Origin of the sequence: Pseudomonas sp. PB105 (assembly GCF_009764655.1) — a bacterium.
Lineage (GTDB): Bacteria > Pseudomonadota > Gammaproteobacteria > Pseudomonadales > Pseudomonadaceae > Aquipseudomonas > Aquipseudomonas cyclaminis.
This window is the reverse complement of sequence record NZ_RWIO01000028.1, coordinates 55945-146701: the sequence shown is the minus strand read 5'-3', so window position 1 is coordinate 146701 and position 90757 is coordinate 55945. Positions and strand designations below refer to the sequence as shown.

At 58.3% G+C, this 90757-nt stretch carries 71 protein-coding genes, 1 tRNA gene, 1 rRNA gene and 1 pseudogene (1 of these 74 cut by a window edge); 47 read left to right on the top strand and 27 right to left on the bottom strand.

Features of this window, described 5'->3' with window-relative positions; all coding sequences use genetic code 11:
- Both rrf and EJD88_RS26985 read left to right on the top strand, forming a co-directional pair.
- Positions 1-110, top strand: a 5S ribosomal RNA gene (gene rrf / locus EJD88_RS06185); the annotation flags it as partial.
- Positions 111-207: 97 nt separating this feature from the next.
- A pseudogene (locus tag EJD88_RS26985) lies at positions 208-536 on the top strand (transposase); the annotation flags it as partial.
- Positions 537-1032: 496 nt separating this feature from the next.
- On the opposite strand, the gene EJD88_RS06175 reads toward EJD88_RS26985, so the two are convergent.
- Positions 1033-1117, bottom strand: a tRNA-Leu gene (locus EJD88_RS06175).
- A gap of 108 nt (positions 1118-1225) precedes the next feature.
- Here EJD88_RS06175 and queA point away from each other — a divergent pair.
- From queA to EJD88_RS06145, 6 genes are all read left to right on the top strand, one after another.
- Entirely contained in the window at positions 1226-2275 is a 1050-nt protein-coding gene (queA, locus tag EJD88_RS06170; RefSeq protein ID WP_158877220.1) for a tRNA preQ1(34) S-adenosylmethionine ribosyltransferase-isomerase QueA, read from the top strand.
- Positions 2276-2280: 5 nt separating this feature from the next.
- Positions 2281-3396 (top strand): tRNA guanosine(34) transglycosylase Tgt, encoded by a 1116-nt coding sequence (tgt, locus tag EJD88_RS06165; protein WP_003175976.1) that lies wholly within the window; start codon positions 2281-2283, stop codon positions 3394-3396.
- Positions 3397-3439: 43 nt separating this feature from the next.
- A complete protein-coding gene (yajC, locus tag EJD88_RS06160; RefSeq protein WP_003175975.1) occupies positions 3440-3778 on the top strand; it encodes a preprotein translocase subunit YajC in 339 nt (112 codons plus the stop codon).
- 62 nt (positions 3779-3840) lie between these two features.
- A complete protein-coding gene (gene secD, locus EJD88_RS06155; RefSeq protein WP_099585624.1) occupies positions 3841-5709 on the top strand; it encodes a protein translocase subunit SecD in 1869 nt (622 codons plus the stop codon).
- Between the two features lie 9 nt (positions 5710-5718).
- Complete coding sequence (gene secF / locus EJD88_RS06150; RefSeq protein ID WP_158877219.1) at positions 5719-6633, top strand: protein translocase subunit SecF; 915 nt, start codon at positions 5719-5721, stop codon at positions 6631-6633.
- Between the two features lie 124 nt (positions 6634-6757).
- Positions 6758-7300: a glycine zipper 2TM domain-containing protein gene (locus EJD88_RS06145; RefSeq protein ID WP_003175972.1), complete on the top strand. Its 543-nt coding sequence runs from the start codon at positions 6758-6760 to the stop codon at positions 7298-7300.
- 221 nt (positions 7301-7521) lie between these two features.
- On the opposite strand, the gene suhB is transcribed toward EJD88_RS06145, so the two are convergent.
- The gene (gene suhB, locus EJD88_RS06140) at positions 7522-8337 is read right to left on the bottom strand and encodes an inositol-phosphate phosphatase (RefSeq protein ID WP_033898639.1); all 816 of its coding nucleotides are present in this window, start codon (positions 8335-8337) and stop codon (positions 7522-7524) included.
- 145 nt (positions 8338-8482) lie between these two features.
- Here suhB and trmJ point away from each other — a divergent pair, with 145 nt between their 5' ends.
- The 21 genes from trmJ (at position 8483) to EJD88_RS06035 (ending at position 27294) form a co-directional block, all read left to right on the top strand.
- Positions 8483-9253: a tRNA (cytosine(32)/uridine(32)-2'-O)-methyltransferase TrmJ gene (gene trmJ / locus EJD88_RS06135; RefSeq protein ID WP_099585622.1), complete on the top strand. Its 771-nt coding sequence runs from the start codon at positions 8483-8485 to the stop codon at positions 9251-9253.
- A gap of 2 nt (positions 9254-9255) precedes the next feature.
- Positions 9256-10041 carry a serine O-acetyltransferase gene (gene cysE, locus EJD88_RS06130; protein ID WP_099585621.1) on the top strand — a complete coding sequence of 262 codons (786 nt, stop codon included), beginning with the start codon at positions 9256-9258 and terminating at the stop codon, positions 10039-10041.
- Between the two features lie 288 nt (positions 10042-10329).
- Complete coding sequence (gene iscR, locus EJD88_RS06125) at positions 10330-10821, top strand: Fe-S cluster assembly transcriptional regulator IscR (protein WP_003194020.1); 492 nt, start codon at positions 10330-10332, stop codon at positions 10819-10821.
- 50 nt (positions 10822-10871) lie between these two features.
- Positions 10872-12086 carry an IscS subfamily cysteine desulfurase gene (locus tag EJD88_RS06120; RefSeq protein ID WP_112196678.1) on the top strand — a complete coding sequence of 405 codons (1215 nt, stop codon included), beginning with the start codon at positions 10872-10874 and terminating at the stop codon, positions 12084-12086.
- Between the two features lie 99 nt (positions 12087-12185).
- Positions 12186-12572: a Fe-S cluster assembly scaffold IscU gene (iscU, locus tag EJD88_RS06115; RefSeq protein WP_003209682.1), complete on the top strand. Its 387-nt coding sequence runs from the start codon at positions 12186-12188 to the stop codon at positions 12570-12572.
- Positions 12573-12600: 28 nt separating this feature from the next.
- Positions 12601-12924, top strand: coding sequence for an iron-sulfur cluster assembly protein IscA (gene iscA / locus EJD88_RS06110; protein WP_003209680.1), 324 nt, complete (start codon positions 12601-12603; stop codon positions 12922-12924).
- A gap of 8 nt (positions 12925-12932) precedes the next feature.
- Entirely contained in the window at positions 12933-13454 is a 522-nt protein-coding gene (hscB, locus tag EJD88_RS06105; RefSeq protein ID WP_099585619.1) for a co-chaperone HscB, read from the top strand.
- Between the two features lie 51 nt (positions 13455-13505).
- Entirely contained in the window at positions 13506-15368 is a 1863-nt protein-coding gene (hscA, locus tag EJD88_RS06100; RefSeq protein ID WP_158877218.1) for a Fe-S protein assembly chaperone HscA, read from the top strand.
- Between the two features lie 3 nt (positions 15369-15371).
- Entirely contained in the window at positions 15372-15713 is a 342-nt protein-coding gene (fdx, locus tag EJD88_RS06095) for an ISC system 2Fe-2S type ferredoxin (protein WP_158877217.1), read from the top strand.
- Positions 15714-15727: 14 nt separating this feature from the next.
- A complete protein-coding gene (gene iscX / locus EJD88_RS06090) occupies positions 15728-15928 on the top strand; it encodes a Fe-S cluster assembly protein IscX (RefSeq protein ID WP_034128025.1) in 201 nt (66 codons plus the stop codon).
- A gap of 92 nt (positions 15929-16020) precedes the next feature.
- Positions 16021-16446 (top strand): nucleoside-diphosphate kinase, encoded by a 426-nt coding sequence (gene ndk, locus EJD88_RS06085; RefSeq protein WP_003175956.1) that lies wholly within the window; start codon positions 16021-16023, stop codon positions 16444-16446.
- Positions 16447-16475: 29 nt separating this feature from the next.
- The gene (rlmN, locus tag EJD88_RS06080; protein WP_112196677.1) at positions 16476-17624 is read left to right on the top strand and encodes a 23S rRNA (adenine(2503)-C(2))-methyltransferase RlmN; all 1149 of its coding nucleotides are present in this window, start codon (positions 16476-16478) and stop codon (positions 17622-17624) included.
- A gap of 12 nt (positions 17625-17636) precedes the next feature.
- Positions 17637-18395 (top strand): type IV pilus biogenesis/stability protein PilW, encoded by a 759-nt coding sequence (gene pilW, locus EJD88_RS06075; protein WP_099585615.1) that lies wholly within the window; start codon positions 17637-17639, stop codon positions 18393-18395.
- A complete protein-coding gene (locus EJD88_RS06070) occupies positions 18395-19375 on the top strand; it encodes a RodZ family helix-turn-helix domain-containing protein (protein WP_158877216.1) in 981 nt (326 codons plus the stop codon). Before pilW ends, EJD88_RS06070 begins: the two co-directional genes overlap by 1 nt.
- A gap of 2 nt (positions 19376-19377) precedes the next feature.
- On the top strand, positions 19378-20487 hold the full coding sequence (ispG, locus tag EJD88_RS06065; protein WP_099585613.1) for a flavodoxin-dependent (E)-4-hydroxy-3-methylbut-2-enyl-diphosphate synthase: 1110 nt from the start codon (positions 19378-19380) through the stop codon (positions 20485-20487).
- Between the two features lie 23 nt (positions 20488-20510).
- Positions 20511-21800 carry a histidine--tRNA ligase gene (gene hisS, locus EJD88_RS06060; RefSeq protein ID WP_158877215.1) on the top strand — a complete coding sequence of 430 codons (1290 nt, stop codon included), beginning with the start codon at positions 20511-20513 and terminating at the stop codon, positions 21798-21800.
- A gap of 41 nt (positions 21801-21841) precedes the next feature.
- On the top strand, positions 21842-22483 hold the full coding sequence (locus EJD88_RS06055; protein WP_122308838.1) for a YfgM family protein: 642 nt from the start codon (positions 21842-21844) through the stop codon (positions 22481-22483).
- The gene (gene bamB, locus EJD88_RS06050; protein ID WP_099585610.1) at positions 22476-23627 is read left to right on the top strand and encodes an outer membrane protein assembly factor BamB; all 1152 of its coding nucleotides are present in this window, start codon (positions 22476-22478) and stop codon (positions 23625-23627) included. Before EJD88_RS06055 ends, bamB begins: the two co-directional genes overlap by 8 nt.
- Positions 23628-23761: 134 nt before the next feature.
- A complete protein-coding gene (gene der / locus EJD88_RS06045; RefSeq protein WP_112196675.1) occupies positions 23762-25231 on the top strand; it encodes a ribosome biogenesis GTPase Der in 1470 nt (489 codons plus the stop codon).
- A gap of 135 nt (positions 25232-25366) precedes the next feature.
- Positions 25367-26515, top strand: a complete 1149-nt coding sequence (locus tag EJD88_RS06040; protein ID WP_158877214.1) for a pyridoxal phosphate-dependent aminotransferase — start codon at positions 25367-25369, stop codon at positions 26513-26515.
- Complete coding sequence (locus tag EJD88_RS06035) at positions 26503-27294, top strand: amidohydrolase (protein ID WP_158877213.1); 792 nt, start codon at positions 26503-26505, stop codon at positions 27292-27294. The genes EJD88_RS06040 and EJD88_RS06035 overlap by 13 nt, the downstream gene beginning before the upstream one ends.
- Before the next feature lie 133 nt (positions 27295-27427).
- Here EJD88_RS06035 and leuA read toward each other — a convergent pair whose 3' ends face one another.
- The 4 genes from leuA to EJD88_RS06015 form a co-directional block, all read right to left on the bottom strand.
- Complete coding sequence (leuA, locus tag EJD88_RS06030) at positions 27428-29107, bottom strand: 2-isopropylmalate synthase (RefSeq protein WP_099585606.1); 1680 nt, start codon at positions 29105-29107, stop codon at positions 27428-27430.
- A 324-nt stretch (positions 29108-29431) separates the two neighbouring features.
- Positions 29432-30253, bottom strand: a complete 822-nt coding sequence (locus tag EJD88_RS06025) for a M23 family metallopeptidase (protein ID WP_112196671.1) — start codon at positions 30251-30253, stop codon at positions 29432-29434.
- 3 nt (positions 30254-30256) lie between these two features.
- On the bottom strand, positions 30257-31636 hold the full coding sequence (gene xseA / locus EJD88_RS06020) for an exodeoxyribonuclease VII large subunit (protein WP_099585604.1): 1380 nt from the start codon (positions 31634-31636) through the stop codon (positions 30257-30259).
- A gap of 10 nt (positions 31637-31646) precedes the next feature.
- Entirely contained in the window at positions 31647-32537 is an 891-nt protein-coding gene (locus EJD88_RS06015; protein WP_158877212.1) for a LysR family transcriptional regulator, read from the bottom strand.
- 99 nt (positions 32538-32636) lie between these two features.
- Between EJD88_RS06015 and EJD88_RS06010 the strand changes: the two genes are divergently transcribed.
- From EJD88_RS06010 to EJD88_RS05990, 5 genes are all read left to right on the top strand, one after another.
- Positions 32637-33404: a sulfite exporter TauE/SafE family protein gene (locus tag EJD88_RS06010; protein WP_158877230.1), complete on the top strand. Its 768-nt coding sequence runs from the start codon at positions 32637-32639 to the stop codon at positions 33402-33404.
- Between the two features lie 142 nt (positions 33405-33546).
- On the top strand, positions 33547-34095 hold the full coding sequence (locus tag EJD88_RS06005; RefSeq protein WP_158877211.1) for a sugar ABC transporter ATPase: 549 nt from the start codon (positions 33547-33549) through the stop codon (positions 34093-34095).
- Positions 34096-34199: 104 nt separating this feature from the next.
- Positions 34200-35669 carry an IMP dehydrogenase gene (gene guaB / locus EJD88_RS06000; RefSeq protein ID WP_017478674.1) on the top strand — a complete coding sequence of 490 codons (1470 nt, stop codon included), beginning with the start codon at positions 34200-34202 and terminating at the stop codon, positions 35667-35669.
- An 82-nt stretch (positions 35670-35751) separates the two neighbouring features.
- Complete coding sequence (guaA, locus tag EJD88_RS05995; protein ID WP_112196667.1) at positions 35752-37329, top strand: glutamine-hydrolyzing GMP synthase; 1578 nt, start codon at positions 35752-35754, stop codon at positions 37327-37329.
- Positions 37330-37637: 308 nt separating this feature from the next.
- Entirely contained in the window at positions 37638-38858 is a 1221-nt protein-coding gene (locus EJD88_RS05990) for a site-specific integrase (protein ID WP_158877228.1), read from the top strand.
- Between the two features lie 18 nt (positions 38859-38876).
- Here the strand turns inward: EJD88_RS05990 and EJD88_RS05985 are convergent, their stop codons facing one another.
- Positions 38877-39737, bottom strand: coding sequence for a hypothetical protein (locus EJD88_RS05985; protein ID WP_256673628.1), 861 nt, complete (start codon positions 39735-39737; stop codon positions 38877-38879).
- Positions 39738-39816: 79 nt separating this feature from the next.
- On the opposite strand from EJD88_RS05985, the gene EJD88_RS05980 reads away from it, so the two are divergent.
- The 3 genes from EJD88_RS05980 (at position 39817) to EJD88_RS05970 (ending at position 43324) form a co-directional block, all read left to right on the top strand.
- Positions 39817-40041, top strand: coding sequence for an AlpA family transcriptional regulator (locus EJD88_RS05980; RefSeq protein ID WP_031597374.1), 225 nt, complete (start codon positions 39817-39819; stop codon positions 40039-40041).
- A 30-nt stretch (positions 40042-40071) separates the two neighbouring features.
- Positions 40072-41448: a replication protein gene (locus EJD88_RS05975; protein ID WP_158877210.1), complete on the top strand. Its 1377-nt coding sequence runs from the start codon at positions 40072-40074 to the stop codon at positions 41446-41448.
- 280 nt (positions 41449-41728) lie between these two features.
- The gene (locus EJD88_RS05970; RefSeq protein WP_158877209.1) at positions 41729-43324 is read left to right on the top strand and encodes a hypothetical protein; all 1596 of its coding nucleotides are present in this window, start codon (positions 41729-41731) and stop codon (positions 43322-43324) included.
- A 289-nt stretch (positions 43325-43613) separates the two neighbouring features.
- Here the strand turns inward: EJD88_RS05970 and EJD88_RS05965 are convergent, their stop codons facing one another.
- The 7 genes from EJD88_RS05965 to EJD88_RS05935 all read right to left on the bottom strand — a co-directional run bounded on the left by EJD88_RS05965 (position 43614) and on the right by EJD88_RS05935 (position 47700).
- Complete coding sequence (locus tag EJD88_RS05965) at positions 43614-43934, bottom strand: hypothetical protein (RefSeq protein ID WP_104723919.1); 321 nt, start codon at positions 43932-43934, stop codon at positions 43614-43616.
- A 2-nt stretch (positions 43935-43936) separates the two neighbouring features.
- A complete protein-coding gene (gene trbL / locus EJD88_RS05960; protein WP_158877208.1) occupies positions 43937-45541 on the bottom strand; it encodes a P-type conjugative transfer protein TrbL in 1605 nt (534 codons plus the stop codon).
- 2 nt (positions 45542-45543) lie between these two features.
- Positions 45544-45732, bottom strand: a complete 189-nt coding sequence (locus EJD88_RS05955; protein WP_158877207.1) for a hypothetical protein — start codon at positions 45730-45732, stop codon at positions 45544-45546.
- A 2-nt stretch (positions 45733-45734) separates the two neighbouring features.
- Positions 45735-46529, bottom strand: a complete 795-nt coding sequence (gene trbJ, locus EJD88_RS05950; RefSeq protein ID WP_158877205.1) for a P-type conjugative transfer protein TrbJ — start codon at positions 46527-46529, stop codon at positions 45735-45737.
- A 256-nt stretch (positions 46530-46785) separates the two neighbouring features.
- Positions 46786-47010 (bottom strand): hypothetical protein, encoded by a 225-nt coding sequence (locus EJD88_RS05945; protein ID WP_096144545.1) that lies wholly within the window; start codon positions 47008-47010, stop codon positions 46786-46788.
- 2 nt (positions 47011-47012) lie between these two features.
- Positions 47013-47222, bottom strand: a complete 210-nt coding sequence (locus tag EJD88_RS05940) for a TraC family protein (protein WP_158877203.1) — start codon at positions 47220-47222, stop codon at positions 47013-47015.
- A 106-nt stretch (positions 47223-47328) separates the two neighbouring features.
- The gene (locus EJD88_RS05935) at positions 47329-47700 is read right to left on the bottom strand and encodes a TraK family protein (RefSeq protein WP_158877201.1); all 372 of its coding nucleotides are present in this window, start codon (positions 47698-47700) and stop codon (positions 47329-47331) included.
- A gap of 1041 nt (positions 47701-48741) precedes the next feature.
- On the opposite strand from EJD88_RS05935, the gene EJD88_RS05930 reads away from it, so the two are divergent.
- From EJD88_RS05930 to EJD88_RS05920, 3 genes are all read left to right on the top strand, one after another.
- On the top strand, positions 48742-50598 hold the full coding sequence (locus tag EJD88_RS05930; RefSeq protein WP_256674389.1) for a site-specific DNA-methyltransferase: 1857 nt from the start codon (positions 48742-48744) through the stop codon (positions 50596-50598).
- A 1-nt stretch (position 50599) separates the two neighbouring features.
- The gene (locus tag EJD88_RS05925; protein ID WP_158877197.1) at positions 50600-53317 is read left to right on the top strand and encodes a DEAD/DEAH box helicase; all 2718 of its coding nucleotides are present in this window, start codon (positions 50600-50602) and stop codon (positions 53315-53317) included.
- A gap of 804 nt (positions 53318-54121) precedes the next feature.
- On the top strand, positions 54122-56002 hold the full coding sequence (locus EJD88_RS05920) for an ATP-dependent endonuclease (RefSeq protein WP_158877195.1): 1881 nt from the start codon (positions 54122-54124) through the stop codon (positions 56000-56002).
- Between the two features lie 233 nt (positions 56003-56235).
- Here the strand turns inward: EJD88_RS05920 and EJD88_RS05915 are convergent, their stop codons facing one another.
- From EJD88_RS05915 to treR, 4 genes are all read right to left on the bottom strand, one after another.
- Positions 56236-58542, bottom strand: a complete 2307-nt coding sequence (locus EJD88_RS05915; protein ID WP_158877193.1) for an autotransporter domain-containing protein — start codon at positions 58540-58542, stop codon at positions 56236-56238.
- Positions 58543-58953: 411 nt separating this feature from the next.
- Positions 58954-59793, bottom strand: coding sequence for an alpha/beta hydrolase (locus tag EJD88_RS05910; RefSeq protein WP_158877224.1), 840 nt, complete (start codon positions 59791-59793; stop codon positions 58954-58956).
- 140 nt (positions 59794-59933) lie between these two features.
- Positions 59934-62006: a TerD family protein gene (locus EJD88_RS05905; RefSeq protein ID WP_158877191.1), complete on the bottom strand. Its 2073-nt coding sequence runs from the start codon at positions 62004-62006 to the stop codon at positions 59934-59936.
- 344 nt (positions 62007-62350) lie between these two features.
- Positions 62351-63055, bottom strand: coding sequence for a trehalose operon repressor (gene treR, locus EJD88_RS05900; RefSeq protein ID WP_099585597.1), 705 nt, complete (start codon positions 63053-63055; stop codon positions 62351-62353).
- Between the two features lie 226 nt (positions 63056-63281).
- Here treR and treP point away from each other — a divergent pair, with 226 nt between their 5' ends.
- The 5 genes from treP to EJD88_RS05875 all read left to right on the top strand — a co-directional run bounded on the left by treP (position 63282) and on the right by EJD88_RS05875 (position 70559).
- Positions 63282-64724, top strand: a complete 1443-nt coding sequence (gene treP, locus EJD88_RS05895) for a PTS system trehalose-specific EIIBC component (protein WP_158877189.1) — start codon at positions 63282-63284, stop codon at positions 64722-64724.
- A 77-nt stretch (positions 64725-64801) separates the two neighbouring features.
- On the top strand, positions 64802-66439 hold the full coding sequence (gene treC / locus EJD88_RS05890) for an alpha,alpha-phosphotrehalase (RefSeq protein WP_158877187.1): 1638 nt from the start codon (positions 64802-64804) through the stop codon (positions 66437-66439).
- 64 nt (positions 66440-66503) lie between these two features.
- Positions 66504-67724 (top strand): carbohydrate porin, encoded by a 1221-nt coding sequence (locus EJD88_RS05885; RefSeq protein ID WP_158877185.1) that lies wholly within the window; start codon positions 66504-66506, stop codon positions 67722-67724.
- A gap of 49 nt (positions 67725-67773) precedes the next feature.
- Positions 67774-70278, top strand: a complete 2505-nt coding sequence (gene ptsP / locus EJD88_RS05880; RefSeq protein ID WP_158877183.1) for a phosphoenolpyruvate--protein phosphotransferase — start codon at positions 67774-67776, stop codon at positions 70276-70278.
- 2 nt (positions 70279-70280) lie between these two features.
- The gene (locus tag EJD88_RS05875; protein ID WP_158877181.1) at positions 70281-70559 is read left to right on the top strand and encodes a PTS transporter subunit EIIB; all 279 of its coding nucleotides are present in this window, start codon (positions 70281-70283) and stop codon (positions 70557-70559) included.
- Positions 70560-70895: 336 nt separating this feature from the next.
- Here EJD88_RS05875 and mltF read toward each other — a convergent pair whose 3' ends face one another.
- Positions 70896-72356, bottom strand: coding sequence for a membrane-bound lytic murein transglycosylase MltF (gene mltF / locus EJD88_RS05870; RefSeq protein ID WP_099585591.1), 1461 nt, complete (start codon positions 72354-72356; stop codon positions 70896-70898).
- Positions 72357-72642: 286 nt separating this feature from the next.
- Here mltF and purL point away from each other — a divergent pair, with 286 nt between their 5' ends.
- A complete protein-coding gene (gene purL / locus EJD88_RS05865; RefSeq protein ID WP_158877179.1) occupies positions 72643-76539 on the top strand; it encodes a phosphoribosylformylglycinamidine synthase in 3897 nt (1298 codons plus the stop codon).
- Positions 76540-76543: 4 nt separating this feature from the next.
- Positions 76544-76855, top strand: a complete 312-nt coding sequence (locus tag EJD88_RS05860) for a YqfO family protein (RefSeq protein WP_158877177.1) — start codon at positions 76544-76546, stop codon at positions 76853-76855.
- An 83-nt stretch (positions 76856-76938) separates the two neighbouring features.
- On the opposite strand, the gene EJD88_RS05855 is transcribed toward EJD88_RS05860, so the two are convergent.
- From EJD88_RS05855 to EJD88_RS05820, 8 genes are all read right to left on the bottom strand, one after another.
- On the bottom strand, positions 76939-82638 hold the full coding sequence (locus EJD88_RS05855) for a membrane-targeted effector domain-containing toxin (RefSeq protein ID WP_158877175.1): 5700 nt from the start codon (positions 82636-82638) through the stop codon (positions 76939-76941).
- A gap of 112 nt (positions 82639-82750) precedes the next feature.
- The gene (nagE, locus tag EJD88_RS05850; protein WP_158877173.1) at positions 82751-84442 is read right to left on the bottom strand and encodes an N-acetylglucosamine-specific PTS transporter subunit IIBC; all 1692 of its coding nucleotides are present in this window, start codon (positions 84440-84442) and stop codon (positions 82751-82753) included.
- 26 nt (positions 84443-84468) lie between these two features.
- On the bottom strand, positions 84469-86982 hold the full coding sequence (gene ptsP / locus EJD88_RS05845; RefSeq protein ID WP_158877171.1) for a phosphoenolpyruvate--protein phosphotransferase: 2514 nt from the start codon (positions 86980-86982) through the stop codon (positions 84469-84471).
- 36 nt (positions 86983-87018) lie between these two features.
- The gene (locus EJD88_RS05840; protein ID WP_158877222.1) at positions 87019-88029 is read right to left on the bottom strand and encodes an SIS domain-containing protein; all 1011 of its coding nucleotides are present in this window, start codon (positions 88027-88029) and stop codon (positions 87019-87021) included.
- A complete protein-coding gene (gene nagA / locus EJD88_RS05835; RefSeq protein WP_158877169.1) occupies positions 88022-89128 on the bottom strand; it encodes an N-acetylglucosamine-6-phosphate deacetylase in 1107 nt (368 codons plus the stop codon). The genes EJD88_RS05840 and nagA overlap by 8 nt, the downstream gene beginning before the upstream one ends.
- A 10-nt stretch (positions 89129-89138) precedes the next feature.
- The gene (locus EJD88_RS05830) at positions 89139-89897 is read right to left on the bottom strand and encodes a GntR family transcriptional regulator (RefSeq protein ID WP_099585584.1); all 759 of its coding nucleotides are present in this window, start codon (positions 89895-89897) and stop codon (positions 89139-89141) included.
- A 261-nt stretch (positions 89898-90158) separates the two neighbouring features.
- The gene (locus tag EJD88_RS05825) at positions 90159-90662 is read right to left on the bottom strand and encodes a murein L,D-transpeptidase family protein (protein ID WP_099585583.1); all 504 of its coding nucleotides are present in this window, start codon (positions 90660-90662) and stop codon (positions 90159-90161) included.
- A gap of 28 nt (positions 90663-90690) precedes the next feature.
- Positions 90691-90757: the 3' portion of an NUDIX hydrolase gene (locus EJD88_RS05820; RefSeq protein WP_158877167.1), read on the bottom strand. The gene runs 482 nt beyond the window's last position; 67 of the gene's 549 nt are visible here — the last part of the coding sequence; its start codon lies beyond the right edge, outside the window; its stop codon occupies positions 90691-90693.

Here is a 90757-nt window from a genome sequence, read left to right as displayed (position 1 = left end):
GACCATAGAGCATTGGAACCACCTGATCCCATCCCGAACTCAGTAGTGAAACGATGCATCGCCGATGGTAGTGTGGGGTTTCCCCATGTGAGAGTAGGTCATCGTCAAGATTAAATTCCAGAACCCCTGTTTGCTAACGCAAACAGGGGTTTTGTTTTGGGCGGTCGAAAAGTTCGCAAATGTTCGCTCGCGCAAAACATGAACGAAGTGCTGTGTCGCCACGGCGTCGATATTCCACGCCAAACCTCGGCGCGCTGGGTGATCCACTGTGACGAAACGCGGGTCAGATGATGATAGAACTGGGTCGAGAGCCGACCAGCCAATCCTGGATGTGGATGCAAGCCAGCGGGCGGCCGAATCAGCCCGTTATCGTGTTTGACTACTAGGCTAGCCGGGCGCATGAGGTTCCGTAGCGCCTGCTCGAAAGCTGTCGTGGCTACCTGATGACCGACAACGCCTTGGGTGTGTAATCCGGTGTCGAACGTTTAGGCTGTTGGGCACATGCGCGACGCAAGGTTGTCGAGGCGCAAAATATGGGTGGCTGCCGACAGCGTCTTCGGTTGAGGATTGCGAAGCTTTATTGTCCTGGAACGGCTCGCCGGTATCGCAACGTGCTGTCCATCTTGATGGTCGGCAGGGTTTACTTTGAATTCAAAGAACGAGCGGAGCAGCGATCATGAAGTACGACGATAAACTGATTGAAGAAGCCATGCTTGCCCTGTTGGTAACCTAGTTCCGACTCGGATACCTGACTTCATACCACGGCAATACGGTAGGTGAGGTTGACCATATTCAAGTCAAGGTTCGCTCGTTTGCTTATGTGTGCTGATAGGGGGAGAAGGGGAGGCTATGTCATCACAAGACTCTCGCGGTTCCTAAGCGCGCTCACTGGCTTTTAAGGTTTGTAACTATCTTGGGGTTGGTTTGCGCCTGGTCCGGTCTTCTGAGCGCTTATGCGGCCCCCTGGCGACATGTTTTTACTTTTTTGCAGACGAAAAAAAAGACCTTGAAATTCAAGGTCTTTCTTTAAGATGGTGCCCCGAGGGAGACTCGAACTCCCACTCCTTTCGAAAACGGATTTTGAATCCGCCGCGTCTACCAATTCCGCCATCAGGGCTCAATGGCGGCGAAGTATAGAGATGAGATTACCGTTGGTCAATCACGTTTCATGGTCTATTTTCACTATTTCCGCTAGACTTCCGGGCCCTGCTAGACGAACCCCATCATGCGCGTTGCTGACTTTACTTTTGAACTGCCTGATTCGCTGATCGCTCGCCACCCTTTGGCCGAGCGTCGCGCCAGTCGACTGCTGACCCTGGACGGGGTCAGCGGTGCCCTCGCACACCGTCAATTCACTGATTTGCTTGAGCATTTACGCCCAGGTGACTTGATGGTGTTCAACAATACCCGGGTGATTCCGGCACGGCTGTTTGGCCAGAAGGCTTCCGGCGGAAAGCTGGAGATTCTGGTGGAGCGTGTGCTCGACACTCATCGCGTCCTGGCCCATGTGCGCTCCAGTAAATCGCCGAAGCCAGGTTCAAGCATCCTCATCGACGGCGGTGGCGAAGCTGAAATGGTCGCGCGTCATGACGCACTGTTCGAACTCAAGTTCGCCGAAGAAGTGTTGCCCCTGTTGGAGCGTGTCGGCCATATGCCGTTGCCTCCGTACATCGACCGCCCTGATGAAGATTCGGACCGTGAGCGTTATCAGACGGTTTACTCCCAGCGCCTCGGTGCAGTAGCTGCGCCGACTGCCGGGCTGCATTTTGATCAGCCGTTGTTGGAAGCGATTGCCGCCAAGGGCGTCGAGACTGCCTATGTGACCCTGCACGTGGGGGCCGGCACGTTTCAGCCGGTGCGTGTGGATAACATCGAAGACCATCATATGCACAGCGAATGGCTGGAAGTCAGTCAGGCTGTGGTCGATGCAGTCGCTGCGTGCAAGGCGCGTGGAGGGCGTGTGGTGGCGGTGGGCACCACCAGCGTGCGCTCCCTGGAAAGTGCGGCACGCGACGGCGTGCTCAAGCCATTCAGTGGCGACACCGATATCTTTATTTTCCCAGGCCGGCCGTTCCATGTGGTCGACTGCCTGGTGACCAACTTCCATTTGCCGGAATCCACGCTATTGATGCTGGTGTCGGCATTTGCCGGTTATCCCGAAACCATGGCCGCTTACCAGGCTGCCATCGACAATGGATACCGTTTTTTCAGCTACGGTGATGCGATGTTTATCACCCGCAATCCGGAGCCACGCGGCCCAGAGGGGACCTTATGAGTCGTATGTCGTTTGAATTATTGGCCACCGACGGCAAGGCCCGTCGTGGTCGCCTGACCTTCCCGCGCGGCACCGTAGAGACCCCGGCGTTCATGCCGGTTGGCACCTACGGCACCGTCAAGGGCATGCTGCCTCGCGACATCGTCGCCACCGGTGCCGAAATCATCCTCGGCAACACCTTCCACCTATGGCTGCGCCCGGGCACGGAAGTGATCAAGAAGCATGGCGACCTGCATGACTTCATGAAGTGGCAAGGCCCGATCCTCACCGACTCCGGTGGTTTCCAGGTGTTCAGCCTGGGCGCCATGCGCAAGATCAAGGAAGAGGGCGTGACCTTCGCCTCGCCGGTGGACGGCTCCAAAGTATTCATGGGTCCCGAAGAGTCCATGCAGGTGCAGCGTGACCTGGGCTCCGACATCGTGATGATCTTCGACGAATGCACGCCGTACCCGGCCGACGAAGACGTCGCGCGAATTTCCATGGAGCTGTCCCTGCGTTGGGCCCAGCGTTCGAAGAACGCCCACGGGGACAACACTGCCGCGCTGTTCGGTATCGTCCAGGGCGGCATGCACGAAAGCCTGCGTAAACGCTCGCTGGAAGGCCTCGACAAAATCGGCTTCGATGGTCTGGCCATCGGCGGTTTGTCGGTAGGCGAACCCAAGCACGAGATGATCAAGGTGCTGGACTACTTGCCAGGCCTGATGCCTGCTGACAAACCTCGTTACCTTATGGGCGTTGGCAAACCGGAAGATCTCGTAGAGGGTGTGCGCCGCGGTGTGGACATGTTCGATTGCGTGATGCCAACCCGTAATGCCCGCAATGGGCATCTGTTCATCGATACAGGCGTGCTGAAGATCCGTAACGCGTTCCATCGCCATGATGATTCGCCGCTGGATCCCACCTGTGATTGCTACACCTGCCAGAACTTCTCCCGTGCTTATCTGCACCATCTGGACAAATGCGGGGAAATGCTGGGTAGCATGTTGAATACCATCCACAATTTGCGTCATTACCAAGTCCTGATGGCTGGTTTGCGCGAGGCTATTCAACAGGGTACATTGGCCGCCTTCGTCGATGCCTTCTATGCCAAGCGCGGGCTCCCTGTGCCGCCCTTGGACTGAGTTTCCCGACCCTAAGATTCACTATTTGCAACTGGAGTGCTAAATGAGCTTTTTTATCTCTAACGCCATGGCTGACGCCGCTGCGCCTGCCGCTGCCGGTCCTATGGGCGGTGGTTTCGAGTGGATTTTCCTGGTCGGCTTCCTGGTCATCTTCTACCTGATGATCTGGCGTCCACAGGCCAAGCGCGCCAAAGAGCAGAAAAACCTGCTCGGCAGCCTGCAAAAAGGTGACGAAGTTGTGACCACTGGCGGCATCGCCGGCAAGATCACCAAGGTTTCCGACGCTTTCGTGGTTCTGGAAGTCTCCGACACCGTAGAAATGAAGTTCCAGAAAGGCGCCATCGCCGCCACGCTGCCAAAAGGCACGCTCAAAGCGATCTGAGTAACAACCTTTACCAATCGACGGGGCGCGCAAGGCGCCCCGCGTTATAAGCGGGCGGCGTGATGCTGAACAAATACCCTCTGTGGAAATACGTACTGATCCTGGCGGTGCTGGCGATCGGTTTTATTTATTCCGCTCCCAATCTCTATCCTGATGACCCGGCGATCCAGATCACTGGCGCCAGCACTTCGTTGCAGGTCAACCAGGCTGATCTGGACCGCGCGAGCAAAGCGCTCACCGATGCGGGTATCCAGGTTAAAGCGGCAACATTGGCAGCTGGTGCGAAGGGCGGCTTGTTGCGCCTGACCAAGCAAGAAGACCAATTGCCGGCAAAAGATGTCGTGCGCAAGGCCATGGGTGACGACTACGTCGTTGCACTGAACCTGGCACAGACCACGCCACAATGGCTGCGCAGCATTGGCGCGCACCCGATGAAGCTGGGTCTGGACTTGTCCGGTGGTGTGCACTTCCTGTTGGAAGTCGACATGGACAAAGCCCTCGACGCGCGCCTGAAAGTCTACGAAGGCGACGTGAAGAGCCTGCTGCGTAAAGAGAAGCTGCGTTATCGCAGCCTGCCGCAGCTTAACGGTGCCATCCAGCTGGGCTTCTCTGATGAAGCTTCCCGCGAACAGGCCCGTGCGCTGATCCGCAAGAACTTCAACGATTTCGACATCGTACCGGCTGACCTGAATGGTCAGGCTGTACTGCGTCTGGCGATGAGCCCGGCCAAGATCGCGGAAATCCGCGAGTACTCCATCAAGCAGAACTTGACCACAGTACGTAACCGCGTCAACGAGCTGGGTGTGGCTGAGCCGATCGTTCAGCGCCAGGGCGCAAACCGCATCGTGGTTGAGCTGCCAGGCGTGCAGGACACGGCTGAAGCCAAGCGTATCCTGGGTAAAACCGCCAACCTGGAATTCCGCCTTGCGGCTGAGCCAGGTGCTTCTCGCGCCACTTCCGAGGAATTCGAGTTCCGCGAAGGCAATCGTCCACCGGCGCAGATCGAGCGTGGCTTGATCATCACCGGTGACCAGGTAACTGACGCCAAGGCCGGTTTCGGCGAGCACGGCACGCCTGAGGTGAACATCCGCCTGGATGGTCATGGCGGCGAACTGATGAGCCGCGCCACGCGCAGCAACGTCGGTCGCAGCATGGCGGTGATCTTCATCGAGCAGCGTCCTGTCACCACCTACACCAAGCAGGTCGTCAACGGCGTCGAGAAAGACGTGCCGGTGCAGACCTTCAAGGAAGAGAAGAAGATCATCAGCCTGGCGACTATTCAGTCGCCGCTGGGTGCTCAGTTCCGTATCACTGGCCTGAACGGCCAGGGTGAATCCTCGGAGCTGGCACTGCTGCTGCGTGCCGGTGGCCTGGCGGCACCGATGTACTTCGCTGAAGAACGTACCATCGGCCCGAGCCTGGGTGCGGACAACATCACCAAAGGCGTGGATGCTGCGCTGTGGGGCATGTTGTTCGTCTCGCTGTTCATCATCGCCATCTACCGCTTCTTCGGCGTCATCGCCACCGTCGCTTTGGCGGGCAACATGGTGATGCTGCTGGCTCTGATGTCGCTGCTGGGCGCAACACTGACCCTGCCGGGCATTGCCGGTATCGTGCTCACCATGGGTATGGCGGTTGACGCCAACGTACTGATCTTCTCGCGGATTCGTGAAGAGATCGCGGCGGGCATGACCGTACAGCGCGCAATCAACGAAGGCTTCGGCCGGGCATTTACTGCAATTCTCGACTCCAACCTGACCACTCTGCTGGTCGGCGGGATTCTCTTTGCGATGGGCACCGGCCCGGTCAAAGGTTTTGCGGTAACTATGTCCCTCGGTATCTTTACCTCGATGTTCACGGCCATCATGGTGACCCGCGCAATGGTCAACCTGATCTTTGGCGGGCGTGACTTCAAGAAGTTGTGGATTTAAGGGGCTGCCATGTTACGTACAATCAACTTCATGGGCGTTCGCAATATTGCGTTCGGCGCCACCCTGCTCCTTACCGTTCTGGCGTTGTTCAGCTGGTTCCATAAGGGCCTGAACTACGGTCTGGACTTTACCGGCGGTACGCTCATCGAGCTGACCTACGAGAAGCCGGCCGACGTTACCCTGGTGCGCAACGAACTGGTCAAGGCTGGTTATCACGAAGCCGTCGTGCAGAGCTTTGGTGCGACCACCGACCTGCTGGTGCGCATGCCAGGCGAAGACCCGCAATTGGGTCACCAGGTTGCCGAGGCCTTGCAGAAGGTTGGCGGCGATAACCCGGCATCGGTCAAGCGCGTCGAGTTCGTTGGTCCGCAAGTGGGTGAAGAACTGCGCGACCAGGGCGGCCTCGGCATGCTGATGGCGCTGGTCGGCATCATGATCTACCTGGCGTTCCGCTTTCAGTGGAAGTTCGGTGTCGGCGCCATTGTTTCGCTGATCCACGACGTGATCGTGACTGTGGGTATTCTGGCGTACTTCCAGATCACCTTCGACCTGACCGTACTGGCTGCTGTGCTGGCGATCATTGGTTACTCCCTCAACGACACCATCGTGGTATTCGACCGGGTTCGTGAGAACTTCCGAGTACTGCGCAAGGCGACGTTGATCGAGAACATCAACATCTCCACGACCCAGACGCTGCTGCGGACCATGGCGACTTCGATCTCCACCTTGTTGGCGATCGCTGCGCTGATGATCTTCGGTGGCGACAACCTGTGGGGCTTCTCCCTGGCGCTGTTCATTGGCGTTCTGGCGGGTACCTACTCGTCGATCTACATCGCTAACGTGGTGCTGATCTGGCTGAACCTCAACAGCGAAGACTTGATCCCTCCGGCCGCGACTGGCAAGGAGGTCGACGACCGCCCTTGATGGGTGCTTGTTGATCTGCTGTTACAAGAAAGGCACGAGTATTGAACTCGTGCCTTTTTTTTTGCTCCAAGGCTGGGTATAGCGCGGATCTTTCGGTCCGTTTGTGATGGTCAGGAGGTTCAACGTGAACAAGTCGTTACTGGTTGGTGCGGTATTGGGTGCTGTCGGTGTGACTGCCGGGGGTGCTGTCGCCACCTACAGCCTGGTAAAAAGCGGCCCTGAGTATGCGCAAGTGCTGGCAGTGCAGCCGGTAAAAACCCAGATCAAGACCCCTCGTGAAGTCTGCAAGGACGTCGCCGTGACGCGTCAGCGTCCGGTACAGGACCAGCATCAGATTGCCGGTACCGTGGTTGGCGCCCTGGCTGGTGGCTTGCTGGGTAACCAGATCGGTGGGGGTAACGGTAAGAAGCTGGCCACTGTAGCCGGTGCCGTCGGCGGTGGTTACGCCGGTAACAAGGTTCAGGAAGGCATGCAGAACCGTGATACTTACACCACCACGCAAACCCGTTGTAACACCGTCAACGATATCAGCGACAAGGTTGTTGGTTATGACGTGCGTTACAACCTTGACGGCAAGGAAGGTTCGGTGCGCATGGATCGTGATCCGGGTGGTCAGATTCCAGTGGACAAAGAGGGTCGTCTGATCCTCGGTCAGAACCAGCAGTAATCTGAGTCTGGCACAGGCCTCAACGCTTGTGAGCTTCAAAATGTGGGAGGGGGCTTGCCCCCGATAGCGGTGGATCAGTCAGCCAGTTATTTGCTGACCCACTGCAATCGGGGGCAAGCCCCCTCCCACATTTGTTAAGTGTTGCTGCTGATGCATGGGTCTGGCTCAAATCCCGGGCATAAAAAAGCACCCCCTTGGGGTGCTTTTTTGTGCTCGCTCGCTTAGCGCTTCAGCGAAGCCGGCAGGTGCGGCTGGATCGCCGTCAGCACTGCCTTGAAGCATTTGGTGTTGCCGGCAACGACGTGGCCTTTTTCCAGGAAGTCGTGACCGCCGGTGAAGTCGCTCACCAAACCGCCGGCTTCCTGGATCAGCAGGGCGCCTGCAGCCATATCCCACTCGGACAGGCCCGACTCCCAGAACGCATCAAAACGACCGGCGGCAACATAAGCCAGATCCAGGCTTGCGGTGCCGGCGCGACGGATACCGGCGGTCTGGCCCACCAGGGCGCGGAACATGCCCAGGTAGTTTTCCAGGTTGTCCATTTGGTCGTCACGGAACGGGAAGCCGGTACCCAGGAGGGCGCCGTCCAGGCTGGTGCGGCCGCTGACACGCAGGCGGCGACCGTTCAACTGGGCGCCACGGCCACGGCTGGCGGTGAATTCTTCCTGGCGAACCGGGTCGAGGACGACGGCATGTTCCAGGCGACCACGGTATTTGCACGCGATGCTGACGGCAAAGTGCGGGATGCCGCGCAGGAAGTTGGTGGTGCCATCCAGTGGGTCGATGATCCACAGGTAGTCTTCGCCTTCGCCGCTGCCTTTGTGCAGGCCGGTTTCCTCGCCGAGGATGCCGTGGGTAGGGTAGGCCTTGCGCAACGCGTCGATGATTTTCTGTTCGGCGGCGCGGTCCACCTCGGATACATAATCCTTGGCGTCTTTTTCGTCGACCTTGATGGTATCCAGGCGCTCGATGGAGCGGAAGATCAATTCACTGGCGCTGCGGGCGGCGCGCAGCGCGATATTCAGCATGGGCTGCATGGATGTGTCACCTAAGGTTGTTAAAGAAAGCCGGGCATTCTAGCAGAAACTTTCTTCAGGTGAAGGACGACGTTAGCTTTCATGGCATAACCTTAGGCGGTTCTGTAAGATTTGCTCCCCTTTCCCGTGTCCGAGAGCGCCTCCCTTGCTGCAAAACATTCGTGTCGTCTTGGTCAATACCAGTCATCCCGGCAATATCGGTGGGGTGGCGCGAGCCATGAAAAACATGGGGCTGACGCGCCTGGTGCTGGTTGAGCCGCGCGTGTTTCCGCATCACGAGGCCGATGCCCGCGCATCCGGTGCCAATGACATCCTTGAAAAAGCCCAGGTCGTGGCCACCTTGGAGGATGCCTTGGTCGGCTGCAACCTGGTGCTCGGTACCAGCGCCCGTGACCGTCGTATCCCCTGGCCGCTGTTGGATCCCCGTGAGTGCGGCAACAAAGTGGTGGAAGAGGCGGCTGGTGGCGCAGAAATCGCTTTGGTGTTTGGTCGTGAAGACTCTGGCCTCACCAATGAGGAGCTGCAGCGATGTCACTACCACGTGCACATCCCATCAGACCCTGAGTTCAGTTCGCTGAACCTCGGGGCGGCGGTGCAGGTGCTGACTTACGAAGTGCGCATGGCGTGGCTGGCGGCTGCCGGCCAGCCAAGCAAAATGGAGAAGGAAGAGGTTGCTTCGACCAAGAGTGGCGAACTGGCCACCATGGACGAACTTGAGCGGTTCTATGAGCACCTGGAGCAAACCCTGGTGGCGATCGAATTCCTTGATCCTGAAAAACCACGGCACTTGATGGCGCGCCTGCGTCGGTTGTACGGACGCAGCTCGGTAAGTCGGGCGGAAATGAATATATTGCGTGGCATCCTCACGGAAACCCAGAAAGCGGCCCGTGGCGAGCTTCTTAAGCGGAAGGATTAAAAATGTTCGAGCGTTTGCGAGAAGATATCCAGAGTGTTTTCCACCGTGACCCTGCGGCGCGCAACGCCTTTGAAGTGCTGACCTGCTATCCGGGCATGCACGCTATCTGGATCCATCGCCTGTCCGGCGCCTTGTGGGGTATGGGCTGGAAATGGCTGGCGCGGCTGGTGTCGAACTTTGGTCGCTGGATGACCGGGATCGAGATTCACCCGGGGGCCAAGGTGGGACGCCGCTTCTTTATCGACCATGGCATGGGCATTGTTATCGGCGAAACCGCTGAGATTGGTGACGACGTCACCCTGTACCAGGGCGTGACCCTGGGCGGCACCAGTTGGAACAAGGGTAAGCGCCACCCGACGCTGGAAGATGGTGTGGTGGTGGGTGCGGGGGCCAAGGTGCTGGGTCCTTTCACGGTGGGGGCTGGTGCCAAAGTCGGCTCCAACGCTGTGGTTACGAAGGCCGTGCCGGCCGGTGCCACCGTGGTGGGTATTCCCGGTCGGATCATTGTCAAGCCGGAAGTGGGCGATGAGCAGGAAGCCAAGCGCAAGGCCATGGCCGAGAAGATCGGCTTCGATGCCTACGGTGTCAGCGAAGACATGCCCGATCCGGTCGCTCGTGCCATTGGTCAGTTGCTCGACCATCTTCAAGCGGTGGACGGCAAGCTGGACGGTATGTGCGGCGCGCTGAAGGAGTTGGGCAGCCCGTACTGTGCCAAAGACTTGCCTTCACTGCGTGAAGAAGATTTTGCTGAAATCAAGGACGAAGCCGCTACCACCAAGGCAGGCTGAGCGCGGTCCCTTGTGGGAGCTGGCTTGCCTGCGATAGCGGTGGGCCAGCAGCCTATAAGTTAACTGACTAGGCTGCTATCGCTGGCAAGCCAGCTCCCACATTTGATCTCCATTGGCTCAGTGGTCTTGCAGCAGGCCTGGTTGCGCTGTTCGATCCCACCCTATCCTGCTATGATTCGCGCGCCCTTTTTACGGGTAATCCTGACTAAAGTACTAGGTCTTATAGTTGACTTAAATACTCGGGAATCGCATACTTGCCCACATTCTGAAACACCTTGGTAATTGTCCATGAGACTGACTACAAAAGGCCGATACGCGGTGACTGCCATGCTCGACCTGGCCTTGCACGCGCAAACTGGGCCGGTGTCCCTGGCTGATATCTCCGAGCGCCAAGGCATTTCCCTGTCCTATCTTGAGCAACTGTTCGCCAAATTGCGTCGTAGCAATCTGGTCTCCAGCGTGCGTGGGCCGGGTGGCGGCTATCAGCTGTCCCGCGATATGCAGGGCATCCAGGTGGCTCAGGTGATCGATGCGGTCAACGAATCCGTCGACGCGACCAAATGCCAAGGCTTGGGTGACTGCCACGCTGGCGACACCTGCCTGACACACCATCTGTGGTGTGACTTGAGCCTGCAGATCCATGAGTTTTTGAGTGGTATCAGCTTGGCTGATCTTGTGACTCGCCGTGAGGTGCAAGAAGTAGCCCAGCGTCAGGACCAGCGCCGTTGCAACACCAAGGCGCCGCGTCTGGACAAGATTGAAGCGTCCGCCGTCGAGTGACAGCCGAAGAGCTAACGGCACGCCAGCCAGCCTGATTTAGGAGAAAGTCCATGAAATTGCCGATTTACCTTGATTACTCAGCGACCACCCCGGTTGATCCGCGTGTCGCGCAAAAGATGAGTGAATGCCTGCTGGTTGACGGAAACTTCGGCAACCCGGCCTCCCGTTCCCACGTATTCGGCTGGAAAGCCGAGGAAGCGGTCGAGAACGCTCGTCGCCAGGTCGCTGACCTGGTCAATGCCGATCCGCGCGAAATCGTCTGGACTTCCGGTGCCACCGAGTCCGACAACCTGGCAATCAAGGGCGCGGCGCATTTCTATGCGACCAAAGGCAAGCACCTGATCACCACCAAGATTGAGCACAAGGCTGTCCTCGACACCATGCGCCAACTGGAGCGTGAAGGTTTCGAGGTTACCTACCTTGAGCCAACCACCGACGGTATCGTCACCCCGGCCATGATTGAAGCCGCGCTGCGTGAAGACACCATCCTGGTTTCCGTGATCCACGTGAACAACGAAATCGGCACCATCAACGACATCGCCGCCATCGGCGAACTGACCCGCTCCAAGGGCATTCTGCTGCATGTCGATGCTGCCCAGTCCACCGGCAAGGTCGACATCGACCTGTCCAAGCTGAAAGTCGACCTGATGTCGTTCTCGGCCCACAAGACCTACGGCCCTAAAGGCATTGGTGCCCTCTACGTAAGCCGCAAGCCGCGCGTACGTATCGAAGCCACCATGCACGGCGGCGGTCACGAGCGCGGCATGCGCTCGGGCACCCTGGCGACCCACCAGATCGTCGGCATGGGCGAAGCCTTCCGCGTGGCCAAGGAAGACATGGCTGCCGAAAACGTACGCATCAAGGCCCTGAGCGATCGCTTCTACAAGCAGGTCGAGAACCTTGAAGAGCTGTACATCAACGGCAGCATGACCGCCCGCGTACCGCACAACCTGAATTTGAGCTTCAACTACGTCGAAGGCGAGTCGCTGATCATGGCGCTCAAGGATCTGGCGGTTTCGTCCGGTTCGGCCTGCACCTCGGCCTCGCTTGAGCCTTCGTACGTACTGCGCGCCCTGGGCCGCAACGACGAGCTGGCACACAGCTCGATCCGCTTTACCTTCGGCCGCTTCACCACTGAAGAGCAAGTCGACTATGCCGCGCAGAAAGTCTGCGAAGCCGTCAACAAGCTGCGTGTTCTGTCGCCGCTGTGGGACATGTTCAAAGACGGTGTCGATATTTCCAAGATCGAGTGGGCGGCACACTAAATATAGAAGCCGCCACCCAAGCTCTGTAGGAACGTGGCGGTAAACGCAGACGTTTTTACAGGGTTCCAGAGCGGCCCTGATGAGTGAGGATTCAGTACCATGGCTTACAGCGAAAAGGTCATCGACCACTACGAAAACCCGCGCAACGTCGGCAAGATGAACGCGGAAGATCCTGATGTCGGCACCGGCATGGTCGGCGCCCCGGCGTGCGGCGATGTGATGCGCCTGCAGATCAAGGTCAACGAAGCTGGCGTTATCGAAGACGCCAAGTTCAAGACTTACGGCTGCGGCTCGGCCATCGCCTCCAGCTCCCTGGCGACCGAATGGATGAAAGGCAAGACCCTGGATGAGGCTGTGACTATCAGCAACACCCAGCTGGCCGAAGAACTGGCCCTGCCGCCAGTGAAAATCCACTGCTCCGTACTCGCTGAAGACGCCATCAAGGCGGCCGTTCGCGACTACAAGCAGAAGAAAGGCTTGATCTAAGCATTTGGCGACGAGTAAGGAGTCAACGATGGCTATCAGCATGACAGAAGCGGCAGCGCAGCACATTCGCCGCTCCCTGAATGGGCGCGGTAAAGGTGAGGGGATTCGTCTGGGTGTTCGCACCACGGGCTGTTCCGGCCTTGCCTACGTGCTGGAGTTTGTCGACGAGGTGGTTGAGGAAGATCAGGTGTTCGAAAGTCACGGCGAGAAAGTGATCATCGACCCTAAAAGCCTGACCTACCTGGACGGCACCGAACTCGATTTCGTCAAGGAAGGGTTGAACGAAGGTTTCAAGTTCAACAACCCCAACGTACGCGGTGAGTGTGGCTGCGGCGAAAGCTTCAACATCTGAGGCTACTCGTGGGTACTCCTTGTCATTTCGCTTTATTCGAGCTGCAGCCGAGTTTTCGGCTGGACCTTGAGCAGCTTGCCACGCGCTACCGAGAGTTGGCGCGTGGGGTGCACCCGGACCGCTTCGCTGACGCTTCCGAGCGTGAGCAACGCCAGGCCCTGGAACAGTCGGCCAGCCTCAACGAGGCCTATCAGACACTGAAAAACCCACCCAAGCGCGCGCGATACCTGCTTGCGATGAACGGTGGCGAGTTGCCGATTGAAGTCACGGTGCATGATCCTGACTTTCTGATGCAGCAGATGCAGTGGCGCGAAGAGCTCGAAGAACTGCACGACGAAGCCGATGTGGCCGGTGTCGCTGTCTTCAAGCGTCGTCTGAAAGTGGCCCAGGATGAGCTCAACGAAAGCTTCGCAGCCTGTTGGGATGATGCTGCGCAACGCGAGCAGGCCGAACGCCTGATGCGGCGCATGCAGTTCCTCGACAAGCTCACCTACGAAGTGCGCCAGCTAGAAGAGCGCCTCGACGATTAACCCAGTGCTGCCCGTGATGCACGCCTGATAGACAGATAAGACCTGATTACCATGGCACTACTGCAAATCGCCGAACCCGGCCAAAGCCCTCAGCCGCACCAGCGCCGCCTGGCGGTGGGGATTGACCTGGGCACCACCAATTCCCTGGTTGCTGCCTTGCGCAGTGGCCTGTCCGAACCGCTGCCCGACGCTGATGGCCAAGTCATCCTGCCCTCGGCCGTACGCTATCACGCGGATCGCACCGAAGTCGGTGAGTCGGCCAAGCTGGCGGCGTCTACCGATCCGCTTAACACCGTGCTGTCGGTCAAGCGCTTGATGGGTCGTGGATTGTCCGACGTCAAGCAGCTCGGCGACCAATTGCCGTACCGCTTTGTCGGTGGCGAATCGCACATGCCGTTCATCGACACCGTCCAGGGCCCAAAAAGCCCGGTGGAAGTGTCAGCCGATATCCTCAAGGTGCTGCGCCAGCGTGCAGAAACCACCTTGGGTGGCGAACTGGTTGGCGCAGTGATCACGGTTCCCGCCTATTTCGATGACGCACAGCGCCAAGCCACCAAGGATGCGGCAAAACTCGCCGGCCTCAACGTGCTGCGCCTGCTCAACGAGCCGACTGCTGCGGCTGTGGCGTACGGGCTGGATCAGCACGCCGAAGGCCTGGTCGCCATTTACGATTTGGGCGGCGGCACGTTTGATATTTCGATCCTGCGCCTGACCGGCGGTGTGTTCGAAGTACTGGCCACCGGGGGCGACAGTGCCCTTGGCGGCGATGACTTTGACCACGCCATCGCAGGTTGGATCATTGCAAGTGCCGGCTTGTCCGCCGATCTGGATCCAGGCGCGCAGCGCAACCTGCTGCAAACCGCCTGTGCCGCTAAAGAAGCGCTGACTGACGCCTCCTCTGTTGACGTTTCCTACGGTAGCTGGTCGGCCCCGCTGACGCGGGATGCCTTTGACGCCTTGATCGAGCCAATGGTTGCTCGCAGCCTCAAGGCCTGTCGCCGCGCCGTACGTGATTCCGGTATCGAGCTGGAAGAGGTTGGTGCGGTGGTTATGGTTGGCGGTTCGACGCGTGTACCGCGTGTTCGTGACGCCGTGGCTGAAGCCTTTGGTCGCCAGCCGCTGACCGAAATCGACCCGGATCAAGTGGTCGCCATCGGCGCCGCGATCCAGGCCGATACCCTGGCCGGCAACAAACGCGAGGGTGGCGAACTGCTGCTCCTCGACGTGATTCCATTGTCGCTGGGCCTGGAAACCATGGGCGGCCTGATGGAGAAGGTGATCCCACGTAACACCACCATTCCCGTCGCCCGCGCCCAGGACTTCACCACTTACAAAGACGGCCAGACGGCCATGATGATTCATGTGCTGCAAGGTGAGCGTGAGCTGATCAGTGACTGCCGCTCCCTGGCGCGCTTTGAATTGCGTGGCATCCCGGCCATGGTTGCCGGGGCTGCGAAGATTCGCGTGACCTTCCAGGTCGACGCCGACGGCTTGCTCAGTGTCGCTGCCCGTGAACTGGGTTCGGGCGTTGAAGCCAGTATCCAGGTCAAGCCGTCCTACGGCCTCACCGACGGCGAAATCGCCAAAATGCTCAAGGACTCGTTCCAGTATGCCGGTGACGACAAGGTCGCCCGTGTGCTGCGCGAGCAGCAAGTGGACGCCCAGCGCCTGCTTGAAGCGGTGCAGGGCGCCCTTGAGGTCGACGGCGAGCGCTTGCTGGATGCCGAAGAACGCATGGTCATCGACCTGCAGATGCAAGAGCTGGCCGAATTGATGAAAGGCAACGATGGTTACGCCATCGAACAGCAGACCAAGCGCTTGTCGCAAGTGACTGATGCCTTTGCCGCCCGGCGCATGGACCAGACGGTGAAAGCCGCACTGGCCGGGCGCAACCTGAATGAAATCGAGGAATAATTAATGCCGAAGGTTACTTTTCTGCCGCACGCCGAGCATTGCCCTGAGGGCATGGTCGTGGAGGCTGAGACCGGCAAGTCCCTGCTCGACGTCGCGCATGACAACCATATCGAGATCGAAAGTGCCTGTGGCGGCGTGAATGCCTGCACCACTTGTCACTGCATCATTCGTGAAGGTTTCGACAGCCTCAATGAGGCTGATGACCTGGAAGAAGACTATCTTGATAGGGCGTGGGGCCTGGAGCCGACGTCGCGTCTGAGCTGTCAGGCAAAGGTCGGGACTGAAGACCTTACTGTCGAAATCCCGAAATATTCGCTCAACCATGCAGCCGAAGCGCCGCATTGATTCAAGGAACTGTCATGAGCCTGAAATGGGTTGATGTACAAGAAATCGCTATACAACTTGCGGAAGCTCACCCTGAGGTCAATCCTCTTACGGTGAACTTCGTCAAACTGCGTGACCTCGTAATGGCACTGCCGGATTTCGACGACATCCCTGATCGGGGTGGCGAGAAGGTCCTGGAGGCGATTCAAGGCCTGTGGATCGAAGAAGCAGACTGAACCGCCTTTTTACGCAGTTAGGCAATACCCAATAACCCGCGTATAATTCGCGGGTTTAATTTTTCGTAAATTACCGTTTCTGGAGTTACACCATGGCTGTTCAACGTACTTTCTCCATCATCAAGCCTGACGCTGTTGCAAAAAACGTCATCGGCGAGATCACCACTCGTTTCGAAAAAGCCGGCCTGAAGGTTGTAGCTTCGAAACTCAAGCAACTGTCCAAGGCTGAAGCTGAAGGCTTCTACGCTGAGCACAGCGCTCGTGGCTTCTTCGGCGACCTGGTTGCCTTCATGATCTCCGGTCCTGTTGTTGTTCAGGTTCTGGAAGGCGAAAACGCTATCGCTCTGAACCGTGAGCTGATGGGCGCCACCAACCCTAAAGAAGCTGCTGCCGGCACCATCCGTGCTGACTTCGCTGAATCCATCGACGCCAACGCTGTACACGGCTCGGACTCCGAAGCTGCCGCTGCTCGCGAAATCTCGTACTTTTTCGCTGCTACTGAAGTAACCGCTCGCTAAGCATTGGCTTAAAGAGTGAGGGTGAATCCATGACTACATCGACTGTTAAAACCAACCTGCTGGGTCTGACCCAGCCGGAAATGGAGAAATTCTTCGACTCAATCGGGGAGAAGCGCTTCCGTGCCGGTCAGGTAATGAAATGGATTCACCACTTTGGTGTCGACGATTTCGACGCCATGACGAACGTCAGCAAGGCCTTGCGCGACAAGCTCAAGAGCATTGCTGAGGTCCGTGGTCCCGAAGTGGTCAGCGAGGACATCTCCACCGACGGTACCCGTAAATGGGTAGTGCGCGTGGCGTCCGGCAGCTGCGTCGAGACCGTGTACATCCCCCAGGGCAAACGTGGCACCTTGTGCGTTTCGTCCCAGGCAGGCTGTGCCCTGGATTGCAGTTTCTGCTCCACCGGCAAGCAAGGCTTCAATAGCAACCTCACTGCCGCCGAAGTCATCGGCCAGGTGTGGATTGCCAACAAATCCTTTGGCAGCGTCCCGGCGACCGTCGACCGTGCCATCACCAACGTGGTGATGATGGGCATGGGTGAGCCGCTGCTGAACTTCGACAACGTGATTGCGGCCATGCACCTGATGATGGACGACCTGGGCTACGGCATTTCCAAGCGCCGTGTGACCCTATCGACCTCCGGCGTGGTACCGATGATCGATGAGCTGGCCAAGCACATCGACGTCTCCCTGGCGTTGTCGCTGCACGCACCCAATGACGCATTGCGTAACCAATTGGTGCCGATCAACAAGAAGTATCCGCTTAAGATGCTGCTCGAATCCTGCCAGCGCTACATGGCGACCTTGGGTGAGAAGCGCGTATTGACCATTGAGTACACCATGCTCAAGGACATCAACGACAAGGTCGAGCACGCGGTCGAGATGATCGAGTTGCTCAAGAACACTCCGTGCAAAATCAACCTGATCCCGTTTAACCCGTTTCCCCATTCTGGCTACGAGCGGCCGAGCAACAACGCCATCCGTCGTTTCCAGGATCAACTGCACCAGGCCGGCTACAACGTCACCGTACGCACCACCCGTGGTGAAGACATCGACGCCGCCTGTGGCCAATTGGTAGGACAGGTGCTGGATCGCACCCGTCGCAGCGAACGTTATATCGCCGTGCGTGAACTGAATGCCGCCGACGAGATGCCGCAAATCGCTGTGAATCGAATCTGAGAGAGGATCTCTATGCCCTTGCGCCTCGCGCTGCTTCTGCTTGTTACCAGCCTTGCGGCCGGTTGTGTTTCATCGGGTCATGAGAGCCCTTTGCAAACCGGTAAAGGCCGTGATGAGGCGCGAGTTGCCTATGTGCAATTGGGCTTGGGCTACCTGCAGCAGGGCATGAGCGAGCAGGCCAAGGTGCCGTTGAAAAAAGCCCTTGAGCTGGACAGCAACGACGCCGATGCCAATGCCGCACTGGCCTTGGTGTTTCAGGCCCAGGCCGAGCCTGAACTGGCCGACCAGTATTTCAAAAAGGCACTGGCCTCCCGTCCTGCCGATCCTCGGCTGCTGAACAATTACGGCAGCTTCCTGTTCGAACAGAAACGTTATGACCAGGCTTCCCGTTATTTCCAGCAAGCCTCCGCTGACACACTCTATCCAGAGCGTTCGCGGGTGTTCGAGAACCTCGGGGTGACCTCAATGCGTCTTGGCCAGCGTGACAGCGCTCGTCAGCAGTTGGAAAAAGCCCTGCACCTGAACAGTCGCCAGCCACGGGCGTTGCTCGAAATGGCTGAGTTGTCTTACGAAGACAGGCATTATGTGCCAGCACGTGACTATTACGCGCGTTTTAGCCTGCTCAGCGGGCAAAATGCACGTAGTCTATTGCTCGGTGTGCGCCTGGCGACCGTTCATGACGAACGCGACACGGCCGCACATTTTGGCCAGCAACTCGAACGACTCTATCCCGGTACGCCGGAATATCAGCAATACCTGTCGGAGCAATGATGAAAGCGGCGCACCCGGAAGTTGTAGCAGCTAATCGCGTAAACCCAGGCGAGACCTTGCGTCAGGCCCGCGAAAGCAATGGTTGGTCGCTGGCGGAAGTGGCCCTCAAGCTCAATTTGACCACCACGTCCCTGGGCAATCTGGAAGCCGGCGCGTTCGATAAGTTGCCTGGGCACACGTTCGCCCGCGGCTATATCCGCGCCTACGCCAAATTGCTGGGTATCGACCAGACCGTTCTGGTTCAGGAGTTCGACCAGTTCACGGGGACCGACTCCCAGGGTAGCAGTGTTCATGGCCTGGGCCGTATCGAAGAGCCGGTGCGCGTTTCCCATACCATTTTGCGAATCGTCAGCCTGTTGCTGCTGATTGCGGTGATCGGCGGCGGGTTTGTCTGGTGGCAAGACCAGGCCTCCCAGCGCAGCAAGGACCTGACCAGTAACGCGATGGAGCACGTCGAAGTCGAAAGCGCCGACGGTACCACCCAGATCCATCCATTGGACGAGCCGGAAGACCAGGCTGTTGCCGAGGGCCAGGCCACGTCTGAAGCCCCGCTCGCGACCGAGCAGCCGACACCTGAGACCGCTCCTGCGGCAACTGCCGCTGTGCCCGCTCCTGTAACGCCGGCGACCCCGGCAGTGCCAACTGCCCAGGCCCATACGCCGGTCGCACCTGCGCCAGCGACTCCCGCACCTGCTGCACCCGCTATTTCACCGCCTACCACCCCAGCATTGATCGCTGGTGACGGGCGCGTACAAGTGACCTTCGTTGCCGACTGCTGGACGCAAGTCACCGATGGCAATGGCAAAGTGTTGTTCAGCGGTCTGAAGCGCAAGGGAGATACGCTTGACCAGGGCGGCAAGCCTCCTCTGACGCTGCGTCTGGGCTTCGCCCGTGGCGCGCAAGTGGCCTACAACGGCCAGCCTGTGGACGTGGCGCCGTTCACCAGTGGCGAGACAGCTCGCATCAAGTTGGGACAATAGTCATGCACGGCGAATCTCCAATCAAACGTCGCGTATCGCGCAAGATCTGGGTCGGCTCGGTGCCGGTGGGTGGCGACGCCCCCATCGCGGTACAGAGCATGACCAATAGCGACACCAATGATGTGGCCGCCACCGTGGCCCAGATCAACCGCCTGGAAGCTGCCGGCGTGGACATCGTGCGGGTTTCGGTACCGGACATGGACGCTGCAGAGGCTTTCGGCCGCATCAAGCAGCTGGTCAAGGTGCCGCTGGTTGCCGACATTCACTTCGACTACAAGATCGCGTTGCGCGTGGCCGAACTGGGTGTGGACTGCCTGCGTATCAACCCGGGCAACATCGGTCGGGAAGACCGTGTGCGCGCCGTGGTGGACGCTGCCCGTGATCGCGGCATTCCGATCCGCATCGGCGTCAACGCCGGTTCCCTGGAAAAAGACCTGCAAAAGAAATACGGCGAACCGACTCCGGCGGCGCTGGTTGAGTCGGCATTGCGCCACGTTGAGCACCTTGAGCGCCTGAATTTCCAGGACTTCAAGGTCAGCGTAAAGGCCTCCGACGTGTTCATGGCGGTTGAAGCCTACCGCCTGCTGGCCAAGGAAATCGTACAGCCGTTGCACCTGGGTATCACCGAAGCTGGCGGTTTGCGCTCAGGCACAGTGAAATCTGCGGTGGGTCTCGGTATGCTGCTCGCCGAAGGGATTGGCGATACTATCCGCATCTCGCTGGCGGCAGACCCTGTAGAGGAAGTGAAAGTCGGCTACGACATTCTCAAATCCCTGCGGTTGCGTTCCCGTGGCATCAACTTCATTGCCTGCCCGAGCTGCTCGCGGCAGAACTTCGACGTGGTGAAAACCATGAACGACCTGGAGTTGCGCCTTGAAGACCTGCTGGTGCCGCTGGATGTCGCAGTGATTGGCTGTGTGGTCAATGGGCCAGGTGAAGCCAAGGAGGCCCATGTGGGCTTGACCGGTGGTACACCGAACCTGATCTACATCGACGGCAAGCCGGCGCAGAAGTTAACGAATGACAATCTGGTGGATGAGCTCGAAAGACTGATCCGCGAGAAAGCGGCCGAAAAGGTCGCAGCTGACGCAGCGCTGATCGCTCGCGGCTGATTGAACGAATTTAAGGATTTGATGTGAGCAAGTCTCTGCAAGCCATTCGTGGCATGAACGACATCCTGCCGGAGCAGACGCCTCTGTGGCGCTATTTCGAGAATACTGTCGCACGTCTGCTGGATAACTACGGTTACAAGCAGATCCGCATGCCGATCGTCGAGTTCACCGAGCTGTTCAAGCGCTCCATCGGTGAAGTGACCGATATTGTCGAAAAAGAGATGTACACCTTTGAAGACCGCAACGGCGACTCCCTGACCCTGCGTCCGGAAGGCACTGCCGCGTGCGTTCGCGCCGTGCTTGAGCACGGACTCACCGGTGCAGGCCAGCCGCAGAAACTGTGGTACATCGGCCCGATGTTCCGTCACGAGCGTCCACAGAAAGGCCGTTATCGTCAGTTTCACCAGATCGGCCTTGAAGTGTTCAACATTGACGGCCCGGATATCGACGCCGAGCTGATCGTACTCACCTGGCGTCTGTGGGGCCTGCTCGGCATCCGCGACGCGGTCAAGCTTGAGCTCAACAGCCTGGGCACCAGTGAGTCCCGCGGCCGCTACAAAGTGGCTTTGGTCGAGTACCTCTCGGCTCATCTGGACAAGTTGGACGAAGACAGCCAGCGCCGCCTGAAAACCAACCCGCTGCGCGTGCTGGATACCAAGAACGCCGACACCCAGGCCGTGCTGGTCAACGCGCCGAAAATGGCCGATTACCTGGACGACGAGTCGCGCATTCACTTCGAAGGCCTCAAGGCTCGTCTGGATGCGGCCGGTATTCCGTTCGTGATCAACACCAAGCTGGTACGTGGCCTCGATTACTACAGCAAGACCGTATTTGAATGGGTCACCGACAAACTCGGCGCCCAGGGCACCGTGTGCGCGGGTGGTCGCTATGATGGCCTGGTCGAGCAGATGGGCGGCAAGCCGACCAGCGGTGTGGGTTTTGCCATGGGCATCGAGCGGCTGATCTTGCTGCTGGAAACCCTGGAACAAGTCCCGGAAGAAATTTCCCGTCAGGTGGATGTGTACCTGTGCGCCTTTGGCGAGGCAGCCGAACTGGCGGCCCTGGCCCTGAGCGAAAAAGTACGCGACCAATTGCCGAACCTGCGCCTGCAGGTCAATGCTGGCGCTGGCAGCTTCAAGAGCCAGTTCAAGAAGGCCGACAAGAGCGGTGCGCTGTATGCACTGATCCTCGGCGATGACGAACTTGCCCAGCAAGTGATAGGTTTCAAACCCCTGCGTGGCCAGGGCGAGCAACAGAACATTGCCTTTGATGCGCTCGCTGCGCACTTGGCCACCTGCGTCGTGCAGGGTTGAAGCTGTCGAACAGCCGAATTTAGCGATTAAGGAGTATTGGGGTGTCGAGTACTGATGATGAGCAACTGGCCGAGTTCAAGGACTGGTGGCAGCGTAACGGCAAGCCCCTGGTTACTGGCGGTCTGCTGGCTTTAGTGGTGGTGTTCGGCTGGCAAGCCTGGACCAAATATCAGGCCAACCAATCCCAAGGCGCCTCTATCGTTTATCAGCAATTGCTGGAAACCACCCTGACGCCAAGCGGCAAGCCTGACCCTGCACAGGTTGCAGACCTGGCCGGCAAGCTGAAAAACGAATTCGGCGGTAGCACCTACGCCCAATACGGCAGCCTGTTCGTCGCGAAAGTCGCGGTCGACACCGGCAAGCTGGATGATGCAGCCGCCGAGCTGAAAGCAATCGCCGACAAACCGACCAACCCGACTCTGGGTGAAATCGCACGTCAGCGCCTGGCTCAGGTATTGGCGGCACAGAACAAGGCTGACGAAGCACTCAAACTGCTCGACGGCGATGCGGACAAGGCATTTGTAGCCACTCGCGAAGAGCTCAAGGGCGACCTGTTGGTCCAATTGGGTCGTACCGACGAAGCCAATGCTGCGTACAAGAAAGCCAAGGCGGCGCTGTCTGATGAAGCGGCGGTCGGTGGCTTACAAATCAAGCTCGACGACTTGGCCAAAGGGGATGCGTGACGTGATCCGTTGGAAACATGCAGCATTGCTGGCTCTGGCCGTTCTGGCCGCGGGTTGCAGCAGCAACAGTAAAAAAGAACTACCTCCGGCCGAGCTGACCAGCTTCAAGGAAGAAGTCGTCCTGCAAAAGCAGTGGAGCCGTTCCATCGGTGACGGTCAGGGCGAAACCTACAACATGTTGGTACCGGCTATCGACGGTGACAACATTGTGGCCGCTGACGTGACCGGCGTAGTGATCTCCATGGATCGCATGAACGGTGACGTGAAGTGGAAGAAAGACCTCGAATTGCCTGTCTCCGGCGCCGTAGGCGTGGGTTACGGCCTGGTGATGGTCGGCACGCTGAAAGGCGAAGTGGTTGCGCTGGATTCCAGCACCGGTGAAGAGAAATGGCGCGCTCGCGTGACCAGTGAAGTCCTCGCACCGCCTGCCACCAACGGCGACATCGTTGTGGTGCAGACCCAGGATGACCGTGTCATCGGTCTGGATGCCGCTACCGGCAACCAGCGCTGGTTGTACGACAGCACCCCTGCGGTGTTGACCCTGCGCGGTACCAGTGGTCCGGTTGTGACCAACAATCTGGCCGTCGCAGGCCTGTCGACCGGTAAAGTGGTCGCCCTGGACACCCAGAACGGCGTGCCGGCCTGGGAAACCCGTGTGGCCATCCCGCAGGGTCGTTCCGAGTTGGATCGCGTAGTGGACATCGACGGTGGCTTGCTGCTGTCGGGTGAAACCCTCTACGTCGCCACCTACCAGGGCCGCGTTGCTGCGCTGGACCTGCAGAGCGGCCGTGTTAACTGGCAGCGTGATGCTTCCAGCTACGCCGGTGTCGCCCAAGGGTTTGGCAGCGTCTACGTCAGCCTGGCGTCCGGCACCGTTGAAAGTGTCGACGAGCGTTCCACCACCGCGTTGTGGAGCAACGACTCCCTGGCTCGCCGTCAGCTGTCGGCACCGGAAGTGTTTTCCAGCTACGTAGCGGTAGGCGACTTCGAAGGCTACCTGCACCTGCTGAGCCAGGTGGACGGTCGCTTTGTAGGTCGTGAGCGTATCGACAGTGACGGCCTGCGTGCGCGTCCGCTGGTCGTGGGTAACATGCTTTATGTGTATGGCAACAGCGGCAAGCTGGAAGCCCTGACCATCAAGTAAGAACTATGCTTGGGGTAACACCCAGGCGGCCCCGCTTCGGCGGGGCATGCGGCATCTGACGATGCTGCCCCGAGCACCAGCCGCTGCCCTGCAGCGGCTTTTGTATTTTCTGAAATAACGAAGTGGAGAGCCGCATGGTTCCCGTAATCGCCCTGGTGGGCCGACCTAACGTCGGCAAGTCCACCTTGTTCAACCGCCTGACCAGGACTCGCGACGCCATTGTCGGCGACTTGTCCGGTCTGACCCGTGATCGCCAATACGGTGAGGCAAAGTGGCAAGGGCGCTCCTACATTATTGTCGACACCGGTGGTATCTCCGGTGATGAGCATGGCATGGACGAAAAAATGGCCGAGCAGTCGCTGCTGGCCATTGAAGAAGCCGATGTCGTGTTGTTCCTGGTGGACGCCCGCGCGGGCTACACCGCCGCCGACCAGATGATTGGCGAGCACCTGCGCAAGCGCAACAAGCGTTCCTACCTGGTCGCGAACAAGATCGATAACATCGATCCTGAAGCGGCCCGTGCCGAATTCAGCCCGATGGGCCTGGGCGATGCGATCCCGGTCGCCGGCGCCCACGGTCGCGGCATCACCCAGATGCTGGAAATCGCCCTCAGCACCTTTCCCAAGGATGACGCTGAGGAAGAGGAAGGTGAAGAAGAGATCGTTGCCGAAGGTGAGGAAGCCAAGCGCATTCCTGGCCCGAGCGAAAAAGACGGTATCAAGATCGCCATCATCGGTCGCCCTAACGTCGGCAAGTCGACCCTGGTCAACCGCATGCTCGGTGAAGACCGTGTAATCGTCTACGACGAACCCGGTACCACCCGCGACAGTATCTACATCCCGTTCGAGCGTAACGACGAGAAGTACACGCTGATCGACACCGCCGGTGTGCGCAAGCGCGGCAAGATCCACGAGGAAGTTGAAAAGTTCTCCGTGGTCAAAACCCTGCAAGCGATCAAAGACGCCAACGTGGTGATCTTCGTGATGGACGCCCGCGAAGGCGTGGTGGATCACGACCTCAACTTGCTGGGCTTTGCCCTGGAAGCCGGTCGTGCCCTGGTCATCGCGATCAACAAGTGGGACGGCATGACGCCGAGCGAGCGCGATTTCGTGAAGATCGAGCTGCAACGTCGGCTGTTCTTCGTTGAGTTCGCCGATATCCACTTTATCTCGGCACTGCACGGCACCGGCGTGGGCAACCTCTACGCGTCCGTACAGAACTCGTTCAAATCCGCGGTCACCCGCTGGCCGACCAACCGCCTCACCCAGATCCTGGAAGACGCGGTGGGCGAGCATGCGCCGCCGATGGTCAACAACCGCCGGATCAAACTGCGTTACGCCCACTTGGGTGGTGCCAACCCGCCGATTATCGTGATCCACGGTAACCAGATCGAGAAGGTGCCCAAGTCCTACGTGCGTTACCTGGAAAACACCTACCGCCGTGTCTTGAAACTGGTCGGTACGCCGATCCGTATCGAGTTCAAAGGTGGCGAGAACCCATACGAAGGCAACAAGAACACACTGACAGACCGTCAGGTGAACAAGAAGCGTCGTTTGATGACTCACCACAAGAAGGCCGACAAGAAGCGCCGCGATAAGAAATAAGCGCCGCTTTGCGTTGTAAGCTACACGCTGCGAGAGAGGGCTCCTTTGGAGCCCTTTTTTGTGGCCGGCGGTTTGTCGCTTGACCTGCTTGCGACTTGCAGCTTAAAACTTGCAGCTCACCTGCAGGGGCCTCCGATGATCACCAGCAAGCTGCCGAACGTCGGCACAACCATCTTTACCACCATGTCGCAACTCGCAGCCGAAACCGGCGCGCTAAACCTGTCCCAGGGCTTTCCCGATTTCAATGGCCCCCAGGCGTTACTCGATGCGGTGGGCAAGCACGTTGCCAGCGGGCACAACCAATATTCCCCGATGACCGGCCTGCCAGCCCTGCGCCAAGAAGTCGCGGCCAAGATCGCCCGCAATTACGGCGCCGCGGTTAACCCTGACAGCGAAGTAACCATCACCCCTGGCGCAACGGCAGCGATCTTCTGCGCGATCCAGGCGGTGATTCGCAGCGGCGATGAAGTCATCGTGTTCGATCCCTGCTACGACAGCTACGAGCCCTCGGTCGAGCTGGCCGGTGGTCGCTGCGTGCATGTGCAACTGAGCCTGCAAGGCTTTGCGCTGGACTTCGAGAAGATCAAGGCCGCGTTGTCGCCGCGTACGCGCATGATCATCCTCAACACTCCACACAACCCCACCGGTGCCCTGATCAGCCGCGCCGAGCTGGACCGGTTGGCCGAATTGATCCGCGACCGCGATATCTACCTGGTCAGCGACGAGGTCTACGAGCATCTGGTCTTCGACGGCGTACCCCACGTCAGTGTGCTGGCCCACGAAGAGCTGTATCAACGTGCGTTCGTGGTCAGCTCTTTTGGCAAGACCTACCACGTGACGGGCTGGAAAACCGGCTACGTCGTCGCGCCACCGGCCCTGACGGCCGAGCTGCGCAAGGTGCACCAGTACGTCAACTTTTGCGGCGTGACGCCATTGCAGTTCGCGCTGGCTGACTTCATGGCCGACCACCCGGAGCACGTCGACGAATTGCCTGCGTTCTATCAGGCCAAGCGCGACCTGTTCTGTGACCTGCTGGCACCGTCACGTTTCAGTTTCAGCCGGGTGACCGGCACGTACTTCCAACTGGTGGATTACTCACAGATTCGCCCGGACCTGGATGACGTCGCCATGTCCCTGTGGATGACCCGCGAACACGGCGTCGCGACCATCCCGGTCTCGGTGTTCTACCAGAACCCACCCCAAGGCCAGCGCCTGGTGCGCCTGTGCTTTGCCAAACGCGAGGAGACGCTGCGCCAAGCAGCTGAAAAACTATGCGTGATCTGAGTGCGCTGCCCAACCTGACGCTCGCCCTGGTCCAAACCACCCTTGCATGGCACGACCGTAAGGCCAACCTCGAACACTTCGACCTGCTGCTGGAGCAGGCCAGGGGCGCCGACCTGATCGTACTGCCGGAGATGTTCACCACCGGATTCTCCATGGCGTCGGCCACCCTCGCTGAACCGGAAAACGGTCCTACCCATCGATGGCTCCAAGCCCAGGCGGCCAAATATAACGCCGTGATCACCGGCAGTGTGATCATCCAGGCCGCCGACGGCAGCCACCGCAACCGCCTGTTGTGGGCACGACCGGATGGCGAGGTGCTGCATTACGACAAGCGCCACCTGTTTCGTATGGCCGGCGAGCACGATCACTACACCCCCGGCGAACGGCAGGTGCAGTTTGAATTGAAGGGCTGGCGTATTCGGCCGCTGATTTGCTACGACCTGCGTTTTCCGGTGTGGAGCCGCGATGCCCAGGACACGGACCTGCTGCTGTACACCGCGAACTGGCCGGGAGCGCGGCGTCAGCACTGGAACCGTTTATTGCCGGCGCGTGCCATCGAAAACCTGTGCTACGTGGCGGCAGTCAATCGGGTGGGTACGGATGGCAAAGGTTTCGCTTACACCGGGGACAGCCAGGTGCTGGATTTCCAGGGTGAGACCCTGCTTAGCGCAGGGGAGGCGGACGGGGTGTTTCAGGTGTGCCTGGAGGCAGCCGAGCTGGCGACCTATCGCAGCAAATTTCCGGCGAACCTGGATGCCGATAGTTTTCAGTTTGTCTGACCACAGGGAAACGCATTCCAAATGTGGGAGGGGGCTTGCCCCCGATGAGGACCTCACAGACACCGCAAATATAAATCCCAACAAAAAGGCCCCTGAGTTCTCACCCAGGGGCCTTTTGCGTTTCGGCGGTCAGTTACGCCGCTTTCGCTTCCAACTGGCTCAGCGAGCGATTCAGCGCGCTGAACACCGCCTTGAAGCTGGCGGTAGTGATGTTTTCATCAATGCCCACGCCATGCACCGGACGCTCGCCATTCACACGCAATTCAATGTAGGCGGCAGCCTTGGCGTTGGTACCCGCGCCGATCGCGTGTTCGTTGTAGTCCATGATCTCCACCTTGATCGGCAGGGCGGCGACCAGGGCTTCCAGGGTGCCATAGCCCTTACCGTGCCAGCGCAGGTTGGTTTCGCCCTGGCCTTTGCCCGAGACTTCCACTTCCACCGAGCTGTTGCCGTTTTCTTCCTGCAGGCGATGGCTGACCAGCGCGTACGGAGTGTTGGCCTGCAAGTATTCGCGTTGCAGCAAGGCGTAGATCTGCGGGGCGGTCATCTCCAGGCCCACGCGGTCGGTTTCGGCCTGTACCACCTGGCTGAACTCGATCTGCATGCGACGCGGCAGGCTGATGTCGTATTCCTGCTCCAGCAGGTAGGCGATGCCGCCTTTGCCCGACTGGCTGTTCACACGGATCACCGCCTCGTAGCTGCGGCCAATGTCGGCCGGGTCGATCGGCAAGTACGGCACTTCCCACAGCGCATCGTCTTTCTGCTGGGTGAAGCCCTTGCGGATCGCGTCCTGGTGGGAGCCCGAGAACGCCGTGTGAACCAGATCACCCACATACGGATGACGTGGGTGCACCTGGATCTGGTTGCATTCTTCGACGACCTTGCGCACGCCGTCGATGTCGGAGAAGTCCAACTGCGGGTCGAGGCCCTGGGTGTACATGTTCAAGGCCACGGTGACCAGGTCGACGTTACCGGTGCGCTCGCCGTTGCCGAACAGGCAGCCTTCGACACGGTCGGCGCCGGCCATCAGGCCCAGCTCGGTCGCGGCCACGCCGGTGCCACGGTCGTTGTGGGTGTGCAGGCTGATGATCACGCTGTCACGGCGGTTGATATGGCGACCGAACCACTCGATCTGGTCGGCATAGATGTTCGGCGTGGCGCATTCCACGGTGGCCGGCAGGTTGAGGATCATCTTGTGTTCAGGCGTCGGGTTCCACACCTCGATCACGGCGTCACAGACTTCTTTGGCGAATTCCAGCTCAGTGGCGCTGAAGGTCTCCGGGGAGTATTCGAAGGTCCACTGGGTTTCCGGCTGCTGGGCCGCGTATTTGACGAACAGCTTGGCCGCGTTGACCGCGATGGCCTTGATACCGTCCTTGTCCTGGTTGAACACGATGCGGCGGAAGGACGGCGAGGTGGCGTTGTACAAGTGCACGATGGCTTTCTTGGCGCCGCGCAGGGATTCGAAGGTGCGTGCGATCAAGTCTTCACGGCCCTGGGTCAGAACCTGGATGGTGGTGTCCTCGGGGATGTGGTTGTCTTCGATCAGGGTACGTACGAAGTCAAAGTCGGTTTGCGATGCGGCGGGGAACGACGCTTCGATTTCCTTCACGCCCACGGCGACCAGCGTCTTCCAGAAGCGCAGTTTTTTCACCGCGTCCATCGGCTCGATCAGCGACTGGTTGCCGTCACGCAGGTCGGAGCTGCACCAGATCGGCGCTTCGGTGATGGTCTTCGACGGCCAGGTGCGGTCCGGGATATCGATGGTCGGAAACGCGCGGTACTTCGAAGACGGGTCTTTGAGCATGCTCATCGGGAAATCCTTTGTTGTAGGGGCCGAGAAAAGGCGGCCTGCCGTGGAACTGTTTTTGGGGATAAGGCGTAGAGACGAGGCAGATCGATTCAGCCTGGCAGTCGTGCGCTGACGAGGCACAGGCTGCGGTGCTGGCGGAGCTGAATGAGGGTGTGAGAGGTTTTCATAAGCTCAACCCTAACCGCCGGGGTGAAAGATGGCAAGCAGTCGAAAAAAATTGAGAGAAGTTCTGCTATTTGCGTAGGAATCGAGATTTTATGCCTGGGAACGTTGCAAGCGCTGAATTTAATTGCGCGTGCTTTGCAGCGCGCGCAATCGAGTCACTCAGGGCTGGAACGCGCCGATAAAGATCGCCGGGTCCACCCGTGCATCGTTGAGGCTGATGTTCCAGTGCATATGTGGCCCGGTGGCGCGGCCCGTCGCGCCGACCTTGCCTACCACCGTCCCGCGCACCAGTTGCTGGCCGACTTTCACGTCGATCTTCGACATATGACAGAACATGCTGATAAAGCCCTGGCCGTGGTCGACGAACACGGTGTTGCCATTGAAGAAGTAGTTGCCGACCAGGATCACCTTGCCGTTCGCCGGCGTCTTGATCGGCGTACCGGCCGGCACGGCGAAATCCAGGCCCGAATGCGGGTTGCGTTCTTCACCGTTGAAGAAGCGACGCACGCCGAACTTGCTCGACAGCGGCCCGTTCACCGGTTTATCCAGCACCAGGTTGCTCGGCAGGTTGGGGCTGAAACTGCGGTAGGCCTTGAGTTGCACGGCCAGTTCGCCTTCGATGCGCTTGAGTTGGGCCGGGTCGGGGTTGACCTGGCTTTTGTTCTTCAGGGTGATGCGCTGTTCCGGGTATTTCTTGTAACCGACGATAAACGGCAGGCTGCGGCTACCGCTGCTGATGCGCTCGTTGCCCGGCTTGACGCTCAGCGGAATGCCGACAATCGCCAGCCAGTTGTCCTGTTCCTTGACCACCAGCACCGGCTTGCCTTGATAGGTCGCTTTCGGTGCAGCGGCCGAAGGACCCAGGTCGACCACGGCCACGCCACCCGGCACCGGTTTGTTTAATGTACGGCTGATATAACTATCGGCGTGGGCATTAAAGGCAAGGCACAGCAGCATCAACAAGCTAAAGAGACGAGGCATCAATCAATCCAATAACGAAAGGGTGACGGGTGTCAGGTGGTTGTCTTCCACCCGCACTTGCAGCTGGCCTTCACCGAGACGCGCGGTGAGGCGTTGGCCGGTGTGGGTTTGCGCCGCGTTGCGAATGGCCTGGCCGCGCTCATCCAGCAAGATGCTGTAACCGCGAGCCAAGGTTGCCAGCGGGCTGACCACCTGCAACGTCTGTACCTGGCTTTGCAGTTGCAGGCGACGGGCCTTCAGGCCTTCGCGCATGGCGCGGGGCAGGCGTTCGGCAAGGCTGTCCAGGCGCTGGCGCAATAGGGCCAGTTGACGGCCGGGGTGCTGGCCGGCGAGGCGGGTTTCCAGGCGGATCAGGCGCTCGCGCCGGGTATTGAGGCTGCGTTCGAAGGCGCGGCGCAGGCGCATGTCCAGGTCATCCAGGCGCTGGGCCTGCTGGCGCAGACGTTCGCCCGGATGACGCAAGCGCCGGGCCATGCCTTCGAGGCGCAGGCGATCATGGGTCAGGCGATTGCGCATCAGCATCACCAGGCGCCGATGCAGGTTCTCGACCTGGCGCACCAGATGGCTGGCGTCCGGGGCGAGCAACTCAGCGGCGGCAGACGGCGTAGGGGCGCGCACGTCCGCCACGAAGTCGCTGATGGAGACATCGGTTTCATGGCCGACGGCGCTGACGATGGGCGTGACGCACGCATCCACTGCGCGGGCGACGGCTTCTTCGTTGAAGCACCAGAGGTCTTCCAGAGAGCCGCCGCCACGCGCCAGGATCAGTGCGTCAAAGCCACGGGCGTCGGCGAGTTTCAGCGCCCGCACAATCTGCGCGATCGCTTCACGACCTTGTACGGCGGTGGGGATCAAGGTCAGCTCAATGTTCGGCGCTCGGCGGCGGAACACGCTGATGATGTCGCGGATCACCGCGCCGGTGGGCGAGCTGATAATGCCAATGCGCCGAGGATGGGCCGGCAGCGGCACCTTGCGCTCGGCACTGAACAGGCCTTCGGCGCTGAGCTTTTCCTTCAGCGCATCGAACGCCAGGCGCAGCGCGCCGTCGCCGGCAGGCTCCACCGTGTCGAGGATCAACTGGTAGTCGCCACGGCCCTCGAACAGCGAGACCTTGCCACGCACCTTCACCGCCAGGCCATCCTTCAGCGCCTGGCGCACCCGTGCGGCATTGTTGCGAAACAACGCGCAACGCACCTGGGCGCCGCTGTCCTTGAGGGTGAAATACACATGGCCGGAGGCCGGGCGGGCGAGGTTGGAGATCTCGCCTTCGACCCAGATATTGGTGAACACGTCTTCCAGCAACACCCGCGCACGGCCGTTGAGTTGGCTGACAGTCAGGACTTCACGGTCCAGGCCCAGACGGGCAAAGGGGTCTTTAATCATGGGCGGCAGTTTATAGGCATTCGTGCAAGGTTTGACAGAACTGCTCCACCAACCGGCTCGGCGCCTGCGGGCAGGCCAGGGCCACGGTGCTCAGGCAATCCGGGTCAGCCAGGGCTAAAAAGTGCACATTGGCGGGGGCGATGTCCTGCATGGATTTTGGTAACAGGGCAATACCGAAGCCGGCCTGGATCAACTGTAGCTGAGTGGTCTTACGTGATATGACCCGCGCAGCCTTGGGGAAAAATCCGGCGCGCATGCAGAGTTCGGCTGACAGATAACTCAGTCCACCACGCTGTGGATGGGGGATCGAGATAAACGCTTCATCCTTGAGCTGCTCCAGGCCGACGGGCTCGTTGCTACTTGCCAGTCGGTGATTCGGCGGCACCGCCAGCAGCAATTGCTCCTTATATAAAGGCTCCACACGTACCCCTTCACGCTGGCGCAGCACCGGCAGCCGTAACAGGCCGACGTCCAGGCGACCGTCGGCGATCTCCTCCAGTTGCGCTTCGGAGGACAGTTTGACGATGTCCATCGAAACGCCGGGGCAGCGCTCCAGCCACGTGCTGATGCCCTGCAATAACACGCCGCTCATCGGCACGGTGCTCGAATGGCTCAGGCGCAGGGTGCCGAGTTGGCCTTTGCCGACCTGGGTCGCGGTTTCACTGGCCTTGAGCAGCTCGCTCAGCAGGTTGCGGGCCCTTGGGTAGAACGCTTCACCGGCCGCGGTCAGGCGTGGCTGGCGTGCAGTGCGTTCGAACAACGGCGTTTGCAGCTGGTTTTCCAGCTCCTTGATCTGTCGGCTCAGGGCCGATTGCGCCACGAACAGGCGTTCGGCGGCGGCGCTGAAGCTGCCGCTGTCGGCAATTTCGACGAAGTAGCGCAATTGGCGAGTGGAAATCACACGTTATGCCTTTTTGAGATGGGTGGAGGGCTTTGACGATATTAGTCGCAACCCTCGCTGATGGCTAAAGTGATGGCTATCTCTTTCAAGGAATTCGCCATGAGCCCGGTTGAGCTGATGAGCCAGTGGTCGTTTAGCGGTGTGGAGTGGCTGGTGATCGGCCTGGGCGTGGTAGTGGCCTATATCGTGTTCGGCATTGCCGGCTTTGGTACGGCGTTGGTAGCGGGGCCGATCCTGATTGTGTTTATGCCGCTGTCGAAGATCATCCCGTTGCTGGTGCTGCTGGATTTCGTCGCGGCTTTTGGCGGCCTTCTGCATACGCGACGGGACGTGAACAAGCCGGAGCTGCTGCGATTACTGCCGTGCATGGCGATTGGCTGCACCCTGGGCGTGGTGTTTTTGCTCAACTTGCATTCGGACCTGTTGCTGCTGTTGATGGGGCTGTTTATCAGCGCCTATGCGATTTACAGCCTGGCGGTAAACGCCCGGCCCACGCAACTGGCAGCGGGGTGGTCGATCCCGATGGGCACTGTGGGCGGGCTGTTTGGGGCGTTGTTCGGCAGTGGTGGCTTTTTATATGCCATCTACCTGAACAGCCGCTTGCCCAAGGACGCGGCACGCGCGACCCAAAGCGCGTTGATCAGTTGCAGTACGGTGGTGCGCCTGAGCCTGTTTTTGATCGCCGGGGTGTATGCTGATCTGCCGCTGCTGATGTTGGCCCTCTGCCTGTTGCCCGCGATTGCCCTGGGGCTGTGGTGTGGGCGCAGGCTGACGATGCGCATGTCCCGTGAAGCGTTTGTGCGCTTGGTGACGTGGCTGGTGCTGGCCAGCGGCATTGCATTGATTGGGCGGTACTTGAGCACTTGACCTGATTTCTTCAGGGATTAAGCTGCCGTCCTCCCGGGCCTCATCGCGGGCAAGCCCACTCCCACCTTTGAAGGTGTTCACAATTCAAAATGTGGGAGGGGCTTGCCCGCGATGGCGTCAGCAGCCACACCGCAGGCCTTTCATGAATTCCCAAAGCATCCTTGTCCCCAAAATCTCCACCTTGCCCGTCCACGAACCCCGCGCCCGGGCCATCGTGCGCTGGCTGGTGCGCAAGAACATCATCAAGGAAGAACTCACTACCTGTGGCCGCACCGGTAACCGCATGGCCTACGCCCTGGCCGACGGCGCCCGCGCCGTGGTGCTGCACCCCGAGGCGCTGCCGTTCAACGAGCCGGTCAATGGCCTGGAGATCATCTACAAGCGCTGCATCTATACGCCGGCCAAGGGCTTTCTCGAAGAAGCCGGTTGCCCGGAGTGCCGCAAGGAAGTCGGCGAGGCGCTGTTCGAAAGCCTGGAGGACTGGATGCCCGGCTATACCGACAACTTCACCTGCCCGCTGTGTGGGCATGAAGATGACATCAACGGGTTTCTGTTCCTGCAGGCGTGCGGGTTTTCCAACCTGGGATTCATCTTCAACAACTGGGCGGAGGCGGGGTTCAAGCAAAGCTTTATCGACGAATTTGCCGATTGGCTGGACCAGAAGATCAGTTGGGTCAAGGTCGAGCTTTAATCCATCTATCAGTATTACCAAGTTTGTCAGAGTTTTACATTGAGCCCGACAGGGTGCATGTATATAATGGCGCGCTTCCATTTTCCCGCTCGGGAGCCCCCGCGATGCTGCGTATCAGCCAAGAAGCTCTGACATTCGACGACATTCTCCTAGTGCCCGGTTATTCCGAGGTGCTTCCTAACGAAGTCAGTCTCAAGACCCGCCTAACCCGTGGCATCGAGCTGAATATTCCCCTGGTTTCCGCTGCGATGGACACCGTTACCGAAGCCCGCCTGGCCATTGCCATGGCGCAGGAAGGCGGTATCGGGATCATCCACAAGAACATGACCATCGAGCAGCAAGCTGCCGAAGTGCGCAAGGTCAAGCGTTACGAAGCCGGTGTGGTGAAAGATCCAATCACCATCGAAGCCGACGCCACCGTGCGTGACCTGTTCGACCTCACTCGTCTGCACAACATCTCCGGTGTTCCCGTGCTGCACGATGGCGACCTGGTCGGCATCGTCACTTCCCGTGACGTGCGTTTCGAAAACCGTCTTGAAGTCACCGTCCGCGAAGTGATGACGCCTAAAGAGCGCCTCGTCACTGTCAAGGAAGGCGCCGACAAGAACGACGTACGCGAACTGCTGCACAAGCACCGCATCGAGCGCGTGCTGATCGTCGACGACAAATTCGCCCTCAAAGGCATGATGACCGTCAACGACATCGAAAAAGCCAAGGCTTACCCGCTGGCCAGCAAGGATGACCAAGGTCGTCTGCGCGTAGGTGCTGCGGTCGGTACCGGTAAAGACACCGGCGATCGCGTTGCCGCCCTGGTTGCTGCCGGTGTGGACGTGGTGGTGGTCGACACCGCCCACGGTCACTCCAAAGGCGTGATCGATCGCGTACGTTGGGTCAAGCAGAACTTCCCTGAAGTCCAGGTGATCGGCGGCAACATCGCCACCGGCGCAGCGGCCAAGGCCCTGGCCGAAGCCGGCGCGGATGCCGTCAAGGTCGGTATCGGCCCTGGCTCGATCTGCACCACGCGTATCGTCGCCGGTGTAGGCGTGCCGCAAATCAGCGCCATCGCCAACGTCGCCGCTGCCCTTGAAGGCACCGGCGTACCGTTGATCGCCGACGGCGGCATCCGTTTCTCCGGTGACCTGTCCAAGGCCATCGTAGCCGGTGCTTCCTGCGTGATGATGGGCTCGATGTTCGCCGGTACCGAAGAGGCGCCAGGCGAGATCGAACTGTTCCAGGGGCGTTCGTACAAGGCTTACCGTGGCATGGGTTCGCTGGGCGCCATGTCCCAGGCTCAAGGCTCGTCCGACCGTTACTTCCAGGACTCCTCGGCAGGCGCCGAGAAGCTCGTACCGGAAGGTATCGAAGGCCGTGTGCCGTACAAAGGCACACTGAGCGCCATCATCCATCAACTGATGGGCGGCCTGCGTTCCTCGATGGGCTACACCGGCAGTGCCGACATCGAAGAAATGCGTACCAAGCCTGAGTTCGTGCGGATCACCGGTGCCGGTATGGCCGAGTCCCACGTCCACGACGTACAGATCACCAAAGAAGCGCCAAACTACCGCGTAGGTTGATGCTTCCTGCAAATAGTTAAGTAACCGGGGCTGTCTTTTTCAGCCCCGAGTTGTTTCTGATTCATTAGACGAGACTGATCTCATGGCCCTCGACATTCACGCCCACCGCATCCTGATCCTCGATTTCGGTTCCCAGTACACCCAACTGATCGCCCGCCGCGTGCGTGAAATCGGCGTGTATTGCGAACTGCATCCGTTCGACATGGACGACGAAGCGATTCGCGAATTCGCACCGAAAGGCGTCATCCTCGCCGGTGGCCCCGAGTCCGTGCATGAAGCCAACAGCCCGCGCTGCCCGCAAGCCGTATTCGACCTGGGCGTGCCCGTCTTCGGTATCTGCTACGGCATGCAGACCATGGCCGAGCAGCTGGGCGGCAAGGTTGAAGGTTCCGAACTGCGTGAATTCGGTTATGCCCGTGTAGACGTGGTCGGCAAGAGCCGCCTGCTGGACGGCATCGAAGACCACGTCGACGCCGACGGCCTGTTCGGCCTCGACGTATGGATGAGCCACGGTGACAAAGTCACCAAGATGCCGGAAGACTTCCACATCCTGGCCAGCACCCCGAGCTGCCCGATTGCTGGCATGTTCAGCGACGAGCGTCGCTACTACGGCGTGCAGTTCCACCCGGAAGTGACCCACACCAAGCAAGGCGGCCGCATCCTGTCGCGCTTCATCCTCGACATCTGCGAGTGTGAAGCCCTGTGGACCCCGTCGAAAATCGCTGAAGACGCCATCGCCAACGTGCGTGCCCAGGTCGGCACCGACAACGTGCTGCTCGGCCTGTCCGGCGGCGTTGACTCCTCCGTGGTTGCCGCGCTGCTGCACAAAGCCATCGGCGACCAACTGACCTGCGTCTTCGTCGACAACGGCCTGCTGCGCCTGCACGAAGGTGAGCAAGTGATGGCCATGTTCGCCGAGAACATGGGCGTCAAGGTGATCCGCGCCAACGCCGAGGACCAGTTCCTCAACAACCTGGCCGGCGAGTCCGACCCAGAGAAGAAGCGCAAGATCATCGGTCGTACCTTCATCGACGTCTTCGATGCCCAGGCCAAACACCTGGACAACATCAAGTACCTGGCCCAGGGCACCATCTACCCCGACGTGATCGAGTCGGCCGGTGCCAAGAGCGGCAAGGCACACGTGATCAAGTCCCACCACAACGTAGGTGGCCTGCCTGAGGAAATGAACCTCAAGCTGGTAGAACCGCTGCGCGAACTGTTCAAGGACGAAGTCCGCCGCCTGGGCCTGGAACTCGGCCTGCCGTATGACATGGTCTACCGTCACCCATTCCCAGGCCCGGGCCTGGGCGTGCGCATCCTCGGTGAAGTGAAGAAGGAATACGCCGACCTGCTGCGTCGCGCCGACCACATCTTCATCGAAGAACTGCGCAAGGCCGACTGGTACCACAAAGTCAGCCAGGCCTTCGTGGTGTTCCAGCCGGTGAAATCCGTCGGCGTTGTAGGCGATGGCCGTCGTTACGCCTGGGTCGTGGCCCTGCGTGCCGTAGAGACTATCGACTTCATGACGGCGCGCTGGGCGCATCTGCCGTACGAACTGCTTGAGACCGTTTCCGGTCGCATCATCAATGAGATCGAAGGCATCTCGCGCGTTACTTATGACGTGTCGAGCAAGCCGCCGGCGACGATTGAGTGGGAATGATTGGACGTCCGGCATTGTCCGGCACCCACTAGCAAGAAATGCTCTGGAGCCCGCGTAATTGCGGGCTTTTGGCTTTTTGGGTCTGGCAAATTCTGGCAGCTTTGTGCATCGCCAAGCACCGTGTTTGTATGGCATGGTACGGGGCATTGACTGAGCCAAATGCCATGTTCGGTGCTCGATACCATGTCGCCCTAGTAGGGCAGTGCATGGTATCAAATCTCATCATCAGCCCGGTTTCATTGGGTTTTATCGTGGTGCATGAGTGCTTTTCTGAGCATGGTATTTTTTCAATGGAATCCGTAACTGCCATGCTGACCGATACCAAGCTGCGTAACCTAAAACCGCAAGAAAAACTCTACAAGGTGAACGACCGTGACGGGCTGTACGTGGCCGTCACTGCTGCCGGTTCCATCTCCTTTCGTTACAACTACTCAATCAATGGCCGTCAGGAGACCATCACGTTCGGTCGTTATGGCGTGGGTGGCATCACACTTGCGGAAGCCAGAGAGCGCTTGGGCGAGGCTAAAAAGATGGTTTCGGCGGGTAAGTCACCTGCCAAAGAGAAAGCCCGAGCCAAGGCACGCACCAAAGGGGCAGAGACGTTTGATGCGTGGGCGGAGAAATGGCTGCGTGGGTATCAGATGGCTGACTCGACGCGTGACATGCGCCGATCGGTTTACGAGCGCGAGCTAAAGCCGCACTTCGGTAATCAGAAACTGGTGGAAATCAATCATGAGGATCTGCGTACCCTGACAGATGCCATTGTGGAGCGTGGAGCTCCAGCCACGGCCGTGCACTCCCGCGAGATTGTGATGCAGGTGTTCCGATGGGCTATTGAGCGTGGCCAGAAGGTCGAGAACCCGGCTGATTTAGTACGTCCTGCAAGCATCGCTAAATTTGAGCCACGTGACCGCGCTTTAGGGCCTGACGAAATCGCGTTGATGTATCAGTACCTGGACCGCATCGGCACCGCCTCATCCGTGAGAGTCGCCGCTAAGCTGCTGTTGCTGACCATGGTTCGTAAAAGTGAATTGACCAACGCTACCTGGAACGAAATCAATTTCAGTGAAGCCCTGTGGACCATTCCGAAAGAGCGGATGAAGCGGCGCAATGCCCATTTGGTTTTCTTATCTCAGCAGGCGCTGGATTTCTTCATTGCTCTTAAGACGTTTGCCGGTGGTTCGGATTACGTCTTTCCCTCTCGGTACGATTCCGATTTGCCAATGAGCACCGCGACGATCAATCAGGTGCTGACGCTAACCTACCGGCTTGCGCAGAAAGAAGGGCAGCCGTTGAGCAAGTTCGGACCGCATGATTTGAGGCGCACAGCGAGCACGCTGCTGCATGAGGCGGGTTACAACTCAGACTGGATTGAGAAGTGTCTTGCGCACGAGCAGAAGGGTGTACGGGCGGTTTACAACAAGGCTGAATACCGTGATCAGCGTCGGGCGATGTTGCAGGATTGGGCGGATATGATTGACGAGTGGACGCTTAAACGACCACGTCCAAGCAATGGAGGAAAAAAATGAAATTAGAGTTTTGATCTTTCATGATGATGCCTGCTTTCCAGACCGTCGCTTGATGGCCGCAGAAACAGCTTGGCGTGATACGCCAAGCTGCCGGGCGATTTCAGCATGACTTGTAATTCCTCGCATCAACAGATCATCTATCGTGCTAGTTGGTGACTTCAGTGCTTGGAGAAGGCGGTATGCCTCTTTTCTGACCTCGGCATGGGCCTCGATATCCCAGCTTGGGAGGAAAGCAGCTTCTTGAGACCAGATTTTTGCAATCAAATCCTCATAATCCAGCACGAACCTCCTATCGCGTTGGTAAGCGCGGCGTGCCTCATCGCTACGTCGCGGATTGTGGGCCTCACAATAGAGTTTGCTCGGTTTAGCCGAACCCTCTGGCTGGCCAGGTAGGGCCGCAGGCCTTAGTAATTCACCGTGTTGCGCCCAAGTAGAAACGAGCATTCGGCGCTCCACGTGCTCACGAAATGCTGCTACCGAAAAGTCCCCGCGCAGTTCCTGAATGTCACAGTACTTCGACAACATTCGAGGGGGCTCATACCTGCCGAACTCCCCATTCAATGCCCGTTCGTATCGATCCACCAAGGCATCGGCTTTTTTCTGAGCTTCGGTGCGAACAGACTCCGTTAATGGGACTGCTTTGACATTCCCTCGCTTTAGGCGCTTGAAGACTTTCGGCGCCGCGATGCTGATCACATATTCGGTGGAGCGCCAACATAGCTCGCAGAAGCACCACTCGTATTGGTTACTCAACTTGGCACGGATGCGATCCGACGATGTGTCGCTTTCTCTAACCAGCATTTGCAAAAGCGGGTCGTAAGTGCTCGACGTTTTTAAGTGTTTTCCCATCCTTAGATGATAGCTCTGATTGACAACCAAATTCTAACTTTTTTGCGCCCTGGGTCTGGCGCTCGAAGGCATTGTCAAGCATCTGACAACTTCGAAGGAAAGCGACCCGATGGAGACCAAACCAAAGAGCAAGACACTCATCAACCGTAAGAAATTGCATGCGATGATCCCGCTAGCAGAGCGCACGATCTACAACATGGAGCAGCGGGGCGAGTTCCCGCGCCGTATTGCGTTAACCAGCCGAAATGTCGCTTGGGATTTGGCTGAAGTCGAAGAATGGATTGATGCGTGCAAGGCTTCTGGCCCAGCTCCCAGACCCGGAATTGGAGCCTGAATAGTGTGGGTCGGGCCCGACTCAGGGCCCATGCCGCAGCCGCTTGTGCGAACCGCCCGCGCTCAACTTCAAAGTTCACAGCTTGCGCTGTTCAGTTCTCAGGACGAGGCGCAGATGTACCACGACAGCAACAGGAGCGGGTTCTTCTCGCTACTGGTTGATGTTCGTGGCGAAAAGCGTCAGTCGTCCCACCGGCTAGCGGATATGCCCACCATACTCAATCTGGTGGACAAAACTCGCGACACTTGGATATCTCAGGCCGAGTTCATCCGACCCAACCGGCGCGTCGTAAACCTGTCCCGGCTTGGTCTGTTGTTCGCAGACCTCGACACCTACCGTATCCCCGCATTAGCTGGCCGCGACCCTGAAAAATTGGCCGCGTCTGTGTTGTATTTCTGCAACGAGGCGGGGGTGCCTGCGCCGTCCCTGCTGATCTACAGCGGTCGAGGCATACAGGCCAAGTGGCTGCTAGAGGGCACGATTCCGCGCCAAGCGCTGCCCCGCTGGAATGCGTGCCAGCGTTACTTAGTGGATCGCCTCGCGCACATCGGTGCCGATCCGATGGCCAAGGACGCAAGCCGGGTCTTACGTACCGTGGAGACGGTCAATAGCAAGAGCGGCGAAGTCTGCCGCGTGGTGCATGTCCAGAGCGACACAAACGGCCAGCCGATCCGGTACAACTTCGAGCATATGGCCGAGGCCCTGCTACCGACTGCCCGCTGGACTATCGAGCAGCAGCGGCAGGAACAGAGCCAGCGGCGCGCCACGAAAAAGCTTTTCCTTTTAATGCCCTGCGGCAAAGCCGACAATTTGCGCGGTTTCTCAGGTCGCCAGCTTGCTTGGGATCGCCTCGAAGACCTACGCAGGCTTGCCGAGCTGCGCGGCGGTGTCGTGGAAGGCCAGCGGATGCAACATCTGTTTTGGCGGTTGAACTTCCTGCTGCTTTCCGGGGCAACCAATAGCAAGCAGATGTACCACGAAGCGGCTGCACTTGCCCGCGAGTTAGATCCGCAGTGGAATAGCCGCTCCAAAGAGCTGATGACGCTGTTCAGCAAGGCAAAAGCCTACGAGGCCGGGGAGAAAGTCACCTTTGGCGGCAAGGAACATCCGCCGCTTTACACGCCTAGGAACGATACCCTTATCAACCTGTTCAGGATCACCCCCGCAGAACAGCAGCAGCTCAAGACTATTGTCAGCCACGCCGAGGCAGCAGGGCGCCACAGGAGGCGCGAGGAAGGTCGTAGACGCGCTGCTGGTGCCGTGGACCGGGAAACTTACCTCGAAACGGCTAACGGCAAGCTAGCAAAGGCTCAAGCGCTTCGGGCGGAAGGTTTAAGCGTGCGAGCCATAGCAAAGCGTATGGGGGTATCAGTTATGGCTGTGTCTAGGTACATAAACGCCCCATAAATCAGTGTACCAAGTCCGTGCGTATTACTAATGGCGAAGCCTCCGGGCAATTGGATGGCAGCCTGTTTTTAGCTGGCTCAAAGGGGGTTGGGTCATTGCTCCCTACCTGACTATCTTTACGCATTGCTACTGTTCTGTCGCTTGCATCGAATTCGACCGGCAAGCTGGATGGAGTCGACCGACAGGAACCGTCCAAAAGCAGGCTGTTGGAACTGCTGCCCATAAAGCTTTGACGACATTGTCCGATAAATATATAGCCGAAAACCACAACGATAAGGACATGACTGTGACCGAATATTTGTTCCGCCCTACGCAAGAGTATGAAAACGAGCAGTACGAGCGAATCAAGAGCAAGGTGTTTTCTATATTCGACTCTGGCCGAATGACAGAAAGAGAAGAAATTATTTCGGTTTGCATGGTCGTGTACAGCGAGCACGAGCTAGTTCTAGAGGAAAATATTAAATCTCTTGATGCGCTGTCATTAGTGATATTTATACTCAATCAGTATGAGGCGTACGAAAAGAAAAGCCTAGCACATCATCAATTCATCTTGTCTGCCGCAGAGGATGAAAGTTGGAAAAGTTATGCCATGCATGCCAGGCGAGGAATAAAGTATCTAATGGAGCATCTTTGTCGGCATAGTAATGTTTTGCTTGGTACAAAAGATGATGAGCTAACTGAGCCTGAGAAGATCGCGTCATTGTCTAGGATTTTTATCTCCATCGAAGAAATGTGTTTGACCTATATTCGGATCGATGGTTACAGATTTCTTTATGATGAAGTTGAACTGATATTAAATCAGAAGGAATACACTTACTTTAATGTGCCTCAAGACTCAGATTCTCGTAATAACCTAGATATTAGAACTGAAAGAAAAGAAATCAGGTCAAGAATAAAAGGCTGCCCATACAGTATTGATATTGAAGATCATGGTCGCGTTCTTGACCCACCATTTACCAAGCACTTGGGCTTAAATTACACGCAACTAATAGAGTTCTTGCGCGCATACATACATTCTGAGGCCAATCCAGTTGGAGTAATACCTAAAGCTAAAGTTATCATGGGCTTGAAGGAAAAGTTCAACACAAGCATTGAGCAAGCTACTCAGGCGATTAATGGTTTCACTATACGGGCAGTCAATTTAGAGAATAGAACTCTATTTAGCCCTAAACAAGAACACCGGGCATATCATCGTGGGTTTTTTGAGTTTATACAGAATGATATCGCAGTTCTTTTTTTCTCAAGAGCTATGGCGATTGAATCCCTTGACATACTGATTAATAATACATGCTACCAAAAACTACCAGAAGAATGGAAAAATCCTACTATAGAATCTTATCTTACTACACTCTCTAACAAGGCGGGGAAGTGGTTTGAGCATGTGGTATCTTATAATCTTGCCGAAGTTGGTATCCATGCGATTTCTTCGGTAGAACGTTACCGTTCAAAGGGGAAAATTATCACCCCGCCAGATGATGTGGGCGAGATCGATTTCATCGGTTACCTAGAAGAGCAGAATGCGCTGTTCGTTATCGAGGCTAAAAACGTTCGATTTAACACCGAACCAAAGCTCTTCCGTGACGACCTTAGCAAATTCATCACTGGAAAAAAATCCTATGCCGGTAAGTTTTCGTCAAAGTGCCAGTGGGTTATGCAGAATTTGCTGACTGTAACTGATGAACTAGAGAAGCAGGGGATTTTGGCTCAAAATATTCAGAAAGTTTATAAAGTAATGGTGATTCTTGCTCCATCGCCCGTCGAAGATAGGATATCGGAATTTAGCTGTGTGAATCTAGTTAAGTTTATGACGATCATGGAGAGCGGGAGCTTGGCGTCTTTGGTAGCGACTGAAATAAAGGTTGAGACTTCACCTTAGGCACTACAAAATCTTATAACTGGGCGAGATAAATAGGTAAGAATCGCAACCGCTTCTGGCTGAGCTTTGCCAGATAAAAGGGCCTGCGTTGTGTCGATTTCTGCCGGTTGCATGGCTGAGACAGGTCCGTGCGTATTACTGATGGCGAAGCCTTCCGCACCGTTGTTGCCCCTCGTCCGCATTGATGGTGGAGGTGGTAAACGATCCGTTCAGAATTGAGCATGAGAAAAGAGGGTAAGGTTTGGAAAATAAAACCCCGCGCGCGGGGTTGCTATTGGCAACTCACCACTCAGCAATTGCCGCGACTCTTTCGTTTCTGAGCTTCCTGCGCGGCTTGGATTGTCACCAACACTTGCTGGTTTAGAGCGGCGTTACTCTTACTGCCCAGCAGAGGAAAACGATTCATGGTCTGCACCCCCGAAAACATACGGTAGGAAGCCGACAAGGCAAGCGGGCTTACTCGAAGCTGCAACGCCGTATACTGCCGATCCAGCTTATCTAGCTGCGGCCCGTAACCTTTGCTTCGTAGCCACCGGCCGAGTGCCCACATGCCGATGGCGAACGTAAAGGCGAATACTACGAATCCAGCGAACATCAGAAAGCCCATCATGGTTATTTCTCCGGTTGGTCGTTCGAGGTCATTCCCGGCACCTTGAGCGAGGCGAGGCGGCCGGTAGCAGAGTCAGTGTCCGAGGCCGGACGGATGACGTTAGGCTCAGCTTGTGAAGCTTCCGTGGCCAATTCTGCTCCATTGGCTGGAGTGGTCGAGTTGGTATCGTCGGGGGCTGGTGGCGGAGATGCTGCGCCAAGAGACAAGGCGTGCGCATTTTCCATACCTGGCACTGCTATCGAGGCCATCACGCCGAGCATCTTTGCGCCACCGTCGGCCGCTTGGGAAAGCGCGCTGCCGGAGCTGACAACTCCCCCTTTTGGTGTCGTCTGCTGGTCTTTGTCGCCGTTCCCCTGCGCGGCCTTTCCGGCCTGCTTGGCGGCCTGTTGTACGCCGCTGCTTGGCGAGGACGGAGCGGCCGACGCCTGCCCGGCAGGATTGGCTGAGCTGCCGCCGACCTTTGCGCCTGCGGAACTGGCACCCTGGGCCGCTGCGCCGCCGGTGCTGGCACCCACGCCGGAGGACGCCGCTGCACCCATAGACGACGCGGCACCACCTGCGGAGCTGGCACCGGCAAAGCTGGAGTTAATCGCCCCCGCCAGTCCACCGACACCCGCCGCCCCAGCCCCGGCAGCGCTACCAGTACCGGCAGCTCCGAGGGCGGCAGCAGGAGCCGCGGCCCCGGCTGTGGCAATGGTGGCCGCCGCAGCCGCCGCCCCGGCAGCACCGGCTACTGCCATCCCGCCAATGGCCGAGCCGCCGCCCATTGACGTGCCACTAATCATGGCACCGATCAGGTCAGGAATTGTTTTCGTGAGGTAACAGCACACCAAGGCCAAACCGACCATCGTCATCAATGACGCTTCGTCATTGGTGTAGGCGGCCAACCACTGCTTTGCCGACTGTATGATCAGGCCGACAATCAGGGTTAGTACAAATAGCTTGGCGCCAATCGCAACGGTGAAGCGCATCGGCGCAATTGCAAAATCCCGCGTCCATTGCGAACCGCCAAAGCCGATGAACAGCACGGAAGCATTGATGATGACGTAAGACTCTACGAGCGTGACAAACATGAATGCAGCGATGAAGGCGAAACATGCCAACACAAGGATTGCGCATACAGCGATCAGAAGTCCCTTGGCTGGAGAAAACACTGAAATGCCCTCCACCATGGTGCGGCCAAAATCCAGCGCAACTGCCAGCATATCGCCGGGTTCTAATGCACGCCCGAGGCCGCTCGCCGATGCCGCCGCATCACGGAAGCTATCGACAATGGCCGTCGACCATTCCACCGAGTACTTCATGACTGCAAGGAAGAAACCGATCACCAGAATGAAGCGCAGCAGCTCGCCGACAATCTCGCCGAAATCGGCTTGCTTCATGACCAGAGGCATGAACGTCCAGATGAACTGGATCGAGGCCAGCAGCCAAAACAGTCTGATCGCATAGTCATACAGCTTCCCTGACCACTGGTGCGACTGTTGCAAAACGAGGTCGAGTAGACCCTGAATCGATGTATCGGCATGGGAGAGGTCGGTCGCCGCCACAGCATCTCCGCCCACGAACACACCAGCCAAGGTGAGGAACAACAATAGACGAGGATCCATAGCTAGTACCCCTTCACGCCGCCGCGAGTATTCGGGCGCGCCTCAAATGAGAGATCAGCGTCACGCTGTTGCCGTTGTTGCTCAGCCACGGCATTACATTCGCTATTGCTTTGAACCATCACGGTGACCATGGAACCGGCCAGTACGGACCCGGCGCACATCAACGCGATGAGCCATCTCGAAATAGTCATTCTCAGTACTCCTTCACGCCGCCGCGTGTGTTTTTGCGCGCTTCAAACTGCTGTTCAGCGGCTTCGCTAGCGGCCTTCCGGTCGCCTTGCTGAGCCATGTAGTTGCCCTGCATGTTGATTTGGGTGGCTATCAGATCGCGCAGTTTTTGGAGTTGCTGCACATTCTGGGAGGCGATTTCGTTGCCCGCCTGTATAGCTTGCATGCGGCCTACGGCTGACTGCGAACGGGCCACCATGCGATCAAGCTGGATGTCTTCAGACTCGAACTTGCTGGTATTGAGGTTTGCCGCCTCGAGTGCCGTCTTTACGTTGTTGCTGCCTTGTTCCGACCAATTCTGATAGCGCTCATGAGCTGGTACTTCTGCTGAGTTCGCGGCTTGATTTAGGTAGGACTGAAAGCCGGGGAAAGCGGTGTTGAACTGAGAGTCCATATTCTGGATCTGGCGGCCTAGGGACTGCGAACGGGTGTAAAGGTTGGCCACGTTTTTAAGATCGGCCGCGATGCTGCCAAACATGGTGCTTGGCAAGCCCGTGCCTTGGGTGACCATATTCTGATACTGCTGAATCTGCGTCTGAAGCTGCTCTGCAGTGTTCAGCGCCGTGTTGACTGCCTCGGCGTACTCAAACATCTGTTGATAGAACGTCGAGCAGTTTGAGCAGTAGATGGCATATGCGGGGGGTGGTGCCAGGTAGAGACCCACACTAAGGCTTGTGCTTTTAATTGCTAAAACAAGGGCAGTACGTATTCTCGATTTTCGAGCCGATGAAATCGGCGATTTCAGCAATTCCGTATTCATGCCGAACACCTCGTTTTGTCATGGTTCGAGGTTTTATTATTGACTGATATGGTGTGGTTTGGAATATGCGGATAAGTATCTATCCGCATAGAAATCAATGGCTTGCGGGCGTTGCCTGAGTGAGATTGATACGCACCAACCTGATTTTACTGGTATTTTCTTCGTGCATGGACCTGCCTGTCTTTCCGGCGTGATGTGTTTTTACGGCCAAAAAAAAGCCCACCGAAGTGGGCTTTTAATGAAATGGCGTAGCGTCTTAGTGGGCTGAGTAATAGGGGTTCTGAGTCCGATAGTGACCACGCTCCGTTTCAGGGATGTGTAGTGTTTCTAGGTGCCAGTTTTCGAGCGAGGAAGCCAACTCTGCCGCAATGCGTTGGGCTTCTCTAACGGCTTTACTAGGTCGCCCGCTGGCTTGACCGAGGTAGGCTTGCAGTTCGTTGAGTTGGTTGGCCAATGCGCTGATGCGGTGAGCGGTTTTCATGATCAATTCCCCTTTCTGATCCTTTCCACAATATTGTCGAATTCTTCCCGAATCCGATCATCTGTAATTTCAAGATTAACCAATCCTGATTTGATTGCAATTCTCCCAATTCTTTCAGCCGCCTCATTATCCAATTTCGCCAATCTTGCTTTAGCTGTTTCCAGCTCTGAAAGGGCGTCAGAACGGCGTTCTGCGAGAGTTTTTCGAGCCATGGGTTCTCCGTTTTTTTAATGAGGAAAATTAGACAGACTGAAAAGTTCTACCTCATTTTCTCGCCCAAATTAAAGGGACTAAACAACCTCGCTGTTTCGTGGGGCGTCAGATTAGGTCGTCGCGGTTTCCGCTATTTGGGTTGTGCTCGAATCCGGGGCGTTTTGCGCCGGGTTTTTGGGCCGAGGCTGGGGTGGCCTTGGTTTGTCCTCCTGGGCCTCCTGTAGAGGCAGGGGAGGGGCTTGGTTGGGCGATTTGCTCGCCGCCGTTCCTTTGGTGCCCATCGTCTCTTTCCTCTCGTACATACCTGCCGACATATTTGGTGAACTGCGGGTAGCCAATGCCAAGCTGTTCGGCGTAATCGTCATAGATCGCACGTAGCGGGTGCCCTGCATCTATCAGCTTACGAAAGTCATCAAGCCTGGCCAGGAAGGCAACTCGCCCTGCGCCGCGATACACCTTTTTCGGCCCGTCTGTCATTTGGCGTCTCCTGTTTATGTGATCGCGCTAGTGGTCAGCACCTGCTATAGGCAACTCAAGGAAATTTTAGAAAATTAAAGGAAATTCTTATATTGGCAGCGCAATTTAACGCAACTCAGAGAAATTTTGGGAAATTATAGGTCAGAAATAGCCGGATATGGCAGTAAGGCGAACCTAAGGTGGTCAAGTTGCCTAGAATTGCAGAAGATCAGACGGCAAGATGTGTGTTGTAGGCCTACGCTGCTTCGCAGCTAGGGCCTCCACCACCTACCCTTACTCGCCTTCGGCTCAACGTATCTTGCTCTGCGAGGCATGCAGCCGCTGCCGCGTTTAAGAGCAAAAACACAGCAACGGCAGGAGCACCCATGACAGGTGGCACCAAAGAAAAAACAACGGCTCGCCGACGCGGCAAGCCAATCGAGGTTTGGGTTACTAACGAGGAAAAATAGGCCATCACAAAGAAGGTTGGCGAGGCTGGCATGTCCCGGTCGGTATGCTTCTGCGCTCTTGGCTTGAACACGTCAATCCGGTCGTTCGTTGATCGTGCCGCCGTGGCAGATCTGGTAAGGATCAGCGGCGACCTAGGGGCGTTGCGGGTTGCTGAAGTGATGGCTTGTGGAGAACAGAGGGGACGGGTTAACGCCTGTCCGGGGAAGATGAGTACAACTGTGTATGGAAAAATGAGATCTGTTGGGGAGCATGGGCGAAGCTGTGAGCGGCCCGAGGATCTTACGACAGTCCAGCTGGTTGCATTTTTCAGCCATGTGGTGCGTCAATACGATCGGTTCAAAGCCGAACCTCGCGGGAAGCCGGACACACTGCCAGGACTGACGATGATAGAAGGCTAAAAATCCTTGGCGGATAGCTTCAAAGGCTAGGAGGCCAATTATCTAGTCTCATGAGGTGACGTGCCGAGGCTAACCCCGGATAATCGTCGCCACGGAACGCTTCTGAGATGTGACAGCCTTTATGAGTACAAAAACGGACAGTCTGCTAGCCCAGCTGGATAACATGACACCTTCCCAGCTCCGAAGGTTGCTAGTGGAGCAGCTTACCCAAAAGAAGTTGGGCTTGAATTGGGAGTCCAACGCAATTGAGCGTGACGAGGCTCTGAATGCGGACATCGTGCTGCCGCGATTGGTTTTAGAAAACTCCCATTCGCTGGGTAGTCCTAACGCTGAAGGCAATCTCATTATTGAAGGTGATAATTTTGACTCCTTGCGTCTTCTTCGCGCTACTCATAGGGGCAAAATACGGGTTATCTATATCGACCCGCCTTACAATACCGGTAATAAAGATTGGGTATACAATGACCACTTCGTTGGTGCTAATGACCGGTATCGTCATTCTCAATGGCTAGAATTCCTTTACCGAAGATTAACGCTCGCACGCGATTTGCTGACTCCTGATGGGGTGATTTTAGTATCCATTAATGATGAAAACCGCTCACGCCTCGAGTTACTAATGGAGCAAGTTTTTCCAAGGCGTAGGCTTGGTAGTTTGGTGTGGCGTACCAAAGATACTGGCAACGACCTATCTCAACGGTTCAGCCACGTCCATGAACACGTTTTGGTGTATGCAAATTCGGGATTTAAATTTAACGGTCGAAAAACCGACCGTTCGAAATTCCGGAATCCCGATAGCGATGTCCGGGGAGATTGGTCGCCTCAACCGATGACATCTAACAAAAGTCTTCACGAGCGTGCGAATACTTATTATCCGATTCAGAATCCAGACACCGGTTACTGGTATCCTTGTGACCCCAATAGCGTTTGGCGATTCGCGTCCGAGAACGAAATTCGAAAACGGCACCCAGATGACGAATCCGCCGTTCAGTCAGCACTTGATTCGCTTCGCAGTGACACTATCGAAACTCTAATCGCGAAACGTCATGTTTATTTTCCGCCATGCGCTGAAAAAGATGTGATGTTTTACAGAGATAGAGACGCTCTTGTAAGAGCCATCCGTGAAGACAAAGGGCCGATTCTTCCGAAGAAGAAAACTCCGCTTTTGCGAGATGATCTTCCTGATTTAGAGTTTTGGATTGGAAAGCCTATTGCGCCTGGACGACCTTCGCGTAAAGAATTCTGGGATGCAAAACCAGAGGAAGACCGCATTGCGCCCTTGAGCAGTTGGATTGGGGGGGTCAAAGAAACCCTCGACCCGCTCCTAGACGATGATGATCTGATGGAGCCGTTAGCTCTGCGTAGTCCAAAGGGGGGCATAGCTACCGACGAGATCAAAACTTGGTTAGGGGCGAAGGTGTTTCAGCACCCGAAACCTGTTGAACTGATCAAAAATCTGCTTTCGCAAGCCACTAGGCCCGGTGACATAGTTCTCGATTTCTTTGCCGGCTCTGGCACCACGGCGCAAGCTGTTTTGGCGCTCAACGCCGAAGACGGGGGCGCGCGCCGTTTCATCTTGTGTTCAAGCACCGAGGCCACTTCAAAGGAACCGGATAAAAATCTGTGCCTGGACGTTTGTGCAAAACGTTTACGGCGAGTGATCACTGGCTTTGGGAAACAGCGGGCTCTGCCAGGAGGATTTGCGTATCTTCAATTGGACAAAATGGATAGCGCAGATGTGCCTTTCGAAGGCACGCCCATGCATGCTGCTCAGCTCCTTTCCTTACGTTATTGCCAAAAAGCATCCACTGGCACCCTTGATGATTCGATCCTGCAATTAGCATTTGATGGAGAGCTCGCAGTATTGCTGGTTGCGCAGGTTGACGATGAAACCTTACAAAGGTTGGCTAAATGGCCTGCTCGCCGTCTTGCTGTGTACTCAAGCCGTCCTGAAAGCGTAACTGATCACTTAGCTAGACACGGAAAATCAGCCAATAGCTACAGTTTGCTGGACGCGCTATTCCGCGGACAGACAACCCAACGAGTTTCATGACATGGCCGAAACGACAATTTCCATGCAAGCGTTAATTACAACCGCGCAAGGTCCGCTGCTGGAGCCTGAACCGTTCCAAAGCACCTTGATCGATAATATGACGAAGACGCTACTTCACAGCAGTAGAGCTCCTTGCCTGCTTCGGGCGCCTACAGGCTCGGGCAAGACATTCATGTTGGCACGGGTCCTGGCAGACGTGAGTGCCGCTACGCCTACGGTCTGGTTTTGGTTCGTCCCCTTCGTGACATTGGTGGCTCAAACCCTCGACGCGCTGAAAAGTAACGCAAGCGACCTGACGCCTACGACGTTAGCTATAGGACGTAATCAGCAACCTGATGAGGGGCTTGTTATGATCGCTACTACGCAGGCTGTAGCGAAATCGCAGTGGCGAGTTAAAGGCTATGATGCGGACGGTGATGATGACACCCGAACGATAGCTGAATGGGTAGCATTGGCTCGAGAACGAGGCTACGCGATTGGAATGGTGGTGGATGAAGCCCATATCGCGTTGGACAAAGCTACGGAATTTGGCAAATTTGCCCAGTGGCTGAATCCAGATTTTTTGCTGATGGCAACTGCTACGCCGAAAGATCAACGCATACTGGATTTTCTAGATAGCGCTGGCAAATCAGATTTCGAGTCGTTTGCCGTCAGCCGTGATGACGTTGTAGATGCACGACTAAACAAGCGATATATTGAAGCCATCATCTACGATCTTGCTCAGAGTGTACAAAGTGTTGCTGATCTAAAACGTACGGTGTTGCGCCAAGCTTGGAAGCGAAATCAAGACCTCAAGCAGCGCCTAGCTGATGCTGGAATTCCACTAACGCCTTTACTGCTTGTGCAGGTTGCCAACGGTAACAAGACCGTGGAAGAAGCTGAGCAGGATCTAATACACCTATGCAAAGTTCCACCTGGAGCAATCGGAAAGCATTCATCCGATGACCCTGATCCAGTTTTGATGGCTGCGATTGCCAACGATAGTTCCAAAGAGGTCCTTATTTTCAAGCAGTCGGCCGGCACTGGTTTTGACGCTCCTCGAGCCTTCATCCTTGCATCGACAAAGCCGGTCAATGATCCTGATTTCGCTATGCAATTCATTGGTCGCGTTATGCGCGTATCGTTGGCTATGCGCAATGCGTATCCCGACAAAGCAATACCGATGCCTGGAGCTTTCGACACTGCATATGTGTACCTGGCGGACGCTACTGCGCAGAAGGGCTTTGAAAAGGCGGTATATGTTTCGAGCTTAGTGCAAAGCCAGTTGCAAGGACAAACTGAAAAGTTGCAGCAACGGCGTACCTCAAGCGGTGCAATCGTGCTCACAAATAAGCAAACCTCTCAATTTCCACTCACCTACAATGCTCAAAACTCACTTCAGTCAGAGTTTGTAAAACCCGAAGAAATACAATCTCTCGGTGTTCCAGTTACTACTGGTCCACAGGCTGAAATGTTCGGAGCCATGGATGCGAATAATCTGGATGAGTGGCAAGTTGAGCCTGCAATCACTGGCACCTCTGCGCTATTGATTCCGAAGTCCCAGCCCCAAACACAAGCTGAATTGATGAAACGCTTGGCACAGGGTGAAATTCGCATCTATCCACGCCGTTCTGATCTTGCTACCTTGCCTATGGCATTACCAGCAGAGCGAAAGCCTCAATTCAATAATATGTCGTTATTGTCTCGGAGTATTGCCGCAAGACTTGAGATACCTACATTGCTTGCTGATAATGCAATCAGAGTTGCTCGGAATCAGTTGAAGGATACAGAGAGACGTACCGAGCTAACATCAGGTGATTTCGAAGACGAGAAGGTTCTTATTGTCACGGATCGGAATGCTTTGGCTAAAGAAGCCCGTGCGGTGCTATCTAAACTCCCTCAAGTAGAAGAGGAAGATATCCGTGAAATCTTGACTGTTTTGGCTGCAAGGCTTTTGCCGGTTCTGCGAGTAAAATTTGAAGATTTTGATCCTGACAAAATGCCCGATGAAAAAATCTTGCAACGAATGGCACGTGATGCCGCCAATTGGGTGGCGAAGCAGCAAGCAGATAAGCTCGAAGAGGAGCTTTATTCGGAAATCGCATTACAAGCAGAATCCTTCATCGCAGATCCTCTCCCGGACGCGATGGCATTTGCCACTGCGATACCTTTGAGTAAATCGATTCGAAATATATACGGGGTATTTCCACCGGCAAAGGATGAAGTGCCGCAGCTTGCTCAACACATCTTTGCAGATGATCGCTATTTGCTTAAAGACAGACTATGGTCTTTTGAGAGCGGGGATTTCAAGATTGGGCAGTACGATACTACAGCTGCGTTAAACAAAGAAGAAATGAGTTTTGCGCGCGCCCTTGATAAGAGTGACTTTGTTTGTTGGTGGCATCGTAATCCAGACAGGAAATCTTACTCGGTAAGGCTTGTTCGGGGAGAGCACAAAAACAATTTCTACCCGGATTTTGTTGTATGCTTGTCGCATTATCCAGGCGATACACCAATCCTTCGATTAGTAGAAACTAAACATGACAGCAAAGACGCGGCGCGCAAAGCAAAACATGTGCCTGCCTTTTACGGTAAGGTTTTATTTTTAACCAAGGATCAGAGTCGCCTTAAATGGGTTAAGGAAGACGGCTCGCTGGGTAGTGATGTGGATCTAGAAGACTTGGTGAGCCTGTGTGAGTGGATGCGAGCATCCAGACCGGAGCAGAAATCCTTGATTTAATCCTAGTCATAAGCCTTATTGACGAAGGCGTAACATAGCGCGAGTGATAGAGATGCCAAACATAGCGCCTCTATCACGCTATCAAGGTCCGTAGAATGGCTGTACTCAACCATCTGGTCGAGCGTCGTAGTCGAGGTGCTTTAGGAGTGATATAGTTTACCCTCAAGAGATGGTTAAGCACGCTAAGATTGTCACAGCTTTGGAGATTTATTTATTAATTTTCAAGTTGAGAGGCTGTATGAAAGATAGATCGCACGATGAGTATATGGTCGAATACTTCCGTTTGAATCCACTCTATGCTATCGAGCTCTTTGCCACTGCACAGCTGAATGGTGATCCGGCTGAATTAGATATCCTGCAGCGGCAACTATATCTAGCATATAATCCGAATGTTGAGCGGCCCGCTGGTAAGATATCTGAATAATGAGTGTAAAGCATTGAGTGTGATGCTTCACAGTGCTCGCGATGTTCACAGTACAGGTCATTTCAAATAGGCGGCTTTTATTGTCGGTGACGGAATGGATGATGAGCGTCCGATGTTGACTGATAACGGCTAGCAACAAATACCTGACGCCCGCGTGATTACGGTTTTTTGTATTCTTCATCTGGCAGGTTATGGTGAAAGCGACTATGGTAAAAATCGGGCTTCATCGTTGCTTGATTGAAGGGAGCTTTGCGACGTAACCCGGGATGATTCAGTGTGCTGTTGTAAGTTCGGTCGACGATTTTTTGACTGAGGCAGTAAAGGGAAGGTTCTTTCACCTTCATGGTGAGGGATTACATCAAAAAGGAGAGAAGGTTGAAATGAAGATCCAGTCCATCCGTATTCAAAACTTCCGTACTTTGAAAGACGTAACAATTCCATTCGATTCCGTTACGACTTTCATTGGTCCGAACGGGGCCGGAAAGTCAACTGTTCTCCGTGCACTCGACTGGTTCTTCAATGGCAAGTCCGGCTCATTGACTGAGAAGGATTGCTCATTTGGTGCGACTGATGAACACATTGAGGTTCAAGTTACTTTCGGGGAGCTCACAAAAAAGGATAGAGAGGCGCTTGGTAAGTATGCGCCTGAAGGAGTCAATACATTTACCGCATGGAGACTTCGATCCCCTGACGGTCTCGATGTGCTCTCGGCAAATGCAAAAGGATTCCCAGAGTTTAATGCTATCAAGGCTGCAGTAAGCGCCGCTGCGAAGAAAGAGCTTTATGCCACTCTGCGGCGAGAACGACCTGAACTTAATCTTCCTGCGGCAAATACAGGCCCCGCCGTCGAACAAGCGATGACAGCATGGGAGGCAGCTCACACTGGTCAACTTCTCGATGCCCCTGAGGCTTTGCAAACCAATTTTTTTGGTTTCAATAGCGGCGGTGTAATGAGCGGGCTTTTCGACTTTGTTTTGGTTACGGCCGACCTTCGCGCAAGTGAGGAGTCTATCGACGGTAAGACAAGTATCATTGGACGAATTCTTGAGCGCTCTATTGATCGAGCTGCTGCCGATGAGGCAATTGCGGAAATCGTTGCAGATTCAAGAGCAAAGCAACAAAAGGTTTATGAAGAGAAGTTTACGAAGCAGCTCGAGACCATCACGACCCAGCTCAATGAGGTAGTAGCAACCTATGCTCCAGGCCGAGGAATTACAGTTTCTCCGGCTGAAGTGGAGCTTAAAGCGCCTCGCACAACGTTCGACGTTGCAGTACTTGACGGTACCACTAAAACTCCAGTAGAGAGACAAGGTCACGGCTTTCAGCGCACTCTGCTGATCTCCGCATTACAACTCTTGGCTCAGTCGGGCGCAGCGTCAGCGGAAGGTGTCATATGCTTGGCGATCGAGGAACCAGAGCTTTTCCAGCACCCGATCCAAGCGCAGACCTTCGCAAAGGTACTCAGATCACTTGCCGAAGATACTGAAAAGCGTATCCAAGTGACCTATGCCACTCATAGTCCCTACTTTTTGGAGTCGCGGAATTTCCATCAGGTAAGACGGCTTACAAGGTCTACTGACAAATTTCCGGTAGTGACAGTTCATTTTGCTACAGTTGAAGATGTGAAGGTGAGACTTCATGGAACAGTAGCCGGCGATGTAGTTGATCGTAGGCTCGACCATAATGTTGCCGACCAGCTTGCTATCGCACTTTTTGCGAATCGTGCATTTCTTGTGGAAGGCACAACAGAATCTGCTGTGTTCTATGGGATTGGGGATAGAACGTTTCCCGGTGACCTTGAAGCCGCAGGGCTTTCAATCATTTCTGTGGGTAGCAAGACGTCAATACCCCTCGCACATGCGATTTTGAAATCTATTGGAGTGCCAGTCTATGCACTGTTTGATGCGGACGGTGGATTTGAGGCGCGAGCGAGGGCGAAAAATAAACAACAGAACGCCATAGATCAAGAACGCCAAAATCACGTAGCGGAAAACAGGATGCTAATGAGATATTTCGGCTTGGCTGAAGAGGATTTCCCTCCTGCGACGATTTCGGACGCAGTGGCTATTTTCGATGACCACCTCGAATCATTTCTCTCGCTGAACTGGGGCGAGTGGGGGGTAGCTTGCGAGAGCATTGCGGCTGAGACAGGAATAAATCTGGCAAAAAATCAGCTCGGGTATCGAACTGCAACACTTAGATCCGAGGGATTAGTGCCCGATATGCTATCTCAGATTCTTGCGAGGGCGCGGGGTAGATAGCTGCCAGCATCGCGCCAAATCTTAGGTGAAGAGGTTGCTAGCTTGGTATAAATAATGGTATTTGTTCTTTGTTAAACTCTAAGTTATTGATTTAAAACGAAATATATATGTCATCGATAATAGAGTGGGAATGATCTTCAACAACCTGTTTTATAGGTAAGAGATCGCTTTACCATCAGCCTCAAACAACAAAACCCGCCTTGGCGGGTTTTGTTGTTTTTGGCGAAGACGTATCAGAAATCGTAACGCACATTCGCAGTAAAGGTGTCCGCGTCGAAACCACTGCTGGTCAGGTAGTTGTACATCCCGCCCACGGTCCACGCGCCCACGCGGTAGTTTGCGCCCAATCCCAGCTCGTAACTGTCGCGCGCGGGTGTCGCGCCTGTGGTGGTAAACGGTGTACCGCCGAGTACGAAGGTGGAGGTAGTGCTGGCCTTGTCACCGATGAAATCGTGCCAGGCCATCAACTTGGCTTCGGGTTCCAGGCTGCCCGCGCCTACGTCAAAAGCGGCCGCCAGACGGGCGCCCAGGCCCATTTCGCCGGTTTCATAGCGCTGCTTGCCGACGTTGAGGGCCGCCGAGCTGCCTTTTTCACGGTACGAATCAATCGATACGTTGGCATAGCGCGCACCGATCTGTGGTTCCAGCAGCCACTGCTTGTCGAGCTGGAACGTGTAGCCTGCCAGTGCGTTGATGCCGAAGATCTCACTGTCGTAGTTGGCCTTGGCGCGAGTACCGGCGATGTAGCGTTTGGACTCGTTGTCGTTCCAGCCGTACATCAGCGAGGTGTCGACAAAGAAATTGTCGCGGGCCCAGTTGCCGTACAAGGTCAGTGCATGGCCGCTGACGTCGGTCTTGCTGCCCAGGTCGGATTTGACGTCGCTGGTCAGGTAGCTGTAGGCCAGGCCCACGGTTGTCTCGGTGTTGAGTTTGCCATCGGCACCCACGGCGATGCCGTTGGTGTTGGCATCATAGCCGTCGATGCCGTGGCGGCTGTCTTGGTTGGCATCACTGGACAGCGCTTGCAGCCATACGCCTTGTTCTGCCAGGACATCACCGGATGACAGACCGCTACGCGCTTTACTGGCCCGGCGGTTGATGGCGCCTGCAACCAGGTTCTGGCTATTGGTGGCGGCGTTGATCGCCCCACGGCTGACATCTGGAGTCAGGGTTTCGGCCAGTTTGGCCAGCTCTTCGCTGGTGGCGGCGTTGGCGAAACGCTGGAACACCGGGTCGCTTTCGTCCATCTGGCCCAGGACCGTGTTTTTGAACGGCTTGATGGCGTTCACCGCGTTGCGCGAACCACGGGCACCCAGCAGGTCTTGCGTGATCACCTCATCACTGCGGGTGGCAACCAGTGCTTTGACGTCCTGACCGTCAATGCCGAAGTTCCTCACCTCAAGCAGCGCCGAGGAGGACACCACGGACAGGTTCTGCGGCTCTTCCCAAGTGCCGGAGTTGATAAGGGTGTAGCGGGTGCCCTGGGCCGGCGTGCGGAAGTCGTCGGAGCGAGCCTGCAGTTCGATTTGGCTGCCTGCAGAGAAGTAGGTATTGCCGGTGACTTTCAGGATCGGCGCATTGGGCAGTGTGTTGTTGTCCAGCAACAGGCGCAGGCGCGCAGTGGCGCTGTCCAGGTCGAGGTCGCCCGCAATCGTCGTCTGCGGGCGGAGCAGCGTCAGGCGGCCATCGCCGATATCGACGTACCCCGCGCGGATGGTCGAGCCATCGAACATCGCGTCTCCACGCACCAGTACGCCGCTCAAGCCCAGCACGTCACCTTTGACCTGACCACCTTCCCAGTAGAAATACGAAGATGAGGCATTGTCGTCGTCCACTGAAATGGCTGCCGTGCCGCCTTCGATCAGGCCGCCTGTTTGCATGATGGAGAGGCTGTTGGAACCGCCGGATGTGTCGAGACTGCGAAAGCGGATACCGATGCCTTCGGCGGAGATAGTCCCGCTGTTGTTGATATCGCTCTTGGCGGGAGCGCCTGCGATCTGACCGGTAAAGCGGGCTTTCTCGATGTCGATACCCATAGAGTCGATGCCGCGCGCGGTGATAGTGCCCGAGTTATTGATGCGCGCTTGGGTCGAGGTGATCAGCATGCCTTCGGCTTGTTCGCCGGTCACAGTGATGTTGCCGTTGTTGTTTATTTCACCCGCGATGGTCGCCAGATATACATCCAGCCCGACGACGGCATTGCCGCTCACCGTAATGTCACCATTATTTACCAGGTCGCCAGCGACGTTGGAATTGAGGGTCATGGCGATACCGGACGGGAATTCGGTGGGGGTCGCGGCCGTCACATTGATTTTGCCTTGGTTGACCAGGTTGCCCGCCAGGTTCACGTTGGTCAGCATGACACCTGCGTTTTGCGACGTCCCGGTGAAGGTGGCGTTATTGAAAACATCTCCGGAGCTGCTGTATGCCCCTGTGCTCAGGTCGTAATTGAAGTCGGGTGCGGGGGCGGCATGTACGGCGGTAGTGGCAGTTGCGACGGACAGGGCCAACAACGAGCGGCGCAGGTGTGAAATGTTCAAGGCAGTATCCTTACAAGGTAGAAAGCTGACAGGGAACTACCTACGCGTCAGCGTCTTTTTTTGGCTTCCCTGCCAGCTTGTCAGTGAAATGCTGATTCAAGCGCGCCGAAATTTACACGATGCTTGTAGGAGAATTCATCATAAAAATGACCAATGACGAAAAAGAAACCAAAAAATGCGAAGCTCCAGCTATTTTTTGAGTCCTTATTGGATTACCCGGCAATAATCGGAACTTAGGGGTGGTGTTGCGGTCTCGCTTGGTGAAGCCGCCCCCATTTAGGGGCTCCGCCGAGTATCAGATAAATCCAGGTCGCTTGGTTTGGGGTCGCTTCACGCCCAGCGCGGGACAAGCCCGCTCACCACAGATGTTCGCAAGCCATCGAAAAAAGTTGTGTGGAATACCTCTTTTTTCTAGGAGGGAGGGCATCCGGGTGTTTTTGAACGGACCGGCGCGCCGTTGATTTCAGGAGGCCTATGCGCCAGCGGCGTTTTAACCCACCGGCTCCATGCCGCTTCCCACCCCCTGTCATGGCTTGCTCCGGCTACATGCACGCTTTGGGAGAGGGGCGAGCCCAGCGCCTGTTGGTAGCTGGCAGCTAAGCCAGCTGGAATAATCTGGTCTTCTTCCCCGATCAGATGACGCTGGGGTATTAAGACGAGTCGATCACGATAGTCCAGCGGGTCCAGTGAACCGTCGAGTGGCGACAGCCCTTTCATCGTCGCCCACAGGCGAGGACTGAGATTGCCGGCAAGGGTTTGCACCTGGGTAACATCACTGCGCTGCGCCGCTAACAATAAGGCGAGAGCGGCGCCACCTGAATACCCCACCAATTCGAATTCGCAATTGCCGTATCGCCGTTTCAATTCGTCCAGCCCCTGGCTGAGGCGGGTGACCACTTCCTGGGAAAATCGTCGATGGGTCCAGAGTGCTGGTTGGCAGGCTGCGGTCATCAGGAACTGGCAGGGGCGTGCCAGGTAGGCATTCGGTGTTGGATCACTGACCGCCAGCCGGGGTACTAACAGATGGTGCGGGCTCGGATCCAGGCTGGGTTGAGTGGCCGTCGCCCACGCATGGCCATCGCCCTCCAGGTAGACACGCAGACGCGTCGTCCTTTCTGCAATGCGTGGCGCAAGTATGAGTAGGGGGAAGGCATGCCCCGGCAGGACCTCCAATTGCCGGCCGTGTTCGTCAGCCAGTTGTTGCAGTGCCTCGCGCGGCGACTGGCAGGCGATTAGAAGCGCGCTGACCATCACTATCGAGGCTTTATAGAAGCCGGTCAGTGTCCGGCAACGGGGAAAGTATCTGCTCGTCATATGCGACCTAGGCAATGGAGGCATCGCCATTGAAGGAAGAAAGAACTGCCATGTTCAATGAGCGCCGAAGGCTGATATCAAAGAAACCCTGATCGAATCAAATCCGTATCGAACGGTGTTACCCCTTGATCAGGCGCAAACACCGCCTGTGCCTGCTGCGGTGAAGTCACGCGTTCTCCCCGTGCGCGAGCATGTAAATCGAACAGGGTCTCCAAATCTGGCCTAGGAGTATGTACCAAAGCCCGCAGCATCAACGATACCCCACTCAGGTTGTTCTGGACGTTGTTCCACCGCGCCGATGAAGTGAGCCCCAAATCGGCCCAGATCATGCGTCGTTCCTGCACATCCATCACGAATGGCAGACAGATCGCTGTGTCGGATGTGATATCGATACGGTCGACTACGGAGCGCGGCTCGAATACTTCACCTGACGCCACATCGGCGCGGGCCATCCAGCCCGCGAAGCATTCTGGAAGATCGCAGTACGGTTGTTCGGTGTATGAGTTGATAGACGTGACGACATAGCGGATACCTTTCTTGACGAGCACATCAAGGTCAAGGTCGATGAACTCCGAAGCCCCTTTGGGAGCGTCGACGATGTCGCCGCTGTGGTAGCCGCCATAACCCTTAAGGTTGTAGTAAGCGACCGTTTCTTTGAACACGAAGTTGGCGTCGAAAAACGCTGCGGACAAGTCGATGTCTGTGCGTCCGCCACCGTTTTTCCACCACAGGAACAGGCGGATGAAGCGTGTCTCTGGCATAGGCAACCGACTGCCCCGCACCAGCGTACGTAGTGACTTCGATGAGGCACGTTGCGCGAGCGGCACCTTGTATTCGCGTAGTGCTGGATCAATGAAGCAGCGGCCCAGTGGCGGTAGCGACGCAAAGCGCGTGACGAGAGCGTCCTCGCAGATTCTGGCTGCACGCGCCACTACATCGCAAGCGAGCGGTTCGCGTCGATCCTTGATGCCATAGATTTTGGCAAGTGCGCCTTTCGGGATGAAGGCCCGCAGGGGCAGGGGGCGCGGCGCACGCAGTAGGGCCAGCAACTGCAGCAGGACAGCTGAAGACACTTGGGCCGCAACCGCCTCGAACGCGTCGAGAACCGACTCGGGTTCCGCCGCACGTCGCAGGGTCGCATCCAGCCGCCGTGCGAATTCGCCAGGACGGCTCTGCAGTATGGGCGTAAGCGCGGCTATGTGCCGCTGGGCAAACAGTGTCTCGACACGTGACCCAAATGAAGCTGGCGCTTCGTTGCGACGTGCTGCTGTGATGGCCGCTAGCGCTTGTGGGTATTTATCGGAGTACTCGCCCGGGTGCAGTACCTCCGCCAGGCGTTTCCATCGCTCGGCATGGCGCATCACATCTTCTACAGCATTGGGTATTTGGTCGAGCAGGCGCAACAGCAGGCGGCGTATTGATCGCTTCATCGCGGTGAAACGGGTCGAAGCGTTCGCCAGTGACACGTCTGCGCCACTCAGTGCGACAGCGAGTCGTAGCACGTCAGTCGCCGTTTTGACGTTTCGCTCAAGGAACGCGTCCACCCGTGCATCGCCGGCGACATGCAGGACCAGTGCGCCGCCAATCTGTGCACGGATCTCGCGGAACGGGACGACCTCAGGCAGCAGACGGAACACATCGCTTTTGTACTCGCGGATAAACCAGGCGACATCCGCAGCGTCGTCTTCGGAGAGCGAGGTGCGCGCTGAAACCAGCGGCGCGAGCAGTGACTCGAACTCAGAGACGCTCCCCGGTTCGATAACGCGGGATATGAAGTTGCCTTCCAGCAATGCAGGTCGAGAGTGTTCAGCAGGTGGTAAACGCCAAAGCGTCAGGTAGTGCATGACAGCGTTAAGGTACAACTCTGCCTCTGAGGCCTTCAGAACCTGCTCTGGAAAGTCAGGATAAAACGGCTGATGGTGTACATGAGCGCCCGTTCTGCGCCGGAGAACTCCAATAATGTCGACCAGCCAGTGCTTGAGTTCTGTCGCTGACAACGTGCCGATTTGCTCAATCAGAGGCTCTGATAACACGCATCGGAACGCCGCGACCTCCCGGACAGCCGACGCGACCTGGGCGCGCGTGGCACCGCCAGTGCCCGTCGGGACGTGAACTTTGCTACGGCGACGCAGGAACAGATCCTGATTCATGCTTGATTTTCTCCCTGGCCGCCGTCGTGGACGAGATGCAGCATTGTTCTGCTGATGTAAAAACGCCTGCAAGAAGCAGGCGCGGTGTGGAGAGCGGAACCCCTAGGTCATAGGAGGTTAGAAGGAAGGTGTTCCATAGCCACATGGGCATTCTAGGTTGGGTCGAATCTGTTTGTCAGCTCGCTTCGGATCTCAAAGGTAACAAGCTGCTTCTCCAGGAAAATAAGGAGCGGTAGATGCCGAAGTGAATAAATTTTCGGGCCATGAAACAAGGGAGTTATCCACGGAGCCCTGGCAACGATATCCTCCATGTCTGCCGTAATTCCAATGCCGGAAGCTCGCACTCACCGCCGCGCAATATCCGAAAAATAAAACTTATCCAACGTATGCCGCGACTCGGTGTACTCGAACTGCCGCCCATCCTGCAAAAACGTCTGGTTGCTCACCACGATCACATGGCTTTGGCCGTCGAGGTCGAGGTGTGCCTGGTCGTCCTTGCTGCGCGGCAAGGCTTCGATGGTGCGTTGCGCGTAGCTGATTTGTAACTGAAGGGTCTGTTCAATGAAGGCGTAGATCGACTGCTCGGCAATCGCTTGGTCGAGACCGGGGATCAGGTCGGCGACAAAGTGGTTGATGTCGAGAATCACCCGTTTGCCGCCAATGCGCCGTACCCGTTTGATCCGCGTGATCAGGCTGCCGGGTTCGGCTTCGATGTGTTGCTGCAGGGGGCCTTCCAGCGGGAACTGGGTAAATTCGACTACGTCGGTGTGTACGTCATCGCCCAGGTCGGCGTGGGTTTCGTGGAAGCTGACGATGCCGCCCAGTTGAAACTCAATCGGGTTGGGGGACAGCACGAACGTGCCCTTGCCGTGGATTTTTTGCGCAAAACCGCGTTCCTGCAACTGCTCGATGGCGCGACGCACGGTGCCACGGCTGGCCTGGTAGCTGTCCATCAATTCGGTTTCGGAAGGAAGGCGCGTACCGCGTTGCAGGCGTTCGGTGGTGATGCTGGCAAGCAGATCCGTGTAGATCTGGTTGTATTTGCTCATGGGGATGGCTCTGTGCCCGACTGTTTGTAAGTGAACTGTGCGTTCAAGGCAGGAACCTTAGTGGCAGCGGTGGGGTTTGTCCATTGACCCTTGGTAAACCCAAAAACGATATTTTCCAAACTCGTACAGACGAGTTGTTGCTTTAACTCGTACAGACGAGTACGTTTGGCGTCGGCGTGCTGCCAATGACTGCCCTCAAATAAAAAAATCAAAGTGGAAACCAAGCATGAGCCACGACTATTCGACTATCGCCCGCGAGATTCTTGAGAACCTCGGCGGGCGCGACAACCTTGAGCAAGCCGCCCACTGCGTCACCCGCCTGCGCCTGGCGCTCAAGGATCCCAGCCTGGTCAATAACAGCGCGTTGAACCAGGTCGATCTGGTCAAAGGCTCGTTTTTCACCGGTGGTCTGTTCCAGGTAGTGATCGGCCCCGGTGAGGTGGAAAAAGTCTACGCCGCCCTGCGCGAACAGACCGGCCTCGCCGCCTCGACCATTGCCGACGTGAAGAAAGCCGGCGGCGACAAGACCAACCCCATGCAGCGTCTGGTGCGGGTGTTCTCCGATGTGTTCATGCCGATCCTGCCCGCGCTGATCATTGCCGGCCTGTTGATGGGCATCAACAACCTGATGGGCGCCAAGGGCATGTTCATCGAGGGCAAGACGCTGCTGGAGGCCTATCCGAACCTGGATGGCCTGTGGAGCCTGATCAACCTGATGGCCAACACCTCGTTCGTGTTCCTGCCGGCGCTGGTGGGCTGGTCGGCGGCCAAGCGGTTTGGCGGCAGTGAAATCCTCGGCATCGTGCTCGGCCTGATGCTGGTACACCCGGACCTGCTCAATGCCTGGAACTACGGCAAGGCCGTGGCGGGGCTCGACGGTCAAAGCCTGCCGTACTTCGATATTTTCGGCTGGTTCAAAATTGAAAAGGTCGGCTACCAGGGGCAGATCCTGCCGATCCTGATGGCCGCCTATGTGATGAGCGTGATCGAGAAATGGCTGCGCGCCCGTGTGCCGAATGCCATTCAATTGTTGGTGGTGCCGATCACCACCATCGTCGTCACCGGCGTGCTGGCGCTGGCGATCATCGGCCCGGTGACCCGTCACCTCGGCATCCTGATCACCGAAGGCGTGGTCACCCTGTTTGATCTGGCGCCGATGCTCGGCGGGGCGATTTTCGGGCTGTTGTATGCACCGCTGGTGATCACCGGCATGCACCACATGTTCCTAGCCGTGGACCTGCAACTGATCTCGACCCAGGGCGGCACCTTTATCTGGCCGATGATCGTGATGTCCAACCTGGCCCAGGGCAGCGCTGCGCTTGCGGTGTTCTATATGACCCGCAACGCGCGGGACAAAAGCATGGCCTCGACCTCGGCGATTTCCGCGTACTTCGGCATCACGGAGCCGGCGATGTTCGGGGTGAACCTGCGCTTCAAGTTTCCGTTTTATGCGGCCCTGGTGGGCTCGGCGCTGGGCAGTATTTTCCTGTCGCTGAACAAGGTCCAGGCGTCGGCCATCGGCGTGGGTGGCTTGCCTGGATTTATCTCGATCGTGCCGCAATCCATCGCGATGTTTGTGATCGGGATGGTCATCGCGATGGTCGTGCCGTTTGTTCTGACCTGTGCGTTGAGCATGAAGATTGTTCGGCCTGGTTATCGGGTTGCCTGATCGATTGCTATCGGGGGCGAGCCCCCTCCCACAGGTTGGAATGCACTACCAACACCCAACCAACTGAAGGACCCCCCATGCACCAATCGGTGATCTACCAGATCTACCCCAAAAGCTTCCACAGCCACGCGGGTAACGCCACCGGTGACCTGCTGGGCATCGTGGACAAACTCGACTACCTCCAATGGCTGGGCGTGGATTGCCTGTGGATCACCCCGTTCCTGCGCTCGCCGCAACGGGACAACGGCTACGACATCAGCGACTACTACGCCATCGACCCCAGCTACGGGACCATGGCCGACTGCGACTTGCTGATCCACGAGGCGGCCAGGCGCGGTATCAAGTTGATGCTCGATATCGTGGTCAACCACACCTCCATTGAGCACGAGTGGTTCCAGCAAGCGCGCAGCAGCCTCGACAACCCGTACCGCGACTTCTACATCTGGCGTGACCAGCCGAACAACTGGGAATCCAAGTTCGGCGGTTCGGCCTGGGAATACGAGGCGCAAACCGGCCAGTATTTCCTGCACCTGTTCGACCATACCCAGGCCGACCTCAACTGGGACAACCCCAAGGTCCGTGCCGAGGTGTTCAAGTTGATGCGCTTCTGGCGTGACAAGGGCGTGGGCGGCTTTCGCCTGGACGTGATCAACCTGATCTCCAAGCCTGCCGATTTTCCCGAAGACACCAGCGACGGCCGCCGCTTCTACACCGACGGTCCCCACGTGCATGAATACCTGCAAGAGATGCACCGCGAAGTCTTCGAAGGCCATGACCTGATCAACGTCGGCGAGATGTCGTCCACCAGCCTGGAACACTGCATTCGTTATTCAAATCCTGCGTCGAAAGAACTGTCGATGACCTTCAATTTTCATCACCTGAAAGTGGATTACCCGAATCTGCAAAAGTGGATAAAGGCCGACTTCGACTTCCTGCAACTCAAGCGGATTTTCTCTGACTGGCAACTGGGCATGCAGGCCGGTGGCGGCTGGAATGCGTTGTTCTGGTGTAACCACGACCAGCCGCGTGTGGTTTCGCGTTTTGGCGACGACGGCGAACACCGCGTGGTCTCGGCCAAGATGCTCGCTACGGCGCTGCATTTTCTCCAGGGCACACCGTTTGTGTACCAGGGCGAAGAGTTGGGCATGACCAATCCGGGCTTCGAGCAGATCGAGCAGTACCGCGATGTGGAGACCCTCAACATCTATCGCCTCAAGCGCGATGCCGGTGAATCCCAGGCGTCGAGCATGGCGGCGATCATGCAGAAGTCCCGCGATAACGGGCGCACGCCGATGCAGTGGAATGCACGCGCCAATGCCGGTTTCAGCACGGGCGAGCCATGGATCGGTCTCCCGGCGAATGCCGCGCAGATCAACGTTGAGCACCAGCTCGATGATCCCGATTCCGTGCTGCATCACTACCGCGCGCTGATCACCTTGCGTCGTCACGAACCGCTGATCCAGGAAGGCGTCTACCGCGAACTGCTGCAGGACCATCCCCAGGTGTGGGCGTACCTGCGCGAGGGCCAGGGCGAGCGGCTGCTGGTGCTGAACAATTTCTATGGCAAGCCCTGCGCCATTCAGCTGCCTGACGACGTGATCGGCGCGGCAAGTGAGCAACGCCTGCTGATCAGCAACTACCCCGATTGCCCGCTGCGAACGGCCTCGGTCGTCCTGCGTCCCTACGAATCGTTCGTGCTGCATCTTAAGGACTAAACCCGGAACTCCCGTGGGGGCGCAGGGTGCTTCAAAAAACATAATAAAAATATCGGAGTGCTTCATGAAAACAACAATAAAGCTGGGCCTCGTTGCATCCTGCCTGAGCCTGCCTCTCGGCGCTCAGGCCCTGGAATTTGCCGGTTACTTGCGCAGCGGCGCAGGCGCGTCGACCGGCAGTGGTCCGCAGCAATGTTTCCAACTGCCAGGGGCGCAATCCAAATACCGTCTGGGGAACGAATGCGAGCAATACGCCGAACTGGAACTGCGCCAGGACTTGCTGACCCTCGATGATGGTTCGGTGTTCAGCGTCGATGCGATGGCCTCGCTGTACAACAAGTACGACCGCGAGCTGAAATTCCAGGGCGAGAACAACGGCTCGGCGCGCATGCCACAGATGTATGCGCATTGGTCGAACGTGCCCGCCCTCAACGGCGGTTCGCTGTGGGCCGGTCGGCGTTACTACAAACGTAACGACATCCATATCTCCGATTTCTACTACTGGAACCAGAGCGCCACCGGCGGCGGTATCGAGGACGTGCTGATCGGCGACCTCAAGTACAGCTACGCCATTTCGCGCAAGGACAACCTCTACCAAAAGGAATACGCCACCCGTCACGACTTCAACGTCGCGGGCTTCAAGACCAATCCTGGCGGTGAGCTGGAACTGGGCTTGAGCTATATCGAGAAGGCCGGTGGCCGCGATACCAACAGCGGTTGGGCGTTGACGGCGCAGCATGTGCAAAAGCCTTTCCTGGGGGGCAAGAACACGTTCGCGTTGCAGTACGGCGAAGGTCCTGGCACCGGCCTGGGTTACACCGGTAATACCTTCCTGGATAACAGCAGCAAAAGTTATCGCGCGGTGGAGTTTTTCGATTGGCAGGTCACGCCGCGTTTCGGCGGGCAGGTCGAGGCGGTGTACCAGAAAGATATCCGCCCCGGCGGCCAGGACCAGACCTGGATGTCCCTCGGCGTGCGCCCGGCGTATGCCATCAGCGAACAATTCAAACTCGTCACCGAACTGGGCCACGATCAAGTCGACGCCAGCGGCGGCACGCGCAAGCTGAGCAAATTCACCTTCGCCCCGACGTGGTCGCCCAAAGGCCCGGATTTCTGGGCACGGCCGGAAGTGCGCTTGTACTACACCTACGCCACCTGGAACGAAGCGGCCAAGCGCGCAGCGAATGAACTGGCGGCGGGGTCGGCATTGTCCGACACCGGGTCGTACGGCACCGCACGGCATGGGTCGAATTTTGGTGTGCAGGTCGAGTACTGGTGGAAGTAATCCTTCTTCTGCTCAATGATTTTTACCGAACAAAACAGCAGGTGACGTCATGATCCCATCGAAACCCTTGGAACTGCTGGCGCCCCTGTCCGGGGTGCTGCTGGCGCTGGATCAAGTGCCGGACCCGGTGTTCGCCAGCCGCATGATCGGCGACGGCCTGTGCATCGATCCCACGTCGCAGACCCTGTGCGCACCATTGGGCGGGGTGGTCAGCAATATTCAGGACACCGGGCATGCGGTCAGCATCACCGACGACAACGGCGTGCAGGTGTTGATGCATATCGGCCTGGACACCGTGAACTTGGCGGGCAAGGGCTTCACCCGATTGGTCGAGGAAGGCCAGCGGGTCGAGGCCGGCGAGGCGCTGATCGAATTTGACGCCGACTACGTGGCGCTCAATGCCCGTAGCTTGTTGACCCTCATGCTGGTGGTCAGCGGCGAACCGTTCACCCTGCTGGCCAGTGGCGTGGTCGAAAGCGGCCAGCCGCTGCTGGCGTTATCCCCAGCGCAGGCGCTTGACGTGGCAAACGAGGAGGAGGGCGATGCGCTGTTCTCCAAACCGCTGAGCCTGCCCAACGCCAATGGCCTGCATGCACGCCCGGCGGCGGTGTTTGCCCAGGCGGCGAAGGGCTTTAACGCGAGCATTTACCTGCACAAGCAAACCCAGAGCGCCAACGCAAAATCCCTGGTGGCAATCATGGCGCTGCAAACTGTGCAGGGCGATACCTTGCAAGTGAGCGCGGCGGGTGATGATGCCGAGGTGGCGATCAAGGCCTTGGTGGAATTGTTGACGCAAGGCTGTGGCGAGACGGTCGCGGTACCGGCTGTGGTGGTTGAACCTGTGGTGTCGGCGTCGGTGCTGCGGGGTGTTTGCGCATCGCCGGGTTCGGCGTTTGGTCAGGTGGTGCAGGTGGTGGAGCCTGATCTGGATATCCCTGAAAAGGGCGCGGGCGAAGAGGCCGAACGTGCCACGTTGGCGCACGCGCTGCGGGCTGCCACCGAAGCGCTGCAAACCTTGCAGGCCAAGGCTGTCGGCAGTGCCCAGGCGGAGATTTTCCGCGCTCATCAGGAACTGCTCGAAGACCCGACCTTGTTGGAACACGCCCATGGCTTGCTCGCCGAGGGTAAGAGCGCGGCGTTTGCCTGGCATGGCGCCACTGCTGCCACGGTCAAGTTGTTCCAGGGATTGGGCAATACGCTGATCGCCGAGCGGGCAACGGACCTGGCCGATGTTGGCCAGCGTGTACTCAAACTGATCCTGGGCATTGAGGACCGCGCCTGGGACCTGCCCGAGCGCGCCATTCTGATCGCCGAGCAGCTGACCCCGTCGCAAACCGCCAGCCTCGACAGCCAGAAGGTGCTGGGGTTTGTCACGGTCGGCGGCGGTGCGACCAGCCATGTGGCAATTCTCGCCCGTGCCCTGGGCCTGCCGGCGATCTGCGGTGTGCCGGAGCAGGTGCTGGCGCTGGCGAACGGCAAGCAGGTCCTGCTGGATGCGGATAAAGGCGAGCTGCACCTGGCGCCGAATCTGGCCGAGATCGAACGGTTGGACCTGGCTCGTCAACAACAGGGGCTGCGGCATCAGCGCGATGTGGCGCAGGCTGCGTTGCCCGCCATCACCCGCGACGGTCATCACGTTGAGGTCACGGCCAACGTCGCTTCGTTGCAGGAGGTGGAGCAATCTCTGACCCTCGGCGGTGAAGGCGTCGGCCTGCTGCGTTCGGAATTCCTCTACCTCGACCGCAACCGTGCGCCGAGCCCGGAGGAGCAGGCCAGCACCTACACGGCCATCGCCCGCGCCCTGGGTACTGAGCGCAATCTGGTGGTGCGCACCCTGGACGTGGGCGGCGACAAACCGCTGGCCTACGTGCCGATGGAGGCCGAAACCAACCCGTTCCTGGGCTTGCGCGGTATTCGCCTGTGCCTGGAGCGGCCGGCGCTGTTGCGCGAACAGCTGCGTGCGATCCTCGCCAGCGCCGGGCTGGCGCGGCTGCATATCATGTTGCCGATGGTCAGCCTGCTGTCGGAACTGCACCTGGCTCGCAGGATTCTCGAAGAGGAAGCGCTGGCATTGGGGCTGAGCGAACTGCCGAAGCTGGGGATCATGATCGAAGTGCCCTCGGCGGCGTTGATGGCCGACGTGTTTGCGCCCCATGTGGATTTCTTCTCCATCGGCACCAACGACCTGACCCAATACACCCTGGCCATGGACCGCGACCATCCACGGCTGGCCAGCCAGGCCGACAGCTTTCACCCGGCGGTATTGCGCTTGATCGCCACCACGGTCAAGGCCGCTCATGCCCACGGTAAATGGGTCGGCGTATGCGGCGCGTTGGCGTCCGAAGCGCTGGCGGTTCCGCTGTTGATCGGGCTGGGGGTGGATGAGTTGTCGGTCAGTGTGCCGTTGATCCCGACCATCAAGGCCACCGTGCGCGAGCTCGACCTTGCCGACTGCCAGAGCATCGCCCGCCAGGTGCTGAGCCTGGAAGAGGCCGCCCAGGTACGCGAAGCCTTGCGTGACTTTCAAACAGCTACCGTTGTGCTGGAGAACTGAGCATGTTGGATAAATTGAAACAGGCGTTCTGGAAAGCCCTGACCCCGGACTTGATTGCCGAGACGGTCGAGGCACCGACGCAAAGTCTGTTGTCGGCCGACGTGCTGAGTGCATTGGGTGGCGTGGCTAACGTCAAGTCACAACAGCATGTGGCGCTGACGCGGGTAAGGGTGCAGTTGCAGGAGGCGGGGCGATTGGATGAGGCGGCGTTGAAGGTGACGGGTGTAGCGGGAGTGATGGTGTTATCGGACGGCGTAGTCCACCTGCTGACTGGATTATAAGACGACGTCGATCAAGGTTGAGCCATTTGAATGAGGTGCAGTTGGTGTGTGGTGAAGGGGCCTTTGTGGTGATCGAGCCTCTCTGGTGATCGGGCTTTTTGTGGTGAGCAGGCTTTTTGTGGTGAGCGGGCTTGCCCCGCGCTGGGTGGCGAAGCCGCCCCAAAACCAGGCGCTACGGTTTTCCTGAAAAATCGCGGCGGGCCTATGGGGGCTGCTTCGCAGCCCAGCGCGGGGCAAGCCCGCTCACCACAAAAGCCTCCCTCACCACAAAGGCACCACAAAGGCACCTTCACCAGAGAGGCCCGCTTGCCACAAAGGCCTGTCCCACTCGGGTACCTAGAGCTTCGGGTTGTCTTCCGGCGGCTTGGTCTTGTCCACACCCGGCACGTGCAGGTTGCCTTCGACCACCTGGTTGCCTTCCAGCTGCGGCTGCGTCACCCAGGTCAGAATGTCGTAGTAGCGCCGGATGTTCGCCACAAAGTGTACCGGCTCACCGCCACGCGCATAGCCGTAGCGGGTCTTGCTGTACCACTGCTTCTGCGACAGGCGCGGCAGCATTTTCTTCACGTCCAGCCACTTGTTCGGGTTCAGGCCTTCTTTCTTCGCCAGGGTGCGCGCGTCGTCCAGATGGCCGGTGCCGACGTTATAGGCGGCGAGGGCAAACCAGGTGCGGTCCGGCTCGGCGATGCTGTCGTCCAGCTCATCCTTGATTTTGGCCAGGTACTTGGCGCCGCCCATGATGCTTTGCTTGGGATCCAGGCGGTTGGACACGCCCATGGCCTGGGCGGTGTTCTGGGTCAGCATCATCAGGCCGCGCACGCCGGTCTTGGAGGTGACCGCCGGTTGCCACAGTGATTCCTGGTAGCCGATGGCCGCCAGCAGGCGCCAGTCGACCTTTTCTTCCTTGGCATAGGCCCGGAAGTGCTTCTCGTATTTGGGCAGGCGCTGCTGCAAATGCTGGGCGAACGTATAGGCGCCGACATAACCGAGTACATCGACGTGCCCGTAATAGCGGTCTTTGAGGCGTTGCAGGGTGCCGTTCTTTTCCACCTTGTCCAGGTAGCTGTTGATCTCGTTGAGCAGGCTGTTGTCTTCGCCTGCGGCCACGGCCCAGCTCTGGTTGCTGGCGTTGCCCAGGTCGAAGGCCACGCGCACGTTGGGGAAGTACACCTGGTTCATCGCCACTTCGTTGGAGTCCACCAGGGTCAGGTCGATCTGCCCCTCGTCCACCATGCGCAGCAGGTCGACTACCTCAACGGCGTCGGATTCTTCGTATTCAATCGCAGGATTCTGCTTTTTAAGCGCCGCCAATTGTTCGGCGTGGGTGCTGCCCTTGAGCACCATGATCTTCTTGCCCACCAGGTCCGCCGCGTTGGTCGGGCGTGACTGGCCGTTGCGGTAGATGATCTGCGGGGTGACTTCCAGGTAAGGATGGGAGAAACGCACCTGTTGCTGGCGCTGCTCGCTGCTGACCAGGCCGGCGGCGGCAAGCACCGGGCCATTGGCTTTGCCCAGTTGGCCGAACAGGTCGTCGAGGTTGTCGGCGGTCTCGATTTCCAGCTTCACGCCCAGGTCGTCGGCAAAGCGCTTGACCAGTTCGTATTCGAAACCGGTTTCACCGTTGCGGTCCTGGAAATACGTGGCCGGGCTGTTCCGGGTAATCACCCGCAATACGCCATCCTCCTTGATTCGCTCAAGCGTGCTGGGTTTATCAACACAGGCGCTGAGCATCAGGAAGAGTCCGGTGGCGATGAGCCATTTGGCGCATCGCGGGCGCAAAGCAGTTGGGGAGAACATCTGCGCAGTATACGCAAACGGCCCACGGCGCCATATCTCGACAGCGGCGGTCTTGTCTGCTAGCGCCGCCAAAACTGTGCTGCAGCCCGCAGAAACGTGGCTTGGCGGGTAATTGTGACGGTTAAAATAACTGCGCCGAATGCCTTGGATAATGCCCCGATTGCATGCAAACCCTGCCAACTGACGTTCGGCAGCAGCCGGCGATGCCGTTTCGGGTGCCGTTAGCGATGGTTTACGCTAGAATGCACGGCCTCAAAGCACACCCCTTCCCGAGGCTGTCCCGAAGATGTTGATCCTGCGCGGCGCTCCTGCCCTTTCTGCCTTTCGCCACAGCAAACTCCTTGAACAACTGAGCCAGAAGGTTCCAGCGGTTACAGGCCTGTATGCTGAATTTGCTCACTTCGCCGACGTTACCGGCGTATTGACCGCCGACGAACAGCAAGTGCTGGCACGCCTTCTGAAGTACGGCCCAAGCGTTCCCGTTCAAGAGCCTACCGGCCGCTTGTTCCTGGTTCTGCCGCGGTTCGGCACCATCTCGCCCTGGTCGAGCAAGGCCAGCGACATTGCCCGCAACTGCGGCCTGGACAAAATCCAGCGCCTGGAGCGCGGTATCGCCTTCTACGTCGCCGGCCAGTTCAGCGATGCCGAGGCCGAGCTGATCGCCAGCAGCCTGCACGACCGCATGACCCAGATCATCGTCAGCCAGCTCGAACAGGCCGCCGGTCTGTTCAGCCACGCCGAGCCCAAGCCGCTGACCGCGATTGATGTGCTCGGCGGCGGCCGCGCCGCCCTGGAGAAGGCCAACACCGAACTGGGCCTGGCCCTGGCCGAAGACGAGATCGACTACCTGGTCAACGCCTTCAACGGTTTGCAGCGCAACCCCCACGACATCGAACTGATGATGTTCGCCCAGGCCAACTCCGAGCACTGCCGTCACAAGATCTTCAACGCCAGTTGGGACATCGACGGCCAGAGCCAGGAAAAAAGCCTGTTCGGCATGATCAAGAACACCTACGTGATGCACAGCGAAGGCGTTCTGTCGGCTTATAAGGACAACGCCTCGGTCATCGTCGGCTCCGTCGCCGGCCGCTTCTTCCCGGACCCGGAGACCCGCCAGTACGGCGCGGTACAGGAGCCGGTGCACATCCTGATGAAGGTCGAAACCCACAACCACCCGACCGCGATTGCTCCGTTCCCAGGCGCAGCCACCGGTTCGGGCGGCGAAATCCGTGACGAGGGCGCAACCGGCCGTGGCGCCAAGCCCAAGGCGGGCCTTACCGGTTTCACCGTGTCCAACCTGCAGATCCCTGGCTTTGAACAGCCGTGGGAAGTGCCGTACGGCAAGCCTGAGCGCATCGTCACCGCCCTCGACATCATGATCGAAGGCCCGCTGGGCGGCGCCGCGTTCAACAACGAATTCGGGCGCCCGGCACTGACCGGTTACTTCCGTACCTTCGAACAGTCCATCACCACGCCTCACGGTGATGAAGTGCGCGGCTACCACAAGCCAATCATGTTGGCCGGCGGCATGGGCAACATCCGTGAAGAACACGTCAAGAAAGGCGAGATCCTGGTCGGTTCCAAGCTGATCGTGCTCGGCGGCCCGGCGATGTTGATCGGCCTGGGCGGCGGCGCGGCTTCTTCCATGGCCACCGGCACCAGCTCGGCGGACCTGGACTTTGCTTCCGTACAGCGCGAAAACCCAGAGATGGAGCGTCGCTGCCAGGAAGTCATCGACCGTTGCTGGCAGTTGGGTGACAAGAACCCAATCAGCTTTATCCACGACGTCGGTGCTGGCGGTTTGTCCAACGCCTTCCCGGAACTGGTCAACGACGGCGACCGTGGTGGTCGTTTCGAACTGCGCAACATTCCAAACGACGAGCCGGGCATGGCCCCGCACGAAATCTGGAGCAACGAATCCCAAGAGCGTTATGTGCTGGCCGTCGGCCCTGAAGACTTCGCGCGCTTCCAGGCCATCTGCGAACGCGAGCGTTGCCCGTTTGCCGTGGTCGGCGAAGCCACAGCCGAGCCGCAACTGACGGTTACAGACAGCCACTTCGGCAACAGCCCGGTGGACATGCCGCTCGAAGTGCTGCTGGGCAAAGCCCCGCGCATGCACCGTTCGGCGGTACGTGAAGCCGAGCTGGGCGATGATTTCGACCCAAGCGCCCTGGAACTGGCCGACAGCATCGAACGTGTGCTGCATCACCCGGCCGTGGCGAGCAAAAGCTTCCTGATCACCATCGGCGACCGCAGCATCACCGGCCTGGTGGCCCGTGACCAAATGGTCGGCCCATGGCAGGTGCCGGTGGCTGACGTTGCCGTGACCGCCACCAGCTTTGACGTCTACACCGGTGAAGCCATGGCCATGGGCGAGCGTACCCCGCTGGCCTTGCTGGACGCCCCGGCGTCGGGCCGCATGGCCATTGGTGAAACCCTCACCAACATCGCTGCTTCGCGTATCGGCAAGCTGTCCGACATCAAGCTGTCGGCCAACTGGATGTCCGCGGCCGGTCACCCGGGTGAAGATGCACGCCTGTACGACACCGTAAAAGCCGTCGGCATGGAGCTGTGCCCGGAGTTGGGCATTACCATTCCGGTAGGCAAGGACTCCATGTCCATGGCCACCCGTTGGAACGATGAAGGCGTGGACAAGAGCGTCACCTCGCCGCTGTCGCTGATCGTTACCGGTTTCGCGCCGGTCACCGACATCCGCCAGACCCTGACCCCGCAGCTGCGCATGGACAAGGGCACCACCGATCTGATCCTGATCGACCTGGGCCGTGGCCAGAACCGCATGGGTGCCTCGATCCTCGCGCAAACCCACGGCAAGCTCGGCAAACACGCGCCGGACGTCGATGATGCGGAAGACCTCAAAGCCTTCTTCGCCGTGATCCAGGGCCTTAACGCCGACGGCCACCTGCTGGCTTACCACGACCGTTCCGACGGCGGTTTGCTGACCAGCGTTGTAGAGATGGCGTTCGCCGGTCACTGCGGCCTGAACATCGTGCTCGACAGCGTTGCCGAGGATGCTGCCGAAATCAACGGCATCCTGTTCAACGAAGAGTTGGGCGCCGTGATCCAGGTGCGCCAGGACGCCACCCCGGATGTACTCGCACAATTCAGCGCCGCTGGCCTGGACGATTGCGTGGCGGTGATCGGCCAGCCGATCAACAACGGCGAAATCAATATCTCGTTCAATGGCGATACCGTGTTTGCCGGCCAGCGCCGCCTGCTGCAACGCCAGTGGGCCGAGACCAGCTACCAGATCCAACGCCTGCGTGACAACGCCGACTGCGCCGAGCAGGAATTCGACGTGATCCTGGAAGAAGACAATCCGGGCCTGAGCACCAAGCTCAGCTTCGACGTCAACCAGGACATCGCCGCGCCTTACATCAAGAAAGGCATTCGCCCACAGGTTGCCGTACTGCGTGAGCAGGGCGTCAACGGCCAGGTGGAAATGGCGGCTGCATTCGACCGCGCCGGCTTCAATGCGATCGACGTGCACATGAGCGATATCCTCGCCGGTCGCGTTGACCTCAACGAGTTCAAAGGCCTGGTGGCCTGCGGTGGTTTCTCCTACGGCGACGTGCTGGGTGCCGGTGAAGGCTGGGCCAAGTCGGCCTTGTTCAACAGCCGTGCCCGCGATGCGTTCCAGGGTTTCTTCGAACGTAACGACAGCTTCACCCTGGGTGTGTGCAACGGTTGCCAGATGATGTCCAACCTCAGCGAACTGATCCCGGGCAGCGAGTTCTGGCCGCACTTTGTGCGCAACCGTTCCGAGCAGTTCGAAGCCCGTGTAGCCATGGTGCAGGTGCAGGAATCCAACTCGATCTTCCTGCAAGGCATGGCCGGTTCGCGCATGCCGATCGCCATCGCCCACGGTGAAGGCCATGCCGAGTTCGAAAGCGAAGAAGCACTGCTCGAAGCCGATCTGTCCGGCACCGTGGCTCTGCGTTTCGTCGACAACCACGGCAAGGTCACCGAAAGCTACCCGGCCAACCCGAACGGCTCGCCGCGCGGGATCACCGGCCTCACCAGTCGCGACGGTCGAGTGACCATCATGATGCCGCACCCGGAGCGTGTGTTCCGCGCCGTGCAGAACTCGTGGCGCCCGGAAGAGTGGAACGAAGACGGCGCCTGGCTGCGTATGTTCCGCAACGCGCGCGTCTGGGTGAACTAAGACGGTGTACAAGCTCGCCTTCTTTGTGCCCGACAGCCATGTAGAGGCGGTGAAAAACGCCGTCTTCGCTGCTGGCGGCGGGCGCATCGGCGACTACGACAGCTGTGCCTGGCAAGTGCTGGGCCAGGGCCAGTTCCGGGCGTTGGACGGCAGCCAGCCGTTTATTGGCCAGGTCGGGCAAGTTGAAGCAGTCGAGGAATGGAAGGTTGAGCTGGTGGTGGCGGATGCGTTGATCAAGTCCGTTGTGGCCGCGTTGAAGCTCAGCCATCCCTACGAGACACCGGCCTATGAGGTGTGGCAGTTGGCGGATTTCTGATCCGGGTACTGCAGCAACACAAAACCCGTCGAGCCCTTTGGGCCGGCGGGTTTTTTATTGGCTTGTTGACCGTAGTCGCAGTTTTACGGGGCGGGTGTCAAGTTGACTTCAAACCTGAGGGCGCTCTCCAGGGTTTTTGGCGAGATGAAGCGCTTGTCCTTCAAGTGCCAACGATCAATGAAAAACAACCCGTTATCGTCGATCTGGATAGGGGTCGATACAATTTCACCGCTGCTGGAATGATGCAGCAGGTTCATTTCAGTGCTTGAAGGGTTTTCGATCATAAAGTACCCAGGGCGGCTTAATCGCGACCTGTCGGCTGTGGTGAAGAACGGCGATGACCGCCGGCCTTCTACACCGACTTTCAAGGTGAAATCGCTTCGGGCGGCACCGGGTTTCAGGCCCGTGTTGATCTCCCAGGTATCGGCGTGGATACCGGTGGGCGGTGACGGTGACGGCGCAACGTCCCGTACGTAGAGACTGACCGCATCGTGCAACTCCACCAGCCCGGGTACACCCTTGTTCGTATTGGTGTGGGCATTGCCGACAAAGGCCACCCATTTGTGAGCGCCTTGTGCGGCCTGGTCGGCCTCGATCACCTGTGATGCATAAAAGCTGAAGAGGCTGTTGCGGTTCAGGCCTTCACTGTCCACAAGACCTTTGAGGTAGTAACTGGCGGTGCAGTCCAGCGCCTTGATGCGAATCCCGTGTTTGTTTGCTTTCTCGATGACAGCGGTGAAGTGACTACCGCCCTCGTACCCGAGCATGTGTCCCCTGTTCAGCGCTGCCAGGTACTGTTCCAGTTTTCTGGTCAACAGGGCGGTCTTGAAAAACGTATCCAGATCCCGCTGGAACAGGTCGCTTGGCAGGTGTTCGAAATAGAGCGTCTTGACCCCCAGTTGCTCAAACGTACTCATGTGCTTGATCAGGAACGCCTTGCTCGACTGGTCACTGTGAACTTCGCCGATCACCAATCCTGCGGCGTCACGTTTGAAAATCTGACGGATGAACGTGTCGGCCGAGGTATCGGGTTTTATTTCAGGCAAGGCGGACCTGGCAGTCGCCGTCCGGTTCTTAAAGTATGTCTGCGCGTGATCCTGCAGCCGAAGGCGGGTTTCTTTAAAGGCACTGATTGCGCGGCGACCTTCAGCGTCAGAGGGAACATAGCGGGTGTCCAGCCCATCTGGGTGCCGGATCATTTGCAGCACGCGGTCGTGAAACTCGGGAGGCAGGTCGAACTTGGCAAGCACGCTTGTCGAAGGCGATACCGGACTTGTTGAAGGCCCGGCAGTGGTGATGCCTTTGTAGGAAGTGCGCATCGTCAGTCGGTAGTCGGCTTTGGCAAGTGCGTCTTCCGGTATGCCGCCAGCGGTATCTGCCCAGATCCCCACCGGCTGGTTCGGCCCCACATCTTCTATGCGCAGGGCGATGGTTTTTTGCAGGTCGGCCATGCCCGGAATCTGATTGAAAGTGCTCATGCGGGTTTGATGAACCAGTGCAATCCAGCCGTCATCCGGGTGAGCGGCGATGTCGGCTTCAATGACTTTATGCGAGTAGAAGTTTCTGAGGTCGTTGGTCCGGGGCGTAGTGGGCGGCGTGTCACCGAACATCAGCGCATCGTCGAGCTTGTACGAGGTGGTGGCATCCAGCGCCTTGATGGCGATGCCTTTTTTACGCGCGGTTTTAATGAGCATGGCGTACGAATAATAGGAATGCCTGTTGAAGCCAAAAGTCTCGTCGAGGGTGTTGAGGTGGCGATCAAGGTGCATTGACGACCGGCCAGGCGTGAGCTTTGCCAGCTTCGGCGCGAACACATCGCTCGGTATGTATTCCAGGTAGAGGCGTTTTATGTTCTGCCCGACGAACGCGTCGAGGTTGTCGATCAGGAATTTTTTGCTGGCAATGGAGCTGGGAATTTCGCCGATGACCAGGCCTTTGTTTTCGCCCACCAGCTGTTTGATCAGCGTGCGGTGAGGCGTGCTGGCCTCCAGCGCCAACACGTCGGCGCGTGGCGGCGGGATGTCCAGGTAGGTGAAGAAATTTTTCGCATCGTTGGCCAGGTTCGCGACCTGTTTTTGATACGCCTCATAGGCGGGCTGGTTGAGCAGGGCCAGGGAGAATCGGGTCCGCTCAGCGTAATCGGCTTGTTGGCGCAGAAACCGTTTGACCGATTCGGGGTTGAGGATCAACTCAAATTCGGGCAGGTGCTTTTTGGGAATTTCGTACGGATCCAAGGGTTGCAGTGGTTCGGGGACCTTTTCATATTTAGGTCCTGGAGCACCGCCCTTCACGCCGGTACGTACCCAGCGTCCGTCGGCATCCGGCGCTGCCAGGCGGCTGGTGGACACCAGTCTGCCGCTGGTGGGATCTGCGCGGTAGAGCAGGTAGCGTCCGATCGGGTCAGGTGTTTTCGGTGCCCAGAGCAACTGGCCTTCATGGATGACCGGCTGCATTGTGGCCGGGGTGAGCGGCGGCGGGTCCAGCTGTTCGATCAACTGCATGGCCTGGCGTTGTTCGGCGGTCCGTGCGACCTGGCGTAGCGGCCGACTCGCTTTGGCAAGGAGGCCCAGCGCCGGACGCAAGTCGGTGGCCAGCGCGCCAGCGGTATTGAGCACAAACCCGATGTAATGCCCGAGCGCCGCACCTGGGTCACCCTGGTTGTAGGCGTGCAGGGCAAGCATGCCGTCCTTGAACGCCAGCAATGCGCCCACGCTCAGGCTGACAACGGGAAAGGGCGCGGTGGCAATAGCTGCCAGCAACTCGACGCAGGTCCACAGAATGCCGCTGATCATCTGCGTGCGGCTGACGGTTGTCGCGTTGACGTTGTCGATTTTGCGCTGGATGTTCATGTTGTACAGCAGTCTGCGCAGATCGGGCACACCGGGGAGTGTGTGGATCGAGTCGTAGAACGCTGTGCTGCGGCTGGTGCTGTCGATGTGTTCGGGGAGGTTGTCCGCAGCCCGCTGCAAAAAAGTGCGGCCACGCATCTGCGACTGCAGGCCGACGCGCTCCATCAGATAGCCGGGCATGCCTTTGGTTTTTTTCAGCAGATAGTTGAATTGCCGGGCTTCGCGAAAGCTGATGCCGTCGGGGGCTTGCGGGGTGTACAGCAAGACCGGGTTGTCGGCGTGGCTGAACAGGTAGCAGCCGATCACCCAATCGCCATCGATCATCAGGCGATGGATCGGATAGGTGCTGCGTGCCGAGGCCGAGGTGTCGCCCATGGCATCGATGCTGCGTTCCAGCCAGTCCAGATCCACCCCGGCAATGTCGCCGAGCAAGCGCGACTCCAGCGCGGCGTTGCGCAATTGCAACTGGGTGATTGCCAAGGTGGCGTTGCGTCGGTAGTGATAGTCGGCCTGGGTTTCGTCGAGCAGTTTCGACTTGACGAGGTTGATATAGCGCTCGCCAATCCAGACTCCCGTGACAGAACGGGCCACCTGTTCCGGGCTCAAGGCGCTCAGATCAAGCCCTGGAGGGCCTTGGAAGCGGGCCGACCGGGAAAACTGCTCGTTGATAAAGCCTATCCCGTCGGCGTACCCGTCACGAAACAACTGCGTATAGCTGATGGGCGCCGAGGGCTTTACGAATAATTCAGGCGGGGCGTAGGCCCAGACGGTATCCGGATCGATATCGTTTTGCGCGCGGCCCAGCAGGCGGTTTAGTTGTGCCTTGGCCTGTTGGTGCACGTAAGTTTCAAAGGCCGGGACGTGCGCCTCGGATCGAGTATCTGCCTGATAGAGGGCTTGGGCGCCGACGGCGTCGTCGGCCTGGGTCGCCAGTTTTTTACGCAGATCGGCCGTCGTCGAGCGATACCAGGCCGGTGTGGCGTAATCGTAATCATCGATTCGCCGGCTCAGCAGATGCCCCGCCATGATCGTCAGGCATTGGACGTGATTGCACGGCGCATTGAAGGTGATTTCTTCATGCTCCTTTGCCGCTGGCTTGAAGCTGAGGCCGGTCAGCAGCTGTTTCAGCTTGGGTTGAAAACGCAAAGGCACCTGCTGCAATACGTATTCGCTCATGCCGGGTGTGCCGTTGTGCAGGCACCAGCCGAGGATATGCGCCTGCAGGTCGACTTCTTTGTTGAACCTCTGCCATTGCATGCCGCTCGGCGCATCGGGCGTGCACAGCAACAGACGCTGGATCGCTCCGTCGGCATCGCGCTGGCGCAACACCCACAGGTCGCGCAGTTGCGCGCCGTGAAACGACACACTCGACGCCTCCAGCTGCGCATCGTTGCCTTCACGCAGGCGTTGTACGAGGCGGTAATCGTCATCGTTGATATGCCCCTGCAACGTGGCCAGATACGCGAGTGCCTGGATGCGTTGGTCGAGCATTCGCTCGATAGCGGTTTTCAGCGGCGGCTGTTGCTGGATGGATTTTTGAACGTTGGCAAAGTCCAGGCGGGGTTGCAGTTGCGTCAGCACTTCAACCAGATACGCGGGTGTCAGCGATCCATAATCATCCTCAAGCGGCTCACCGGCATAGGTGAGCCGGGTGTTTGTGAGAAACGCGCTACCCGGTTCTTCATCATGGGTGTGCAGACCTCGCAGGGCCAGTTCGACAAGATTTTTGTGATCGTCGTATTCGCCGACGTCGACCACGTGGCGACGCGTGCTGATGTGCAGTTGCTGGGGATCGAGATCGTGAATGTCCAGGTCATCACTCAGGCGTTCGAGCAACTGGTAACGCGCCAGGGCGTGCGGGGTGGCGGCGGGGCCGAACAGGTCCAGCAGGTTCTGGCGTGCCTCGTTGTAGCTGGCCAGGTGCTCGGCGAGCAGCTGGCGCCGGGTAACGCTGGCGCTGCGATACCAATCCGGAGCGCTCAGGCGCAAGTGTCGCTCCAATAATGCCTGGGCGCGCAGCTCCAGGTAGGCCGTCAGGTCGGGCAGCGTCTGCTGGAGCGCACGTTCAAGGCGCTGCATCAACTGCGTTGCGCTGTTGGCTGGGTTGTCGGCGGTGTTCAATGCCCATTCGATGTCCTGGCGGCGTTTCTCCAGCAGGCTGTCGTAACTGTGTTCGAACAGCGGCTTGTCGCTGATGGGCGAGAGGGCCAGCGGCCAGATCGCGACCGTTGGCAAATGCTGGTAACGCGCCGGGAGCAGTTGGCTGAATTCGTTGACGTGCAGCAAGTGGGCGTTGAGTTCACCCAATGAGTCAAAGGCTTCCAGGCCGCGAACGGGAGTGAACAACAAGACCCTGCCGGGCAAGGCTGAGGTTGCCAGGTCATTGACCGGCGCCACGAACGGTAAGCTGATGATAAACGCACCAGCCAGTTCTACGGTGTGCTCCTGGTACTGGAACGTCAGGGCCCACGCCGCGGGACGCAACTGCGGGCCGAGGCTCAGCCTCTGCACGTCCTTGAAGTCATCCCGGTGCAACAGGCGATCCTCGACGCCCAGTTTGGCCTGATGTTCAAGGGCAGTGAAACCGGCGGTATAGGTCATGAATGTCTTGCGCGACTGATTCGAGATCAGGTCACGCGCCTCCAGGTCCGACAGCCTCTGCGCCAGCTCACGCTTGAGCGCGTCCAGCACTCGCCGGCCGTCATCGGTGTGCAGGTCGGCCGAGGCGAGCGCCTCAAAGGCGGCGCGACTGTTTTTGAAAAACACCCGGTTGGCGGATATGAGTGTGGTGTTCAGTTGTTCGAGGAAGGCCAGCGAGGCCGAGGATTTTTGCCCGATTCGCGGCAGCTCGACCTTCAGTAAATGACGGGCGATGTTGGCAATATCACCTTTGATCGCGTCGTAGGAAGGGGGTGTAACGTCAGCGGTGCTCATAGGCCCGTTTTCCATGCTGAGGAGTAGAGTCGTCAGCATGGAAAAGCTGGGTTGGCGGTGGGCGGTATATAGGTGGGCCAGGCCTGGGCGCTAGCCTGCAGCCACTACCGCTTCAGGCCTGGCACTTGACCAATCGTTCCAGCGCTTGACCCAATCCGGGTGCCTTGTCACCCATCAACAGGTGCCAGACACCGCTTTCTAGCTGGCGTACACCCAGGCAGCCCCGCGCAGTGAGATCAGCTTCAGACAAGCCTGAGTCATCTGCCAACTCCACCCGCAAGCGCGTCATCGCCACCACTCCCAACTGGCGCACATTCGCCCGGCCACCCAAGGCATCCAGCCATTTTTCGGCTTCCCGCACATTCACCTCGACCGGCTTATCCACAGGCGCAACCGCCACGGGCGCAGTCGCGGCAAACGACGGCATGGCCAGTCGGATCTCATCCGCAATGCTGTCCGCCATTGGCCCGACCACCACTTGCAAACTGCCACCGTTGCCTGGCCGTACCACTGCCATGGCGCCCAGCGCTTTCAGTTGCGTGTCTGCCGCTTTGTTGCGATCAACCAGGTCCAAACGCAACCGTGTCGTGCAAGCACCGACGCTCAATAAATTTTCTGCACCGCCCAACGCACTGATATACGCGCTGGCGCGCTGGTTGTCGGTCATGGTTTGCGCCTGTGCGACGACGATGTCTTCGCGTCCTGGCGTCTTGAGGTTGAAGCGGCGGATGCAGTAGCTGAACACGCTGTAGTAGATCAGTGCATACGCCACGCCGACCGGCACCACCCGCCAGCCGTTGGTGGATTTGCCCCAGCCCAGCACCATGTCGATGAAGCCGCCGGAGAAGGTGAAGCCCAGGTGAATGTCCAGCAGGTTGGTGACGGCCATCGACAGGCCGGTCAACAGCGCGTGCAGCAGGAACAGGAACGGCGCGAGGAACATGAACGCAAATTCGATGGGTTCGGTCACCCCCGTGAGGAACGATGTCAGGGCCATCGACAGGAAAATCCCGCCCATGATTTTACGGCGCTCCGGCAACGCGTGGCGGTACATCGCCAGGCACGCGGCGGGCAGGCCGAACAGCATCACTGGGAACATGCCGGTCATGAACTGGCCACCGTTCGGGTCGCCGGCAAAATAGCGGGTCAGGTCGCCGGTCACCACCGCGCCTGTCGCCGGGTCAGTGAAACTGCCGAACACAAACCAGGCCATGTTGTTGAGGATATGGTGCAGGCCGGTGACGATCAGCAAGCGGTTGAACACACCAAAAATAAACGCACCGAGGCTGCCGCTTTCCATCAGCAACACGCCGAAGCTATTGATGCCGTGTTGGATCGGCGGCCAGATCAGCCCAAAGATTACCCCCAGCCCGACCGCACTGAACCCCGTGACAATCGGCACAAACCGTCGCCCGCCAAAAAATGCCAGGTATTCCGGGAGCTTGATGTCCTTGAAGCGGTTGTACAGCGCGCCGGCCATCAAGCCGCTGACGATACCTGCGAGCATGCCCATGTTGATGGTGGTATCCATCACCTTGAGCGTCGAGATCATCACCAGGTAACCGATCGCCCCGGCCAGCCCGGCCGTGCCGTTATTGTCGCGGGCAAAACCCACGGCGATACCGATGGCGAAGATCAGCGCCAGGTTGGCGAAGATCGCCTGCCCGGCATCGTGCATCACCGCGATGTTCAGCAGGTCGGTGTCACCCAGGCGCAGCAGCAGGCCGGCAATCGGCAGGATCGCGATGGGTAGCATCAGCGCACGGCCCAGGCGTTGCAGGCCTTCAATAAACAGTTGGTACATGGCGAGTCTCCTTTTTCTTGTTGTTGTCAGCTCAATGGCCAGTGGCGGTGACAGGCTTGGCGAACGGCCTTGGCGCTGCTCAGGTTGAGCAATTCCTGGCTCCGTTGCCGGCATTGCGCGGCGTCCAGATGGCGCACGCGATCCTTGATTTCGCCAATTTGTGGCGGGCTCACGGACAGCTCGCGCACCCCGAGGCCAACCAGCACGGGAGTGGCCAGCGGGTCGGAGGCCAGGGCGCCACACACACCGACCCACCGGCTATGCTTCGCCGCGCCTGCGCAGGTCTGGGCAATCAGGCGCAACAGCGCCGGGTGCAGCGCATCGACCCGGGCGGCCAGGCCGGCGTGGTCACGGTCCATGGCCAGGGTGTATTGCGACAGGTCATTGGTGCCGATGGACAGAAAGTCCGCATGTTCGGCCAGTTGTTCGGCCATCAGCGCGGCGGCCGGTACTTCGATCATCACCCCCAGTTCCGGGCGTTGGGTCAGTTCCAGTTCGGCACATAGCTCATCCAGGCGCTGGCGGATGTGCAGCAACTCGTCGACTTCGCTGACCATCGGCAACAGGATCCGGCAGCGGGCCAGCGGGCTGACTTGCAGGAGGGCGCGCAGTTGCTGGTCGAGCAGTTCCGGGCGCACCTGGGCCATGCGGATACCGCGCAGGCCCAGCACCGGATTGGCCTCGGCGGGCAACGGCAGATAATCGAGTTGCTTGTCGCCGCCGACGTCGATGGTGCGGATGATCACCGACTTGTCGCCCATGGCATCCAGCACGGCCTGATAGGCCAGGCGCTGTTCCTGTTCATCGGGCGCGGTGTGGCGGTCAACGAACAGGAATTCGGTACGCAGCAGGCCAACGCCGTCGGCGCCGTTTGCGAAGGCAAGCTGTGCTTCGCTGCTGGAGGCCACATTGGCGGCGACTTCGACACCCACGCCGTCGAGGGTCTGGGCCGGCGTCCGGGCGAGGGTCTGTTGCTGCTGGCGCTTGAGCTTTTGCGCATCGCGGATCTGATGGACTTCGGCGTGTCGTGCCTCGTCGGGGTGCAGTTCAAGGCGGCCATGGGCAGCGTCCAGCACCACCCGTTGGCCTTGCGGTACATCCAGCACTTCGCCGCCCAATGCCACTACGCACGGCAAACCTTTGCCCCGGGCCAGGATCGCCACGTGGGAGGTGGCGCCGCCTTCGGCCATGCAGATGCCGGCCGCGTTTTGCGCGCTCAGTTGCAGCAGGTCCGAGGGAGTCAGCTCATGGGCGACGACAATGGCGCCAGCGGGCAACTCAAATTGCCAGGCCTCGCCCAGCAGTGCGCGCAATACTCGTTGCTGCAAATCCCGCAGATCGTTGGCGCGCTCGGCAAACAAGGGTTTACCCAAACCCAGCAACACCGCGCATTGGGCCTGGATTGCATTGCGCCAGGCATGGGTAGCGGCGCTACCTTGTTCGATGGCGCCAGTGGCGGCGTCCAGTAGTGTCGGGTCTTCCAGCAGGGCCAGATGGGCGGCGAAGATCTCTTCTTCCTCGACGGCCTTGCGCTGGCGGGCGTGCTCCAGGGTATTGCGGATTTCGCCGCGTACCCGTTCCAGGGCGCTGTTCAGGTGTTGCAGTTGTTCATCACGCGCATGGTTACCCGGGTCCTGCGGCAGCTCGATGGTGTTGAGCCGGAACAGCGGCCCGCAGACCAGGCCGGGGGCTGCGCAGACACCCTGCAATACGCCCGCTTCGGTATTGAGCGGGCGCGCCGCGACGATCACCGGGGCGTGCACTTCTTCGTGGGTGGCAACGGATAACGCTGCGACCAGTGCCTGCAACGCCGCATCACAATCCTTGCCCTGGCAGGTGACCTGTATCTCGTCCTGCTCACCGATGCCCAACCCCATCAACCCCATCAGGCTGGCGCACGACGCCGATTTACCGGCGAAATGCAGCTGCGACTGGCTGCTGAAGCCTTGGGCGGTCTTGCGGATCAGGGCGGCGGGGCGCGCATGCAGGCCGCCGCGATGGGTGATGCGCACGCTGGCGCTGGCATGTGCCTGGGAGTTGTCGGCCACCGCAGCCTGCACGGCGCCAGCCTGACGCGCGACGATGCGCAGCAATGCCTCGCCGACCTTCACAGTATTCAACGCCACCGGGCGCACTTCGAACTGTTCGCCATTGGTGAGAATGATCAGGCTGACCAGGCTTTTGCACTGGCGGGCGATGCGGTCCAGGTCAAAGCGCACCAGGGCTTGCCCGTTGCTGACCCGCGTACCTTCCTTGACCAGTAAGGCGAAGCCTTCGCCTTGCAGTTCGACGGTGTCGATGCCCACGTGCAGCAGGACTTCGGCGCCATTGTCGGCGCGGATGGTCAGGGCGTGGCCGGTACGGGCAACATGGATCACCACGCCAGCGCACGGCGCATGCAGGCAGTCGTTGAGGGGGTCAATGGCAATCCCGTCGCCCATGGCACCACTGGCGAACACTTCATCTGGAACGTTGCCCAGGGTCAGCACCGGTCCGCTAAGAGGGGCGCTGAGGGTGAGGTCATTATTATTGTCGGGCATGGGCACGGTACTCATCAGGAAACGACGGAAATCAACTCAATGGGTGCGAGTGACTTTGCTCAGGTGACGGGGCTGGTCCGGGTCCATGCCCCGGGCCTGGGCCAAACCTGCAGCCATCACATAGAAGCTCTGGATCGCCAGGATCGGGTCCAGGGCCGGGTGTTCGGCACGGCTCAAGGTCAGGTCGCGTTCGTCGATATCGTCGGGCGCGGCCAGCAGTACTCGGGCCCCACGTTGGCGCATTTCCGCGGCCAGGGTCAGCAGGCCCGGCTGTTCGGCGCCGCGTGGGGCGAATACCAGCAGCGGGTAGTTGTCATCAATCAACGCCATCGGGCCGTGGCGCACTTCGGCGCTGCTGAAGGCTTCGGCCTGGATCGCCGAGGTTTCCTTGAGTTTGAGCGCGGCTTCCTGGGCGATGGCAAACCCGGCGCCACGGCCGATGACCATCAGGCGCTGGCTGCCTTTGAGGGCGTCGACGGCCAGGCGCCAATCCTGTCTGGCGGCGTCACGCAGGCCCTCGGGCAAGGCCTGACAGGCTTGCAGCAAGTCGGCTTCTTGATTCCAATGGCCGACCAACTGGGCGCTGGCGCTCAAGGTGGCGATAAAGCTCTTGGTCGCGGCCACGCTGCGCTCGGGACCTGCGCACAGTGGCACATGGAATTCGCAGGCGGCTTCCAGGGGCGAGTCTTCGGCATTGACCATCGACACACTCAAGGCCCCGCGCTTGCGCAGCAGGCGCAGGCTGTTGACCAGGTCCGGGCTCTGACCCGACTGGGAGAACCCGAAAGCCACCTGACCGCTGACCTTCAGCGGCGCCTGGGACAGCGTCACCACGGACATCGGCAACGACGCCACCGGAACGCCCACGTGCTGCATGGCCAGGTAGGCGAAGTAGCTGGCGGCGTGGTCCGAGCTGCCACGGGCGATGGTCATCGCCACTTGCGGCGGCTGGCGGCGCAGGCGTCCGGCGATCTCTTCGAGTATCGGGTTCAGGCCATGCAGTTGCGCCGCGACGGCCTCACAGGAGGCCAGGGCCTCTTCAAGCATTTTTGAAGTCAATGGTTTCTCCTTCGACCATTACGTCGGTGAGGTGCAGGGAGCGGTCCAGGCGTACGCAGTCGGCAAAGCTGCCGGGTTGCAGGCGGCCGCGTTGTTCCAGGCCCAGATAGTCCGCCGGAAATTGCGACAGGCGCTGTGAGGCTTCGTTGACCGGCAGGCCGATCTTCACCAGGTTGCGCAGCGCCTGATCCATGGTCAGGGTGCTGCCGGCCAGGGTGCCGTCGGCCAGGCGTACGCCGCCCAGGCATTTGGTCACGGTGTGGCTGCCCAGCTTGTACTCACCGTCGGGCATGCCGGCGGCGGCGGTGGAGTCGGTGACGCAGTACAGGCACGGGATCGAGCGCAGGGCCACGCGCATGGCGCCGGGGTGCACGTGCAGCAGGTCCGGGATCAGTTCTGCGTAGGTCGCATGAGCCAATGCCGCGCCGACGATGCCCGGCTCGCGGTGATGCAGCGGGCTCATGGCGTTGTACAAATGGGTGAAACTGGTCGCGCCGGCAGCCAGGGCGGCGACGCCTTCTTCATAGCTGCCCAGGGTGTGGCCGATTTGCATGCGCACGCCGCGTTGGCTGAGGGCGCGGATCAGGCCGTCATGGCCGGCGATTTCCGGGGCTATGGTGATCACCCGGATCGGTGCCAGGCGCAAATATTCCTCGACCTCGGCCATCAATGCGGTGTGGGCGAAGTTGGGTTGCGCGCCAAGTTTGCCGGGATTGATGTAGGGACCTTCCAGGTGTACGCCCAGCACACGGGCGCTGCCGGCCGGGCGGTATTCGCAGAACTGGCCGAGTTCACCGAGCACCCGGGAGATTTCCTCGACCGGGGCAGTCATGGTGGTGGCCAGCAGCGAGGTGGTGCCGAAGCGCACATGGGTGCGGGTGATGGTCTCGAAGGCGTCGATGCCTTCCATGATGTCCTTGCCGCCGCCACCGTGCACATGCAGGTCGATAAAACCCGGCAGCAAGTAGGGCAGGTCGTTGTCGGCCGGATCGCAAGGCACGCCTTCAATGGCGCTGACCTTGCCTTCGTGGTGCACCAGGCGGCCGCGAATCCAGCCGTGGGGCGTGAGGATATTGTCTTCGGACATGGGCAGTTCTCTAAGGCCGCAACTCGGCGGCAAAGTCGTATCGACGCAGCTCTGCGACAAAGTCGTAGTAATCGTTGCGGCAGTAGGTGTCGGTGATCTCGATCGGCGTGTTGTCGGCGGTGTAGCCCACGCGGGTCATCAGCAGCATGGCGGTGCCGGGGGCGATGCCCACCAGGGCGGCGAACTCGTCCGAGGCGTTGACCGCCTGGATATGCTGCAGGGCACGCACGATGGGCTTGCCGATACTTTCCAGGTACTCGTACAGCGAGCTGCCGATGGCTTGCGGTTGCGGCAGCACCGAGGCGGGCAGGGTGGTCATCTCAATGGCCATGACGGTGTCGTCGGCTTTACGCAAACGCTTGAGGCGCGCCACTTTGTCGGTGGGCGACAGGGCCAGGCGGATCAGTTCTTCGTGGGTCGGCGGGGTGATGTCGCGTTCCAGCCATTGTGAGCTGGGCACAAAGCCCTTGAGGCGCAACATCTCGCTGAAGCCCGACAGGCGCGACAGCGGCTGCTCCAGGCGTGGGGTGATAAAGGTGCCGGAGCCCTGGCTGCGGCGGATCAGGCCTTGGGCAAACAACACTTCCAGCGCCTTGCGGGCGGTGACCCGCGAGATGCTCAACTGCTCGCTGAGGACGCGTTCCGACGGCAGTGCCTGTTCGGACTTCCACTCGCCGGCATGAATGGCGGCTTCGAGCTTGCGGGCCAATTGCAGGTACAGCGGCGTGGATTGCTTGTCGTCTGGGCGTAGGGCCAGGATGGGATTCATCTGTCAGGTTTCCGATGCGTTATTGGAGTGTTGTCGCCCGGCATTGGCCGAAAATTAATACCACTTAAATACCATGTCAATCCTGCCAAAACGGTGCAGATACGGCTTTCTTGGCCCTATAACGGGGCTTGGTCTCAAGTGGTATTAGAGAGGTCTTTATGGCGCGCAGAAAAGCGCAGCCCGCGCGGTGAACTGGTATTCACCGGCAGGCGTTGTGAGAGGCGGGGATTTTTTTTGAATTATTTTACGAGCGGTCGCTGATTACGGCCGGATCTCGATCAGGGTGCCGTCTTTGACCAGGGTCCAGACTTCACGCATGTCCACGTTGCGCATGCCGATGCAGCCGTCGGTCCAGTCCAGGGTGTGGAACCACTGTTCCGGGTAGTCTTCGGTGTCGGGGGTGCCGTGGATCATGATCATGCTGCCGGGCTTCACCCCTTCGCGGCGTGCGCGGGCGGCGTCGCTGATATTGGGGTAGGAGATGTGCATGGCCAGGTTGAAGCGCTCGCTGGTCTTGCGCCAGTCGATCCAGTACAGGCCTTCCGGAGTGCGGCGGTCGCCCTCGATCAGCTTGTGGCCCTTGGGGTTTTTGCCCAGGGAAATGCGGTAGGTCTTGAAGGGTTTGCCGTCGTTGATCAGTTGCAACTGATGGGCGGACTTGAGCACCAGGACTTTTTCGACGGTTTTGCCGCCCAGGGTCTCCACGGTGGAAGCCGGCGACAGCGTGGCGAACGACAGGCAGAGCAGAGCAAGCAACCAACGCATTGAAACGATTTCCCTTGATGCCGGATTATTATTGGGCGGGCTTGCCCATCGGCGGCACAGCCTCGCTGCGCACCGGGTAGGACTGTTCGCGGCGG

What these genes read in the sequence shown, in the direction of transcription:
- bamB (WP_099585610.1), top strand. Translation starts at nt 22,476, where the DNA reads ATGCGTGACGTGATCCGTTGGAAACATGCAGCATTGCTGGCTCTGGCC.
- treP (WP_158877189.1), top strand. Translation starts at nt 63,282, where the DNA reads ATGAGCCACGACTATTCGACTATCGCCCGCGAGATTCTTGAGAACCTC.
- guaB (WP_017478674.1), top strand. Translation starts at nt 34,200, where the DNA reads ATGCTGCGTATCAGCCAAGAAGCTCTGACATTCGACGACATTCTCCTA.
- nagA (WP_158877169.1), bottom strand. Translation starts at nt 89,128, where the DNA reads ATGTCCGAAGACAATATCCTCACGCCCCACGGCTGGATTCGCGGCCGC.
- iscR (WP_003194020.1), top strand. Translation starts at nt 10,330, where the DNA reads ATGAGACTGACTACAAAAGGCCGATACGCGGTGACTGCCATGCTCGAC.
- hscA (WP_158877218.1), top strand. Translation starts at nt 13,506, where the DNA reads ATGGCACTACTGCAAATCGCCGAACCCGGCCAAAGCCCTCAGCCGCAC.
- EJD88_RS05830 (WP_099585584.1), bottom strand. Translation starts at nt 89,897, where the DNA reads ATGAATCCCATCCTGGCCCTACGCCCAGACGACAAGCAATCCACGCCG.
- secD (WP_099585624.1), top strand. Translation starts at nt 3,841, where the DNA reads ATGCTGAACAAATACCCTCTGTGGAAATACGTACTGATCCTGGCGGTG.
- xseA (WP_099585604.1), bottom strand. Translation starts at nt 31,636, where the DNA reads ATGATTAAAGACCCCTTTGCCCGTCTGGGCCTGGACCGTGAAGTCCTG.
- der (WP_112196675.1), top strand. Translation starts at nt 23,762, where the DNA reads ATGGTTCCCGTAATCGCCCTGGTGGGCCGACCTAACGTCGGCAAGTCC.
- EJD88_RS05885 (WP_158877185.1), top strand. Translation starts at nt 66,504, where the DNA reads ATGAAAACAACAATAAAGCTGGGCCTCGTTGCATCCTGCCTGAGCCTG.
- cysE (WP_099585621.1), top strand. Translation starts at nt 9,256, where the DNA reads ATGTTCGAGCGTTTGCGAGAAGATATCCAGAGTGTTTTCCACCGTGAC.
- rlmN (WP_112196677.1), top strand. Translation starts at nt 16,476, where the DNA reads ATGACTACATCGACTGTTAAAACCAACCTGCTGGGTCTGACCCAGCCG.
- purL (WP_158877179.1), top strand. Translation starts at nt 72,643, where the DNA reads ATGTTGATCCTGCGCGGCGCTCCTGCCCTTTCTGCCTTTCGCCACAGC.
- EJD88_RS05905 (WP_158877191.1), bottom strand. Translation starts at nt 62,006, where the DNA reads ATGAATCAGGATCTGTTCCTGCGTCGCCGTAGCAAAGTTCACGTCCCG.
- EJD88_RS05920 (WP_158877195.1), top strand. Translation starts at nt 54,122, where the DNA reads ATGAAGATCCAGTCCATCCGTATTCAAAACTTCCGTACTTTGAAAGAC.
- EJD88_RS06035 (WP_158877213.1), top strand. Translation starts at nt 26,503, where the DNA reads ATGCGTGATCTGAGTGCGCTGCCCAACCTGACGCTCGCCCTGGTCCAA.
- EJD88_RS05965 (WP_104723919.1), bottom strand. Translation starts at nt 43,934, where the DNA reads ATGATGGGCTTTCTGATGTTCGCTGGATTCGTAGTATTCGCCTTTACG.
- EJD88_RS05980 (WP_031597374.1), top strand. Translation starts at nt 39,817, where the DNA reads ATGGAGACCAAACCAAAGAGCAAGACACTCATCAACCGTAAGAAATTG.
- leuA (WP_099585606.1), bottom strand. Translation starts at nt 29,107, where the DNA reads ATGAGCATGCTCAAAGACCCGTCTTCGAAGTACCGCGCGTTTCCGACC.
- EJD88_RS05855 (WP_158877175.1), bottom strand. Translation starts at nt 82,638, where the DNA reads ATGAGCACCGCTGACGTTACACCCCCTTCCTACGACGCGATCAAAGGT.
- iscU (WP_003209682.1), top strand. Translation starts at nt 12,186, where the DNA reads ATGGCTTACAGCGAAAAGGTCATCGACCACTACGAAAACCCGCGCAAC.
- EJD88_RS05990 (WP_158877228.1), top strand. Translation starts at nt 37,638, where the DNA reads ATGCTGACCGATACCAAGCTGCGTAACCTAAAACCGCAAGAAAAACTC.
- pilW (WP_099585615.1), top strand. Translation starts at nt 17,637, where the DNA reads ATGCCCTTGCGCCTCGCGCTGCTTCTGCTTGTTACCAGCCTTGCGGCC.
- iscX (WP_034128025.1), top strand. Translation starts at nt 15,728, where the DNA reads ATGAGCCTGAAATGGGTTGATGTACAAGAAATCGCTATACAACTTGCG.
- EJD88_RS05955 (WP_158877207.1), bottom strand. Translation starts at nt 45,732, where the DNA reads ATGACTATTTCGAGATGGCTCATCGCGTTGATGTGCGCCGGGTCCGTA.
- queA (WP_158877220.1), top strand. Translation starts at nt 1,226, where the DNA reads ATGCGCGTTGCTGACTTTACTTTTGAACTGCCTGATTCGCTGATCGCT.
- iscA (WP_003209680.1), top strand. Translation starts at nt 12,601, where the DNA reads ATGGCTATCAGCATGACAGAAGCGGCAGCGCAGCACATTCGCCGCTCC.
- EJD88_RS05945 (WP_096144545.1), bottom strand. Translation starts at nt 47,010, where the DNA reads ATGAAAACCGCTCACCGCATCAGCGCATTGGCCAACCAACTCAACGAA.
- mltF (WP_099585591.1), bottom strand. Translation starts at nt 72,356, where the DNA reads ATGTTCTCCCCAACTGCTTTGCGCCCGCGATGCGCCAAATGGCTCATC.
- EJD88_RS05910 (WP_158877224.1), bottom strand. Translation starts at nt 59,793, where the DNA reads ATGGTCAGCGCGCTTCTAATCGCCTGCCAGTCGCCGCGCGAGGCACTG.
- treR (WP_099585597.1), bottom strand. Translation starts at nt 63,055, where the DNA reads ATGAGCAAATACAACCAGATCTACACGGATCTGCTTGCCAGCATCACC.
- EJD88_RS05975 (WP_158877210.1), top strand. Translation starts at nt 40,072, where the DNA reads ATGCCGCAGCCGCTTGTGCGAACCGCCCGCGCTCAACTTCAAAGTTCA.
- EJD88_RS05935 (WP_158877201.1), bottom strand. Translation starts at nt 47,700, where the DNA reads ATGACAGACGGGCCGAAAAAGGTGTATCGCGGCGCAGGGCGAGTTGCC.
- EJD88_RS06120 (WP_112196678.1), top strand. Translation starts at nt 10,872, where the DNA reads ATGAAATTGCCGATTTACCTTGATTACTCAGCGACCACCCCGGTTGAT.
- EJD88_RS06005 (WP_158877211.1), top strand. Translation starts at nt 33,547, where the DNA reads ATGAATTCCCAAAGCATCCTTGTCCCCAAAATCTCCACCTTGCCCGTC.
- ptsP (WP_158877183.1), top strand. Translation starts at nt 67,774, where the DNA reads ATGATCCCATCGAAACCCTTGGAACTGCTGGCGCCCCTGTCCGGGGTG.
- EJD88_RS05940 (WP_158877203.1), bottom strand. Translation starts at nt 47,222, where the DNA reads ATGGCTCGAAAAACTCTCGCAGAACGCCGTTCTGACGCCCTTTCAGAG.
- secF (WP_158877219.1), top strand. Translation starts at nt 5,719, where the DNA reads ATGTTACGTACAATCAACTTCATGGGCGTTCGCAATATTGCGTTCGGC.
- EJD88_RS06010 (WP_158877230.1), top strand. Translation starts at nt 32,637, where the DNA reads ATGAGCCCGGTTGAGCTGATGAGCCAGTGGTCGTTTAGCGGTGTGGAG.
- ndk (WP_003175956.1), top strand. Translation starts at nt 16,021, where the DNA reads ATGGCTGTTCAACGTACTTTCTCCATCATCAAGCCTGACGCTGTTGCA.
- EJD88_RS05840 (WP_158877222.1), bottom strand. Translation starts at nt 88,029, where the DNA reads ATGCTTGAAGAGGCCCTGGCCTCCTGTGAGGCCGTCGCGGCGCAACTG.
- EJD88_RS06040 (WP_158877214.1), top strand. Translation starts at nt 25,367, where the DNA reads ATGATCACCAGCAAGCTGCCGAACGTCGGCACAACCATCTTTACCACC.
- EJD88_RS05825 (WP_099585583.1), bottom strand. Translation starts at nt 90,662, where the DNA reads ATGCGTTGGTTGCTTGCTCTGCTCTGCCTGTCGTTCGCCACGCTGTCG.
- trbL (WP_158877208.1), bottom strand. Translation starts at nt 45,541, where the DNA reads ATGGATCCTCGTCTATTGTTGTTCCTCACCTTGGCTGGTGTGTTCGTG.
- EJD88_RS05875 (WP_158877181.1), top strand. Translation starts at nt 70,281, where the DNA reads ATGTTGGATAAATTGAAACAGGCGTTCTGGAAAGCCCTGACCCCGGAC.
- yajC (WP_003175975.1), top strand. Translation starts at nt 3,440, where the DNA reads ATGAGCTTTTTTATCTCTAACGCCATGGCTGACGCCGCTGCGCCTGCC.
- treC (WP_158877187.1), top strand. Translation starts at nt 64,802, where the DNA reads ATGCACCAATCGGTGATCTACCAGATCTACCCCAAAAGCTTCCACAGC.
- EJD88_RS05970 (WP_158877209.1), top strand. Translation starts at nt 41,729, where the DNA reads ATGACTGTGACCGAATATTTGTTCCGCCCTACGCAAGAGTATGAAAAC.
- suhB (WP_033898639.1), bottom strand. Translation starts at nt 8,337, where the DNA reads ATGCAGCCCATGCTGAATATCGCGCTGCGCGCCGCCCGCAGCGCCAGT.
- EJD88_RS06025 (WP_112196671.1), bottom strand. Translation starts at nt 30,253, where the DNA reads ATGCCTCGTCTCTTTAGCTTGTTGATGCTGCTGTGCCTTGCCTTTAAT.
- trbJ (WP_158877205.1), bottom strand. Translation starts at nt 46,529, where the DNA reads ATGAATACGGAATTGCTGAAATCGCCGATTTCATCGGCTCGAAAATCG.
- guaA (WP_112196667.1), top strand. Translation starts at nt 35,752, where the DNA reads ATGGCCCTCGACATTCACGCCCACCGCATCCTGATCCTCGATTTCGGT.
- EJD88_RS06070 (WP_158877216.1), top strand. Translation starts at nt 18,395, where the DNA reads ATGAAAGCGGCGCACCCGGAAGTTGTAGCAGCTAATCGCGTAAACCCA.
- tgt (WP_003175976.1), top strand. Translation starts at nt 2,281, where the DNA reads ATGTCGTTTGAATTATTGGCCACCGACGGCAAGGCCCGTCGTGGTCGC.
- ispG (WP_099585613.1), top strand. Translation starts at nt 19,378, where the DNA reads ATGCACGGCGAATCTCCAATCAAACGTCGCGTATCGCGCAAGATCTGG.
- fdx (WP_158877217.1), top strand. Translation starts at nt 15,372, where the DNA reads ATGCCGAAGGTTACTTTTCTGCCGCACGCCGAGCATTGCCCTGAGGGC.
- EJD88_RS05925 (WP_158877197.1), top strand. Translation starts at nt 50,600, where the DNA reads ATGGCCGAAACGACAATTTCCATGCAAGCGTTAATTACAACCGCGCAA.
- ptsP (WP_158877171.1), bottom strand. Translation starts at nt 86,982, where the DNA reads ATGCCCGACAATAATAATGACCTCACCCTCAGCGCCCCTCTTAGCGGA.
- nagE (WP_158877173.1), bottom strand. Translation starts at nt 84,442, where the DNA reads ATGTACCAACTGTTTATTGAAGGCCTGCAACGCCTGGGCCGTGCGCTG.